This window comes from Acinetobacter boissieri, from assembly GCF_900096955.1.
Lineage (GTDB): Bacteria > Pseudomonadota > Gammaproteobacteria > Pseudomonadales > Moraxellaceae > Acinetobacter > Acinetobacter boissieri.
The window spans coordinates 57672-173014 of the sequence record NZ_FMYL01000003.1 but is presented as its reverse complement, the minus strand read 5'-3'; the positions used below and the strand labels follow the sequence as shown (position 1 = coordinate 173014).

111 protein-coding genes (2 of these 111 cut by a window edge) are annotated in these 115343 nt (G+C 37.4%); 52 read left to right on the top strand and 59 right to left on the bottom strand.

Translation table 11 applies throughout. From position 1 onward, the window contains the following. The 7 genes from hscA to BLS38_RS04360 form a co-directional block, all read right to left on the bottom strand. Positions 1 to 632, bottom strand: the start of a protein-coding gene (gene hscA / locus BLS38_RS04390) for a Fe-S protein assembly chaperone HscA (protein ID WP_092747125.1). It extends 1234 nt beyond the left edge of the window; 632 of the gene's 1866 nt are visible here — the first part of the coding sequence; the start codon lies at positions 630 to 632; its stop codon lies beyond the left edge, outside the window. A gap of 32 nt (positions 633 to 664) precedes the next feature. Next, positions 665 to 1177: a Fe-S protein assembly co-chaperone HscB gene (gene hscB / locus BLS38_RS04385; protein ID WP_092747124.1), complete on the bottom strand. Its 513-nt coding sequence runs from the start codon at positions 1175 to 1177 to the stop codon at positions 665 to 667. Positions 1178 to 1256: 79 nt separating this feature from the next. Then, positions 1257 to 1577 (bottom strand): iron-sulfur cluster assembly protein IscA, encoded by a 321-nt coding sequence (iscA, locus tag BLS38_RS04380; protein ID WP_092747123.1) that lies wholly within the window; start codon positions 1575 to 1577, stop codon positions 1257 to 1259. 26 nt (positions 1578 to 1603) lie between these two features. Next, positions 1604 to 1990: a Fe-S cluster assembly scaffold IscU gene (gene iscU / locus BLS38_RS04375; RefSeq protein WP_092747122.1), complete on the bottom strand. Its 387-nt coding sequence runs from the start codon at positions 1988 to 1990 to the stop codon at positions 1604 to 1606. A gap of 70 nt (positions 1991 to 2060) precedes the next feature. Beyond that, positions 2061 to 3278: an IscS subfamily cysteine desulfurase gene (locus BLS38_RS04370; protein ID WP_092747121.1), complete on the bottom strand. Its 1218-nt coding sequence runs from the start codon at positions 3276 to 3278 to the stop codon at positions 2061 to 2063. Between the two features lies 1 nt (position 3279). Next, positions 3280 to 3753 carry an Rrf2 family transcriptional regulator gene (locus BLS38_RS04365; protein ID WP_092747120.1) on the bottom strand — a complete coding sequence of 158 codons (474 nt, stop codon included), beginning with the start codon at positions 3751 to 3753 and terminating at the stop codon, positions 3280 to 3282. A gap of 109 nt (positions 3754 to 3862) precedes the next feature. Continuing rightward, the gene (locus tag BLS38_RS04360) at positions 3863 to 4510 is read right to left on the bottom strand and encodes a hypothetical protein (RefSeq protein WP_092747119.1); all 648 of its coding nucleotides are present in this window, start codon (positions 4508 to 4510) and stop codon (positions 3863 to 3865) included. A 477-nt stretch (positions 4511 to 4987) separates the two neighbouring features. On the opposite strand from BLS38_RS04360, the gene BLS38_RS04355 reads away from it, so the two are divergent. From BLS38_RS04355 to BLS38_RS04345, 3 genes are all read left to right on the top strand, one after another. Next, the gene (locus BLS38_RS04355; protein WP_092747118.1) at positions 4988 to 5260 is read left to right on the top strand and encodes an HU family DNA-binding protein; all 273 of its coding nucleotides are present in this window, start codon (positions 4988 to 4990) and stop codon (positions 5258 to 5260) included. A 131-nt stretch (positions 5261 to 5391) separates the two neighbouring features. Further along, positions 5392 to 7257 carry a SurA N-terminal domain-containing protein gene (locus BLS38_RS04350; RefSeq protein WP_092747117.1) on the top strand — a complete coding sequence of 622 codons (1866 nt, stop codon included), beginning with the start codon at positions 5392 to 5394 and terminating at the stop codon, positions 7255 to 7257. A 417-nt stretch (positions 7258 to 7674) separates the two neighbouring features. After that, positions 7675 to 8694, top strand: coding sequence for a 3-deoxy-7-phosphoheptulonate synthase (locus BLS38_RS04345; RefSeq protein WP_092747116.1), 1020 nt, complete (start codon positions 7675 to 7677; stop codon positions 8692 to 8694). Between the two features lie 44 nt (positions 8695 to 8738). Here the strand turns inward: BLS38_RS04345 and gcvH are convergent, their stop codons facing one another. From gcvH to BLS38_RS04270, 15 genes are all read right to left on the bottom strand, one after another. Then, positions 8739 to 9113: a glycine cleavage system protein GcvH gene (gcvH, locus tag BLS38_RS04340; protein WP_092747115.1), complete on the bottom strand. Its 375-nt coding sequence runs from the start codon at positions 9111 to 9113 to the stop codon at positions 8739 to 8741. Between the two features lie 93 nt (positions 9114 to 9206). Next, positions 9207 to 10130 carry a CysB family HTH-type transcriptional regulator gene (locus BLS38_RS04335; protein WP_092747114.1) on the bottom strand — a complete coding sequence of 308 codons (924 nt, stop codon included), beginning with the start codon at positions 10128 to 10130 and terminating at the stop codon, positions 9207 to 9209. Between the two features lie 18 nt (positions 10131 to 10148). Continuing rightward, positions 10149 to 11216, bottom strand: coding sequence for a sulfate/molybdate ABC transporter ATP-binding protein (locus tag BLS38_RS04330; protein ID WP_092747113.1), 1068 nt, complete (start codon positions 11214 to 11216; stop codon positions 10149 to 10151). A 12-nt stretch (positions 11217 to 11228) separates the two neighbouring features. Further along, complete coding sequence (gene cysW / locus BLS38_RS04325) at positions 11229 to 12101, bottom strand: sulfate ABC transporter permease subunit CysW (RefSeq protein ID WP_092747112.1); 873 nt, start codon at positions 12099 to 12101, stop codon at positions 11229 to 11231. Beyond that, positions 12101 to 12931 (bottom strand): sulfate ABC transporter permease subunit CysT, encoded by an 831-nt coding sequence (cysT, locus tag BLS38_RS04320; protein WP_092747111.1) that lies wholly within the window; start codon positions 12929 to 12931, stop codon positions 12101 to 12103. The genes cysW and cysT overlap by 1 nt, the downstream gene beginning before the upstream one ends. Positions 12932 to 12960: 29 nt before the next feature. After that, on the bottom strand, positions 12961 to 13590 hold the full coding sequence (locus BLS38_RS04315) for an RBBP9/YdeN family alpha/beta hydrolase (protein WP_092747110.1): 630 nt from the start codon (positions 13588 to 13590) through the stop codon (positions 12961 to 12963). A 33-nt stretch (positions 13591 to 13623) separates the two neighbouring features. Then, positions 13624 to 14637 carry a sulfate ABC transporter substrate-binding protein gene (locus BLS38_RS04310; RefSeq protein ID WP_092747109.1) on the bottom strand — a complete coding sequence of 338 codons (1014 nt, stop codon included), beginning with the start codon at positions 14635 to 14637 and terminating at the stop codon, positions 13624 to 13626. 115 nt (positions 14638 to 14752) lie between these two features. Then, a complete protein-coding gene (locus BLS38_RS04305) occupies positions 14753 to 15742 on the bottom strand; it encodes a bile acid:sodium symporter family protein (RefSeq protein ID WP_092747108.1) in 990 nt (329 codons plus the stop codon). 106 nt (positions 15743 to 15848) lie between these two features. Then, on the bottom strand, positions 15849 to 16679 hold the full coding sequence (locus BLS38_RS04300; RefSeq protein WP_092747107.1) for a phosphodiesterase: 831 nt from the start codon (positions 16677 to 16679) through the stop codon (positions 15849 to 15851). Positions 16680 to 16690: 11 nt separating this feature from the next. Continuing rightward, entirely contained in the window at positions 16691 to 17665 is a 975-nt protein-coding gene (locus BLS38_RS04295; protein WP_092747106.1) for an ABC transporter ATP-binding protein, read from the bottom strand. After that, complete coding sequence (locus BLS38_RS04290) at positions 17662 to 18462, bottom strand: ABC transporter permease (protein ID WP_092747105.1); 801 nt, start codon at positions 18460 to 18462, stop codon at positions 17662 to 17664. Before BLS38_RS04290 ends, BLS38_RS04295 begins: the two co-directional genes overlap by 4 nt. Beyond that, entirely contained in the window at positions 18459 to 19298 is an 840-nt protein-coding gene (locus BLS38_RS04285; RefSeq protein WP_092747104.1) for an ABC transporter permease, read from the bottom strand. Before BLS38_RS04285 ends, BLS38_RS04290 begins: the two co-directional genes overlap by 4 nt. Beyond that, a complete protein-coding gene (locus BLS38_RS04280) occupies positions 19298 to 20305 on the bottom strand; it encodes an ABC transporter substrate-binding protein (RefSeq protein WP_092747103.1) in 1008 nt (335 codons plus the stop codon). The genes BLS38_RS04285 and BLS38_RS04280 overlap by 1 nt, the downstream gene beginning before the upstream one ends. Next, a complete protein-coding gene (locus BLS38_RS04275; RefSeq protein ID WP_092747102.1) occupies positions 20302 to 21324 on the bottom strand; it encodes a LacI family DNA-binding transcriptional regulator in 1023 nt (340 codons plus the stop codon). The genes BLS38_RS04280 and BLS38_RS04275 overlap by 4 nt, the downstream gene beginning before the upstream one ends. Before the next feature lie 110 nt (positions 21325 to 21434). After that, complete coding sequence (locus BLS38_RS04270) at positions 21435 to 21977, bottom strand: transglycosylase SLT domain-containing protein (protein ID WP_244518169.1); 543 nt, start codon at positions 21975 to 21977, stop codon at positions 21435 to 21437. 146 nt (positions 21978 to 22123) lie between these two features. Here BLS38_RS04270 and BLS38_RS04265 point away from each other — a divergent pair, with 146 nt between their 5' ends. From BLS38_RS04265 to BLS38_RS04220, 10 genes are all read left to right on the top strand, one after another. Beyond that, positions 22124 to 24388 carry an ATP-binding cassette domain-containing protein gene (locus tag BLS38_RS04265; protein WP_092747100.1) on the top strand — a complete coding sequence of 755 codons (2265 nt, stop codon included), beginning with the start codon at positions 22124 to 22126 and terminating at the stop codon, positions 24386 to 24388. A gap of 394 nt (positions 24389 to 24782) precedes the next feature. Next, a complete protein-coding gene (locus BLS38_RS04260; RefSeq protein WP_092747099.1) occupies positions 24783 to 27194 on the top strand; it encodes a TonB-dependent receptor plug domain-containing protein in 2412 nt (803 codons plus the stop codon). A gap of 75 nt (positions 27195 to 27269) precedes the next feature. After that, positions 27270 to 28250, top strand: a complete 981-nt coding sequence (locus BLS38_RS04255) for an ABC transporter substrate-binding protein (RefSeq protein WP_092747098.1) — start codon at positions 27270 to 27272, stop codon at positions 28248 to 28250. 9 nt (positions 28251 to 28259) lie between these two features. Continuing rightward, positions 28260 to 29156: an amino acid ABC transporter permease gene (locus BLS38_RS04250; protein WP_092747097.1), complete on the top strand. Its 897-nt coding sequence runs from the start codon at positions 28260 to 28262 to the stop codon at positions 29154 to 29156. 1 nt (position 29157) lies between these two features. After that, positions 29158 to 29940, top strand: coding sequence for an amino acid ABC transporter ATP-binding protein (locus tag BLS38_RS04245; protein WP_092747096.1), 783 nt, complete (start codon positions 29158 to 29160; stop codon positions 29938 to 29940). A gap of 134 nt (positions 29941 to 30074) precedes the next feature. After that, positions 30075 to 30392: a hypothetical protein gene (locus BLS38_RS04240; protein WP_143230104.1), complete on the top strand. Its 318-nt coding sequence runs from the start codon at positions 30075 to 30077 to the stop codon at positions 30390 to 30392. Between the two features lie 58 nt (positions 30393 to 30450). Next, on the top strand, positions 30451 to 31806 hold the full coding sequence (locus BLS38_RS04235) for a TolC family protein (RefSeq protein WP_092747094.1): 1356 nt from the start codon (positions 30451 to 30453) through the stop codon (positions 31804 to 31806). Between the two features lie 4 nt (positions 31807 to 31810). Next, complete coding sequence (locus BLS38_RS04230; RefSeq protein ID WP_092747093.1) at positions 31811 to 33055, top strand: efflux RND transporter periplasmic adaptor subunit; 1245 nt, start codon at positions 31811 to 31813, stop codon at positions 33053 to 33055. Then, positions 33045 to 36188, top strand: a complete 3144-nt coding sequence (locus BLS38_RS04225) for an efflux RND transporter permease subunit (protein WP_092747092.1) — start codon at positions 33045 to 33047, stop codon at positions 36186 to 36188. Before BLS38_RS04230 ends, BLS38_RS04225 begins: the two co-directional genes overlap by 11 nt. Positions 36189 to 36355: 167 nt before the next feature. Then, positions 36356 to 37105 carry a YebC/PmpR family DNA-binding transcriptional regulator gene (locus BLS38_RS04220; RefSeq protein WP_092747091.1) on the top strand — a complete coding sequence of 250 codons (750 nt, stop codon included), beginning with the start codon at positions 36356 to 36358 and terminating at the stop codon, positions 37103 to 37105. Positions 37106 to 37157: 52 nt separating this feature from the next. On the opposite strand, the gene BLS38_RS04215 is transcribed toward BLS38_RS04220, so the two are convergent. From BLS38_RS04215 to BLS38_RS04195, 5 genes are all read right to left on the bottom strand, one after another. Then, positions 37158 to 38861 carry an ABC transporter ATP-binding protein gene (locus BLS38_RS04215; protein ID WP_092747090.1) on the bottom strand — a complete coding sequence of 568 codons (1704 nt, stop codon included), beginning with the start codon at positions 38859 to 38861 and terminating at the stop codon, positions 37158 to 37160. 13 nt (positions 38862 to 38874) lie between these two features. Next, entirely contained in the window at positions 38875 to 39918 is a 1044-nt protein-coding gene (locus BLS38_RS04210) for an ABC transporter permease (protein ID WP_092747246.1), read from the bottom strand. 51 nt (positions 39919 to 39969) lie between these two features. Beyond that, complete coding sequence (locus BLS38_RS04205; RefSeq protein ID WP_092747089.1) at positions 39970 to 40908, bottom strand: ABC transporter permease; 939 nt, start codon at positions 40906 to 40908, stop codon at positions 39970 to 39972. A 27-nt stretch (positions 40909 to 40935) separates the two neighbouring features. Beyond that, positions 40936 to 42897: a M3 family metallopeptidase gene (locus BLS38_RS04200; protein ID WP_244518182.1), complete on the bottom strand. Its 1962-nt coding sequence runs from the start codon at positions 42895 to 42897 to the stop codon at positions 40936 to 40938. Positions 42898 to 42959: 62 nt separating this feature from the next. After that, the gene (locus BLS38_RS04195) at positions 42960 to 44813 is read right to left on the bottom strand and encodes an ABC transporter substrate-binding protein (RefSeq protein WP_092747244.1); all 1854 of its coding nucleotides are present in this window, start codon (positions 44811 to 44813) and stop codon (positions 42960 to 42962) included. Positions 44814 to 45316: 503 nt separating this feature from the next. Between BLS38_RS04195 and BLS38_RS04190 the strand changes: the two genes are divergently transcribed. From BLS38_RS04190 to proB, 11 genes are all read left to right on the top strand, one after another. Continuing rightward, positions 45317 to 47956 (top strand): TonB-dependent receptor, encoded by a 2640-nt coding sequence (locus tag BLS38_RS04190; protein WP_092747087.1) that lies wholly within the window; start codon positions 45317 to 45319, stop codon positions 47954 to 47956. A 94-nt stretch (positions 47957 to 48050) separates the two neighbouring features. Then, entirely contained in the window at positions 48051 to 48767 is a 717-nt protein-coding gene (locus tag BLS38_RS04185; RefSeq protein ID WP_092747086.1) for an energy transducer TonB, read from the top strand. A 33-nt stretch (positions 48768 to 48800) separates the two neighbouring features. Next, a complete protein-coding gene (locus tag BLS38_RS04180; RefSeq protein WP_092747085.1) occupies positions 48801 to 49703 on the top strand; it encodes a MotA/TolQ/ExbB proton channel family protein in 903 nt (300 codons plus the stop codon). 4 nt (positions 49704 to 49707) lie between these two features. After that, positions 49708 to 50133: an ExbD/TolR family protein gene (locus BLS38_RS04175; RefSeq protein WP_092747084.1), complete on the top strand. Its 426-nt coding sequence runs from the start codon at positions 49708 to 49710 to the stop codon at positions 50131 to 50133. A gap of 22 nt (positions 50134 to 50155) precedes the next feature. Continuing rightward, positions 50156 to 50575, top strand: coding sequence for an ExbD/TolR family protein (locus tag BLS38_RS04170; protein WP_092747083.1), 420 nt, complete (start codon positions 50156 to 50158; stop codon positions 50573 to 50575). Between the two features lie 136 nt (positions 50576 to 50711). Next, positions 50712 to 52535: an ABC transporter ATP-binding protein gene (locus BLS38_RS04165; RefSeq protein ID WP_092747242.1), complete on the top strand. Its 1824-nt coding sequence runs from the start codon at positions 50712 to 50714 to the stop codon at positions 52533 to 52535. A gap of 203 nt (positions 52536 to 52738) precedes the next feature. Beyond that, positions 52739 to 54757 (top strand): excinuclease ABC subunit UvrB, encoded by a 2019-nt coding sequence (gene uvrB, locus BLS38_RS04160; RefSeq protein ID WP_092747082.1) that lies wholly within the window; start codon positions 52739 to 52741, stop codon positions 54755 to 54757. A 35-nt stretch (positions 54758 to 54792) separates the two neighbouring features. Then, positions 54793 to 55350 carry a lipocalin family protein gene (locus BLS38_RS04155; RefSeq protein ID WP_171258532.1) on the top strand — a complete coding sequence of 186 codons (558 nt, stop codon included), beginning with the start codon at positions 54793 to 54795 and terminating at the stop codon, positions 55348 to 55350. Positions 55351 to 55422: 72 nt separating this feature from the next. Further along, complete coding sequence (gene rarD, locus BLS38_RS04150) at positions 55423 to 56361, top strand: EamA family transporter RarD (RefSeq protein ID WP_092747080.1); 939 nt, start codon at positions 55423 to 55425, stop codon at positions 56359 to 56361. Between the two features lie 120 nt (positions 56362 to 56481). Next, positions 56482 to 57699: an Obg family GTPase CgtA gene (gene cgtA, locus BLS38_RS04145; RefSeq protein WP_092747079.1), complete on the top strand. Its 1218-nt coding sequence runs from the start codon at positions 56482 to 56484 to the stop codon at positions 57697 to 57699. A 17-nt stretch (positions 57700 to 57716) separates the two neighbouring features. Then, the gene (gene proB / locus BLS38_RS04140; RefSeq protein ID WP_092747078.1) at positions 57717 to 58856 is read left to right on the top strand and encodes a glutamate 5-kinase; all 1140 of its coding nucleotides are present in this window, start codon (positions 57717 to 57719) and stop codon (positions 58854 to 58856) included. 28 nt (positions 58857 to 58884) lie between these two features. Here proB and BLS38_RS04135 read toward each other — a convergent pair whose 3' ends face one another. Continuing rightward, the gene (locus BLS38_RS04135; protein WP_092747077.1) at positions 58885 to 59103 is read right to left on the bottom strand and encodes a hypothetical protein; all 219 of its coding nucleotides are present in this window, start codon (positions 59101 to 59103) and stop codon (positions 58885 to 58887) included. Positions 59104 to 59269: 166 nt separating this feature from the next. On the opposite strand from BLS38_RS04135, the gene BLS38_RS04130 reads away from it, so the two are divergent. The 6 genes from BLS38_RS04130 (at position 59270) to BLS38_RS04105 (ending at position 64077) form a co-directional block, all read left to right on the top strand. After that, a complete protein-coding gene (locus BLS38_RS04130; protein WP_092747076.1) occupies positions 59270 to 60469 on the top strand; it encodes a DUF1615 domain-containing protein in 1200 nt (399 codons plus the stop codon). Then, positions 60436 to 61077: an HAD-IB family hydrolase gene (locus BLS38_RS04125; protein ID WP_425283456.1), complete on the top strand. Its 642-nt coding sequence runs from the start codon at positions 60436 to 60438 to the stop codon at positions 61075 to 61077. Before BLS38_RS04130 ends, BLS38_RS04125 begins: the two co-directional genes overlap by 34 nt. Positions 61078 to 61126: 49 nt before the next feature. Beyond that, positions 61127 to 61447 (top strand): hypothetical protein, encoded by a 321-nt coding sequence (locus BLS38_RS04120; protein WP_092747074.1) that lies wholly within the window; start codon positions 61127 to 61129, stop codon positions 61445 to 61447. A gap of 110 nt (positions 61448 to 61557) precedes the next feature. After that, positions 61558 to 62571, top strand: a complete 1014-nt coding sequence (gene prmB, locus BLS38_RS04115; protein ID WP_092747073.1) for a 50S ribosomal protein L3 N(5)-glutamine methyltransferase — start codon at positions 61558 to 61560, stop codon at positions 62569 to 62571. Positions 62572 to 62586: 15 nt separating this feature from the next. After that, positions 62587 to 63672, top strand: a complete 1086-nt coding sequence (gene aroC / locus BLS38_RS04110) for a chorismate synthase (RefSeq protein ID WP_092747072.1) — start codon at positions 62587 to 62589, stop codon at positions 63670 to 63672. A 165-nt stretch (positions 63673 to 63837) separates the two neighbouring features. Next, complete coding sequence (locus tag BLS38_RS04105) at positions 63838 to 64077, top strand: hypothetical protein (protein ID WP_092747071.1); 240 nt, start codon at positions 63838 to 63840, stop codon at positions 64075 to 64077. A 49-nt stretch (positions 64078 to 64126) separates the two neighbouring features. Here BLS38_RS04105 and accC read toward each other — a convergent pair whose 3' ends face one another. The 4 genes from accC to BLS38_RS04085 form a co-directional block, all read right to left on the bottom strand. Beyond that, on the bottom strand, positions 64127 to 65494 hold the full coding sequence (accC, locus tag BLS38_RS04100) for an acetyl-CoA carboxylase biotin carboxylase subunit (protein WP_092747070.1): 1368 nt from the start codon (positions 65492 to 65494) through the stop codon (positions 64127 to 64129). Positions 65495 to 65509: 15 nt separating this feature from the next. Next, positions 65510 to 65935, bottom strand: a complete 426-nt coding sequence (gene accB / locus BLS38_RS04095) for an acetyl-CoA carboxylase biotin carboxyl carrier protein (protein ID WP_092747069.1) — start codon at positions 65933 to 65935, stop codon at positions 65510 to 65512. Between the two features lie 34 nt (positions 65936 to 65969). Continuing rightward, on the bottom strand, positions 65970 to 66407 hold the full coding sequence (aroQ, locus tag BLS38_RS04090) for a type II 3-dehydroquinate dehydratase (RefSeq protein ID WP_092747068.1): 438 nt from the start codon (positions 66405 to 66407) through the stop codon (positions 65970 to 65972). Between the two features lie 194 nt (positions 66408 to 66601). Beyond that, positions 66602 to 68014 carry a coniferyl aldehyde dehydrogenase gene (locus BLS38_RS04085; protein WP_092747067.1) on the bottom strand — a complete coding sequence of 471 codons (1413 nt, stop codon included), beginning with the start codon at positions 68012 to 68014 and terminating at the stop codon, positions 66602 to 66604. A gap of 146 nt (positions 68015 to 68160) precedes the next feature. Between BLS38_RS04085 and BLS38_RS04080 the strand changes: the two genes are divergently transcribed. Next, positions 68161 to 68625 carry a hypothetical protein gene (locus tag BLS38_RS04080; RefSeq protein WP_244518166.1) on the top strand — a complete coding sequence of 155 codons (465 nt, stop codon included), beginning with the start codon at positions 68161 to 68163 and terminating at the stop codon, positions 68623 to 68625. A 7-nt stretch (positions 68626 to 68632) separates the two neighbouring features. Here the strand turns inward: BLS38_RS04080 and BLS38_RS04075 are convergent, their stop codons facing one another. Genes BLS38_RS04075 through tusD form a run of 4 tightly spaced genes read right to left on the bottom strand, consistent with a single transcriptional unit; the run spans position 68633 to position 69980 of the window. Beyond that, positions 68633 to 68947, bottom strand: a complete 315-nt coding sequence (locus tag BLS38_RS04075) for a TusE/DsrC/DsvC family sulfur relay protein (RefSeq protein ID WP_092747238.1) — start codon at positions 68945 to 68947, stop codon at positions 68633 to 68635. A gap of 25 nt (positions 68948 to 68972) precedes the next feature. Beyond that, positions 68973 to 69242, bottom strand: a complete 270-nt coding sequence (locus tag BLS38_RS04070) for a hypothetical protein (protein WP_092747066.1) — start codon at positions 69240 to 69242, stop codon at positions 68973 to 68975. Between the two features lie 7 nt (positions 69243 to 69249). Continuing rightward, complete coding sequence (locus BLS38_RS04065; protein ID WP_092747065.1) at positions 69250 to 69600, bottom strand: hypothetical protein; 351 nt, start codon at positions 69598 to 69600, stop codon at positions 69250 to 69252. Between the two features lie 11 nt (positions 69601 to 69611). Next, entirely contained in the window at positions 69612 to 69980 is a 369-nt protein-coding gene (tusD, locus tag BLS38_RS04060) for a sulfurtransferase complex subunit TusD (protein ID WP_092747064.1), read from the bottom strand. Between the two features lie 194 nt (positions 69981 to 70174). On the opposite strand from tusD, the gene fumC reads away from it, so the two are divergent. Further along, positions 70175 to 71569 (top strand): class II fumarate hydratase, encoded by a 1395-nt coding sequence (gene fumC, locus BLS38_RS04055; protein WP_092747063.1) that lies wholly within the window; start codon positions 70175 to 70177, stop codon positions 71567 to 71569. A gap of 188 nt (positions 71570 to 71757) precedes the next feature. Next, on the top strand, positions 71758 to 72240 hold the full coding sequence (locus BLS38_RS04050) for a hypothetical protein (RefSeq protein WP_092747062.1): 483 nt from the start codon (positions 71758 to 71760) through the stop codon (positions 72238 to 72240). A 68-nt stretch (positions 72241 to 72308) separates the two neighbouring features. Here BLS38_RS04050 and BLS38_RS04045 read toward each other — a convergent pair whose 3' ends face one another. Continuing rightward, the gene (locus BLS38_RS04045) at positions 72309 to 73595 is read right to left on the bottom strand and encodes a dicarboxylate/amino acid:cation symporter (protein WP_092747061.1); all 1287 of its coding nucleotides are present in this window, start codon (positions 73593 to 73595) and stop codon (positions 72309 to 72311) included. A gap of 298 nt (positions 73596 to 73893) precedes the next feature. Then, on the bottom strand, positions 73894 to 75261 hold the full coding sequence (locus BLS38_RS04040) for an ABC1 kinase family protein (RefSeq protein WP_092747060.1): 1368 nt from the start codon (positions 75259 to 75261) through the stop codon (positions 73894 to 73896). Between the two features lie 1134 nt (positions 75262 to 76395). Between BLS38_RS04040 and BLS38_RS04035 the strand changes: the two genes are divergently transcribed. From BLS38_RS04035 to BLS38_RS04015, 5 genes are all read left to right on the top strand, one after another. Then, on the top strand, positions 76396 to 77010 hold the full coding sequence (locus BLS38_RS04035) for a superoxide dismutase (RefSeq protein WP_092747059.1): 615 nt from the start codon (positions 76396 to 76398) through the stop codon (positions 77008 to 77010). 132 nt (positions 77011 to 77142) lie between these two features. Beyond that, on the top strand, positions 77143 to 77844 hold the full coding sequence (locus tag BLS38_RS04030) for an MBL fold metallo-hydrolase (protein ID WP_092747058.1): 702 nt from the start codon (positions 77143 to 77145) through the stop codon (positions 77842 to 77844). 22 nt (positions 77845 to 77866) lie between these two features. After that, positions 77867 to 78637 carry a sulfite exporter TauE/SafE family protein gene (locus tag BLS38_RS04025; protein WP_092747057.1) on the top strand — a complete coding sequence of 257 codons (771 nt, stop codon included), beginning with the start codon at positions 77867 to 77869 and terminating at the stop codon, positions 78635 to 78637. Positions 78638 to 78854: 217 nt separating this feature from the next. Beyond that, positions 78855 to 79781 carry a 4-hydroxyproline epimerase gene (locus BLS38_RS04020; RefSeq protein WP_092747056.1) on the top strand — a complete coding sequence of 309 codons (927 nt, stop codon included), beginning with the start codon at positions 78855 to 78857 and terminating at the stop codon, positions 79779 to 79781. 85 nt (positions 79782 to 79866) lie between these two features. Then, on the top strand, positions 79867 to 81102 hold the full coding sequence (locus tag BLS38_RS04015) for an NAD(P)/FAD-dependent oxidoreductase (RefSeq protein ID WP_092747055.1): 1236 nt from the start codon (positions 79867 to 79869) through the stop codon (positions 81100 to 81102). A 56-nt stretch (positions 81103 to 81158) separates the two neighbouring features. Here BLS38_RS04015 and BLS38_RS04010 read toward each other — a convergent pair whose 3' ends face one another. Next, positions 81159 to 82640 (bottom strand): MFS transporter, encoded by a 1482-nt coding sequence (locus BLS38_RS04010; RefSeq protein ID WP_092747054.1) that lies wholly within the window; start codon positions 82638 to 82640, stop codon positions 81159 to 81161. Positions 82641 to 82760: 120 nt separating this feature from the next. Between BLS38_RS04010 and BLS38_RS04005 the strand changes: the two genes are divergently transcribed. Then, entirely contained in the window at positions 82761 to 83348 is a 588-nt protein-coding gene (locus BLS38_RS04005; protein WP_092747053.1) for a TetR family transcriptional regulator, read from the top strand. A 270-nt stretch (positions 83349 to 83618) separates the two neighbouring features. On the opposite strand, the gene BLS38_RS04000 is transcribed toward BLS38_RS04005, so the two are convergent. Beyond that, positions 83619 to 83879 carry a TIGR03643 family protein gene (locus tag BLS38_RS04000; protein ID WP_092747052.1) on the bottom strand — a complete coding sequence of 87 codons (261 nt, stop codon included), beginning with the start codon at positions 83877 to 83879 and terminating at the stop codon, positions 83619 to 83621. A 146-nt stretch (positions 83880 to 84025) separates the two neighbouring features. Further along, positions 84026 to 85477, bottom strand: a complete 1452-nt coding sequence (locus tag BLS38_RS03995) for an FAD/NAD(P)-binding protein (RefSeq protein WP_092747051.1) — start codon at positions 85475 to 85477, stop codon at positions 84026 to 84028. 289 nt (positions 85478 to 85766) lie between these two features. Between BLS38_RS03995 and BLS38_RS03990 the strand changes: the two genes are divergently transcribed. Together BLS38_RS03990 and BLS38_RS03985 are read left to right on the top strand one after the other, a co-directional pair. Beyond that, positions 85767 to 86933 (top strand): aminotransferase class V-fold PLP-dependent enzyme, encoded by a 1167-nt coding sequence (locus tag BLS38_RS03990; protein WP_092747050.1) that lies wholly within the window; start codon positions 85767 to 85769, stop codon positions 86931 to 86933. 202 nt (positions 86934 to 87135) lie between these two features. After that, on the top strand, positions 87136 to 88134 hold the full coding sequence (locus BLS38_RS03985) for a sulfate ABC transporter substrate-binding protein (protein WP_092747049.1): 999 nt from the start codon (positions 87136 to 87138) through the stop codon (positions 88132 to 88134). A 233-nt stretch (positions 88135 to 88367) separates the two neighbouring features. On the opposite strand, the gene BLS38_RS03980 is transcribed toward BLS38_RS03985, so the two are convergent. Next, positions 88368 to 89129: a glutathione S-transferase N-terminal domain-containing protein gene (locus BLS38_RS03980; RefSeq protein WP_092747048.1), complete on the bottom strand. Its 762-nt coding sequence runs from the start codon at positions 89127 to 89129 to the stop codon at positions 88368 to 88370. A 162-nt stretch (positions 89130 to 89291) separates the two neighbouring features. Here BLS38_RS03980 and ychF point away from each other — a divergent pair, with 162 nt between their 5' ends. Next, on the top strand, positions 89292 to 90383 hold the full coding sequence (gene ychF / locus BLS38_RS03975) for a redox-regulated ATPase YchF (protein ID WP_092747047.1): 1092 nt from the start codon (positions 89292 to 89294) through the stop codon (positions 90381 to 90383). A 66-nt stretch (positions 90384 to 90449) separates the two neighbouring features. On the opposite strand, the gene BLS38_RS03970 is transcribed toward ychF, so the two are convergent. Both BLS38_RS03970 and map read right to left on the bottom strand, forming a co-directional pair. Continuing rightward, complete coding sequence (locus tag BLS38_RS03970) at positions 90450 to 91001, bottom strand: DUF1440 domain-containing protein (RefSeq protein WP_092747046.1); 552 nt, start codon at positions 90999 to 91001, stop codon at positions 90450 to 90452. A gap of 121 nt (positions 91002 to 91122) precedes the next feature. Then, positions 91123 to 91917 carry a type I methionyl aminopeptidase gene (gene map, locus BLS38_RS03965; RefSeq protein WP_092747236.1) on the bottom strand — a complete coding sequence of 265 codons (795 nt, stop codon included), beginning with the start codon at positions 91915 to 91917 and terminating at the stop codon, positions 91123 to 91125. A gap of 212 nt (positions 91918 to 92129) precedes the next feature. Between map and brnQ the strand changes: the two genes are divergently transcribed. From brnQ to BLS38_RS03950, 3 genes are all read left to right on the top strand, one after another. After that, the gene (gene brnQ, locus BLS38_RS03960; RefSeq protein WP_092747045.1) at positions 92130 to 93425 is read left to right on the top strand and encodes a branched-chain amino acid transport system II carrier protein; all 1296 of its coding nucleotides are present in this window, start codon (positions 92130 to 92132) and stop codon (positions 93423 to 93425) included. A gap of 191 nt (positions 93426 to 93616) precedes the next feature. Further along, on the top strand, positions 93617 to 93841 hold the full coding sequence (locus BLS38_RS03955; protein ID WP_092747044.1) for a hypothetical protein: 225 nt from the start codon (positions 93617 to 93619) through the stop codon (positions 93839 to 93841). Between the two features lie 132 nt (positions 93842 to 93973). Continuing rightward, positions 93974 to 94222, top strand: coding sequence for a hypothetical protein (locus BLS38_RS03950; protein ID WP_092747043.1), 249 nt, complete (start codon positions 93974 to 93976; stop codon positions 94220 to 94222). A gap of 51 nt (positions 94223 to 94273) precedes the next feature. On the opposite strand, the gene BLS38_RS03945 is transcribed toward BLS38_RS03950, so the two are convergent. Beyond that, positions 94274 to 94732 (bottom strand): hypothetical protein, encoded by a 459-nt coding sequence (locus BLS38_RS03945; protein WP_244518164.1) that lies wholly within the window; start codon positions 94730 to 94732, stop codon positions 94274 to 94276. Between the two features lie 190 nt (positions 94733 to 94922). On the opposite strand from BLS38_RS03945, the gene purT reads away from it, so the two are divergent. From purT to dapC, 3 genes are read left to right on the top strand one after another with little or no spacing between them, the layout of a single operon-like run. Then, a complete protein-coding gene (gene purT / locus BLS38_RS03940) occupies positions 94923 to 96125 on the top strand; it encodes a formate-dependent phosphoribosylglycinamide formyltransferase (protein WP_092747041.1) in 1203 nt (400 codons plus the stop codon). Positions 96126 to 96142: 17 nt separating this feature from the next. Further along, a complete protein-coding gene (gene glnD, locus BLS38_RS03935) occupies positions 96143 to 98806 on the top strand; it encodes a [protein-PII] uridylyltransferase (RefSeq protein WP_092747040.1) in 2664 nt (887 codons plus the stop codon). 16 nt (positions 98807 to 98822) lie between these two features. Beyond that, positions 98823 to 99992: a succinyldiaminopimelate transaminase gene (gene dapC, locus BLS38_RS03930; RefSeq protein ID WP_092747234.1), complete on the top strand. Its 1170-nt coding sequence runs from the start codon at positions 98823 to 98825 to the stop codon at positions 99990 to 99992. A gap of 51 nt (positions 99993 to 100043) precedes the next feature. On the opposite strand, the gene BLS38_RS03925 is transcribed toward dapC, so the two are convergent. Beyond that, positions 100044 to 100514: an Lrp/AsnC family transcriptional regulator gene (locus BLS38_RS03925; RefSeq protein WP_092747039.1), complete on the bottom strand. Its 471-nt coding sequence runs from the start codon at positions 100512 to 100514 to the stop codon at positions 100044 to 100046. Between the two features lie 457 nt (positions 100515 to 100971). Beyond that, entirely contained in the window at positions 100972 to 102435 is a 1464-nt protein-coding gene (locus BLS38_RS03920) for an amino acid permease (protein ID WP_092747038.1), read from the bottom strand. Positions 102436 to 102868: 433 nt separating this feature from the next. Here BLS38_RS03920 and BLS38_RS03915 point away from each other — a divergent pair, with 433 nt between their 5' ends. Both BLS38_RS03915 and BLS38_RS03910 read left to right on the top strand, forming a co-directional pair. Further along, positions 102869 to 103171 (top strand): ArsR/SmtB family transcription factor, encoded by a 303-nt coding sequence (locus BLS38_RS03915; RefSeq protein ID WP_092747037.1) that lies wholly within the window; start codon positions 102869 to 102871, stop codon positions 103169 to 103171. Positions 103172 to 103394: 223 nt separating this feature from the next. Further along, the gene (locus BLS38_RS03910; RefSeq protein WP_092747036.1) at positions 103395 to 103928 is read left to right on the top strand and encodes a DUF2058 domain-containing protein; all 534 of its coding nucleotides are present in this window, start codon (positions 103395 to 103397) and stop codon (positions 103926 to 103928) included. 49 nt (positions 103929 to 103977) lie between these two features. On the opposite strand, the gene BLS38_RS03905 is transcribed toward BLS38_RS03910, so the two are convergent. The 10 genes from BLS38_RS03905 to BLS38_RS03870 form a co-directional block, all read right to left on the bottom strand. After that, on the bottom strand, positions 103978 to 104622 hold the full coding sequence (locus tag BLS38_RS03905; RefSeq protein ID WP_092747035.1) for a MiaE family protein: 645 nt from the start codon (positions 104620 to 104622) through the stop codon (positions 103978 to 103980). Next, on the bottom strand, positions 104610 to 105350 hold the full coding sequence (gene pdxJ, locus BLS38_RS03900) for a pyridoxine 5'-phosphate synthase (RefSeq protein WP_092747034.1): 741 nt from the start codon (positions 105348 to 105350) through the stop codon (positions 104610 to 104612). The genes BLS38_RS03905 and pdxJ overlap by 13 nt, the downstream gene beginning before the upstream one ends. Positions 105351 to 105362: 12 nt before the next feature. Then, the gene (recO, locus tag BLS38_RS03895) at positions 105363 to 106064 is read right to left on the bottom strand and encodes a DNA repair protein RecO (RefSeq protein ID WP_092747033.1); all 702 of its coding nucleotides are present in this window, start codon (positions 106062 to 106064) and stop codon (positions 105363 to 105365) included. Continuing rightward, positions 106065 to 106241, bottom strand: a complete 177-nt coding sequence (locus tag BLS38_RS12975; RefSeq protein WP_171258531.1) for an NF038104 family lipoprotein — start codon at positions 106239 to 106241, stop codon at positions 106065 to 106067. A 26-nt stretch (positions 106242 to 106267) separates the two neighbouring features. Next, the gene (era, locus tag BLS38_RS03890; RefSeq protein WP_244518181.1) at positions 106268 to 107290 is read right to left on the bottom strand and encodes a GTPase Era; all 1023 of its coding nucleotides are present in this window, start codon (positions 107288 to 107290) and stop codon (positions 106268 to 106270) included. Positions 107291 to 107292: 2 nt separating this feature from the next. Beyond that, the gene (gene rnc, locus BLS38_RS03885) at positions 107293 to 107997 is read right to left on the bottom strand and encodes a ribonuclease III (RefSeq protein WP_092747031.1); all 705 of its coding nucleotides are present in this window, start codon (positions 107995 to 107997) and stop codon (positions 107293 to 107295) included. Positions 107998 to 108205: 208 nt separating this feature from the next. Further along, positions 108206 to 109069, bottom strand: a complete 864-nt coding sequence (gene lepB, locus BLS38_RS03880) for a signal peptidase I (protein ID WP_092747030.1) — start codon at positions 109067 to 109069, stop codon at positions 108206 to 108208. 16 nt (positions 109070 to 109085) lie between these two features. Continuing rightward, the gene (lepA, locus tag BLS38_RS03875) at positions 109086 to 110906 is read right to left on the bottom strand and encodes a translation elongation factor 4 (protein ID WP_092747029.1); all 1821 of its coding nucleotides are present in this window, start codon (positions 110904 to 110906) and stop codon (positions 109086 to 109088) included. A gap of 189 nt (positions 110907 to 111095) precedes the next feature. Beyond that, the gene (locus BLS38_RS13275; RefSeq protein ID WP_280137748.1) at positions 111096 to 111218 is read right to left on the bottom strand and encodes a hypothetical protein; all 123 of its coding nucleotides are present in this window, start codon (positions 111216 to 111218) and stop codon (positions 111096 to 111098) included. A 142-nt stretch (positions 111219 to 111360) separates the two neighbouring features. Beyond that, complete coding sequence (locus BLS38_RS03870) at positions 111361 to 111606, bottom strand: hypothetical protein (RefSeq protein WP_143230103.1); 246 nt, start codon at positions 111604 to 111606, stop codon at positions 111361 to 111363. A 181-nt stretch (positions 111607 to 111787) separates the two neighbouring features. Here BLS38_RS03870 and BLS38_RS03865 point away from each other — a divergent pair, with 181 nt between their 5' ends. Then, complete coding sequence (locus BLS38_RS03865; protein WP_092747232.1) at positions 111788 to 113122, top strand: type II toxin-antitoxin system HipA family toxin; 1335 nt, start codon at positions 111788 to 111790, stop codon at positions 113120 to 113122. Beyond that, the gene (locus tag BLS38_RS03860) at positions 113119 to 113427 is read left to right on the top strand and encodes a helix-turn-helix domain-containing protein (protein WP_092747027.1); all 309 of its coding nucleotides are present in this window, start codon (positions 113119 to 113121) and stop codon (positions 113425 to 113427) included. Before BLS38_RS03865 ends, BLS38_RS03860 begins: the two co-directional genes overlap by 4 nt. A 53-nt stretch (positions 113428 to 113480) precedes the next feature. On the opposite strand, the gene cysN is transcribed toward BLS38_RS03860, so the two are convergent. Continuing rightward, positions 113481 to 115091, bottom strand: coding sequence for a sulfate adenylyltransferase subunit CysN (cysN, locus tag BLS38_RS03855; RefSeq protein WP_092747026.1), 1611 nt, complete (start codon positions 115089 to 115091; stop codon positions 113481 to 113483). 17 nt (positions 115092 to 115108) lie between these two features. After that, positions 115109 to 115343 carry the end of a sulfate adenylyltransferase subunit CysD gene (gene cysD, locus BLS38_RS03850; protein WP_092747025.1) on the bottom strand. Its footprint extends 674 nt past the window's final position, so 235 of the gene's 909 nt are visible here — the last part of the coding sequence; the start codon falls outside the window, past its right edge; it ends in the stop codon at positions 115109 to 115111.

The following is a 115343-nucleotide window of genomic DNA, read 5'->3' as shown; positions in this document are numbered from 1 at the left end:
CCACCCAAATCATAAATGACATAGTTTTGGTCAAGCTCTAGTTTAGATGTTTGATCTAAACCATAAGCAACAGCTGCCGCAGTGGGTTCGTTGAGTAAGCGCAGTACATTGAGTCCTGCTAGCTGTGCAGCATCACGCGTGGCTTGTCTTTGAGCTTCATCAAAATAGGCAGGTACAGTGATAACAGCACCTTGTATTTGTTGAGCTACGCTTTGTTCAGCACGGTATTTGAGCTGTTTGAGCAAATCAGCCGAAATTTCAACAGGCGTTTTTTGACCCGCAGCTGTTTGAAATGTTGGCATATCTTGTGCTGTACCCATGAGTTGATATGGGTGTTGAAATTTAATATCTGCTTGAGAACGACCCATAAAACGTTTTACAGACGTAATGGTATTACTTGGGTCATGGACTAAAAATTTTTGAGCTGCGTAACCATACGAGGTATTTTCAGCCGCATAATGCACTACTGATGGGAGTAATACATGGCCATCTTGGTCGGGCAGTACATGTGCTTTGCCAGATCGTATGGTTGCTACTAAAGAGTGAGTTGTTCCTAAATCAATACCAATGGCGATACGGTGTTGATGCGGCTCACTTGATTGTCCGGGCTCTGCAATGTGCAAAAGGGCCATGTGTTAAAAATCCTTGATAAGTGTAAAGTGAATTAGAAGTCATCATCTAAATTTATGTGTTGATCTAGAATGTCTTCTTCTGCTTTATCTATATCGTTTAAAACTTTTTGGAAAAATTGTAATTTTCTAACGCTATCTTGAGCATCTAACCAGTGTTGTTGGGTGAAATGCGCGTTGAAAGTATTCGTTAAGGCTTGAATATGTGATTGAATCTGTTTTTTTAGCTGATCAAGTTCTTCGGTAGATGTTGCTTCATCAAGTATTTCTCTAAACTCTAGAGCGGATTGTAAAAACTCTAAATCATGAATAGATTGGTCAAGATGTTGGTCTTGTTGATGTAACTTGAGTAAGTAGCCTGCACGCGAGTCGACCTGTAAGAGTATTTTATAGGCTTGATTGATTTCACTGGATTGAATCAGTGCAGCATTTTTATCTTTTGCTTGATCTGGATGGTATTGCTGTTGCAATTTCAGAAAATTAGCTTTAAGTGCATTTAGGTCAAGATCTAATTGTTCAGGAAGATCAAACTGTTCAAAATAGTTCATACGTCATTGCCATAAAAAGCTAAAAACGGTGAAACACCGTTTAAAGGATATGATAAAAGGATGAAAGTTTGTTTAAGACTTAAACAGTAAATGATTCACCACAGCCGCATTCCCCTTTTTTATTAGGGTTGTTAAACTCAAAACCTTCATTTAAACCATTTTTAACATAGTCCATTTCTAAACCATTGATATAAACAAGACTTTTAGGGTCTATAAATATTTTCACCCCAAAATTCTCAAATATTTGGTCATGTTGGTCTATATTGTCTACAAATTCTAGAACATATGCTAAGCCTGAACACCCTGAAGTTTTCACTCCTACACGAATGCCTTCGCCTTTACCACGATTTGTAATGTAGTTGCGAATATGTGTTGCAGCACTTTCGGTTAAGTGGATCATGAAAACTCCATCAGTGGTTAGGGTATTTAAACGCTAGATTTTTTAGTACGAAAATCTTCGATTGCAGCTTTGATTGCATCTTCTGCAAGTACTGAACAGTGTACTTTTACAGGAGGAAGGGCAAGTTCAGTTGCAATATCAATATTTTTAATGGCTTGTGCTTCGTCTAAAGTTTTGCCCTTAAGCCATTCAGTCACTAAAGAACTTGATGCAATGGCTGAACCACAGCCATATGTTTTAAAACGCGCTTGTTCAATAATTCCTTCGTCACTGACTTGGATTTGTAAGCGCATGACATCTCCACATGCAGGCGCACCGACCATGCCTGTACCAACATTTGCTGCATTTTTGTCTAATACACCAACATTTCTTGGGTTTTCGTAATGATCAATTACTTTTTCGCTATATGCCATGATATTTCTCCTAACCTGGGGGTTACCTAAGTTCTGTAATATATGTGATTCAATTGAAAGGTTGGTGAGATTAGTGCTCAGCCCATTCAACCGATGAAAGATCAATCCCGTCTTTGTACATATCCCAAAGTGGAGATAGGTCACGTAGCTTTTCAACAGCTGACTTTGTGATTGCAATCACGTGGTCAATTTCTGCTTCAGTCGTATATTTACCAAAGCTAAAACGAATTGAGCTATGAGCGAGTTCATCAGATAAACCAAGCGCTCGAAGTACATAAGATGGCTCTAATGTTGCAGATGTACATGCTGAACCACTTGATACTGAAATATCTTTGAGTGCCATCATGAGTGATTCGCCTTCAACAAAGTTGAAGCTGATATTCAAGAAGTTTGCAACATTATGAACAGGATGTCCGTTTAAAAAGACTTGTTCTAAATCTTGTAAACCATTCCAAAGACGATCACGTAAAATACGTAGTCTTGCTTGCTCAGCAACAAGATTTTTGCCCGCAAGTTCAAATGCTTCACCCATACCTACAATTTGGTGTGTTGCGAGTGTGCCTGAACGCATACCACGTTCGTGTCCACCACCATGCATTTGTGCTTTTAGACGTACACGTGGTTTACGGCGTACATAGAGTGCCCCCATTCCTTTCGGGCCATACGCTTTGTGCGCAGAAAAGCTCATTAAGTCGACTTGTAGTGTACTTAAATCAATATCTACTTTACCCGCTGCTTGCGCTCCATCAACATGGAAAAATGTTTTGTTGGCACGTGTAAGCTCACCAATTGCTGCAATATCTGTAACTGTACCCAGTTCGTTATTCACCATCATGAGTGATACTAAAACGGTATCTGGGCGTAGTACGTCAGCAACCATTTGTGGTGTAATCAAACCAGTTTTTGGTTCTGGTTCAATGTAAGTGATTTCAAAGCCTTCTGATTCAAGCTCACGGCAAGTATCTAAAATTGCTTTATGTTCAATTTTACTGGTAACAATGTGTTTACCTTTTTGTGAGTAAAATTGAGCAATACCTTTGAGTGCTAGGTTATCAGCTTCGGTTGCACCAGAAGTCCAAACAATTTCACGAGGGTCTGCTTTTACAAGGTTAGCAACTTGTTCTCTTGCATATTCTGCTTTTTCTTCAGCTTGCCAACCATGGGCATGTGAGCGTGAAGCAGGGTTACCAAAATCACCTTCAAATGTAAGACACGCCATCATGCGTTCTGCCACAATAGGGTCTACGGGTGTTGTTGCTGCGTAATCAAGATAGATTGGACGTTTCATGTTAAATACCTGTCGCCTGTAATGTGGCTGAATCAATATGTGCTGATTTTTGGCGGATAGCTATAGTCTGTACATTCTTGGTAGAAGTAAGGTCAGCAAGCGATATCTTTGCTAAATAATTTTCAATGTGGTTTGACAAATTATGCCATAGGTCGTGTGTAAGGCACATTGCACCATTTTGACAATTGCCTTGATGGTCACAACGTGTTGCATCGACTGTTTCGTTCACAGCTTCAATCACATCTAAAACTGTGATCTCATCTGCGCTTTTTGCAAGGTGGTAACCACCATTTGCACCACGTACGCTTGATACGAGGCCGTGACGTTTAAGTTTAGCAAAAAGTTGTTCTAAGTAAGCCACTGAAATAGTCTGACGGGTTGCTATTTCAGTAAGCGTAATTGTTTTGTCTGCTGGTTGTAACGCAAGATCTAAAAGGGCAGTCACTGCGTAGCGACCGCGAGTAGTTAGGCGCATGACTCGATACACATATTTAAGACTAGAGATTACAATTTTAAGAATCCTGACTAAAATAGTCAAGTTTTAACTCAATAAAAATAGTGGTTGTGTAAATACATCACTTTTTTTAATGAATATGACTATATATTAACGCAATAATTAAGCTTAATGTAATGATAAAAAAGATAATGTTTATTCGTTTTTGCGATGATTTGATATGCCGAACACGATTTTTAAGCTGTTTATTTTCAACATATAAGTGATTGATTTTAGCACGTTGTTCATCTATTTTTTCAAGTAAGGCAGATGTACGAAGTGGAGCACTTGTAGTATCTTTCCTATGATTAGGTGTGAAAAGCCATTTTTTCCAATCACTGCCTAAATGTGGCAGTGATAAAGAAAGTAAAAAGTCACGAAGTTGATCTTTTGTTGTTGCATCTTCACTATAGATTTTTATGCCATAAATACTTTTTTTGTTTCCTAAAGCCAATGCTTGAACATAGCCGAAAATAGTACTACTGACTTCAAGTATCGTTTTTTGTTCGGGTGTATTTAAATTAAATAACAACCCTTTCTTTGAAAAGCTGACATAAAAATTGAAGTAAGGAATATAACAATTGACTTTAAGCGCAATATTATTGTTTACGAAAGGCACAGCTTGTTGTTGTATAACATTGTCATGTTTAAAAACAAAGCTGTAAAATGTTTCTAAACCAATCATGAGTGCTTCAAGTAAGAAAGAAAGTAATTTTTTTTCTTCTGTTGGTGTGTTCATGATGAGGCATCCTCAATAAAATGTTGTTATACACATTCTGGGCGTATTTATGTTTGTCTTATGACTTAAGTTGCTTAACTCAGCTTTAGCTCACTTTACTTTAGCCAACCAATTCAATGCGATTTTATAGTGGCTATTTAAAATAGATGAAAAGTAAATGTGTAGCAAGGTTATCCCCTTTAATGACGTATTGTTGCATACTTCTTAGACATCTTGTTATATAGCAGGTATATATCTGTAAGTCGTTGCTTTAACGTGTAGATATTGTGGCTTGAGGTCAAGTAAAAGTGTTTAAAACAGTATGTTTTGATGAAATATACTCGTTTTGGTATTTTTTTTGTTTTTTTAAAATTAAAAAGTATGAAAAGCCATAACAGAGTCTTGCCTTTTGCCCCAAAGCATTGATATAAAGGCACTGAGGCAAGAGATAGAACATGACTAGATCTTAAATAGACTATATTAGAGGACATAAGCTTCATGAATAAATCAGAATTGATTGATAACATTGCACAAAATGGGGGATTGTCAAAGGTTGATGCTGGTAAAGCACTTGACGCAACGATTGCTTCAATTACACAAGCACTACAAAAGGGTGATGCAGTCACTTTAGTTGGATTTGGCACATTTGCTGTAAAAGAACGCGCAGCTCGTACAGGTCGCAACCCAAAAACTGGTGAAGAGTTACAAATTAAAGCAGGCAAAGTACCAAGCTTTAAAGCCGGTAAGAGCTTGAAAGATGCGGTTGGTTAATCACAACTTGCACAAAAGCGCGCCCGAAGGCGCGTTTTTTTATGCAGACGACTAAATAAATCTGGCGTAATGCATGCATTGATGGTGTGATTTCAGTTAGAATTGCAAACAAATAAGATATTGGAATACAGATGGAATCGTTTCGTAAACTGATTAAAGGTTGGTTAGGTATTGTATTACTTGTTTTATTCCTAATTCCTTTGGCGCTTGTGGGTATTGAAGGCTATTTTAGTGGATCAAACAAGGGAGATGTTGCTAAAAAAGTCAATGGTCAGGATATTTCAAATAAAGAGCTTGATGAGTTGGTAAAATCTTATCAACAACAGTATTTACAGTATGTTCAAGGAGATGAATCTCTTTTGAATACAGATGTGATTAGAGAGTCGGCGCTTAATACTTTAATTGCTCGAACATTACTGTTACAACAAGCAGGCAAATTGGGCATTCAAATGAGTGATACTCAATTTGTACAAATGTTGTCTCAGTTGCCTGATTTTCAAGTCAATGGCAAGTTTAGTAATGAAGTATTCGGGAACTATTTACGTAGTCGTGGTATTACGAAAGAAGCACTATTGGCGAATTTAAAGCAAGATCATGCTTTAAAAATGCTTACGGCAACAGCATCAAGTTATGCTCTAACCAGTAAGCAAGGTGTTGAAAACTTTGTAAACTTACAATCTGAGCAAAGAGAGATATATTTATCAAGTATAAAGCTAGATGAGTATAAAAAAGGAATCACAGTATCGAATCAAGATATTGCCAATTACTATGAAAAGCATAAAAATGAGTTTAGACGTAGTGCATCTCTAGATGTAGATTATGTGGTTGTTAAGCCAAGTATGTTTGCGCAAACGATGCCAATAACAGATGCAGAACTGCAACAAGCATATACACAGTATGTAGATGCGCAAAAGAATAATGCGACAAAAGAAGTTCGTCATATTTTGATTACTAAAGACACGCGTACTGATGCAGATGCACTGAAGTTAGTCAATGATGTTGAAGCCAAAATTAAAGCAGGGTTATCTTTTGCAGATGCTGCGAAACAGTATTCAGAAGATCCAACATCTAAAGCTAAAGGTGGTTTAATTGCAGGTTATCAAGTAGGAACATTAGGTTCGACAGAGTTTGATGATGCAGTTAAATTATTAAAAGACAATACAGTATCAGCACCTGTAAAAACAAACTTCGGTTACCATATTATTGATGTAAAAACAGATGCTGTAAAAATAGCGTCGTTTGAGCAAGAAAAACCACAGCTTCAAGCAAGTTTGGAGAAAAGTAAACTTGCAAATGCATATACAGATGCAGTAAATGGACTAAACGATGCTGCAGTGAGTGCAGATGCTTTAGATGTGATTACGCAACAAGTAAAAACTGCAACCATTCAGAGTGCTAAAAATGCGACTCTGTGGACCAGTAATCCGTATTTGAGTCAGCCTGCTGTAAAAGCAAAACTATTTAATAATGAAGTTAAAAATGGTGATCGTAATATTTCAGCCAGTATTACATTAGCGAATGGTGAAACATTGTGGTTGAAAGTACGTAACTATTACCCTGAAGGTCTGCAAACTTTAGCGCAAGCAACAGATGCAATTAAAACTACTGTGCTCAATAAAAAAGCTGCAGCAGTTGCAACAGCAAAAATTGCTACCACGCTTGAAGCATTTAAAACAGAGCCTGCGACACAAGTCCTTGCTAGAAGTAATATTAAATTCGAAAAACCTGCGCTATTTAGTCGTCAGAATTTGAGAAAAGATATTGCGAATGTTGCATTTACTCAGCCTGTACCTAAAGCGGGTATGTGGTCAGTAGGTACAGCAGATTTGTCTGATGAATTGGTGATCGTTGCTGTATCTAAAGTAGATAGAGATGCTTTTAGTAAGCTGACACCAGAGCAAGTCCAGCAAGCAACAAAGGCTTATCAACAACTTCGTGGTGAGCAAGAGTTGGCAGATTATATCGATTACTTAAAATCAGTTGCAAAAATTAAGTAATTCATTTGTATTGATGTCACTGTTATAGCACAACGTATACAGTGACATTATTTTATGATTAACCCTTGTCAGCATAAATAAAATAGCGTATTTTAAAATGAGATCATATTTATTTTGAAGACTATACATGACCTCGTTGACGCAATCTGTTTTTTCATACGTATACTTTTGGCACTTTAGATAGCTGCCCTTATGCGTATGGGCAAAAGATAGGTTGCTCATCACATTTATAAACCTGATTGGGCAAATACCAATCAGGTTTTTTTTATATTATATTTTGGAGATTTCACATGACTGACCAGCTTTTTAACCTTTACTTTTTTTATAGCAAATTTTACGTAGCCCAAGATAATCAGCATCAAAGACGATCTTCCCAGAAATAAATTAAGGGTTTCGACCCCCATAAAAGGACATATAATGAATACTGTTGTTTCACCCATTCAAGAAAAAACACTGCCTACACCACAGCAACTTAAAAAAGATTTGCCACTTTCTAGTGTACTTAAATCACAAATTGCCCAGTATAGACATACTGTAGATGCCATTTTGGCAGGTCAGGATCCTCGATTATTGTTGATTATTGGACCATGTTCTATTCATGATCCGATTGCCGTTGTAGAGTACGCAAAAAAATTACAAAAATTACAACTAGAAGTAAAAGATCATATTTTCATAGTTATGCGCGCGTATATTGAAAAACCAAGAACAACAGTGGGTTGGAAGGGCTTTTTGTATGATCCAATGTTAGATGAGAGTGCAGACTTAAAACAAGGGATTGAAAAATCTAGAGCGCTGTATCTTAAATTGGCTGAAACGGGCGTACCCATTGCGAGTGAAATTCTTAACCCTATGGCAATTGGTTACTTTGATGATTTGATCACTTGGGGTGCCATTGGCGCAAGAACTTCTGAATCACAAATTCATCGTGAAATTTCAAGTAGTCTACCTTTTGCAGTTGGTTTTAAAAATGGTACAGATGGTTCAGTTCAAATTGCTTTAGATGCAATACAATCTGCTGCTGCAAAACATGATTTTTTTGCATTAGGTCAGCATGGTGGGCCTGTACTTAAAAGTAGTTTAGGTAACCCATTCCCACATTTAATTTTACGTGGGGCAAATACGGGTAATAACTATGATGCAGAATCAGTGCAAACGATTAAAGATGTCGTGGGCGAACGTATGCCAGCGTTGGTGATTGACTGTAGCCATGGAAATAGCGGTAAAAACCCTTTAAAACAACCTGCAATATTAAAGCAAATTATTGCAGAAAAATCTGTAACACATGTCAAAGGTGTAATGGTTGAAAGTCATTTGGTCGATGGTGCTCAGAAAATTTCTAGCAATATGACGTATGGTCAGTCAGTGACTGATGGCTGTTTAGGTTGGGAAAAAACAGAGCAATTAGTACTGCAAGTTTATGCAGATTTATCGACTTAAACAGCGTATGTAAAAGAAAACACAGGCCTATTGGCCTGTGTTTTTTATAATCCTGCTTCGTATTCTGTGTTGGATAATAGTTTGTCTATATCGCTTATGTTGTCTGGTTTTATTTTATAAATCCAACCTTTACCATAAGGGTCATCATTAATAAAATCAGGATCATCATCTAGTGCTTCGTTTACTTCAACAATTGTACCAGAAATAGGCATGTGAATATCTGATGCTGTTTTGACTGACTCTACAACGCCTGTTTGAGTCGTTGCTTCAATGTGTGTTCCAATGTCAGGTAGTTCAACATAGACTAAGTCGCCTAACGCATCTTGAGCATGATCTGATATACCGGTAACAATTAAATCACCTTCGACTTTCGCCCATTCATGCGTTGAGGCATATTTTCGATCTGCTGGGTGCTTCATAAGGATGTCCTATTTTATTTGAAGTTTTATTGTATATTGAAGTGAAAAAACCTGCCAATCGTCATGAGCAGGTTTTTTATGAATGACTATAGATTACTCATCTGGATAAGCGACCTTTTTAAGTGATTTAATGTTGGCTTCAGGCGAGCATAGCGAAATAAAGTCGTAACCATAGCCACGCAGTAAGTGCCCTTTACGCACTGCAATCCATGTCGTATTGATATCAAAGAGTGATGTTTTTATTTGAGATAAATGAATATCTCGTTTTTCATCGTAAGCAATACTGTTAATAATACCAATACCCATCCCAAGTTCAACATATGTTTTAATGACATCTGTATCGAGTGCTGACATGACGATATCTGCATCTAAATGCGCATCAATAAATGCTTGGTTGATTTTTGCTCGACCTGTAAAACCTTCATGATAGGTCACAATTGGGTATTGTGCTAAATCTTCAAGCGTAATGTGAGCAAGTTTTGTTAGTGGGTGATCTTTAGGTGTAATAATGCTGTGTTGCCATGTGTAATAAGGAATACCTGCCAGATTGTCTTCTGTTGTGAGTGATTCTGTAGCAATACCAATATCTGCTTGACCTTGTAACAGCATTTCTACAATTTCAGACGGGCTGGCTTGTTGTAAAACCAAATGTACTTTAGGAAATTGTTTTTTAAATAAGTTCACAATTGGCGGTAAAATATAACGTGCTTGTGTATGTGTAGTTGCAAGGGTAAGCGTGCCTTCATCAATTTTATTAAATTCATCGGCAAGACGTTTGATGTTATCTGCATCTATAAGCATACGTTCAACCACTGAAAGTAATGCTTGCCCAGGCTCGGTTAAGCCCAATATTCTTTTTCCTTTACGAATAAATAGCTGAACGCCGAGTTCATCTTCTAAATCTTTAATGTGTTTACTTACACCCGATTGTGATGTGAATAGAGCAGCAGATGCCTCGGTTAAGTTAAAGTTTTGTCTAACCGTTTCACGAATAATACGTAATTGTTGAAAATTCATGTTGTTGTACTCTTATTGTTAGGCCACAGATGATGGCTTGGTTTCAAATAGATGTAAATGCTTTGCAGTAATCCACACTGTTTGACCTGTACTAAGTGTTTGTGCACTGGCTTCTTCAGATGACACAAAAATTTCAATGGGGTTGTGATTACGATCTTCTAGTTCAGCAATAATTTTGCCTGCGACCCAAACATAACGCAAGAAAGTTGCTTCAATCGCATGTGCCACAGCAGTGCTGTGAATAATAAGTTCATGTGGTCGAGCAAATGCAGTCACATGACCCGTTTTGTTGTGGCTATAAGTCAATTCTAAGCTGTCGTTGCCGATATGTAACACATTATTTTGAGTTGTGCCTTCAAAACGATTGGCTTGCCCTAAAAAGTCGAACACAAAAGGTGTTTCTGGTTGTTGATAGACTTCACGAGGTGAACCAATTTGTTCAATGTTTCCTTTATTCATAACGACAATTTTGTCTGCAACTTCTAGAGCTTCTTCTTGGTCATGTGTTACAAAAATAGAAGTAATGTGTAATTCATCATGTAAGTGACGTAGCCAACGTCTGAGTTCTTTACGTACTTTGGCATCGAGTGCACCAAAGGGTTCGTCAAGCAGCAAAACACGTGGCTCTACGGCTAAAGCACGGGCAAGAGCAATACGTTGGCGTTGGCCACCGGAGAGTTGTGATGGGTAACGGTCTGCTAAGAAGTCAAGTTGTACAAGTTCTAGGAGTTGACGTACACGCTGTTTGATTTCTGCATCTGAGGGGCGTGTAGACTTTGGACGTACACGTAAGCCAAAAGCAACATTTTCAAAAACTGTCATGTGCCTGAAAAGCGCATAGTGTTGGAATACAAAGCCAACTTGGCGTTCTCTGACATGTGTTTTAGTTGCATCTGAACCTTCAAGAATAATTTTTCCTGAATCTGCTTGTTCTAATCCTGCAATAATTCGAAGTAAGGTGGTTTTACCACAACCTGATGGGCCGAGTAGAGCTACTAATTGGCCTTCTGGAAAGTCTAAGCTAATATTGTTGAGAGCGTGAAAATTACCAAAATGCTTTTCGATATTTTTAACTTGGATACTCATTTTACATGCTCCCTATGTGGTACTTGAGTTGTTTTTTTCTTGGCGAATCTCTACCCATGTTTTAATAATAAGGGTGAGTATGGCTAAGAATGCGAGTAGTGATGCTACAGCGAAAGCAGCACTATAGCTGTAGTCGTTATATAAAATTTCTACGTGTAAAGGTAAGGTGTTGGTTTCACCACGAATATGACCAGAGACGACAGATACCGCACCAAATTCCCCCATTGCACGTGCATTACATAAAATCACGCCGTAGAGTAAGCCCCATTTAATATTGGGTAGTGTTATTTTCCAAAAGGTTGTCCAGCCCGATGCACCTAGTAAAATAGCAGCTTCTTCTTCTTCATTGCCTTGAGCTTGCATGAGTGGAATCAGTTCTCGTGCGACGAAGGGTACAGTAATAAAAATAGTGGCCAATACAATCGCAGGCACAGAATATAAAACTTGAATATTATACGTTTGAAGCCATGAGCCTAACCACCCCTGCGTACCAAACATAAGCACGAGCATGAGCCCTGCAATCACAGGAGACACTGAAAAAGGTGTATCTATGAGGGTAGTGAGTAGCGTTTTACCTTTAAAATTAAATTTTGCTACAGCCCAAGCTGCCGCGACACCAAAGACAATATTTAAAGGTACAGCAATCGCTGCAGTGAGCAAAGTAAGCTTAACTGCAGAAAGTGTGTCTGGTTCAATCAAGGCTTGGAAGTAAACTTGGATACCTTGTCTGAAGGCTTCTATAAATACGAGAACCAAAGGTAGAATGAGTAAGCCGAGAAAAACAATAATACTAATGCTGAGTAAAACTTTCCTTACCCATGCTGGCTCACGTGTGGCATCCTTACTTTGTAATTGTTTGGCAAGATGTTGATTAGAGCCACTCATTAGACATTTCTCCCTGTACGGCGTGTTGCCCAAGATTGGAAAATATTAATTAGCAACAAAATAGTGAATGACAAAATGAGCATAATGACTGCAATGGTTGTGGCGCCTGCATAGTCATATTCTTCAAGCCTTGACACAATCATGAGCGGTGCAATTTCAGTTTTATAAGGCTGGTTACCCGCAATAAAAATAACAGAGCCATATTCACCCACACCACGTGCAAAAGCGAGGGCAAACCCCGTAATAAGTGATGGCAAAATAATTGGAAAAATCACACGAATAAAGGTTTGCCAGCGTGTTGCTCCCAGTGCAGAGGCAGCTTCTTCAAGTTCAGTTTCTAAATCACTCAGCACGGGCTGTACTGTACGTACAACAAAAGGTATACCAATAAAAATAAGTGCTAATGTAATCCCAGTAGAGGTGTATGCTACTTTTATGCCTAAAGGTTCTAGGTACTGACCAACCCAACCTGTAGAGGCATAGAGTGACGTCAGTGCAATACCTGCAACAGCAGTTGGTAAAGCAAAAGGAAGGTCAATCAGCGCATCGACAATACGTTTGCCAGGAAAAGTATATCTGACCAAACACCATGCCAAGAGTAATCCTAAAAAAACATTCACTAAAGCGGCAATAAATGCAGTCGTAAAGCTCAGTTGTAGTGCTTTAAGTATACGAGTGTCTTGGATAATATCGAGTAGTCCATTCCAGCCAATACCGAAAGATTTAATAAATACTGCTGACAAAGGTAAAAAAACAATAATAGATAAATACAGAATTGTATAACCTAAAGATAAACCAAAACCTGGTAAAACAGCTTTGTTGTTACGCATGATGATCTCTCAAATAGCAGTCGATTTTTTCATATAGACTGCACTAAAACATGATTTTTATGGCTTCCTACCAATGCATAATGTGCATGGTCTCGTATGTTTTGTTTTTGCATTGCAACGAGATGAGGTAGCAATTGAGGAAAAGCACCAAAGCCTGAGTCGACATTAATATGTCCGACCTCTCCTAAATTAACATAAGGGACTTGCCATTGTTTAGCAAAATATTTTGCATCTTCAAAGTTGAGCCAAGGATCATTTTCACTAATTAGCATGACTGTAGGCACAGTAATTTTTAGTGATTTAAAATATTCGAGAAAATGATCATCGTCTTGTGTGGCAAAACCATATTTTGAAAAGCGCACAGGGTTGGCAGGCGCAACTAAAATGAGCTTTTCAATACGTGATTGTAAGTGCGGATGTTGAGCTAATGCTGCAATACTGGTTAAACAACCAAAGCTGTGGGCAATAATTTGTAATTTTTGCCCTTGCGTTGTGGCAATAGTATTAAGCCACTGTTGTACCCATTCTTCTAAAATGGGCTGATCCCACTGTTGTATGACACGTTTGCTATGAGGGAGGCGTTGTTCTAACCATGTTTGCCAATGTGATGCATTACTACCACCCACACCAGGAACAATAATATTGTATTGTTGAGTCATATTACTGCTCCTATAAGGTGTTGAAGTGAATCTTTATTTGCTTTGTGCATTGGCTTTAATGATTTGGTCAAAAATCCCATCATTTTCAAAATGAGTTTTTTGAACTTTTTTCCAACCACCAAATTCTTGGTCAATGGTCACTAAAGTGAGTGGCTTAAATGTACTACTGTATTGTTTAAGTACAGCAGGGTTACGAGGGCGATAGAAGTTTCTCGCAATAATGTCTTGTGCCCATGGTGAATATAAGAAATTCACATAACCTTGAGCAACGAGCGCATTTCCATCTTTTTTCACATTTTCATCAACAACTGCGACCGGTGGCTCTGCTAAAATAGACAAAGATGGAGTAATGATGTCAAACTTTCCTGGCTGTTCACGTGTTGCTAGGTATGCTTCATTTTCCCATGCGATCAGTACGTCACCAATACCTCGTTCTGCAAAGGTGGTTGTTGCACCACGAGCACCAGAGTCTAAGACTTTCGTATTTTTATAAATTTTACTGACAAATGTTTGCGCAGTTTGGTCATTACCCTGAGGTTGGTGCTTTGCCCATGCCCATGCGGCCAAGTAGTTCCAACGTGCACCACCAGAGGTTTTAGGGTTTGGTGTAATAATGGCAACGTCTGGACGTACTAAATCGTTCCAATCTTTAATGTGCTTAGGGTTACCTTTACGTACTAAAAAAACAATAGTAGATGTATATGGAGATGAGTTTTGTGGGAGGCGTGACTGCCAGTTTAATGGCAGTTTACCTGTTTTTTCTGCAATCGCATCAATATCTGCTGCCAGTGCTAGTGTCACGACATCTGCATTTAAGCCATCAATCACTGCACGTGCTTGTTTACCAGAACCGCCATGTGATTGTTTGAAGTTAATGCTTTCACCTGTACGTTGTTTCCAGTACTGGCCATAAGCTTGATTAATTTCTGTATAGAGCTCACGTGTTGGGTCGTAAGACACATTTAAGAAGTCTTTGGCAGCCATACTGTATGATGATGCACTCAATAAAGTTGCAACAACAGCTATTTTAATCTTCTTAAATGACATAGTCTTGTTTCCCTGTAGCTAAGTATGGCGAGGTGAATAGCAAGAATACCTATAATTATTCAGCATAAAAAATAATAAAAAATCATGTTTATATGAATTAAATGAATAATTGATTTTAGCTTTGCTGTTGATTTGTATTTTTCTCTGCTTGTTGAGCAAAACGGCTGGCTAAAATACCGCAAGTAATGAGCTGAATTTGGTGAAATAGCATCAGAGGTAAAATAATGAGACCAAAAGCATGGCCTGCAAATAAAATTTTTGCCATAGGTACGCCACTGGCTAAAGTTTTTTTAGAACCACAAAATAAAATAGTAATTTGGTCAGCACGATTGAAGCCAAGTTTTTTGCTTGAAAAATAGATTAGAAGCATGGCAACAAAGAGTAGCACTATACAAATAATAACCAATAAGATGAGCTGATCGGCAGATACTTGTGTCCAAACGCCTTCTATAACTGCTTCGCTAAAGGCTGCATAGACCACCATTAAGATAGAACCTTGATCAACCATTTTAATTCTAGCGGGCTGGCGTTGTAATATTGGACGTATTTTCTTACTACAGATTTGGCCTAAAACAAAGGGTACCAACAATAGCCCTATAATATTGAGTACGGCACTGAACGAAAAAGAAGATTGTGAAGAAGAACCTGTGACTAAAAATAACCCGACCAAACAGGGAGTAATAAACATACCTAGAATGTTCGATGCTGATGCACTGCATAAAGCGGCGGGTACATTGCCTTGTGCAATAGAAGTAAAAGCAATAGAAGATTGTACGGTCGAAGGCAATAAGCATAAGTATAATATGCCTAAATATAGTTGATGACCAAGCATGGGTTCGAGTATTGGTTTTAATGCTAGCCCAAGTATTGGGAATAAAATAAAAGTTGCTGCAAAAATTGTTAGGTGTAAACGCCAGTGGGTTATACCTGCATAAATAGCTTCACGAGAGAGCTTTGCGCCGTGTAAAAAAAACAACAATGCAATCGCACAATTGGTCAGAGTATTAAATATAGAGGCTGCTTGACCATGTATTGGCAATATGGTTGCAAGAATAAGCATGGCAACAATCATGCAACTAAATCGGTCTGGCAAATATTTCATCATCTTTAATCTTTCTCTTGACTAGAAGTGGTTTTTTATATGGCTTAGATTGTCTAGTCAAGGGATTAAAAGAATATTAAACAAGATATTGCACCCATTTTGATACGACTTAGTCAATTAAACCATTGGCATCATAAAACGGGTAAGTTGGACCGTAATTACCTATATTTAAGTAATGTGTTGTGAAACCATGTGCTATATGCCAACGGTGTAATAACATACCTGCTGGTTCTAAGCTAAAGTGTGCGGGACCATCTAGACGAAAATCAGCAGCGACTTGGTGTGATGTACCGGGTGCACTACAGACAGTCGTCCCTGCAAGCGTTGTCGTAATAAAACGATGTAAATGCCCACATAATACACGTTGTACCTGAGGGTGTTTCTTAAGCGTACTTTCTAAACGTGTAATTCCACGTAAATTTTGTGCATCCATGTGCCCAATACCACTGAGAAATGGGTGATGATGCAACATGAGTACAGTCGGCTTATTTGGATGCTGAGATAAAGTGTGTTCTAACCACTGTTGTTGCTTTTCACAAAATTCACCCCACGGCTTTTGCGGAACAGTGGAGTCTAAACCAATAATCTGTATGGGCAGGTGATCTATAGACCAATTAAAAAACACACTTTCTGGTGGGAGCCATGGTTGATCCTGACATGCAGATCGAAGGTTTGTTCTGTCGTCATGGTTGCCTGCAATCGCGACCCAAGGTAGTTTGAGTGAGGCAATCACTTCTTTAAAGGCATCGTATTCATCGCTACGGCCAAAATCAGTTAAGTCACCTGTAATAGCGACCAAATCTGGTCGAGGTGTAAGTTCATTCAAATAAGTAATACAGTGTTTAAAAGCTTGTAAAGTATCTACTTTTTTATAAGAAAGTTTACTGTGAGCTTTAATATGTAAATCACTAATTTGTGCGATAACAAACTGGTCTTTCAAAATACATGTTCCTAAATTGCGTGAAATAGTCGTTCAGGTGAAATATGTAAGCTTACCTGTTGCCCAATATGCCATTGCTCATGGGGTGAGCATGTAATTGTGAGTGTATGATTGTTTTGATCGGTGACAATGAGTTTTTGAGTTTGTCCTAAAAAGATAATTTGGTTAATTTGACCGTGTGTAAAAGCTGATGTTTGTTGGTTGAGTAGTAAGTCTTCAGGGCGACAAAATAAAATTTTGTCATTGATTTGAATATGATTGGTGCTTCCTACAAAGTGAGCGACAAAAGCAGTTTCAGGGTGTTGATAGATTTGTTTTGCCGTTCCAATTTGTTCAATGTGACCATGTTGCATAACCGCAATACGATCGCCTAAAGCCATGGCTTCTTGTTGGTCATGTGTGACATAAATGGCAGTAATTCCCAAATCCTTGAGTAATTTTTTTATGTCCTCGCGTAGTTTGTCTTTTAGTTTGACATCAAGTGCGGCTAGTGGCTCATCAAAAAGTAATATTTTCGGTCGGGCTGCAAGGGCTCGTGCTAAGGATACGCGTTGTTTTTGACCACCAGAGAGGGTATTAATGTTGCGGTCGTGATAGCCTGCCAAATCAACCATATTCAGCATTTCTTCTACACGTGCTTTTATTTCATGAGCAGGAAGTTTTTGTATTTTAAGTGCATAAGCGACGTTTTGACCAACAGTGAAATTTGGAAACAGTGCATAATGCTGAAAAACCATGCCTAGATGACGTTTTTCAATGGGAAGTTGGGTGACATCTTCATCATTAAAAAAGATTTTTCCACCTTGGTCAGGTTGTTCTAAACCACTGATTAAACGCAGTGTCGTGGTTTTACCACAACCTGATGGCCCAAGTAATACTAATGTTTCACCCTCAAAAATGTCTAAATCGAGTGGTCTCAGTATTTGGTTATTCGATTGAAATGTTTTGGCACACTGACGTAAACGAATATGGATAGTTTGAGTCATATTTTTTTCTCGCTTGAAGGGCTAACCAAATGGCGAATAAAGTGTAAAGTCAGTAGTAGTGGAATAATCATGACAAAAAACAAGGTAGTATATGCAGAGCCTACCTCTAATCGCATTGATGCATAGCTATCTGCAAGTCCTACAGGTAGCGTTTTAGTCATGGGTGTATGTAGCATCCATGTAATATTAAATTCACCAATCGAGAGTGTAATGACAGCAAATGCACCTGCAAGTATGCCAGTCACACAGTTTGGAATAATGACATTGAAAAAGCGTTGTCGTGGGCTTGCACCTAAACTTGCTGCTGCTTCATCAAGTGTGTGTAGGTGGGAGGATTTCATCACGACTAAAATAGAGCGCACCATAAAAGGTAAAGTAAACAGTACATGACCCACTAAAATAAAGGCCCAACTTTCACGGAACTCACGAAAACTACCATAAATGAGTAATAGACCAAGTGCGGTTGCCATACCGGGAATAGCCACAGGTAGCATAAGGCACTCTTCAATGTACGTTGCAATTTTTGATGGGCTTTTCAGCAATGCCCATGCTGTGGGTAAGCCCAAAGCAATGGTAATACATAAACAACTTAAAGCAATAATGAGCGAGAGCCAAAATGTGTTGGCATACATGGCCCACACTTCTTGAATCCAACGTAAAGTAAAGCCACTTTTAATACCTATAAAATAGTTTTCTGTAAAACTTGCTAAGATTGACATTGCAATCGGTACAAGTAAAAACAGGCAAACACAAATGGTTAGGCTTAATTGTAATGTGAAGATAACATAACGGTTCATGGCAGACTCCCAGCTGAGTTGCCTGTTAATTTTCGGGTAATAATGAGAGTGAACCAACAAATAAGTCCCATGAGCACAGAGAGTGCCGCTGAAACAGTGAAATTTGCGTAATTGGTAAATTCACCATAAATAGTCAGTGGTAAAACATTAAGGTCTGTGCCTAAAGTAAAAGCAGTTCCAAAAGCACCAATACTGGTTGCAAAGCAAATGGCCATGCTTGACACAATCGCAGGAGAGAGGCTTGGAATAATGACATCTTTTACAACACGCCAACGACTTGCACCCAGCGAACGTGCAGCTTCTTCGAGTTGAATATCTATCTTTTCACATGCAGCAACTAAAGTCATAATAACGCGAGGAATAGAAAAATAAAGATAACCCAAAAACAGCCCAACTAAACTGTATGCAAAAATAATTTTACCCATACCTAATGCTTGCCCCAGCTGTGCAAAGACACCCTGACGGCCACCGAGCATAATGATAAAAAAGCCGACCACTGCACCGGGAAAAGCGATTGGAAAGGTGAGTAGTGTCAGCAATAGCTTTTTACCCACAAAATGTTGTCTTGCTAAAAAGTAAGCAATTGTGGTTGAAATAAGTACAGCAATGATTGCAACTAACGCAGAAATTACAAATGTGGTAATAAAACTTGTTAAATAATGTGGTTGGCTAATTACAGACCAATATGCCATTTTTTGATTGGATTGGTCGGGAAGGGTACCTAAAACAACTAGGTACCCAAAAGGAATAAGCCAAAATGCACAAAACGCAATCATGGTGGGAATAAGTAACCATACTGTTTTTGGCAAAATATTTTGCTTAAACCCAAATTTCATTATTTGACCTCACGCAAGTACTGCTGTGAGAAGTCTTTTTGGATGTCTGCCATTTCTTTATAGTTGAGTGTATGCGCACGCTTGTATTCACTATCAGGTAAAAATTGTGCTTTGGCTGCAGGTGAAATGGCTTTTTCATCAACAGGTCTTAACCAGCTGTCTGCCCAAATTTTTTGTCCACGAGCTGATAATACATAGTCGAGGACTTTCTTACCGTTTTCACTATGTGGTGCATTTTTAACAAGCCCCATCACATACGGTACTTTAATTGTGCCTTCTTTTGGAATGACAAATACAACATTGGCTTTATCTTTGTATTTAGCGCGGTATGCATTAAAGTCATAATCAATAAGTATAGGAATTTCACCCGAAAGTACACGAGGATACGCCGTTTGTTTTGGTACAATTGGTTTGTTCGCACTGAGCTTTTTGAAGTAATTAATACCTGGAGCAAAGTTTTTTAATGTACCGCCTTTGGCCATATTCACTGCGGTCGCTGCTGCATAGCCTACAAATGCACTTGATGGGTCTAAATAACCAACCATGCCTTTATATTCAGGTTTTAATAAATCATCCCAGCTTTTTGGAATAGGTGCGCCGTTTAATGCATCAACATTGACCATAAAACCAATGGTTCCCGAATGTACAGCAACCCATTTCCCATTTGGATCTTTCAAATCTTTCGGAATTTTATCCCAACCTTTAGGTTTGTAAGATGCCAATACATCTGCTTGGTCAGCTTGCATGCCAAAAGTAATACCTAAATAGGTAAAGTCTGCGACAGGGCTTGCTTTTTCAGCCACCAATTGTGCTAAAGCTTGACCTGAGTTTTTATTATCTGCTGGTACAACGACGCCAGTATCTTTGGCAATCGCTTGAATTTGCACCCCCCAGTTTGCCCATTCAGGTGGGCAGTTATAGCAAATCGCTGTATTATTTTGTGCGAATGCAAGTGTTGGCAATACAGATGCAACACACAGCATGCTACTTAAAAGCTGTTTTTTCATAAAATATCCTTATGAGTAATAGATGTTGTTTGAGGTGCATTTGACATGCTTTCCTCTAGGTTAAATTGAGTACATAGGGTTTGTGATGTAACGGTCTGACCAGAAATCATCTGTAACAGTGTTTTTACTGAGAGCCACCCCAAAAGCTCTCGTGGTTGTGCCACAGATGACAAAGCGGGATAAAGCGTTTTACCAAGAGCAATACCATCAAAACCAACGACAGAAATATGCTCTGGAACTAAATAGCCTAAGCGTTGTAGGTTACCAATACTGCTGAGCGCTAAAAGATCATTTGAGCACAATAAAGCAGTTATATTTTGTTTTAAAAGAGGCAACAAAGTATCGATTTGTACTTGGGTATGACTTTGCATTTCAACGACTGGCAGAGCTGTTAAACCAGCTGCTGTCATTGCATCGGCATAGCCTTGGTAGCGTAAAGCGGAACGATCTGATTGAAAAAAAGGTCCAGTGATCATGGCAATATTATTGTGACCATATTGAATGAGGCGTTGTGTTGCATCATACATTGCAGCATAGTTGTCTATACTAATTGTAATAAAATCTGTGTTTTCGACAGGGTTATGGGTGAGAACAGTAGGTATTGATTCTTGTTTGATTTTATTTAAACAATCACTTTGTTGTGCGTTAGCAACGGTTAAAATGAGGCCATCAACACGTTGTCTAAGCATGTTTTCCAAGACTTCAAGCTCTGACTGAGGGTCGTATTCAGTGGTTGCCACCAATAAAGAGTAATCATGCTCTCTGGCCATTTTTTCCATGGCTTCTAGTTGCCCACTAAAAATTGGGTTGTCAAGCGTAGGGAGCATAACGCCTAACATTTTACTACTTTGAGTTCTCAGCTGACGTGCTGCATAATTTGGTCTAAAACCAAGTGTTTTTGCGACTTGGTATATTCTTTCTCGTGTTTCGAGTTTTACTTGCTCAGGGGATGAAAATGCCCTTGCAACAGTTGCTCTAGAAACACCAGCAATTTTAGATATTTGAACTAGATTACTCATAATAATTACTCAAATGAGAACGATCTCATTGCTGAGTATCATAACAAATAGAATATGACACTTCTGTGACTGTTTAATGATACTTTGGTTTCACAAGTAGCACAATAGTCTTATGGCAAGGCTTGTTTCAACTGCTTTTTGTAGTGTCTAACAGAACGAGCATACTTTTTTGCTTTATGACGTGTGAAAAAACTAGAGCTATAGCCTGTAGGGCCCACGTTATAATAGGCAGAAGCTTTAAACCAAGAACCAGAAAGAGTTTTGTATTGCGCTAGAATATAAGCATTACAGTAAATATTTACACGATCATCATATAAGTTACCCGGACATGTATTTGACCAATAGCTAGGTATAATTTGTGCAAGGCCAATCGCGCCACCAGTAGACCTAAGCTGACTGCGATAATTAGATTCTTGTCGAATCGTGGCTGCAATTAGTTCTGCAGGCACATGATATTGGTCAGCGGATTGAATAATTAATGGAGAAACGGCATTCGCTTTATCATAGGGTACATGGTAAGCACGTTGCAATGCAGTAGACAGTTTGGCAGATCTTTGTTGTACTGAACCACCATGTGGTCCAAGGGTTGAGCATGCGCTGAGTAGGCCAGTCATTATTAATATAAAAATTTTAAAAAAAGAATGTACTGACATAAGTGCTGACTCAAACAATAGATATGTCATGTTAGTTTTTTATGAAAGGCATCATGTTGATGTTATGTAAATAAAAGTATTTATGTGTTTTACTTTTTGTATATTAATCAGACAATTTATTTAATAGAAAAGTAGGTGAATACGCCATGATAAAAACAATCAATATTTATGGTGCACGACAAAACAATTTGAAAAATATTTCTTTGCAAATTCCTAAAAATCAAATTGTAGTCTTTACAGGAGTTTCTGGCTCTGGAAAGTCCTCTTTGGTGTTTGAAACGATTGGAGCTGAAGCACAGCGTCAAATCAATGAAACCTATGACACATTTACTCGAAATCGTTTGCAAAGTGCGCCACAAGCAGAAGTTGACCGTATTGAAAACTTAAATGTACCGGTGATTATTGACCAAAAACCACTGTCTGGAAGCATTCGTTCAACCGTTGCAACAGCGACTGATATTTATGCCAGTTTAAGGTTGTTATTTTCTCGTGTAGGTACGCCGTTTGTTGGATACTCACAAGTATTTTCGTTTAATCACCCCAGTGGTATGTGCTTACGCTGTGAGGGAACAGGTTTTGAACAAACACTGAACATTTATAAAATTTTAGATCAAAACAAATCATTAAATGAAGGGGCAATTTCATTTCCAACGTATCAGCCGAATGCGTGGCGTTGGCTACGTTATGCAGATTCTGGATACTTTGATTTAGATAAAAAGCTAAAAGACTATAGCACTAAAGAATGGGATATTTTACTCAATGCCAAACAACATAAACCGAAAAATCCAACAGCACAGTGGAAAAAAACAGCGCTATATGAAGGTTTAATTACTCGATTTGAACGCAATTTTATGAAAGGACAAGCCCAAGAAAGAAATCGTTACAAAGCGAGACTTGATGACATTATTGAAGTAAAAGCATGTTCTGAATGCCATGGGCAACGTTTAAATACTAAATCGCTCAGTTGCACCATTCAGGGTTTAAATATTGCACAGTGTACAGCACTTTCAGTCACCAAGTTACATGACTTTATTGGTACGATGAATGCACCAAAGTATCAAATTTTACTCGATGAAATTGTGCATAAATTAGATATGCTGGATTTGGTAGGGTTAAGCTATTTAAGTTTAGACCGTACTAGTAATACGTTATCTGGTGGTGAAGGGCAACGTATTAAAATGGTCAAACATTTAGGTAATAGCTTGGTTGACTTACTTTATATTTTTGATGAACCCAGCGTAGGTTTGCATCCAAGAGATGTAGAAAATATTGCGCATATGATTGAAAAAATTAGAGATAAAGGCAATACCGTATTGTTGGTTGAACATGACCCAGAATTGATTAAAATCGCAGATCAAGTAATTGATATTGGTCCAAAATCTGGTGTACATGGCGGTCAGTTGGTCTATCAGGGAAATTTTGCAGGATTGGCACTTTCACAAGGCGTAACAGGACAGTACTTCTCACAGCCTCGACATTTTAAAAAGCAAGCGAGAACATTCCAACAAGTGATGACTGTGAAAGATGCTAATATTTTTAATTTAAAAAATATCACAGTTGATATTCCTATACATTGTTTAACTGTAGTCACGGGCGTTGCGGGGTCTGGGAAAAGTACATTAATGACACAGGTATTACCACAGCAGTATCCGCATGCAAAAGTGATTGATCAGTCTGCGATTATGGCCAGTGTACGCTCTAATTTGTTAACTTTCTTAGATTTATCAGATGATGTTAGAAAATTATTTGCCGAACAAAATCAAGTGAGTATGAAGTTGTTTAGCTACAATAGTGAAGGTGCATGCCCACATTGTCATGGTTTAGGCATTGAAAAAATTGAACTGGCATTTTTAGATAATATTGAGTTGACGTGTGAAGTTTGTCAGGGCACAGGCTATAAAAAAGAAGTTTTGGAGTATATGTATCAAGGCAAAAATATTACCCAAGTTTTAGCCATGACAGTATCAGAAGCACAACACTTTTTCACACAAGATAAAATTCAACAAAAGTTACAACGCTTAATACGCTTAGGCTTAGATTATTTAGCATTAGGTCAGCGTTTAAATACATTTTCAGGTGGGGAGCGTCAGCGCTTAAAGCTCAGTAAAGAGCTTGGTCAACGTGACCATATTTTGGTGTTAGATGAACCTAGTACGGGCTTGCATCCATCAGATACAGAAAAGTTATTACAGCTTTTAAATTATATTGTAGATGAAGGCAATACTTTAATTTTGATTGAACATAATTTAGATTTGATTGCTCAAGCAGATTGGGTGATTGATATTGGGCCAGATGCAGGAGAACAAGGGGGACAGGTTATGTTTGTAGGTACAGTCCAAATGTTATTAGAGAAACCACAGATTTCACTAACAGCGACTTACTTGAGTCATTATTTAATGGGAAATAAGTAACAAAAGTTGCTTCTATGTATGTGTGTAGTGAATAAGTGATTTAACTTTGTATATAAAAAGAACATACAGTCATGTTAATGTAATGCATGCCTCATGTTTTTTTATAAACTATTTTTTGTATTAATGAATATAATTTATGAAGAAATAAAAGCAATAATACTTGATGCTAGTACATATTTTGTATAAATTACTATGTTAAGTTGAGTTAAAATAATAACTTAGATTACTTTTGTGTGACGCTATAAAATGAAAAGTATGTTAAGGGCGATCTGATAACGTACAATTTAAAACACTGATACTAAAACAATATCTATTTTTTAAATAAACATAGTTGTAAAACTTGATTTACATAAAATATAGTGTTTGTAACATAAACATACATTAAGTTAGGGATATGTCTAATATGAATAATAAGTTTCAAGTCAAACTTTTGACATTGCTTGTTGCCAGCAGTCTGTATCCTGTGGTGCATGCAGAAGAAAATAACACTGCACCAGCCAGTACAGAAAACAAAGTACAAGCTTTAAGTGCAATTATTGTAACTGGTACACGTAAAGTAAACCGATCAGCCACTCAGTCTTCGCAACCAATTGACGTTGTGACTGCAGACGAATTACAAAAACGTACAGGTAGCAGTGAGTTAGGTACAGCATTATCTAAGCTTATTCCTTCAATTAACTTTCCAAGACCTTCAGTTGCAGACGGTACCGAGTTTGTGCGACCAGCACAGCTAAAGGGCTTATCTCCTGATCAAGTGTTGGTTTTAGTCAATGGTAAACGCCGTCATACCAGCGCTTTTATTAATATGGGTGGAACAATTGGTCGTGGTTCATCACCAACAGATTTAAATGCGATTCCAATGTCTGCTGTTAGCCGTATTGAAGTACTTAAAGATGGTGCATCTGCACGTTATGGTTCAGATGCGATCGCAGGTGTAATTAATATTATTCTAAAAACAGACACTAAACATGGTGATGTTGGTGTACGTTACGGTAAGTATAGTGAAGGCGATGGTGAACAAAAACAAACTTATGTTTCTGGTGGTACAAGTTTACAAGGCAAAGGTTTTGTAACTTTTGCTGGTGAATTGGAAGGTGATGACAGTACCAACCGAGCAGGAACAGATAGTCGTGACCCTAAAGCAACCACGTATGGCCAACGTACGTTCCGTTACGGCGATCCTAAACAAGAAAGTGTGAAAATTGCTTTAAATAGTGAATACGATTTATCAGACAACGCAACCTTGTATGGTTTTGCAACATACAGCCGTAAAGATGCTGAATCTGCTGCATTTTATCGTTTAAGTACTTCAAGTAGTAATATTTTAGCATTGTATCCAAATGGTTATTTGCCACTTATTTTTGGTCAATCTGAAGATCTTGCAGCTGTTGTTGGTGTGAAAGGCGATCTTGCAGATTGGCGTTATGATGTGTCTGCAGATTTTGGTCGTAACAAATACCAAGTGCGTACAGATACCATTAACGTAAGTACGTATAAAGACTTTGGCTATACGCCAACACGTTTTTATAACGGCGCACTGATTAATGATCAAACTGTTATTAACTTAGATTTATCTCGTGATTTTGATATTAAAGGTTTAAGCGGCCCGCTGACATTTTCTACAGGTGCGCAATATTTAAACCAAAACTACCAAATTAAAGCAGGTGATCCGAATTCGTATTATAAAACAGGCTCTTCGGGCTTAGCTGGTTTTAGAGATGTCGATGCAGGCAAATGGTCACGAGATAATATTGCGGCTTATTTAGATTTAGATGCAAGTATTACAGAAAAACTATCTGGCTCTTTAGCGTATCGCCATGAGTATTATAATGACTTTGGTCATGCAGACAATGGTGCGTTATCACTACGTTATGCAGTCAATCCAACGATCGCATTTCGTGGTAATTTCTCTTCAGGCTTTCGTGTACCTAGCTTAGCACAGTCAAATTATACGCAGACATCATCACAACTTGTGAACCAAAGTATTGTTGAAGCGGGTACGTTCTCAACGACATCACAAGTGGCACGGTTACTCGGTGCAGAAGATTTAAAGCCTGAGACATCTCGTGATTATAGCTTAGGTTTTGTATTAACACCGGCGGATAATTTTTACCTCACGTTTGATGCGTACTTAATTGATATTAAAAACCGTATTAGTTTGTCGTCAAATATTAGTGCCAGCAGTGCTACCGTTAAATCTTATTTAGCAGCCAATGGTATTAGCAATATTAACTTTGATACGGTACGTTTCTTTAATAATGCGGCAGATACACGTACCAAAGGCTTAGATTTAGTCGCGAATTATGCATGGAATAACTTACCATATGGTCAGTTAAATACCTCGGTTGCATATAACTACAATGAAAACAAAGTAACAAAAATTCGTGCCAATCCTGCCATTTTGAATGCGTTAGGTGTGAACTTAAACCGTATCGATCGCCGTGAGCAGTATGGTATTTTGGCGGGCAGTACACCAAAACATAAATTGACCATTACCAATGACTATACTTTAGGAAACTGGGGTATTAGTACGAATGTGACACGTTACGGAAGTTTTGTGTCATATAGCAATACGAGTCCAAGTCTAGATCAAAAGTACTCTGCAAAATGGCTACTTGATTTGGCATTATCATACAAGACGGGCAATTGGAAATTTGAAGTGGGTGGTGACAACATTACCAATGTTTATCCAGATAAAGACCGTACCACTGCAAGTTCTACGGGTGGTAGTATTCAATACAGCTTGTTCTCACCATTTGGTGCCAACGGTGCGTTTTATTACACGCGTGTAAATTATCACTGGTAAGTTTTCTTTATTAAAACATGCATGTACCTATATATAGGTACATGCATGTTTTTACATTTGTAGGATATAAAAAAGATGTCCTTTAGTAATCGAGCTTTAACACTGCTGGGTTTGTGCGTAAGTATAATATTGGTGGGTTGTGAACCCCATCAAAATAGTGACTCTTCGGTTTCAAATGCAACCATACTCACCATGCCAAAGCCGATGCGAGAGTTGTTAGCACGTAATACAATTCCAATTCATGGTGCAATAGATCAAGCGGCTGTTGCTAAAATTCCTGTAAATTATCATCTTGTTAATTCAGGTTATTTTACAGTGGCTGTGATTGCAGGAAATTCACCACCCATTACAACTCTTGCCTTGGATAATAAAACACCAATAGGCATAGAGGTTGATGTTGCACGGTTAATTGCAGAAACATTGGGATTGCAATTAAAACTTGTGCCGACATCTTGGGAAGATTGGCCATTGGGTATTAACTCAGGTAAATATGATGCAGCTTTAATTAATATTTCGGTGAGTAAACCCAGAAAAGAACGCTTTGATTTTGTAACCTATAGAAAAGATAGTTTGGGTTTATTTGTGGCTAAAGATAGCCCTATTCAGCATATCTCTGAAGCAAAAGATGTTGCAGGTCAACGTGTGATTGTAGGGGCTGGTACAAATCAAGAAAAAATTTTACTGGGTTGGATAGATGAAAACAAAAAAAATGGTTTAGCACCTACCACGCCTGTGTACTTTGAAGATAAAGCCATGGCAATTTTAGCAATAGAATCTGGGCGGGCTGATGTGTATTTCGTACCTAATCCATCGGGCACTTGGCGTATGGAAAATGGTGCCAATATTAAACGAGTGGGTTACTTAAATGGTGGATGGCCTAAAACAGCAGATATTGCTGTAACCTTAAAAAAAGGTGCTGGACTCGATCAAGCCATACAAATTGCAGTCAATAGCAATATTAAAAATGGAAAAATGCATGCTGTTCTCGCACGTTGGGGGCTGGCCAATGAAATATTAGAACACTCTGAAATTAACCCATCAGGTTTTGGAGAGTAGGTTATTATTATGGATCAAAACTCGCAGTTACCTTATCGGGTCGTGAAAGCCCGTCATCCTATGCGCTATATTGGTAGTGCTGTCGCTATATTACTGATTTTAATTTTACTAGAATCTGTATTTTTTAATTCCAAATGGGAATGGTCTGTTTTTCGTTTGTGGTTTTTTGACCCTGCAGTAATTAGCGGATTGTATTTGACCTTAAAGCTGACGTTTGCCGCTATGTTGTTGAGCTTTTTTTTAGGTGGTATTTTAGCCATGATGCGTTTGTCATCATCTTGGCTTGTACAGAGCGTGGCATGGTTTTACATTTGGTTATTTCGTTCAGTGCCATTACTGGTGGTTTTGATTGTTTTATATAACTTTTCATATTTGTATGAAAAAATTGCGATTGCTATACCTTTTACAGAAGTTGTATTTGCAAGCTATAAAACCATTAATGCATTAGATCAATTTACAACAGCACTTATTGGGCTTGCAATTGTACAAAGTGCATATACGGCTGAAATTATTCGTGGTGGTATTTTAGCGGTAGACAAAGGCCAATTTGAGGCATCATCTGCATTGGGCTTGTCTTGGTGGCATCGAACATACCGTATTATTTTTCCACAAGCCATTCGTAGTATTTTACCTGCGCTGGTCAATGAGTGTATTAGTTTGTCTAAAGGTACAGCAATAGTTTATGTACTTGCTATGCCTGAACTATTTTATACAGTACAGATGGTATATAACCGTAATCAGCAAATTATTCCTTTACTTATGGTTGCGGCTGTTTGGTATACCATTATCACTAGTGTGTTCTCTGTTATTCAATATGCGATTGAGTCTAAACTCTCTAGAGCACAAAAACGCAATACTGGTTTTAAAGGGTTATTCCATATTTTAAGATCAAAGTGGGGGAGATGAAATGACACAAGAAATAAAACAGGCCATTGGGCATATTTCAATTCAGAAGATTTCTAAAAAATTTGGTGCCGATTACGCACTCAAAGATGTTAGCTTAGAAATTCCTGCAGGTTCAGTGACTGTAATTTTAGGTCCATCAGGTTCTGGAAAAACCACCTTACTTCGAACCATGAATCATTTAGAAAAAGCAGATGAAGGTGTCATCAAAATTGATGATGATTTTATGGGTTATCGTCTGAAAAATGATACGTTGTATGAGCTGAAAGAAAAAGATATTTTAAAACAACGTATACATGTGGGTTATGTATTTCAGAACTTTAATCTTTTCCCACATTTAACCGTACTACAAAATATTATTGAAGCACCACTTGCACATCAGAAAATAACCAAAGCAGAAGCGGTTGAACGTGCAAAACAATTGCTACGAAGTGTGGGGTTAGAGGAAAAAATAGATGCTTGGCCACAACAATTGTCTGGCGGCCAACAACAACGTGTAGCGATTGCTCGCACATTAGCACTTGATCCTAAAGTTATTTTATTTGATGAACCGACCTCTGCATTAGACCCCGAGTTAGTAGGTGAAGTACTGGCTGTGATTAAGCAGCTGGCAAAGTTGGGTAAAACGATGGTTGTGGTCACCCATGAAATTGGTTTTGCAAAAGAAGTGGCTGATTATGTGGTATTTATGGATAAAGGCGTTGTCATCGAGCACGGTAGTGCAGATGCTGTATTGAACAATCCACAACAACAACGTACACAGAGCTTTTTATCTAAAGTCATTTGATGAATTTATGATTGATCTTTAAGCTGTAATGTGCTTTGATTCTTAATGTCTTATTAATGGTTGTTGCTGTGAAGGCGAAATCGGTATTTTTTGTGTTTCTTAGTTGCTTCTTGCTACTCCAAAGTGTTTGGAATGTGGCTGCAGCTCTGTGCTTACATGAAAATAAAAATACTATCGCTGTAGTAGAGCGTCCACATTTTGGGCACCATGTAGTGACTGAGCGTCATAGTACATTGCATATACAGCTCGATGCATTAACAACCTCAGAACAACATGACCACAGTGACCATTTACCCTCGCTGAACCCCATTATGTTGTCACAACTAGACCAAGAGTTACAGCCAATCGCCCATAACTATATTTCTGTTATGCAAAAAACAGATTGGAATAACTTATACCAGTCACCAGATTTAGCGTTTAATTCACCCCCTCCGATACTTGCCCCGCTATAAGGTGGGGTAGCCAAAAAATTGCCCACCGTCATAAATCTTATTTTATACGGGGCATTTCATGTTCAATTTTATATTCAAACATCGTCGCCAAATGACGCCTGCTGTTTTGTCACAGTGCATACGGGTCAGTACAGGCTGTGCTTTACTTTCGATTGCAATATCATCACAAGCGAATTTAAGTTTAAATGAACTCAATGAGAAAGTGACCGCTTATCAGCAAACACAAAAGGTTTGGCAACAGCAAAAAGAGATATTGCAGTTAGAGCGTAAGCACCAATTGAGTTGGCAGAATCCAATATTAACTGTGCAACAAACAGGATTGAAAAATACACAAGAGCAAGAGTTAGAAGTCTCGATTTCACAACCCATAGATGTATTTTCAGTACGCCGTAAAGCTGCTGATGTAGTGATGCTACAGGCTGAACAATTGGTATTGTTAGAAAAAAGCACGCAGCAACAACAAGCATTGGCTTTAGAGTATTTTTGGGTGCAATTACATTTATTGAGCCAAGAAGTTGCATTGTTGAAACAACAGTTACAGATGAGTCAAGATAATTTAGATGCAACTAAACAACGTTTTAAAGCAGGCTCAATTGCTCAATTAGATGTAGAGCGGGTAAATGTACAGCATTTAGATTTACAAGCAACTTACGCACAGCAAGCCCAAGCATTGCAAGTAATGAAACGTCAACTCTCTCATCTGTGGGGTGAAAATACGACAGATTATGAATTGTCTAACTTAGCGCATTTAACTCAAAATTCATTACTTGAACAACAGAGTATGAATTCTAAAAGTAATGTGAATGTCAGTCTAATGCAATTACAAAATCGTCAATCTGAGGCACAACTTGCTTATTTAAAAGCACAGGCAAAACCGATGCCAACAGTCAGTTTGGGTATGGTGTCTAGCCAAGATGCTGAATCTAAAGTCAAAGATCAACAAGTTCGAGTTGGTTTGGAAATTCCCTTGGCTATTTTTCAACGTCAGCAATATCGCCAACAGATTGAAAAGATAAAAATGCAAGGTGTTGTTGAAGCGCAATCACGCTATCAACATCGTACTGCCTTAAGCAGTAGTACGATTGAAGCTGAATATGACATGTTATATGTGCAGTATCAGCAGATTATGCAACAACAAATCCCCCTAGTGAGCTCAATTAAAGAAAAAACATCACTGGGTTTCATGGCAGGTAAATATACCGTGACCGATGTACAACTGGCGACTACAGCGTTAAAGCAATATCAGTTACATGCATTGCAAATGAAAAAGCAGTTATGGAGCAAGTACTTACAACAAAAAGCAGTATTGTTGGGTATTTCTTTTGAGCAAATTTCTAATACAAATGCAGTAAGTGATTTAAATCAAACAGTTTGGCGTAACAGCACTAATTTACCTGTAGTTGGTGGAGAGTAAGACAATGAATATACAAAAAAAACGTAAAGAGTGGCTATGGGTTTTGGTTGTTGTGATTGTGACTGCATGTATTGCACTGGGTTTATTTTTTAAGTCAGATACACATGCACAAGACGAAGAAAAAGGCCACGAACATGCTGAAAAAGAAGCTAAAACAGCGGGTGAGGAGGAGCATGCACATACAGAGGAAGAAGGTGAGCATGAGGAAGCAAAAGAAAAAATTCATCTGACCTCTGCCCAAGCAACAGCACAAGGTATTCAATTCGCTGAAGTTGAACAGGGCAATGTGAGTGCTACACAGCGTTATCCTGCGAAAATTATGAGTAATCTTGACCAACAGGCGCATATTTCATCGGGTTATGCAGGACGTGTTGAACAGGTTAATGTGGTATTAGGTCAGAATGTTAAAAAAGGTCAAATTTTAGCGACAATTTATGCGCCAGATTTGATAGAACAACAGGCAAATTTAGATATTGCAGTGCAAAACCTTGCTTTGGCAAAACAAGATTATTTACGTGAAAAGACGTTATTTGATCAAGGAATTTCTGCCAAACAAGATTATTTGCGTGCACAAAATGCATTTAGACGTGCTGAAATTGAAGTGCAAGCATTACAAAGTAAGTTTAAAGCACTTGGCCTACGTGCACATGCGCAAGGACGTTACGCCATTGCATCACCTATAGATGGTGTGGTGTCCAAAAAAGATTTGGTGGTGGGTGAGTATGTACAAATGTCAGATCAGCTCGTCACCATTGATCAAACAGGGCGTTTATGGCTTGAGTTTATTTTGCCAAATCAAGTGGTTGTTCAAGCACAGCAAAAAATCAATGTTCAGTTATTACAATCAGATCAAGTTGCTCAAGCTGTGGTTAAGCGTATATTGCCTGAGGCAGATACCACAACAGGGCAATTGAAGATTCAAGCAGAAATTGTAGATCAGTCTAGCTTGTTAAAACCAAATGTGATGGTCAATGTATGGTTGGCAAGTAATGATGACAATGTTGTGGTTCCTCGTATTGCTAAATCTGCCTTACAACAGGTCGATGGTCAAATGGTTGTTTTTGTCGTGAAAGAACAACAAGGACAACTACAATTTACACCACAACCTGTGACTGTTGGTGCAACATCAAGTGATGAAAAGTGGGTCGAAGTGAAATCTGGTTTAACGCAAAAACAGCGTTATGTGACCCAAGGTAGCTTTGTACTGAAGTCTGAATTAGAAAAATCAGAGGCTGGCCATGCACACTAAACAAGATCAAGGCTTACCTCAGCCACAAGGGCTATTTGACCGAATTATACAAGCTTCGATTAAACATGCTCTATGGGTGGTGCTGTTTACTTTTCTTTGGATTGCAGTTGGAATTTTTAGTTACCAAAAACTATCGATAGATGCTGTACCTGATATCACCAACGTGCAGGTGCAAATTAATAGTTCAGCCAAAGGGTTTACAGCACTAGAAACAGAACAAAGAATTACTTATCCAATTGAAACAGCCATGTCTGGTTTACCTAACTTACAGCAGACACGCTCAGTCTCACGTTATGGTTTATCACAAGTGACTGTTGTATTTAAAGATGGCACAGACATTTATTGGGCAAGACAACTGATTAACGAGCGTTTACAGCAAGTCCGTGCAGAAATGCCTAAGTCTGTTGAACCTGAAATGTCACCTATTTCTACAGGATTAGGCGAGATTTATCAGTGGGTGGTTCGTGCTGAACCTAATGCTAAAAAAGCAGATGGGCAAGCCTACACTCCACTAGATCTTAGAGAAATTCAAGACTGGATTGTACGTCCACAATTACAACGTGTTGCAGGCGTTGCTGAAATTAATAGTATTGGTGGTTATAACAAAACATATATTGTTTCACCAAACTTACAGCGGTTACAGCAACTCAATATTTCTTTAGATACGTTATTGCAAGCACTTGAAGTGAGCAATGAAAACCGTGGTGCAGGATTTATTGAGCAAAATGGTCAACAGTTAACGGTACGTGTCCCTAATACCATCAATCGTCTTAATGATATTGAAAATATTATGGTTGAGCAAAAGCAAGGTATTGCTGTACGTGTTGCAGATGTGGCATCTGTTGCTATAGGGCATGATTTACGCACGGGTGGTGCAACCTATAACGGGCAAGAAACTGTCCTAGGCATTGCCATGATGATGATGGGAGAAAATAGCCGTAGCGTTGCTCAAAAGATACATCAAAAAGTACAGGAAATTCAGGGAACTTTACCTGAGGGTGTCGTGATTGATACCGTATATGACCGAACCAGTTTAGTGGACAAAGCCATTAAAACAGTGGCTAAAAACTTAATTGAAGGTGCAATTTTAGTAATTGCCATTTTATTTATTTTTTTAGGCAATTTACGTGCAGCTTTAATTACTGCCTGTGTGATTCCACTGTCGATGCTATTTACTTTAACGGGTATGGCAGAGCAAAAAATTAGTGCCAACTTAATGAGTTTAGGTGCACTCGATTTTGGCATTATTGTTGATGGTGCCGTGGTAATTGTAGAAAACTGTATACGGCGTTTGGCCACAGCACAGCATCAAAAAGGTCGATTGCTCACTCAGTCAGAGCGTTTTACCGAAGTCTTTTTAGCTGCTCAGCAAGCACGTAGACCATTGATTTTTGGTCAGCTCATTATTATGGTGGTCTATATTCCAATTTTTGCTTTGACTGGTGTAGAGGCAAAGTTATTTCACCCAATGGCAATGACAGTTGTGCTTGCATTAATCGGAGCGATTATTTTATCGGTGACTTTTGTACCTGCTATGGTGGCGTTATGCGTGACGGGCAAAGTGCAAGAAAAAGAAAGTCGTTGGATGCAATTTATCAAAACCAAATATGCGCGTAGTTTAGACCTTTGCTATGCGTATAAGCGTGTTTTATTGGTGGGTGTGATTTCAATATTGTGTATTACAGGCATGCTCTTTGTAAAAATGGGTAGTGAGTTTACCCCAAAACTTGGAGAAGGTGACTTTGCAATCCAATTTATGCGTGCACCGAGTACGGGGATTGAACAATCTCTACTGATGCAAGAAAAAGTAGAGCAGCACTTATTGAAAAAATTCCCTGAGATTAAAGCTGTTTTTGCAAGAACAGGTACAGCTGAAGTTGCAACAGATGTGATGCCACCCAATATCTCAGACAGTATTGTATTGTTAAAACCAAGTAAAGAATGGCCAAATCCCAAAGAGAGTATTGCTGAATTACGTGAGCGTATGATGGCAGATGTTAATCAAATTGCAGGGAATGCCAATGAGTTTTCACAACCAATTGAACTACGTTTTAACGAACTGATTTCAGGCATACGTAGCGATATAGGGGTGAAAATTTTTGGTGATGACTTAGATGTTTTGGTACAAGAAGCACAAAAAATTGAAAAACAGCTCAAAAGTATTTCAGGTGCCAGTGAAGTTAAAGTAGAGCAGACACAAGGTTTACCAATGCTGAATGTAGAGGTGAATCACCAACAAGCTGCTCAATATGGTTTGTCTGTGAAGCATATACAAGATTTAGTGGCTTTAAGTGTAGGTGGCCAGTCTGTAGGACAAATTTTACAAGGTGACCGCCGTTTTGATTTTGTTGTACGTTTAAATCCGAGTATGCAAAGCCCAGAGCAATTAAAAAATCTGCCTATACAGTTACCAAATGGTGGTTTGGTTGCCCTAAAAGATGTTGCAATAGTGAATGAAGTATTGGCCGCAAGCCAAATTAGCCGTGAAGATGGTAAACGCCGTATTGTTGTTTCAGCAAATGTGCGTGACCGTGATTTGGGCTCATTTGTTGAAGAAGTACAAAGCCGTTTATCTACAACTAAACTCCCTACAGGGTATTGGATGAGTTACGGTGGTCAATTTGAAAACTTACAATCTGCCACACAGCGTATGCAAATTGTCGTACCTATTGCTTTAATTCTTATATTTGCACTGTTAATGGCAGTCTTTGGCCGAATACAAGAAAGCTTACTTGTGTTTATGGGCGTACCTTTTGCATTGTCAGGTGGTGTGATTGCTTTATGGCTTCGTGATATTCCACTGTCTATGTCTGCAGGTGTTGGTTTCATTGCGTTATCGGGTGTTGCTGTGCTCAATGGTTTGGTAATGCTTAGTTTCATTAAAGAGCTACGTCAAACACATGATATTGTTTATGCCACATGGCAAGGGGCTATTTTACGCTTACGTCCTGTACTCATGACTGCATGTGTAGCGTCTTTTGGTTTTATTCCAATGGCCATTGCAACGGGTACAGGTGCCGAAGTACAGCAACCTTTAGCCACTGTTGTGATTGGGGGGATTGTGTCCTCTACATTACTCACGCTAATTGTGTTGCCTGTAGTTTACCGTTGGCTTAATCAATTAAAGAATTAACCTAAGCTGAAAACTAAGATTTTGTCGGTATTTAGACAATTTATTGATGTTAAAAGTGGTCTTTACGATATAAAAGTTGTAAAGGCCATTTTTTTAAAATTGTGCCTTATGTTAGAATTGCGCGTCTTTTGATATGGCATACGTCCAATCTTTTAGGAGCATTTTGCATGGCAGGTCATTCTAAGTGGGCCAATATTAAGCATCGTAAAGCAAAACAAGATGCAAGTCGTGGTAAAGTTTTTACCAAATATATTCGTGAGTTAGTTACAGCTGCAAAGCTTGGTGGACCAGAGCCACAAGCGAATCCACGTTTACGTGCTGTGGTTGAAAAAGCGTTGTCTGTAAATATGACACGTGACACCATTAACCGTGCTATTGCTCGTGGTGCAGGCGGTGAAGACAATGATGATTTAAAAGAAGTGACTTACGAAGGTTATGGCGTAGGTGGTGTAGCAGTCTTGGTTGAAACCATGACGGATAACTTAAACCGTACTGTACCTGATGTACGTCATTGCTTTAGTAAGACCAACGGTAACTTGGGCACATCGGGTTCAGTTGCGTATTTATTTACCAAACGTGGTGAAATTTCTTTTGAAGATGTCTCTTTAGAAGATCAAATTATGGAAGCAGCGCTAGAAGCAGGTGCTGAAGATATTGAAGTCGCAGAAGATGGTATTTTAGTGATTACAACACCAGAAAGTTTTGGTGATGTGCAAGATGCGCTAAGTGCTGCGGGTTTAAAATCTGACAATGCTGAAGTGGTAATGAGTCCATCAACGAAAGCTGAAATTACGGATATTGATCAAGCAAAAATGATTTTAAAAATGATTGATATGTTTGATGACTTGGACGATGTACAAAACGTTTATACGAATGTAGATATTCCAGATCATATTTTAGAACAGCTTGATGCTTAAACGTAATTTTTCTGATTAAAAAAGGTGGGCTAGCCCACCTTTTTTATATTTTTCAAATGCCTTTAGGAATGGCACTGAGTAATTTTTTAGTATATTCGTGTTTAGGGTGATGGTATAGATCATCTGAATTGGCAATTTCAACAATATCGCCGTGGTTCATGACCATGACTTGATCTGAGATATATTTTACAACAGCCAAGTCGTGCGAAATAAAGATATAACTGAGCTGAAACTCATCTTGCAGCTCTTGTAATAAATTCAGCACTTGTGCTTGTACAGATACATCTAACGCAGAAACAGATTCATCACAAATGATAATTTCAGGTTTTAGTGTTAAGCAACGTGCGATGGCAATACGTTGGCGTTGCCCACCAGAAAATTCATGTGGGTAGCGATTGTATGCACTTTCAGGTAGGCTGACTCGCTTAAGTAACTCAAGTGCAACTTGTTTCCGTTCAGCATCATCTTTGCCAATGCCATGTACTTGCATTGGTTCAATTAAGATTTGCCCAATGGTAAAACGAGGGTTAAGCGATGCATACGGGTTTTGAAAGATAATCTGTATTTTTCGTTGGTATGCTTCAAACTCTCGCTCAGACATGGCTAAAATGTCTTTACCATCAATTAAAACTTTACCACCACTAGCTTCATGCAAACGCATGAGCAATAAACCAATGGTTGTTTTACCAGAGCCTGATTCACCTACTAAACCTAAGGTTTTACCTTTAGCCAGTTTAAAAGAGGCATCTTTAACAGCAACGAACTCTTCTTTTTTAAAAAGTCCTTTACGTGAAGTAAAGACTTTTCTTAAAGATTTTGCTTCAAGTATAATTTCTTCATTACCTTGAATACCACGTTGTCTTTGTTTGACTGTTTGATATAAATGCTCAGGAGTAGATGCAATTTTTTCACCATCTTGAGTCATATAATCAGAAGTGACTGGCAAAAAGTAAGGGCGAGTATCTAGTTGTGGGCGACATTTAAGTAATGCTTGAGTATAAATATCTTTAGGGTGTTCTAAAACTTGTTGAGCATCGCCTTGTTCTCTAATCACACCATAACGCATGACCACTACTTTATCTGCAATTTCACCGACAAGTGATAGATCATGGGTGATAAAGAGCATAGACATTTGTCTACGCTGACGAATACTTTCGAGTAAGTCTATAATTTGCTTTTGTATGGTTACGTCTAACGCTGTAGTTGGCTCATCTGCAATAAGTAATTTTGGCTCGCAAGCGATTGCCATAGCAATCATGACACGTTGCTGTTGACCACCAGACAATTCACTAGGGTAAGCATTGTATTTACTTTCAGGTGCGGGTAAGCCTACTTCAGTAAATAAATCAATCACTTTATTTTTGATTTCACTTTTTGAAAGTGTCGTATGTATTTTTAATATTTCAGCAACCTGTGAGCCTACACTAAATACAGGGTTTAGAGATGACATAGGCTCTTGGAAAATCATCGCAATGTCTTTACCGCATAATTTTCTGAGAGATTTAGTTGAATATTCTAAAAGATTTTTACCTTCAAAAATAATTTTACTGTGTGAATCAATTTTACTTTGCTGTGGGGGCAGAAGTCCCATTGTTGCCAAAGAAGTTACAGATTTACCACTTCCAGATTCACCGACCAACGCAACAGTTTGATTGGGCTCAATCTCAAAAGAAATGCCTTTAATGGCTTCGGTATAACCGTTATCAGATTTAAAATAAACATGTAGGTTTTCAATCGATAGCAATGGTCTAGTCATTTTCGAAACGCCCTTATTTTAACTTTGGATCTAATGCATCACGAAGTGCATCGGTAAAGAGTGAAAATGCAGTGACTAAAATGGCCATTGCTGTTGTAGCAGCAACCAATTGCCACCATTTGCCAAGTAAAAACTCACTTTGTGCTTCACTCAGCATACTGCCCCAAGAGGCTGTTCCTACAGGGACACCAAAACCTAAAAAGCTTAAAATAACTTCAGCTTTAATGAATCCCACTACTAAAATAGACATTTGAACCAATGCAATATGACTTACGTTCGGAAAAATGTGTACAAACATACGGCGAAAATGGCTTACACCAATGGCTTTTGCAGCCAAAACGTATTCACGATGCGTATGTTTCATGTATTCAGCACGAATGAGGCGATAAGTACCTGTCCAACCTGTAAGTGCTAAAATAATGATAATTGACATTAAACCTTGCTTTTGTAAAACAGCTGCAATCGCTAAAATGAGAAGCATATATGGAATAGAGGTAAATACGTTGTAAAACCAGTTAATCACATCATCAATCCAGCCACCGAAATAGCCGGATACTGCACCTAGCGCTGTACCCAAGATGACAGAAAATACTGCAGCAATAATACCGACTAAAATTGAAGTTTCTGACCCTTTAATCGTTTTACTAATAATATCGACACCCCAACGGTCTGCACCAAAAGTGAGCGTAGAGGCAAGCTGCGCTTTATCATCAATAGGGTGTTGCTGAACAGTTTGACGAATGTCTTGCATATCTTTTGCTAAAGGGTCTTCTATACCATAGCTTGGTAAATTGGCTTTACTGAGGAGTGTATCTTGAACAGTGAGCGCATTACTTGTTTCTGCTGTTTTACCAAAGTAGCTCATAAGTGTTGGTGGTGCATAGCTTACAGCCACTTCTTTGTCCCAGTTTTTAGCAATAAGACCTGTCATAGACAAAATGAGCATAACTAAGTAAGCCAATACAATAGCAAAAGAAATCATTGCTGCTTTATCTTTTCTAAGCCGTTTCCAAGCCAGCGCCCATAAGCTATTCGATGGTGAAGATGCTTGAGCCATGCTTGTATCTTTTAGTGAAGGATTTGATGTAGACATAATTAATTCACCGACCTATTTTAGTTTCAAGCGAGGATCAATGGCTTTGTAAATAACATCTGCCAATAGGTTAAAAAGCATGGTAAGTGCGGCCACGTAAATAGTAATGGCTTTAATCACAGGGAAGTCACTGCGTTCAACCGCTAAAATGACTTCACGCCCAATACCCGGAATACCAAAGAAGCGTTCGATTAAAAATGCGCCAATGAGCAAAGCAGGTAGGCCAGCCATAACATCTGTTACAATAGGAATAGATGCATTACGCAATACATGTACAAATAAAATTCTAGGCTCACTCACGCCTTTTGCACGTGCTGTACGAATGTAGTCTTGTCCAACTTCATCAAGTATAAAACTACGGTATAACCTGAGCGTTGGTGCAATACTGACGGCGAGCATAATTAAAATAGGTAGTGGCGAGTAATGAAATAAATTACTCCAAAAATTATTGCCCCAACCTTGTACTGGAAATAGGTTAAGTTTATAGGCTAAGAAGTATTGAAATAAAATAATATAAACTAAAATACTCACAGACATGGCAACGGTACATGCAGCCATAAATGAACGGTCAATCCATGTACCACGTACCAAAGAAATGGCCAGTGCTAAAATGATAGATATAACTGTTTGAAAAATGAGTAACGGAACGAGCAGTGTTAAACTCGGCCCTATACGAGATGTGATCACTTGGCTTACAGTTTCGCCAGTACTCCAGCTCAGGCCATAATCAAAAGTGATGACTTGTTTGATAAATATCCATAATTGCACATAATAAGGCTGATTTACGCCCAGTTGTGTTCGAATATTTTCAATTTGTTCGGCATTGGCCATTTTACCTGCAAGAATATATGCAGGATCACCGCCGACCCAACTAAATAAGAAAAAAACAAGTACGATCACGCCTAACATGGTCGGAACCATTTGCCAAAGCCGTCGAATAATGTACGCCAACATATTTCAATCTCCTGTGTAGTACATAAGTTACTTTAAGCGTTGTCCGCCAATTTCTTGATAAAAAGCAGTGTTGTTGGTTGGGCGTTTTAAAAAGTCTTTAATCAATTCAGTAGCAGGTTTTTGACTGCCTTGAGAAAGGATCGTTTGGCGGTAGCGTTGCCCAACTTGGCTATCCATTAAATTACCTTTGTAAGCAGACAGCATGTCTAAAGCAATCACTTGTGACCACATATAGCCATAATATCCCGCACCATAACCGCTGACTAAATGCCCAAATTGTCCTGGGAACTCTGTACCATCCATATAACCCAATGATGTTTGCGTTTCCATGTTTTTCCATACGGTCATTGGGTCTTTTTGTAGAGCATCTGCTGCATGGATACTCATGTCATACTGCGCATATAGGGTTTGACGAGCATATTGTATGCTTGCGCCATAGTTTTTAGCGGCATTTAAACGAGTGACTAATGCTTGGTCTACAGTTGGGCAAGCTGGTGAACAGTAATGAGAGAGCTGGCTGAGTGGTTGTAAGTTTTTAGCCCATTCCTCATACATTTGTGATGGCGCTTCAACAAAGTCACGTTCAACACTGGTTCCTGCTTGGCCAACATAACGGGTTTTAGACAAGATGTTGTGCATCGCATGCCCAAACTCGTGTACAAAGGTTTCAAGCTCATCCGCATTGAGCCCTTTACGGTTAAAGTTGGTGACGAGTACCGCAATAGGCGTGCGCTTAGTGAGCGTACTTGAACCATAAATTGGCCATACAGCTGCGTGGCCATACTTTCCTTCACGTGGGAACGGGTCGATATACAGTCCGCCTAAAAACTGGTTGGTTTTTGCATCAAATACGTTAAAGTAACGCACTTCTTTTTGCCATACGGGTACTTGGGCTTGTTCGAAGCGCATACCATATAAGTGTGAAGTGATGGCCAGTAGCCAAGCCTGAGATGCTTCAGTTGGGAAATATTGGCGAAGTTGTTCTTGGTCTACTTGATAATTGGCTTTGCGGTATTTTTCACCCCAATAACTGGTACTCCACGGTTGAATTTTTGCATCACTCAGTGGAATGTTAAGCGTTTTTGCTTTAAATGCTTGGAGTTGATCAAGCGTTTGTTGTTGAAGTGGTGTGACAAAGTTTTTAACATTAGCTAAAAATTGATTAACTGTTTTTGAGTCTTTGGCCATACGATTTTTAGTTGCCCAATCTGCATAACTTGGATAACCAAAAATTTGCGCCATTTGGTAGCGTAAATCCATTATATTTTTTAATATGGCTAGATTTTTTTCTGTACCACGGCGGGTAAACTCATAATAGTATTTTTGTCTTGCTTGGTCATCATCTGCCAATTGCATAAACGGATTGTATTCAGGGTATTCAAAACCGAGTAGGTAGTGCCCCGCAGCATTTTTCTTTAAATTAGTAATATAGCTTTCAGGTAATCCCTTGAGTTGATCTGCGGTAAATTCGAGTTTAGTTTTATTTTCTCTGACATTACGATCATATTCTTGGCTCAGTTGAGTGAGTTGTTCGAGTATGTTTTTAAGTTGTACTTTTTTCTCTGTGCTTAAACCTACGCCAGTATCTTCAAAGCTTTCTAAATTGTCTTGTTTAAATTTGGTATCGATGGCATCACGTGGAGCACTCTGTTTAAACTTTTGATAAATGATTTCATTTTGATAAAGATCAGTTGTAAATTTTGTATATTCGACAATACAGTCTTCCGCATGTTGACGTAGCGTTGCATCTGGCGACACTTGACTCAGTATTTCAACAGGACCCATAAAGTCTTGTTGTTTAGCATTAAATTTGTCCCACATGGCAAACCATGATGTATTGTTTTTAGTTTGTTCAAGTTGCTTCACATCATTGTGATAATTTTGAATGTGTTGTTTACAGCCTACTGTTACATCTTGCACACCCAATAATGGAATGGTTGGATAGGTTGCATCAGTTTGTGCATATATGCCAGTTGCAGTGAAGGCCATACTCACTGCAAGTGCTAAGCGTTGTGGTAGACATTGCGTTTTTTTCATGTGTCATTACTCGATTATTTGTTTGTTGTTTTTGTAGTATCTATATATATCCAAGGGATAACACTTGACATAGGGTGGCTTTTGTAGCCTTGAATATAGGGTTGAATTACCGTATTTTCGTATGGCGTACTAATTGGCATAATCGCAGCATATACATCAAGTATGCGCATCATTTTTAAATACAGTGCTTGACGCTCTGGCCCTGCGGGCATGGCTTTAGACTGTGCATAGAGTTTGTCAAACTCTGGAATAGCAGTACAGCCAAAGTTAGATGCATAAGTATTTGGCCCATAAAATAATTGCAAGAAGTTGTCACCATCTGGATAATCTGCAACCCAACCTTGTATCCCCATTTGTAAAGTACACTGTTTTTGTGCTTTTAAGTAATCTGGGAATTGCATGGTTTTATTCACAAATTTTATATGAATGGCTTTTAAGCTACGTTGCCAAAAGTCACTGACTGCTGAGTTACCACTTGTAGCGGTGGTATACGTGATTGTGAGTGGTTTTCCATTCGGAAGTGTTCGATAGCCATCTGCGCCGACTTTATAGTTATATTTGTCGAGTAATAAGTTGGCACCTCGCACTGAATACGGTGTGGTAGATTGATAGTTCGGATCATAACCGACAATATTAGGTGGAATTGCCGAGTTTAAGGGAATACCTACACCGTTACTTAGTACATTAAGGTACTTTTCTTTGGAAAATGACATCATAATGGCTTTTCGTAAAGCAATTTTATCTTTAGTGAGTCCACCCACAACAGGGTCTTTCATATTCCAAAATGCATAAGCTGCGATGAGGTCTGTAATACTTGAGAGAGTCATGCCTGCTTGTTTATATTCAGGTTTGAGCTCACCATGTTCAATTACATCTCCAACCATATTGGCGGGTAAGCTAATCCAGTCGAGTTGTTTTTGTTTAAATGCAAGCCATTGCGACTGAGCTTCTCCAATAATTTGTATATCTACCACACCGATTTGCGGCATTTTTTTGCCAGTCATTTCAGCAATGATTTTTCGGTCATTAAAGTCTTTTGATTTAAAGTTCCAAGTATAGCCTCGGTAGTCTGGGTTGGCTGTTAACACAATACGTGATGCACGTACCCATTTACTGAGTAGGTAAGGGCCCGTACCTACAGGGTTAGCCATTGCATATCCCACACTATTTTTATATTTTTCAATCGCTTCTTTGGCTACAGCAGCAGTTGGTCCATGTGCAAGTATCATTGCTAAGTTATAGTCTTTTTCATTTAAACGTAAAATGAGTGTATAGCGATCTGGTGTTTCAATACCGGGGAATTTGGTATTGTAATCAAAAGTGCCAGTTTTTTTCGATTTATCTACAAACTCTTGGCTACCTACAAGCTTTCCTTCAATCAGCCAGCTGTTCGGTGAGTGTAATTGAGGGTCTAGTAAACGTTTTAAACTATAGGCATAATCGTATGAGGTGAGTTCCCGTTTTTTGCCTTTAAAGACAGGGTCGTTACTAAAGTAGATGCCCGGTTTTATTTTAATAGTATATGTTAGGCCATCTGCACTAATTTGAGGTAAATCTACAGCAGTAAGTGGAATCAGTTTAAGCGGTCTTGCTAAATAGTCATAAGCATAGAGTGTTTCAAAAATAGAATCATTAATTTGGCTAGAAGGTATATCATTTGTAGCCACAGGGTCAAAACCAGTTTCAGCACCTGAAAAGTAAGTGTGAATGACTTTATTGGGGTCTGCTGCATAGCTGTGTAATGGTATTGTATTTAGGCATGCAAAAAGTATACAAGCGAGGCCCTGTTTTTTTATACGAGTGAATGCTTTTTGCTTCTGCTGTTTTGGTTTTAGCCAGTTGAGAGTTAAATTCAATTCAGTTTTCATTAGAAGACGCTCGTAAAGTAAGGGTTTTGCCATTTTTTGTTGCTTTTAGCATGTTAGTTTAAATTAGTGCAATTTTTTATATTTGCACCAAAAAAAAACATACTTGAAAGTATACAAAATGTGGTTTAAATCTCAAAATATGCATTAAATGCGAATATAATGTGTAGATAATGTGAATTTGATTACAAAGTAATCTGAACACGAATAGACATTTATTCTGTTAAGTACACTATAAACCATCTAACAATAGTTGTATGCGAACATTGTGCCAAATTTTCATTAAAATGAAATATAATTAATTTTTATAAGTTTATTAATGGTTTAAGTTTGTTTTTTAGTTGGTATTAGGTTTTTGTATTAAATAATAAAAAAATATAATTTTATTAAATCAAAATATTTTTATTTTTTTAAAAGAAGTGGCATGCTCATTGCAGTTATATTACAAAGTATCGAAATTGTTAACGAATACTCCATATTTTATACCCAATTAAAAGAGGGCGACCATGAAACAGAATCGACTTACCCGTTCTATTCGAGCAGTTTTAACCGGCACGGTTGGAATTGGTTTTACGTTAACAAGTGTAATCAGTAATGCGGCTGATACACCAGCAACTGCTAAAGTTGAAAAAATTACCGTGACTGGGTCGTCCATTAAAGGTGTGGCTTCACAAAGTTCATCACCTATTTCTATTGTCAGAACAGAAGATTTAGCGAAACAAGGGGTAACTACAGCAGAAGAGGCTTTATCTACTGTATCAGCTAACCAATCATCTTTTGTTGCTGCAAGCAATGTAGGGCGTAGTGGTACAGCAGGCTCTGTGGCTGATTTACGTGGTTTAGGTCCAAATAAAACATTGGTATTGCTCAATGGTCGCCGTTTAGCCAATACACCATTCGATACATCTACAGTGGATTTAAGTACAATACCATTGGCACTGATTGACCGTATTGAAGTGCTTAAAGATGGTGCATCAGCAATTTACGGTACAGATGCAATTGGTGGGGTAATTAACTTTATTACGAAAAAACAATACCAAGGCGCAGGAGTAACTGTTGAAGGCGCAGCCCCACAAAAAAGTGGTGGCGATAAACAGAACTACAGTTTATTTGGTGGTTATGGTTCTTTAGAAGACCAAGGTTTTAACGTATACGGTGCAGCGACTTACGGCAAACAAGACAGCGTAATGGCGAATCAACGTGAAGCATCACGCCGTGGCGGTATTTTACCAGAGCTCGGTGTGAACCGTACCAGTGGTAGCTCTTTCCCTGCCAACATTCCAGGCATTGGTAACCCATACGCAAGTACTGGTTGTGGCGATACTACTAAGAACACAGTATCTGGAAAAAATTGTCGTTATAATAGTCAAGCAGACATAGGTATTATTCCTGAAGAAGAGACTTTCTCTGTTTTGGGTAAAGGTACGTTGAAGCTAACAGATAACTTAAATGCGATTGCTGAATATGTGCATTCTGAAAATAGAATGACTACCACTGTTGCACCAGATGTTTTAGCGGGTGGTGGTAGTGATTACTATATACCAAGTACAAGCTCGTACTACCCAGGTAAAGGCATTACTCCTGCAATTTCGGGTGCAAATGGCCAAGACTTGTCACTTAATATTCGTTCTCAAGCTGGAAACCGTATAAGTGAGACTACACAAAAAGCAGACCGTGTTTTATTAGGTCTAGATGGTAGTGTTGCAGATTGGGATATTAATACCGGTATTAGTTACGCAAAAAGTCAAGGCGAAGATTCACTATATAGTGGTTATATAGACAACCAAAAAGTACGCGATAACTTGGCGAATGGCACATTAAACCCATTTGGTGCGAGTGCAAATGCGAATATTTGGAACAGCATGAGCATTAGTGGTTTGTCACAAAGTGCGCAACTTGAAAGTACGAATTTTGACTTTACTGCAAGCCGTGCTATTTTTACTTTACCTGCAGGTGATGTTGGCTTTGCGGTTGGTGGTGGTTTACGCCGTGATGAATGGTCACAAACCCAAAATGCAGCAGTTAATAGCTTGGTTGCAAGTACAGGGGTTGACTCAACTAAGGGTGCTAGTACAGGTACACGTAACTTAAAAGCAGTATTTACTGAACTTCAAGTGCCTATTTTTAAAAGTCTAAGTGCGCAGCTTGCTGCACGTTATGATGATTACAGTGACTTTGGTGGTACATTTAACCCAAAAGTTGCTTTACGTTGGGAACCGGTAAAACAGTTTATGATGCGTGGTAGCTTCTCTACAGGCTTCCGTGCACCAAGTTTGTATGAAATGCATAGTGCCAACTATAAAACCTATACTGCGGCGAGCTGGAATGACCCTGTGCTGTGTAAAGGTGGTACACCTACTGCTGGTGGTAATGCAGTACGCGACTGTAATACACAGTTCTATGCCAAAACTGGTGGTAATTCAAGCCTAGAGGCAGAAAAATCAAAAACATTTACGGTTGGTTTTGTGTATGAGCCAATTAAAAATGTCGTATTATCTGTAGACTACTTTAATATTGAAGTCAAAAATCAGGTAAGTGCTCCTACAGAAAGCGCAATTTTCTCAGATCCTGTAAAATATGCGGCAAACTATGTACGTAAATCAGATGGTTCTTTAGATTATGTGAATGAAAGTCTACAGAATATGGGCGGCACGAAAACATCTGGTATAGATTTAGGTATTCAATGGCGTAGCCCAATGTCTCAGTATGGTCGTTTAACACTAGGCATTGATGGTACTTATGTAGATAGATATAAATTCCAAACTGAAAAAGGTGGTCAGTGGTATAGTGCTGTTGGTCAATATAATTCAAACTTTGGATCTGTCATTACTCGTTGGAAACATAATGCAAATGTAAACTGGAGCTACGACACATGGAGCCTAAATTTACAACAAACTTTCTTTAAAGGGTATGTAGATCAAAACGTAAGTGATCAAAACCACAAAGTATCAAATTATACACTGTATAATCTTTCAGGTTCGTATACTGGCTTTAAGAATACCAGTATTACTCTAGGTATTAAAAATGTGTTAAATGCACAGCCACCGAAGTCAAATGTTGTAGATAATTTCCAAATGGGCTATGACGCACGTTATAGTGATGCGATGGGACGTACCTACTTTGGTCGTGTAACATATAAATTTTAATTGGTAAAACTTTCAAGTTTATCCAACGATTAATTGTGAACTTGGCAGCCAATATATTTTATATTTGGCTGCTTGCAATATAGGTGCAACTATTATGAATTTTTCACAGGACGGCAAAGAACGTTCTACAAAGCGATTCATAGGAATAGGAATAGTTGTTTTACTTCACGGCTTGTTAATTTATGCCTTAGTAACAGGTCTTGATAAACCAATTATTAAACCAGTCGAGCCGCCGGTTGAAATGCAAATTATTCAACCTGTAAAGCCACCACCACCGCCTAAACCGATTATACAGCCGAAAGAAACACCGAAACCTGTTAAGGAAAAAGTTGTTCCAAAACCTGATCCGAAACCAACGCCTAAACCAGTAAAACCAGCACCATTTGTGCCAAAACCACAAATTGCACCGCCAGTACAGGCAGATGCACCGAAGGTGACGACACAAAGTGAAGTAAAAGCACCACCGAGTCCACCTGCAAAAGAGGTGACTGCAACACCTGCGCCACCAGCACCTGAAAAGCCAAAAGGTGAAACAAAAGGTGTATCAGGAAGTGCTTCGGCAAGCTGTCCAACACCGCAGTACCCTCAAGAAGCGCTTGCAAATGAAGAGCAAGGTACTGTGAAATTAGAGCTTGATGTTGGCGCTGATGGTCATGTTGCGAATGCAAAAGTTGCAAAATCATCTGGGTCTAGAAACTTAGATAAAGCAACTGTAAATGCATATAAAAAATGCGTATTTGCACCTGCAATGAAAGATGGTTCTGCTGTAGCTGGATCAATTAGTTTGGAATATACCTTTAAACTTGATTAAGTTTATACATTTAAATAGATTTGGAAGACGAACATGGAAAAAGCATCTTTATTGAAAAAAGTCGCAAAAGCCTCTGCAATGGTTGCACTATGTAGTGCAAGTTTTGTATCTACTTACAGCATGGCAGAAGAAAAACCTGCTGCATCACAAGTAGTAACAGAGCAAAAAGCACCTGCTATGGTATCTTCTTCAGTTCAACCTACACCGCCAGCTGCTGCAGCTACTTCAGAGAAAGTGGAAAATCCGTATGGTTTAGGTGCAGTATGGCGTGAAGGTGACTTCGTTGCTCGTGGTACTTTAATTATTATGTTACTGATGTCTGCAGGTACATGGTATATCATTGTGACCAAGTTCCTTGAACAACAACAAGTGAAAAAGCAAGGTCAGTTGGCACGCCAAAAGTTTTGGAGTGCAAGTACAATAGAGCAAGGTGCAAAAACACTAGATCAAAAAAGTGCGTATCGTTTCATTGCTGAAAAAGCACATTCATCTACACAAAACCACGGCAGTCACATGTTAGACAAGATTGATTTCAATACTTGGGTAACGATGACTATCCAACGTGCTGTAGAGAAAGTACAAAGTCGTTTAGCCGGTGGCCTTGCATTTTTAGCAACAGTGGGCTCAACATCTCCATTTATTGGTTTATTTGGTACAGTATGGGGTATTTACCATGCACTAACAGCGATTGGCGTATCTGGTCAAGCGTCTATTGATAAAGTTGCTGGCCCTGTAGGTGAAGCATTGATTATGACAGCAATTGGTCTTGCAGTTGCGGTACCTGCGGTACTGGGTTATAACTGGTTAATTCGTCGTAATAAAGCAATTTTAGAAGAAGTTCGTTCATTTGGTGCAGACGTGCATGCCGTTGCTCTCAGTGGAAACATGGTTTCTGGTGAAGCACCTGCTCAACCAAAATCAAAAACTGTGGAGTAAAACTATGGGAATGAACGTTGGTTCTGAGGGTGATGATGATGACGTAATTGGCGTCATTAACACCACACCATTGGTCGACGTCATGCTAGTACTGCTCATTATTTTCTTAATCACAGTACCAGTAGTGACGCATACAATTCCTGTGAAATTACCAGAAGAAGTTGACCAAAAGTATGCAGCAAAAGCGGATAATATTACGCTTGCGGTAAATAAAGATGGTCAAGTCTTTTGGAATGAACAGTACATACCAAATCAAGATACATTGTTGAGCAAACTGAAAGAAAATTCAGTGAAGCGACCACAACCAGAAGTACATATTCGTGGTGATCAACAGACACACTTTGAGTCAATTGGCAAAGTTATTGAAACTGTGCAACAAGCTGGCATCATAAAAATATCATTTGTTACTCAACCGCCTGCACGTGGTTAGGGTGAATTGAAAGGAGAATGTTATGGGAATGACGCCGAGCCCAAGTAGCTCAGATGATGATGGTGATGTAATGTTAGAAGTCAACATGACACCATTAATTGATGTCATGTTGGTTTTGATCATTATGTTCATTATCACAATTCCAATTCCAAATAATGCAATTAATATTAATATGCCTGCGCCATCACCACCAACGAATGAAAAACCACCAGAGGTCGTTACCATTAACATTAAACCAAACGGTGATATTTTGTGGAATGGTGAACGTGTTGCAGACAAAACAATATTAGAAGCAAGATTGACAGCTGTTTCTAAACAAGCTGAACAAGATCAAGTGCACATTAAACCAGAAGCGCAAGCTTCTTATAAAGATGTTGCATTGGTTATGGCAGCTGCACAGCGATTGGGTGTAAAAAATATGGGCATTATGAATGGTGAGTAAACCATGAAGTAAAATCTATATTTTAAAGCCCCTAGCATAGGGGCTTTTTTCATTATAATGACAATAATACTCAATTTGTGTGGTGCTTTTATAATATAAAATATTGATAATACTGGGAAAAATAATGAAAAGTAAGTTGCTGGATTGGTTGGAGCAAAGGGTAAATCCATACCCCGACCAATATAAGAACACGCCATTGCCTGACAAGTTTTTTGCTTTTTTATGGGAATGTACCGATGGTGTAAGAAAATATTTACTGATTGCTGTGGTATTAACAGCAATCACTTCTGCTTTAGAAGCCTATTTATTTAGTGCTATGGGCGATATTATTAACTGGATTAATGCAAGTACACCAACACATTTTTTGCAAGACTATAAAGTACAATTGATTCAATTGGTCATGTTACTGTTATTGAATGTAGTCGTGGTATCTGTGCTGTCTATGGTAAAGCATCAAATTTTAGTGCCACTGTTTCCAATGCGATTACGCTGGCGTTTTCACAATATTTTTTTACAACAGAGTTTAGATTTTTTTAGTAGTGAGTTTTCAGGGAAATTGACTGCAAAGGTATTGCAGACCGCATGGGCAGTCAGAGATTTCTTTCTCATTATTACTGAAGTAATCATTCATATTTTAGTGTATTTCTTGTCGATTAGCATTTTGCTAGGAGCAACATCGCCTCAACTACTAGTGCCGTTATTTATTTGGTTTGTTATTTTTATTATTGCTATTTTTTACTTTGTACCTAAGCTTGGAAAAGCTGCACAGGATACGGCAAATACACGTTCAATCATTACAGGTCACATTACAGACACTTATACCAATATTCAAACAGTAAAACTCTTTGCACATACACAGCAAGAGCTAGATTACAGTAAATCATCTATGAATGGTTTTCTAACTGCACTGCTGAAAATGTTTCGACTCACTACAGGGTTTGAAATATGTTTGAAATTCATGAGTGCAGTGCTTTTTATTGGTGTGCTTGGTACAGCCATTTATTTATGGCAACACGGTCAAATTGGTGTGGGGGTGATTGCAGCCGCAACAGCCATGATTTTAAAACTCAGTAGTTTGAGTGAGTTTATTATGTGGCAATTGGCAGGATTGTTTGAAAATGTAGGAACCATTCAAGATGGTAAAAAAACTTTAAGTAAGCCAGTACTGATTACAGATGTTGAAGATGCAAAACCACTTGATTTAAAACGAGGTGAGATTAAGTTTGATGATGTGGCATTTTCATACCATAAAAAACATGTTTTTAATGGCTTGAGTTTTACCATAAAAGCAGGTGAGAAAATTGGTGTGGTCGGTCGCTCAGGTGCAGGTAAATCTACACTTATTCAGCTACTATTACGCTTTTATGATGTAAAAAGTGGTGCGATTAAAATAGATGGTCAAGACATTTCTAAAGTTCAACAAGAAAGTTTAAGACATTGTATTGCGCTAGTTACCCAAGATACTTCACTGTTGCACCGTTCTATTCAAGAAAATATTAAATATGGTAAGTTAGATGCTTCAGATCAAGATGTTCAAAAGGTACTCAAACAGGCGCATATTGAAGATTTCTTACCATTTTTAATTGATAGTAAAGGCCGAGTTGGTTTAGAGGCTGAAGTAGGTGAGCGAGGTGTAAAATTATCTGGCGGTCAACGCCAACGTATTGCCATTGCAAGAGTTTTACTGAAAAATGCACCGATTCTTATTTTAGATGAGGCAACCAGTGCTTTAGACTCAGATGCTGAAAGCATTATTCAACAGAACTTAACTGAGCTTATGCAAGACAAAACGGTCATTGCTATAGCACACAGACTCTCTACCATTGCACAAATGGATCGGATTATTGTGTTAGACCAAGGCGATATTATTGAGCAAGGCTCGCATGCGGAACTCCTTGAACATAACGGCGTATATGCCAACTTGTGGAAAAAACAAACAGGTGGCTTCTTGGTCGAGTAATATTTTGGAGTGTTGTTAAAACCAATAAAACCCTACACATTTTGAAATGGTAGGGTTTTTTATCTCAGCCATCAAATACCTATAGATTCAAGTGTGATTACTTTTCTTCTCTTGTCATAATGACATAGGCATTTTATGCTTGATTCCTAAACATATACACCCAATATCAATAAACAACGGCGTGTACTATAACTTGAGAGAATATTTTGAGCGAACAGCCTTTTGATCTAGTCACAGACTATCAACCTGCAGGTGACCAACCAGAAGCGATTAAAAAAATTGTGTCTGGTATTGAGCGTGGTTTAAAAAATCAGTTGTTACTTGGCGTAACAGGCTCAGGTAAAACATATACTATGGCGAATGTAATTGCTCAAACGCAACGCCCAACCATTATTATGGCACACAATAAAACCCTTGCTGCACAACTATATGGCGAGTTTAAATCATTTTTTCCTTATAATGCGGTAGAATATTTTGTTAGTTACTATGACTACTATCAGCCAGAAGCATATGTACCATCATCAGATACATTTATTGAAAAAGACTCGGCCATTAACGACCATATTGACCAAATGCGTCTGTCTGCAACACGCTCACTATTAGAGCGAAAAGATGCCATTATTGTGGCTTCTGTATCTGCAATTTATGGTTTGGGTGACCCACAAGCGTATATGCAAATGCTATTGCATGTGGTGGAAGGCGACCGAGTAAACCGAGATGAGATTATTCGCCGTTTGGTTGAAATGCAATATATGCGTAACGAGCTTGAATTTTTACGAGGGACTTATCGTATACGAGGTGAAATTATTGATATTTTTCCTGCGGAATCTGACCAATATGCGGTACGTATAGAATTATTTGATGATGAAGTTGACTCAATACGCTGGTTTGACCCGATTAACGGTAAACTTGTGCGTAAAGTGTCACGTATTACCATTTACCCTAAAAGCCATTACGTTACCCCGAAAGACAATTTACACCGTGCGATTGACACTATAAAAGAAGAACTTCGAGGTCAGATCGCTCATTTTACTGCAGAAAATAAACTGCTTGAAGCACAGCGTATTGAACAGCGCACGCGCTATGATTTAGAAATGCTTCAGCAACTGGGTTATTCCAACGGGATTGAAAACTACTCTAGGCATTTGTCTGGCCGTCAAGCAGGAGAGGCACCACCCACACTATTTGACTATATTCCTGAAGATGCATTGCTAATTATTGATGAATCACACGTGAGTGTGCCACAGATTGGTGCAATGTATAAAGGTGACCGCTCGCGTAAAGAAAACTTAGTCAACTATGGTTTTCGTTTACCGAGCGCCTTAGATAACCGTCCCATGAAATTTGAGGAGTGGGAAAGAATTGTTCCTACAACTTTATTTGTGAGTGCAACACCTGCCAAATACGAGCTTGAAAAGGCAGAACAAATTGCCGAACAGGTCGTTCGTCCAACAGGTTTGATTGACCCTGAAATTGAAATTAGACCTGTACTCACCCAAGTCGACGATGTTCTATCTGAAATTAATATACGCAGTGCAAATGACGAGCGAGTACTGATTACGACGTTAACCAAACGTATGGCTGAAGACTTAACTTCTTATTTAAAAGAATACTCGGTAAAAGTGGCATATTTGCATTCAGACATAGATACAGTCGAACGAGTAAAAATTATTCATGATTTACGCAGTGGTATTTATGATGTTCTGATTGGTATTAACTTGTTGCGAGAAGGTTTAGATATGCCGGAAGTCTCGCTGGTTGCGATACTTGATGCAGATAAAGAGGGCTTTTTACGCTCTGAACGTTCACTCATACAAACCATTGGTCGTGCTGCTCGAAATGTAAAAGGTAAGGCTATTTTATATGCAGACCGTATTACAGACTCAATGCAAAAAGCGATTGATGAAACTGACCGCCGTAGACAAAAACAAATTGCATTTAACCTTGAACATGGAATCACACCACGAAGCACCATTAGAAAAGTGGTTAAAGAGCTTGATGCCGGTGAAGATATCACAGATGATGAGGGTGCAGTTGTTGTCGCGGCAACAGATACTTTGAGCGCAGATGAGCAGTATATACTTGCAAACCCTAAAGTATTTGCTAAACATTTAGCTAAACTTGAAAAAGACATGCTTAAAGCATCTAAAGAATTACAGTTTGAAGATGCAGCACGGTTACGAGATGAAATTTCACGCTTAAAATCTTATGCATTACAGTAAGCTGAATGAGACTTTATTCAATAAGAGCATCCAATATGAAAATAAAGCATATCTTTTTTGCAATTTTTTTGTCATTACAATGTCATGCCGTAATGGCAGATAATAGTGCGATAGCGCCTATACGAGCTGTCGATTCGGTCAATGTTAATCAATACTTGGGTACATGGTATGAAATTGCCCGCAAACCGATGTTTTTTCAGCGCAGTTGTGTTCAAGATGTACAAGCCCGTTATGCACTTACAGCACAAGGTACACTAAGTGTAGAAAATAGTTGTATTAAGGAAGACAAACAAAAAAGCGTTGCGAATGGCGAGGCATTTATTTTAAATGCACCTCACAATAGCCAGTTAGAAGTGAGCTTTTTGCCTAAAGCCATTCGTGGGTTACCTATAGGCCGTGGTGATTATTGGATTTTAAAACGAGATGACCAGTACCAAACGGCATTGGTTGGAGACCCAGCACGTAAATATTTATGGCTATTGGCGAGAACGCCACATATTTCCAATAGTGTATGGCAAAGTTATTTAGAATATGCCAAACAAATTGGGTATGATGTTTCAGATTTTAAAGCGACCTTACAGATAGAACATTAATTTAGGTCACTTAAAAGCAATAAAAATTCTTTCAATGTAAATAAACGTCTTATTTGAGTAATGAGGTAAAGTGTGGTTCAAGGGATTATTTTTTCTGTGCTTGCCTCAAGTATGTTTGGTGTATTGTACTTTTACAGTCAATTATTGCACGTGTTTGATGGTTCCCAAGCCTTTGGCTGGCGCATGATTTCTTTATTGCCATTTTTGACTGTGTTCATGTGTTTTACCAAAGATATACAGCGTATTACAGAGATTTTTCAGCGTATATGCCGTGATCCTAAGCTTATATTGGGTATGATTGCAACAGCAATTTTAGGTGGTTTGCAACTATGGCTATTTTTATGGGCACCGATGCATGGGCGTGGTATGCAAGTATCATTGGGTTACTTTTTACTGCCTTTAGTATTGGTTCTGGTAGGTTCAGTCGTTTATAAAGAAAAAGTATCAAGACTCCAAAAAACCGCAGTACTGTTTGCACTGGTTGGTGTTGTTATTCAAATTTGGCAAGTGGGTAGTATTGCATGGGAAACGATATTGGTTGCTGTGGGTTATTCTGCCTATTTCTTTTTAAGAAAAGCGATACAGACTGACCATTTAGGCGGTTTTTGGTTTGATAACGTACTCATGTTGCCTGTGGCTTTTTACTTTGTGTCTACATGGGCACAACCTTGGCATACTTTTATAGATCAACCTCAACTTATTGTGGTGATTGCAGGTTTAGGCATATTCAGTGCACTTGGCTTGGGCTCTTATATTTTGGCTAGCCGTTATTTGCCTATGGTGTTATTTGGGTTACTGAGTTACCTGGAGCCTGTATTACTTGCACTTGCTTCATTGGCCATTGGTGAACGACTGACTACAACTCAAATTTGGGGGTATGCACCCATTTGGTTTGCTGTTGTGATTTTAATTATCGAAGGTACGCTACATTTATATAAAAAGCGCCAGCATCGTCAATTATGGCTGACTAAAATTGCAAAATCAGCTGAAAAAAATAGTAAATCTTCTTAAAAAACATAGATTCGTGTAAATAGTATGCGTATCCAGAAAGAATAGTAGCTATACCTCTGTATGAAATCAGGTACAATATGCGACAATACACAGTTGTTTTTATATTTAGAGGATTGGCGCATGCGTTTTGTTGATGAAGCAGTCATTACAGTAGAGGCTGGCGACGGAGGCAATGGCGTAGCCAGTTTTCGCCGTGAAAAATTTGTACCGTTTGGTGGGCCAGATGGTGGCGATGGTGGTCGTGGTGGTAACGTATATATTGAAGCTGACGATAACACTAGCACATTAGTTGATTTTCGTTATACACGCCGTTTTCGTGCAGAACGTGGTAAAAATGGCTCGGGGGCGAACTGCGCAGGTCGTGGTGCACCAGATATTGTATTAAATGTTCCTGTAGGTACAACCATTGTAGATACAGATTCAGGCGATATTATTGGTGATTTGGTTGCAGCAGGTCAACGCTATTTAGTCGCAAAAGGTGGTGATGGTGGTCTAGGAAACACTCACTTCAAATCATCAACTAACCGTGCACCACGTAAATTTACCACAGGCGTGAAAGGTGAGTTTCGTGAAATTCGTCTTGAGCTCAAAGTACTGGCTGATGTGGGCTTACTTGGTATGCCAAATGCAGGAAAATCTACATTTATACGTGCAGTATCTGCAGCAAAACCGAAAGTGGCTGATTATCCATTTACCACGATGGTGCCAAATTTAGGCGTGGTTGATGCAGACAGACATCGTTCATTTGTAATGGCGGATATTCCTGGGCTTATAGAAGGCGCTGCTGAAGGTGCAGGTCTAGGAATTCGTTTCTTAAAACACTTGGCACGTACCCGTATTTTACTACATATTGTAGATGTTCAACCGATTGACGGTTCAGATCCAATACACAACGCACGAGCAATTTTAAAAGAACTCCAAAAATTCTCACCAACGCTATCACAGTTACCTGTGGTCCTAGTTTTAAATAAACTGGATCAATTGGAAGACAGTGCAAAAGATGAGTGGTCTGAACACATCATCAGTGAGCTTGAATGGACAGGTCCAGTATTTAAAACGTCTGGTTTAATGTCTGAAGGCACAAAAGACGTTGTGTACTATTTGATGGATCAAATTGAACAACAACAAGAGCGTGAGGCAGAAGATCCAGAATATGCAGCACAAATGAAAGCATTCCGTGATCAGCTGGAAGCTGAAACACGTGAACAAACATTGGCTGCGAAAGAAGCATATCGTCAAATGCGTAAAGAACAGCGTATGGCTGATCTAGGTGATGATTATGACGACGAAGATGATGATGAAGATGATGGCGAAATGGAAGTGTATTACGTACGCTAAGTACGAGTGAGGAGATCATGATTAAGGTCGTCGATGGACAACGTCAGTTAGAACGTTGTCAGCGTATAGTGGTCAAAATAGGCTCATCTTTGCTCACAGCAAATGGTCGAGGCTTAGACATACAAGCAATTTCTCATTGGGCACATCAAATTGCACAATTACACCATGCAGGGCACCAAATTATTTTGGTGTCTTCAGGTGCAGTAGCAGAAGGTGTTGTACGTATGAAACTTGCTGAGCGACCCATAGATCTTCCGAGCTTACAAGCATGTGCTGCACTAGGCCAAATGGGACTAGTACAAACATGGTCGAGTGTGCTTGATCAACACGACATTAAAACAGCTCAAGTATTGCTTACGCATGACGATTTGAGTGACCGTAGACGCTATTTAAATGCATGTGATGCTTTGCAACATTTGATTGATTGGCGTGTTATTCCTGTTATTAATGAAAATGATACTGTATCGACGTATGAAATTAAGTTTGGTGATAATGATACGCTGGCAGCCATGGTTGCCTGTCAAGTCAATGCAGACTTACTTGTCATACTGACAGACCAACAAGGTATGTTTAACGCAGACCCACGCCATAATCCAGATGCAAAATTGCTTTCAACTGTGCCAGCACTTGATGATGAGCTGTTTAGTATGGCAGGCGATGGTGGCGCGTTAGGTCGTGGCGGTATGGTGACTAAGGTACGAGCAGCACGATTGGCAGCACGTTCAGGCTGTGACACGATTGTAGCCAGTGGTGACAGTGAACAAGTTTTAGTACGTTTAATGCAAGGCGAAGAGCTAGGTACGTTGTTTGTGGTAGATGGTGACCCAATTGCTGCACGTAAGCAGTGGTTGGCGGCGCATTTACAAACAGCAGGACGTTTATTGCTAGATGATGGTGCAGTCACTGCAATTAAAGCACAACAGCGCAGTTTATTACCGGTGGGTGTTCAAGGCGTACAAGGTCATTTTGAACGTGGTGATGTGGTTGAGTGTGTCGACTTACAAGGGCAGCGTGTTGCTGTAGGTCGAGTTAACTTTAGTGCGAAACATGCTGAAATCATTAAAGGTTTAGCCACAGATAAAGTTAAACAAGTACTTGGTGCGAATGTGCTAGGTTCTTTAGAAATGATTCATAGAGACCAAATGGTAATTTATTAATCATTTTTAGGTTTTAAAAAGACGCTGTTTATACGGCGTCTTTGTTTTTTGGATGATAATTAACTTCTATGTCAAAAATAGGTTGACCATCTTGCCCGTTTATAGTCACAGCACCTTCATGGCACATTGAAATAAATGCACCTGTCAGTAGTAGGCTGTCGTACGTTACATCTTGCTCACTGACTGTGTCGCCATTTTTTTGTTGAATGAAAATTTTCTGTTTTTTGGGGCAAAAGTGGAGTTTCATAGTAATGAATATAAATTTATAACTTATCTACTATACAAATAAAAAATGTTTTTTCAAATAAAAAATCGTCATAATTTGCTGTTAAAAAATATACTTTCATTTGAAAAGACCTTACAATTCTGAGCCACTGCTCAGTGGTTCTTTTTAGTAAAGTTTAGGTTTTTCTATGCGACATTGTTCTAAATTTTTTCGTACTTGTACGGTTATGATACTGTGTTTTGGTGTGGTGTCTTGTGGTAAAGATAATGTCGCTACAGATGAAGATACGCCTATTTTAACTGAAAAAAATATTAAAAATCTTATTCCATCACGTGTACATGACCGAGTGTCTTGGGCTAAAGATATTTACAGTATTATGGATACTTTAAGTATTGAGAAAACAAAAACGAACGTCTGTAGTATTGTTGCGATTGTAGATCAAGAATCTAACTTTGTGGCCAATCCACAAGTGCCCAATTTAGGCGATAAAGCAGTGAAAGAAGTAAATAATCGCCTTGAGGAAAAATTCTCTGAAAAATTAGGTGATCGTTTTGGTGCCCCTGTTGCAAAGTATTTTTTGAACGTATTAAAAACACAGCCAAGTGCAGACAATAGTTATTTGTCACAAATGAGAAAAGTTAAAACAGAAAAAGATCTAGATATTTTATATCGTCAAATTTTTGATTATATGACGAAGCATTATCATGTGAGTGCGATTACAGGCGCTGCAAAACTGATTGGACAAGATATTGGCGAACGTATGAATCCGATTACTACATTGGGTTCAATGCAGGTATTGATTAATTATGCACAAGATCATCAACGTAATAGTGTGAATATTTACGAGCTGAGAGATGATTTGTACACTCAATATGGTGGTTTGTATTATGGTATACATCGTTTAATGTTATACCAAGCGGGTTATGCAAAGCCGATTTACCGTTTTGCTGACTATAATTCGGGGATGTACTCAAGCCGTAATGCATCGTTTCAACAAGCTTTGACTAAACTAACCAAAACCAAACTCTCATTAGATGGTGATCTGTTGCTTTATGATAAAAATGAAAACATACAGACGGACCGAAGCCAGTCAGAGCTTGCAATAAATCGATTGTTTGCTGATCATGCGGTAAATATTTCAGCCAAACAGGTACGAAGCGATTTAAAACAAGAAAAGCAAATTGATTTTGAAAAAACACAAACGTACAACGAAGTAAAAATCTTGTATCAACAAAAGTTTGGAAAAGCATTGACTTATGCAATCATGCCAGAAGTGATTATCTCAGGGCCAAAACTGAGTAAAAATTATAATACCAACTGGTATGCTTCAAAAGTAAATAGTCGTTATGTGGCTTGTATGCAACGTACACGGTCGGGTCGTTCATGAAATCTTTAGCACTTTTTGATTTTGATGGCACACTGTACTTAAAAGATAGCTTTACAGGCTTTATTTTTTATACCTTTAAAGCCCGTTACGTACTGAAAACAGGGCTATCTATTTTACCTTGGATTAACCATTATTATTTGGGTTTATATTCAGCAGATAAAATGCGAAAAAAGCTATTTTATAATATGTTTTCTGGTCAGTCGTTGGACCATGTACAACATGATGCCATGAGTTATACCGATGTATTACAGAAGTATTTAAATCCACAACTGTTGGCACAGCTCAAACAACATCAGGCATTGGGCCATGATGTGGTTATTGTGTCTGCTTCAGTCGATATTTATTTAAAACCTCTATGTGATCGCCTAAAGGTAGACCTGATTAGCTCTGAAGTTGACAGTAAAAATGGACAATTAACAGGTTTTTATAAAACACCAGATTGTAGTGGGTTAGAAAAAAAACGCCGTGTAGAACAGCGTTATGATCTCAATACATATTCACAAATTTACGCATACGGCAACACACTTGAAGATGTAGCGATGTTATCACTCGCAACGCAACCTTATATGTATGGGCAAGACCCACTACCAATACTGGGCAAGTTTTAATAACCTAAGCATTTAATGTTTAACCGATTTAAACAACAAAGGATGTATTGTGTCATATCATGTTATAGATTTAGAACAACAAACACAGCCGAATATTATTTGTCCCAGTTGTCAACATTGTGTATTGGATTGGGCTAAGACACAATATATACAACCGTGTGAACATACTGCATTTATTGCACTAGATTTAGGTTTTGAGTATGTTGCAGATGACTTTGAGCAGACCTTAGCCGTCAGTGTTGATGAAATACATCATCAAGAGTTAAATGTCTGGCAACATATACAAGGTTCATCTTTAGCAAGCTTAACCATTTATATGATGAGTTTAGGGGTAGCAGATTATAAGCGTTATGTTGGCTTTACACTCTAGCCATACCATTATTATTTGCTTTATTTGGACATGCATGGCTTTAAGCTTATCAATACCCATAAAACACGTTAGAATAACGCATATTTTTATCTATATTGATGGAGTAATGCGTGGATCAACGTTTGACCATTCGCTCAGAAAGCCTAGCAGAAGCCGCTGAAAACCTAACAACAATACGAGACTTTATTCGCTTTGGCGTAACGGTATTACGTCAGTACGACGCACATCTTGGTCAGGGTACAGAAGACTTCTTTGCAGAAAGTGCAGCATTGGTTCTACAAACACTGGCACTAGACTGGGAAGCTAATGCAGAAATTCTAGATGCAAAACTTCTTCCAAGTGAGAAAACAGAAGTTTTGACATTGTTTGAACGCCGTGTAAATGAACGTATTCCAACGTCATATTTATTAAATCTTGCGTATTTCTGTAAGAAACCATTTTATGTCGATGAACGTGTGCTTATTCCACGATCACCTATTGCAGAGCTAATAGATCAGCGTTTCGCACCGTATTTCTTAGACGAACACGGTGCGATGCGTGAGGCTTTGAATGCGCTACCAGAGCAAACAAAAGCAAAAACACCACGACGTATTTTAGACATGTGTACAGGTTCTGGCTGTATTGCAATTGCACTTGCCGATGCGTTTCCCGAATCTGAAGTAGATGCGACAGACCTATCTCGTGATGCTTTAGAAGTAGCAGCATTGAACGTAGAGCACCACAGTAAACAATATCAAGTTGCGCTACTTGAATCGGACTTATTTGCTAAAATTCCTGCTGAAAATCAATATGACTTAATTGTAAGCAATCCGCCATATGTAGATGCAGAAGATATGGCTGACTTGCCTGAAGAGTTTTTACATGAACCTGAGATGGCTTTGGCTGCAGGACAAGATGGGTTGGATCTCGTACGTAAAATGTTAGCCCAAGCAGCAGATTATTTAACTGAAGATGGTTTGATTGTGATTGAAGTGGGTAACTCAGAATGGGCTATGCGTCAAAACTTTAATCATGTTGATTTTCATTGGTTGAAATTTCAAAAAGGTGGATCAGGTATTTTTGCATTAACGGCAGCACAATGTCGCCAATATAAAGAAACCTTCCAATCATCTGTTGCCGTATAAACAAGGAGTATGATTATGGCAGGAAACTCAATCGGTCAGCTATTTCGTGTAACGACATGTGGTGAGTCACATGGCTTAGGTTTAATGGCGATTGTTGATGGTGTACCACCTGGGTTAAGTCTATCTGAAGAAGACTTACAAAAAGATCTTGATCGCCGTAAACCGGGTACTTCGAAGTTTGCAACACAGCGTAAAGAGCCTGACCAAGTAAAAATTATTTCTGGGGTCTTTGAAGGAAAAACGACTGGGACCTCAATTGGTCTTTTAATTGAAAATACAGACCAAAAGTCTAAAGACTATGGCAATATTGCTCAAACCTTTAGACCCGGTCATGCCGATTATACCTATACCCATAAGTATGGTTTTCGTGACTACCGTGGTGGTGGGCGCTCAAGTGCTAGAGAAACAGCCATGCGCGTGGCTGCAGGAGCGATTGCAAAGAAATATTTGGCTGAAAAGTTTAATATTTTAATTCGTGGTCATGTTACACAAATTGGCAATGAAGTAGCCAAGACATTAGATTGGTCACAAGTAGAACAAAACCCATTTTTCTGTGGTGATATTGACGCCGTGCCACGTTTTGAAAAATTAGTCATGTCATTGCGTGAACAAGGTACAAGCTGTGGTGCTAAATTAGAAATTTTGGCTGAAAATGTGCCTGTAGGGTGGGGTGAGCCTGTATTTGACCGTTTAGATGCAGACCTTGCACATGCTTTAATGAGTATTAATGCTGTGAAAGGCGTAGAAATTGGTGATGGTTTTGCTGTTGCAGGACAATTTGGACATGAAACTCGTGATGAGCTTTCAAGCCAAGGTTTTTTAGCGAATCACGCTGGCGGTGTGCTTGGTGGAATATCTTCTGGGCAAACCATTCGTGCAGCGATTGCGCTTAAACCAACAGCAAGTATTACCACCAATGGTAAAACCATTAACTTACAACGTGAAGACATTGACGTTTTAACCAAAGGTCGTCATGACCCATGCGTAGGCGTCCGTGCAACACCAATTGCAGAAGCCATGATGGCAATTGTGTTGATGGATCATTTTTTACGTCATCGTGCTCAAAATGCTGATGTTGTAGCGCCATTTGAACCAATTTAAGTGTATTTTGTTTTATAAAAAAGCGTCATTATAAAATGGCGCTTTTTTATGTTTTATGTATGACTAAATTTAGAACACTTTATTGAAAACTGATGGATAAACTTTGACATTATTATAAAAGCTGTTACAACTAAGAGAAAAGCATATTAGATAAAGGGAGAGCACATGAAAACTGTGGTCAAATATATTTTGTTAAAAAGTAAAGAATATCAGCTAGGTCATGCATTGTATGAAGATGAAATTGATGTAGCAAGTGACTATTTTGATAAAATTGCCACACATCTTGAATATCAAAATAGATCTTTTAAAGTATTATCTAAAGAGCTCACTCGAAAAAAAATATATGATGATACCGATGCAGTAGAGTCACAAACTATTGTGATTAAAGTTGTTTCAGTCGTTTAAACATGCATAAAAAAGGAAGTGTTCATTGAACACTTCCTTTTTTATGCATTTATTTTTTTGCATCAGTTGGGGTAACTAACTGCTGTAATAAGTGCTTTTCTAAATAGTGAATATCCATGGCATTTTCACAAAACGCTTCATCTTGTAAGATCAGGTCTTTGTGCAATGGAATATTGGTTTTTACACCGGTAAGAATCATTTCATCAAGTGCTTGGCGCATACGTGCTAAAGACGTTTTACGGTCTTTACCATGTGCGATCAGCTTTGCAATCATTGAATCATAATACGGTGGAATTTTATAGCCTGGGTAGATATGCGAGTCTAAGCGAATGCCTGCACCACCTGGCGCATAAAAACTTTCAATTTTACCTGGCGATGGCATAAAAGTGGTTGGATCTTCAGCATTGATTCGACATTCAATGGCATGACCTTGCACTTTAATATCATCTTGTTGAACGCTTAAGCCTAGGCCTGCTGCTACTCTTAATTGCTGCTCAATAATATCAATCCCTGTGACCATTTCTGTTACAGGGTGTTCTACTTGTACACGCGTGTTCATTTCAATGAAAAAGAACTCATCATTTTCAAATAGAAACTCAAATGTACCAGCACCACGGTATTGCATGAGTTCACATGCCGTTACACAGGCTTGTAAGATATCTGCACGTGCTTGTACAGGTAATCCTGGCGCAGGTGCTTCCTCTAATACTTTTTGATGACGGCGTTGCAATGAGCAGTCACGATCATATAAATGAACGGCGTGGCCATTACCATCAGCTAATATTTGTACTTCAACATGGCGAGGGGTTTGTAAAAAACGTTCCATATAGACCGTATCATCACCAAACCACATTTCTGCATCACGCTGAGCAGCTTGTACAGACTCAAGTAAGGTATCTATGCGTTCTACAATACGCATACCACGACCACCACCGCCAGATGCTGCCTTTACAATAAGAGGAAAACCAATTTTTGCAGCTTCTTCTTTGGCATTGCTTGGGGTAACTGCATGCTGTGAGCCAGGTACAGTAGGTACACCTGCTTTACGCATAGCAGTAATCGCAGATACTTTATTCCCCATGAGGCGAATATGTTCAGGTCTTGGACCAATGAAAATATAGCCTGAGCTTTCAACCATCTCTGCAAATTCTGCATTTTCAGATAAAAAGCCATAACCTGGGTGAATGGCATCTGCACCTGTTACTTCTGCTGCTGTAAGTAGCGCAGGAATATTTAGGTAACTTTCACTGGTTGCACCAGGTCCAATACAGACCGCTTCATCTACAAAGCGTAAGTGCATAAGGTCTTTGTCTGCGTCTGAGTAGACACCAACAGTTTTAATACCGAGTGTTTTACAAGCTCGAGTGATACGCAGTGCGATTTCACCTCGGTTTGCAATGAGTACTTTTTGCAACATGGTGATACTCCGTAATTATGCGCGGTAACGGAATAATGGTTGACCAAATTCAATCACTTCGCCATTTTTAACCAAAATTTCCTCTACAACACCGCTTTGAGTGGCTTCAATTGGGTTCATGATTTTCATGGCTTCAATAATACCCAATGTTTCACCCGCAGAAACTGTTTGGCCCACTTGTACAAATGGACTTTCACCTGGGTTAGATGCTGCATAAAATACGCCAACCATAGGCGCTGTTTCAACACTACCACGTGATACTTTTGCCACAGGTGCAGACGTTGCTGGTGCACTTGGTGCTGCAATTGCATTGGTGGTGTAAATTGGTTCTGGGCTACGGCGTGTTAAAGCAATAGACTGATCGCCTTCTTTAACTTCAATTGCTTGTAGGTCAGATTCGATCATTAGATCAATCAGTTTTTTGATTTTACGAATGTCCATGATATGAATATTCCTTGTTTAAATAAGTGGAAAACTAAAGTGTTGAAAGAGCATAATTTAATGCTGCTGTATAACCATATGCTCCAAGACCACAAATGACACCTTTGGCTTTATCGCTTAGATAAGAATGGTGTCTAAATGGCTCTCTTGCATGTACATTTGAAAGGTGGACTTCAATAAATGGAATATTTACCCCGAGTAAAGCATCTCTAATTGCAATAGAGGTATGGGTAAAAGCAGCAGGATTAATAATAATAAACTGAATGTTGTTTTGCACAGCTTGGTGGATCTGATTAATAATTTCAAACTCTGCATTGCTTTGAAAATGGCTGAGTTGACAAGACTGCTGTGCAGCATGTTGTGTTAAGTTCTGATTAATATCATCAAGTGTAAGGTGTCCATAGACTTCAGGCTCTCTTTGACCCAACAGATTAAGGTTTGGTCCATGTATCACAAGAATATGAGAATGCATGTTATTTGTCCTGATCCGTAGATCGCCATTTTTTGCAAGTTGTTTGCAATGTTTGTTGATTTAATCCAATATCTCGCATCTTTTATGCGTTTTTATCGTATTAGATATGGAGTGCAATATAAAATATTGCGCATATCTTGCTAATTTTTACGAAAATAGGCAATGTTAAAAAGTGCCAAATTTTCATTTGGGTTTTAAGGTTTTTTAAAGTAGAGCTTAAAGAGTTTCTTTTGTAACCATTGGCCATAAGGTGGATAGATCATTTTCATAAAACTCAGTTTTGGCCTTACAAAGACAGATTTTTCGTGACTAAAAGTTTTAAAGCCTTCTATGCCGTGGTAACTTCCCATGCCAGATGCACCAACACCTCCAAAAGGTAAGTCTTCTTGAGCCACATGCATGAGTGTTTCATTAAAGCATACACCACCGCTGTGTGTGTGTTGTAGGACGTATTGTTGTTGTGTGCGATTAAAGCCAAAATAGTACAGCGCCAAAGGTCGAGCCCCTTGGTTAATGTATTCAATTGCTTCATCAATGTGTGTATAGCTGATCACAGGTAAAATCGGGCCAAAAATTTCTTCTTGCATGACTTTCATCGCTGTAGTTGGTTGTTGAATCACACAGTGTGCTATTTTTCGCCCAGATGTTTGGCCTGTCATGGTATGTATGGTTGCGCCGTGTTGCTTGGCATCTTGAAGGTAATGCTGTAGTCGTTCGAGTTGTTTTTGGTTAATGATGGCAGTGTAGTCCGGGTTATTTTCAATGTGTGGGTAGAATTTTTGTAATGCTAAAAGATATTTTTCAATAAATTGTTGTTCTAGAGTGCTATGTACCAACACGTAGTCTGGTGCTACACAGGTTTGTCCTGAATTCATGGCTTTACCAAAAGCAATGCGCTGTATAGCTTCATCAAAGTCTGCGTCTTGTGCAATGATTGCAGGTGATTTACCGCCTAATTCTAGTGTTACAGGGGTAAGGTTTTCTGAAGCAGCGCGCATGATGTGTTTTCCAACTGCTGTAGAGCCTGTAAATAGCAAATGATTAAATGGCAATTGTGAAAAAGCCTGTGCAATGCTGGTATCACCTGTAACGACACATACAAGGTCACTTGGAAAGCTGTTTGAAATAATATCTTGAAAGCATTGGGAAAATTGTGGGGTAAATTCGCTCATTTTTAGCATGACACGATTACCTGCGGCGAGCGCTTGGCATAGTGGTCCTATGGCTAAATAAATAGGATAATTCCACGGTACAATAATACCAACAACACCCAAAGGTTGTGGCATAACATATGCTTTTGCAGGTTGAAACAAAAGTCCTACTCGTTTACTGCTCGGTTGCATCCATTGTTCGAGGTGTTTAATACAATATTTAATGGCAGATAAGCTGGGTATGATTTCAGCAATACGTGTTTCATCTATACTGCGGTGGGAGAAGTCTTGGCAGATGGCATGACATAACGTATTTTCATGTTGTTGTAATTGGACCAGTAGTTGTTTTAACCACTGTTTACGTTGGTTGCTATTTGGGTAAGGTTGTTTGGCATAGGCATGCTGTTGATCTTGGAATTGTTTGTGTAGTTGGTCTATCGTATCTTGTGTTTGCATGCCAGTCTCACTGAAAGCTTATCTTTTCATAGTACTATGAAATTAAATACGATGCTGATGAATCATGTATATAAAAATAAACAATATTTGACGGTGATTTATGCTAAATTTTGATAAAGAGATTCGTTTTAATATAAAAGGATAATATGAAGCAATTATTGATATTAAGTGTATTGCTTTTAGGTTCAATGTCAGTCCTTGCTGATGAACCCAGTGCAACAACAAAAAGTAAAGTCACTCAGCCTGATGGCGACATTACTATTGTTCAACGTCCTGTGATTTCTGGATTATGGGGTATGGCGATGCCAAATAGCCAGTGTGTTGAATACTATAACTTTAAAGATAATAACAAAGTTGTGGTGAATAGTAACCAAGAGTGGTCAACAGGCCTGTATGAATACCAACCCTCTGTTGACAATGGTCCTGTCTCAGGATTGGCTTTACAAATTACATCTAATAATTCACAGCCAGACTGTTCAGGTAAAACAACCCCAGTGAACAATGAAGTGCTGCAGTACTATGTACATTGGCAAGATGCCAATAATATTCAGTTTTGTGGTTCAGCTGACAGTCGTAGCTGTGTTGTTGGGTTAAGACGTATTTTGCCGTAGTTTTAGCTTATAGACAGTTGGCAGGTTTAGGCAATCCAGCGAGTCTGCACAGTTGTCGCGCAACTAGCCCTGTATTAAACCCTTGTTGCAAAATTGCATTATTAATACTTGGGTCTTGTTTTGTTAGAAATTTAATCAGTGGCCGTGTACTGGGTGCATGGTCATATTGTTGGTAAAATAAACGGACATGTTCAAGCACAGTTAAATGCCAAGCCTCTAATTGAATATCTAGGTTGTTAGCAAGGATTTGCGCAACTTCTGCATTCCATGTGTTGTGGTCAATTAAGTGACCGTCTTGGTCTAACTCGAATTGTAAAGTCATTTGATGTTCATCTCTAAACGGTTGTTTACGCAATACGTACGACTTTGGCATACTGCAAAATTAGGTCTGCAAATGAGGGGTAGTCAATCACGTGTGGAGTTTGTATTGTTAGAAGTTGTTTCTCACTGTCTAATACATAAACTTTATATGTTGTTTGTATACGGTGAGCATGTAATATGGCTTCACCCATTAAAACAATGGCATCGTCTGCTTGGAGTAATGCGCTGAGTCGTTGTAGTTGTTTTTCCGTATTTGCATAGTTGCTTTGTATTAAAAAGAGTGTTGGGTTTTGCATAGCTAGATTACCAATAAATGACTTGGTCAAAGGTGTGAATAAATGTGGCATCAAACACAATAGGATGAACATTTATTTGTGTATTTTGTGCAAAAGGGTGGTCTTTTTGCTGTTGTTCAATGTAAATATGCTCAATATCGTATAGCTCAAGACTTTCAACCAAGTTGCTTGCAAATTTAAAAGCATGTTGTTGTGTGTTGAATTTTGCTTTGGGACTCATTAGGCTAAGTGCGGCATCTTGCAATAGTACACTAACGTCATGGCCAAAAGTTGCAAAGACTAAAGTGGCGGATAAGCTTTCTAGGGTTTGTAATTGGGTAATATTGGCCTGATTGAGCACAACAAGTATTTTTTTCATTGAGCTACGCCTTAAAATTGAATTATACGTTCGGCTTGACCGAATGCTTCTATAAGATCACCTAAACCTACCAGTTTAAATTGAGCCGCGAGATTTGATGTATTTAGCTGATGGCGTTCTGCATTGTCTTGATCTGTAATCCCACGTTGTAATGCTGCACTTACACAAACGGGTAGAGTAATCTCTAGTGCTTGCCATTCATGGGTTAAGTTGCGTTGGTCATTTTGTACCCAATTTAATGCATTAGCCACATAAACGCCGTCTTGATAGAAAAATACTGTAAACGGTGAACTTTTTTGTTTGAGTGCTTGTGCCAAACCTAAGGCATGCCATGCAAAAATAGTACTTGGCGGTGCGGTAACTAAAATAAGTGTGCTCATTGAGTGGATGTGTCATGATTCAATGTGATTAGTATAAAACGCCGTATACAATACGTCATTGCTTGAATAATTTTTTCTGTGAATCATTGTTTAAAAAATCGCTAAAAACAACGAAATGATTCTTGTTTATATCTGTTTAATGTTTTATTACTAGTGCCATTGATTAAAAACGTGTTTATAAGGAGTAATTAACAATGGATATGCGTATAGAACATGACACCATGGGTGACGTTGAAGTGCCAAGTCATGCGATGTGGGGGGCACAAACACAGCGTAGTCTGCAGAACTTTAAAATTGGTTCAGAGCATTTACCACGTGTTTTAATTTCTGGTATGGGGCTTGTTAAAAAAGCAGCAGCGATAACTAATGCAGAGTTAGCACAAATCCCACAAAATATTGCCAAATCAGTCATTGATGCAGCAGATGAGGTTATTGCAGGGCAGTGGGATGCACAGTTTCCATTGGTCGTTTGGCAAACAGGTTCTGGTACGCAAAGTAACATGAACTGTAATGAAGTTATTGCTAATATTGCTAATCAAAAGCTAGGTCAGCCTTTAGGGGCGCAATACCCCGTTCATCCAAACGATCATGTAAATCGTGCACAATCGACCAATGACTCTTTTCCAACTGCTATACATGTGGCAACCGCTTTACATATACATGAGTTACTCATTCCTGCAGTGACACGCTTACGTGATACTTTACATGCTAAATCTGAGACGTTTGCACCCATTGTGAAGATTGGCCGTACACATTTACAAGATGCAACGCCGTTAACTTTAGGACAAGAGTTTAGTGGTTATGTATCACAACTCGATCATGCCTTATTGCGTCTAGAACATGCATTAAATGGTTTGTATGAATTACCCCTTGGTGGTACAGCTGTAGGTACTGGATTAAATGCGCACCCCGCGTATGCAGAGAAAGCGGCACAGCACTTAGCAACGCTTACGGGACTACCGTTTAGAACTGCAGAAAATAAGTTTGAAGCTTTGGCTGCACGAGATGCAGTTGTTTTTGCATCTGGCGCATTAAAAACGTTGGCTGTGAGTTTAAATAAAATTGCCAATGATATTCGTTGGCTCGCCAGTGGCCCACGTTGTGGTTTTGGTGAAATTCGTATTCCTGAAAATGAACCTGGTTCAAGTATTATGCCAGGTAAGGTAAATCCAACACAGAGTGAAGCCATGACAATGGTGGTGGCGCAAGTGTTAGGTAATGATACAACCATTAGTATTGCGGGTGCATCGGGGAATTTCGAGCTCAATGTCTTTATGCCTGTGATCGCATTTAATATATTACAATCTGTTCGCTTACTCGGCGATGCATGTAACAGCTTTAATGACCATTGTGCAGTGGGTATTGAGCCAAACAAAGATAAAATTGAGTACTTTTTGCATAACTCATTAATGTTGGTAACTGCACTTAATCCAATTATTGGTTATGAAAATGCAGCTAAAGTCGCAAAAACTGCTTATAAAGAAGGTAAAACACTCAAACAAGTGGCTGTTGAACTTAACCTTGTCACAGAGGAACAGTTTGACGCCGTGGTAAGACCTGAAAATATGGTTTCTGCCAATGTGAAGTAAATATCTTTTGCACCTCTTAACTGAAGAGGTGCTTTTTTCAAATATTTTAGTATATCTTTTATAAATTAAGCATAACTCAGGCTCTAAGAGCATTAACCACATTCGTTAAAATTAAAATCATATAAAAAAACTATAGCTCTAAGCACCTTATGTTTTACAATGGCACTTTTGTTTTATGATGATTTTCTATGTTTGATGTTTATCTTACAGATACCAAAAAACAGGTACAGTTTAAAGACTACCCAGGGACGCAAGCGGTCAAATTTATACTTAACTTTAAAAAAATATTCCCAAGTGTGATGGAGCTATTACTACCGGTATTGCCTACAGATAATAATTTAGAAGAAATGCAGTGGGAGTCAACTCGACATGATTTTGAGATTTTTAAATTACTTGTGTCTGGTTGGGGCGTTGTTGAAATACGTCTAACGGCCTTAGCTGGGTTTAAAAGTCGTGAATTTGCTGACCAAATTGTGAAAAAAGCAAGGCAACAGGTTGTCGTTTATAAAGACCGTGCAACCATAGAAAAAGACTACTTATTTTTACACCAATTACATGCTGCAATTGATGCAGAACTTGTTGATATTGGTGAGAAGTTTTATTTACCGACGTTAAGACAATTATGGCAAGGCTACGTTTCTGATGATGTGCTAAAAGCAATCCTTAAATAGCCTAAGTATACTTAAGAGAAATAAAAAAGCCCAGTAAAAACTGGGCTTTTTTAGAGATAAGTTAAACCTTATCTTTTATTTGAATTTAACGCTTTATCCAATTGTTCTTTGTCTAAAGAATTATCCCACCGTGCAACAACAATCGTTGCGCAAGCATTACCAATGAAGTTAGTTAATGCACGGCATTCTGACATAAAACGATCTATGCCTAAAATAAGTGCCATACCTGCAACGGGTACGTCAGGTACTACAGAAAGTGTTGCAGCCAAGGTAATAAAACCAGCACCTGTAACACCTGCTGCACCTTTAGAGCTAATCATAGCAACAAGTAAAAGGGTAAGTTGCTGGCCAATCGTTAAATCAATATTACATGCTTGAGCAATAAATAGAGCAGCCATCGTCATATAAATATTGGTACCATCTAAGTTAAAAGAATAGCCTGTAGGTACAACTAAACCCACAATAGACTTTTCACACCCAGCATTTTCCATTTTACGCATAAGGTTTGGTAAAGCTGCCTCTGACGAGCTTGTACCTAGTACTAACCATAATTCATCTTTTATATAGCGAATAAGCGCAATGATTGAAAAGCCGTTATAACGTGCAACTGCACCAAGAACGACAACAATAAATAAAATAGACGTAATATAAAAAGTAGCAATTAATAGCGCTAAATTCCCAATAGAACCAACACCATATTTACCGACTGTAAAAGCCATTGCACCAAATGCACCAATTGGTGCAAGCTTCATGAGCATGCCTACAAGTTTAAACACGGGTACAGTCAGGGTATTTAAAAAATCAATAATTGGTTGAGATTTATCATTTGTTGATGCAAGAGCAATACCAAACAATACCGCAACAACCAACACTTGCAAAATATCGCCACCCACCAATGGGCTAAGTAAAGTTTTTGGAATAATACCCATTAAAAAGCCGACAATAGTCGAGTCATGTGCTTTTTCAACATACTGACTCACTTTATCTGCTTGTAATGTTGCAGGGTTAATATTTAAACCATGGCCGGGTTGAATGACATTGGCAACAATCATACCTACAAATAATGCAAGGGTAGAAAAGGTCACGAAGTAAAGCATTGCTTTACCTGTAACACGACCAACGCTTCCCATATTTTTCATACCCGCAATACCAGTGACTACAGTTAAGAAAATCACAGGTGAGATAATCATTTTGACAATATTGATAAACGCATCACCAAGCGGTTTAAGACTTTCACCAACGCTTGGGTAGAAGTGTCCTAAAATAATACCTAAAGTAATAGCAAAAATGACTTGTATATAAAGCACTTGATAAAATTTTGGTTTTTTATCGGGAGAATGAGTTTGTGTATCCATTGGTTGAATCCCAAAGTATTTACATTTGAAGATGAAATTGAACCAATTTTACTTTAAAAAGATATTCAAAGTCGAAATAATAACTATCAAATATTAAAATGATTAGCATATTGACTTCTTTTATATTTGAAAATAATTTATTTTTTATTTTTAAATATATATATATTTCAGTAGTTTAATTTATTTTTCATCAAGGAGATACATTTTTGTTCTAAAGATCTATGGGCGAAAGATGACATCATACTTTAGTCTTACCTGATAAATAGCCTAAGTATCTATCAGGTAAAAACAACAAACACTAAAAATTTAAACTTTTTCTAATATTTGCTTGAGCTGCAATAACTGTCATAAAAGTGTAAGCACCTATAAATTTACGACTAATAAACATAAACTCTTTAGGAGGAACACTAAAGTAACGTGAAGCCATAGATTTACTTGCCCGTTGCATCACACGTTGGTGTAGTTGACTTTTTTTCCAGTCATATTGGTCTTGATTATTCATAATCCCTTCCGGAATATCCGAATTATTGCTTAAACTACTAAACGGTTCAGTTGCGAGTAAAAATACTTTAGCCATATCCGGCTTAATATTTTCAGGAATTTGGTCAAAGAAGGGGTAACCTTTCATCGCATCAACCATTTGATCTAAGCTATGTAAGTAGCCTGCATGAATTAAATTGTGAGCTAGCGTAAGCATTTCTTCATCAAATTGACGAATTGCGCCAAAATCTAACAAAACGATTTTATCTACTTCTTCGTCTGTTTCGGCAAGTCGAACTAAATAGTTACCAAAATTTGGATCCGTCTGCATTTCTCCCCAAACAAAGAGTTCTTTCACAGCAATTTCTAGTGATGCTTCACCAATTTTGTTACGTCTTTGCTGTGAAAGTGACAATACTTTAGGGCTATTTACAGGCAAACCAGATTCATAGCTCATGCAGAGCACTTGGTCTGTACAGTATTTTTCAATAATTTGTGGTACAACGTAACGCATGTCATCTTTTAAATAATTTGCGAAGCGTAATGTTGTTTGTGCTTCTAATGTATAATCCACTTCTCTGTGCATCATGTCACGCACTTCTTCAAACCATTGGTCAAACTCTCTTGTTTGTGGCAGTAGATTGGTCAATCTAAGCATTTGTTTAAATAGATTCATATCTGAATCTATTGCGCTCGCAACGCCAGGGTATTGTATTTTTAATACGAGCACTTCACCTGTAGATTTTAAGACTGCTTTATGTACTTGAGCGAGAGAAGCAGTACCAATTGGATTGGGGTCGACCTCTAAGTCATTTATTTTATTACCTAGTTGTTGTATAAGGTGAGGGGAGATGGCATTCCAATCCACTGCAATCGTTTGGTTGTTTAGTGTATTAAGCGCATCTGTTACTTCTCTAGGTAAAAAATGCTCTCCATATAACGCCATCATTTGGCCTATTTTTACAATAGAACCTTTTAACTTTCCAATTTCTGACACCAAATAATTAGCTTGTTCAGTCAGTACTTTTTTACGCTTCCGTTCTTTTTCTTCATCGCTTGCAAAAAAAGAAGTCGCATTTGATGTAGCCCAGCGTGTTCCAGCTAAAAAAGAAGCTTTAGCAATAGAAAAACGGCGATCAATAGAAGATGTCTTTAGATTTTTTAATATATCTTTTTGATCAGGCATAGAGAAAATCCTTTGTTCGGTTTGATGTTTATTAAATTGAATAACAAACGTAATCATACAATCATAACAAAAACTATTGTAATTAAAAAATATGCGCTTGTACCAATAAATAACCAAAAGATACTATAAAAATAGCCTAAGTATTTTTAAGCTTTTATTTTAGAAATGGAAATATTGGAAAAATATCTAAATAAAATAATAAAAGAAAAAAAGAAAAAAGAAAAAAAGAAAAAAAGAAAAAATTAGCTAAAATAGTTGATAAATTAGAAGCAATAAAGCATATCAATACAAATATTGATAACTATAAAAAATCACAAAATTTAATAAAGTAAAATCCACTACACCAAAACTTGGTATTTGGTTACAATTAAAAAATATATGTTGTCTAGGTAGGATATACATACAAAGTATTATATTTGGGGCAAAAAATCACAAAAACGATGACTACTTTAAGTATCTAATTGTTGTCGAAAATAAAAAAAGCTGTCATTTAGTATAGGTCTTATCTAGCGAAATATAGAAATTATCAGAAAAGAAAAAATTAGGTTATTAGATAGAGTGAGGCCTTGTTAAATGTCACTGTGTTTATAGATGCATCTTTAACTGGTACGGCGTCAAATATAGCTAATACAATTGTGTTTTAGTTAAATCAGTTGACTAGAATCTTAGTCTTGACATGTAAATCTGTTTAAAAATTTTAATTTTGTGCAATTTTACCATGTCGTAATGGCCATTTATTTTTGGACTAAATAACATACATTTTAGATTTAAAGTAAGTGGTTTTTTAATAGATTTTGATTTTATTTGATAAAATTTTCAGTTTTTTCATACTTATAATAGATCTAATTTGAAAGAGTAGTGCTAAATAAAGCAATATATGGCGTATAGATTCATCATAAAGTACGAAATTGTGTTACACAACTTTTAAATTTCAGTTACTTTTTTTAATTGTTCTGATATACGATCTCAATAAAATGCTTTATGTTAAATTACATACTGTCAATAAAATACTATAGTATCTTTAAGGCACATACGATAGAGTCTTTTACTAGAAGTAGTGCTTTATATTGAAATAAACTTCAGTTTATCGTATTGTTATTCATGAAATTATTTATAGTTAATAAGGACATAAAAATGGCTTACTCATTACCATCACTACCATATGCATATGATGCACTAGAGCCAAATCTAGATGCAACAACAATGGAAATCCACCATACCAAGCATCATCAAACTTATATCAATAATATTAATGCGGCTATTGAGGGTACAGAGTGGGAACAGCTCCCTGTTGAAGAACTTGTTGCGAAAATTAAAGATGTGCCTGCAAACTTAAAAGGTGTTGTACAAAACAATGGTGGTGGCCATGCTAACCATTCTTTATTTTGGACAGTGATGAGCCCACAAGGCGGTGGCGTACCTGAAGGTGAACTTGCAGCTGCTATTGAAAACGAATTAGATGGCCTAGATGCATTTAAAGACGCATTTACTAAAGCTGCTTTAACACGCTTTGGTAGCGGTTGGGCGTGGTTAAGCGTGACTGCAGACAAGAAACTTGTCGTTGAGAGCAGTGGAAACCAAGATTCTCCATTAATGCATGGTAATACACCTATTCTTGGTTTAGATGTGTGGGAACATGCTTACTACTTGAAATATCAAAACCGTCGTCCTGAATATATTGCCGCATTCTATAATGTTGTGAATTGGGCAGAAGTTTCACGTCGTTATCAAGAAGCTTTAGCAAAATAATCTCTAATTTTAATAAAAAAACGGCCTATATTTAGGCCGTTTTTTTATTAAAATTGTTTGGAATAGTTTGTTTATCTATATCTTAATATGTTATAAGTATATATAAATATCATATAAAAGAAGTATTTTAGCATGTATATTAAACAATTTTTTGAACCAAAAAGTGCGACATACAGTTATTTTCTGATGTGTCCATATAGTAAAGAAGCCATTATTATTGACCCTGTACAGTGTGATCTAGATAAATATCTTGCAGAAGTTAAAGAACATAATGCAAATCTACAATATATTTTTGAAACACATATACATGCAGATCACATCACGGCGTCTGATCGTCTAAGAATATCTACGCAAGCAAAATCAGTTGTACATAAAAATGCTGGAGTAGAGTGTGCAGATATTTTTATGACAGATGGCTGTGAATTTCGCTTTGGAGAACAATGTATTAAGGCACTTGCTACCCCTGGGCATACCAGTGCATGTACATCTTATTATGTAAAAGGCTATGTTTTCACAGGCGATACTCTGCTCATTGGTGGTTGTGGTAGAACAGATTTTCAAGGTGGCTCTGCAGAACATCTATACGAAAGCGTTTACAACAAGTTATTTACACTACCAGATGAGACGATAGTGTATCCAGCACATGACTATAAAGGTAATTTATCTTCTAGTATCGGACATGAAAAAAAATATAATTTACGACTGGCTTTAGGTATTAGTAAAGCACAGTTCATTAATATTATGGATCATTTAGACTTAGCTTATCCTGCACAAATAGATCAGGCCTTACCTGCAAATAAATTGTGTGGTAAATCGCCAAGAGACTACCATTAATATTACATTATAAGAGACGGTTATGTTCTTGTTGGCCTGCGAAGGTATATTTATTGGTGTTGTGCTAGGTCTTACTGGAGCTGGGGGTGGCGTACTTGCAATACCTTTACTCATGTGGTCACAGTCTTGGAGTGTGTCACAGGCTGCGCCTATTGCACTTATTGCTACAACAATTGCATCTGGAGCAGGGACCATACAAGGATTACTACAGCATACTGTACGCTATAAAGCGGCTATTTGGATTGCATTGTTATCTATTCCATCCGTATATATTGGCGTGACTTTAAGTAAAATTATTCCTATACACTATATTACTGTTTTATTTTGCATTGTTATGCTGATTTCAGCGTGTCGCTATTTCATTAAAAAACCCATTAAATCATTAAATTTGTGTCATACCCATGAATCTACTGGTCGATTTATTTGGAACACAAAAACAAGAGGTTATTTGGGAGGTTTAGGTATCTTTTTAGGTATTGTTACAGGTTTATTAGGTGTAGGCGGGGGGTTTATTTTAGTTCCAACACTTAAAAAAATTTCTAACCTTTCTATGTGCTGTATTTCTGCAACTTCTTTAATGATTATCTTCTTGGTTGGCTCAATTGCACTGGTTACTCAGATGTCATCTGGTTACCACTATCCTTTGTCTATAACCTTTGTTTTTGTAATCACGGCGTTTATTGGTATGTTCATTGGTCGATTCCTACAACATTATATTCATGAGCAAATTATTCATAAAGTATTTGCACTATTACTCGGTTGCATTGCAATTATTACGCTATATCGCATGTAGCGTTTTGGTTCACTCATCATTTAACTATAAAACAAAAAACCTCATTATTTTCTTATTTTAAAGCAAAAAATTAGACTTCATACATTGGTTTATTTTAGATATAGTATACTATATACATATAAAAGCATTTTAGATGATTAAACATGTATAAATCATGATGTAGTAGCAAATTGGTCTATGTACTTATGCACGATAAAAAATAAATAAGGACTCAAATATGCAAAAAATATCAATTATTGATTCACACACAGGCGGTGAGCCAACACGGTTAATTATTGATGGATTTCCTGACTTGGGTCTATGTACCATGCAAGATCGTCTTAAATGTTTATCTACACAACATGATCATTATAGAAAAGCGGTCATGTTAGAGCCTCGTGGTCATAATGTCCTTGTTGGTGCAGTACTCTGTGAGCCTGTTGATCCTACTGCTAGTGCAGGGGTTATTTTTTTTAATAATATGGGCTATTTAGGGATGTGTGGGCATGGCACCATTGGTTTAATACATTCTTTGGCATATATTGGGAAAATAAAAGTCGGAACACATAAAATAGAAACGCCTGTAGGCGATATCACTGCAACTTTGCATGATGATGGTTCTGTCAGTATAAAAAATGTTATCTCTTGGCGATACAAAAAAGACGTTATTGTTGATAGTAAAAAATACGGTGAAGTTAAAGGTGATATTGCTTGGGGTGGTAACTGGTTCTTTTTAGTAAATGACCATGGTTTAGTTATTGATAAAAAAAATATTCCTGAATTAAGTACATTTTCACTCGATTTACAAAAAGAATTACAGGCTCAAAATATTTTTGGGGAACACGGCGCAATCATCGATCATATCGAATTGTTTACTACAGATACTGATGCAAATAGTCGTAGTTTTGTGTTATGTCCCGGTGGAGAGTACGACAGATCACCTTGTGGCACAGGTACGAGTGCCAAATTAGCATGTCTTGCTGCAGATAAAAAATTAGAACCTTATGAGATATGGCGACAGGCCAGTATTATTGGTAGTCAATTTGAAGCCTATTATGAACCTTTAGATGTTGGTATACAGCCAATTATTCGTGGCTCTGCTGCAATCAGTGCGGAAACAACGCTGATTTTAGAAGATAACGATGTCTTTATTTGGGGTATTTGAATACACCTTGTAGTCAAATCTAAAATAAATTTAATAAGTGCATGCACAGGACATGATGCAAATGGACAAAAATTAAGGATAGGGTATGCAAAATATAATTGTACTAGGTGCAGGTATCATTGGTCTTTCAATCGCATATACGCTATATAAAGCAGGGGACTCTATTACAGTTATTGATCGTGACCCCGCAGGAGATAAAGTATCATTTGGTAATGCTGGCTCTATTGCCGTCATGGAAGTCAATCCTGCAAGTGTACCTGGTGTATTTTGGAAGGTGCCTGGTTGGATGCTCAATCCATTAGGTCCACTGTCTGTTCGCCCTAATTATAGTTTAAAGCTACTACCTTGGCTCTATCGCTTTTATCTTGCTAGCAAAGAACAACATGCTCTACGTTCACATCAAGCCTTAGTTGCACTGAATACACATGCTTATCGTGACATGATTCCAATGTTTAAAGACATTGGGGTGATTGATGCGCTAAAACAAAAGGGTGCATTAGTTGTTTATGAAAGTGATATTGGCTTTCAACAAGATCAAAACATGTGGGCCTTGCGTATAAAATCAGGAATTATCACAGAGTATTTGTCAGGTGATGATGCAAGAAAGTATGAACCTGCTTTAGGTGAAAGAGTAAAACATGGCATGTTTGTTCCTCAAGCAGGTTATGTTACAGATCCTAAGTATATTGTAGATCAATTAAGAACATGGTTAATCAAGCACGGGGTTAAGTTTATTCAAGATGAAGTAAATTCTATTCAAAAATCTCCAAATAATATGTCTTTAGAAGGCAGAAAAACGGTGTATACCGCTGACAAAGTTGTTTTAGCTACAGGTGCATGGTCATCCTGTTTAACGAAGCAACAGGGTGAAAAATGTTATCTGGAAAGTGAAAGAGGCTATAATACAACGATTAGAAACCCTGATATTAAAATATCACGTGAAATTGTATTTGCTGAACGAAAGTTTGTAATAACACCTTTAACATGTGGGTTACGTATAGGTGGAGCTGCTGAGTTTGGTGGCTTAAACAATCCACCCAATTATAAGCGTTCAGATGCTTTGGTGAAATTGGCTCAATTATATTTTCCGGACTTAAAACAGACGATAGGTACTGTATGGTCAGGTCATCGTCCAAGTACGCCAGATAGCTTGCCTGTGATTAGTCGTTCAATGTCTTGTGATCGTTTATTTTATGCATTTGGTCATGGCCATTTAGGCTTAACGCAATGTGCCATTACAGCACGGCTCATTAAAGAAATGATATTTAATGAAACATCTGATATTGATACCTCTATGTATAGTATAGAGCGATTTAATTAAATAGCGTGTATTGATGTTTAGTCAAAAGCTAAACATCGATACACATCAAATCAAACTTAAATTGGATTATACGGTGTGTTTTTTAAACGCATATACACAAAAATAGATAAACTCAAGAATACACCACTAGCAACATAAAGCACTTGTTGATGAGCGAATGAAAAAGAACGATGAGCAGCGTCAACTAACTGTTGAGATATTTGTTTATCTTCAATAGATGTCGCCACATTAAGTGTTTCTGTAACTCCATACTGTATTTCTAATGTCGTAATTTGTTCAGGAACAATAAATGATGCTGTATAAAAATAAGAGAGCAATAAGCCAAAAATAGTAATACCTAGTCCAGCACCAAGCTCATATGCCATACCTTCAATTGCACCTGCAGCTGTTGCTTTGTGTGATGGTGTTGAAGACATAATTGCAGATGTTGATGATAAAAAAGAAATCTCAATACTGAGTCCCATTACAACCATCCAAAACCAAGCACTCATTGCATCGTCTTGGAAGTCTATATTCGCTAATCCTAGAAAACTCAATGCACAAAAAAACATACCTACAGTTGCAATTTTATATAGGGGATATCTATTCATAACATATCCTGCAATAGGACCACCAAGGCTTATTGCGAGCATAAATGGTAGAATAAACATACCTGCTTCAAGTGGAGTGTAATTGTAAATCAACTGTAACTCTTGAGAGAGTAAAAGCTCAAAGCCGACCAATGCAATCATTGCAAAAGTAGACATTACAATACTGGTGGAAATGATTCTATTTTTAAATAGACTTACATCTATCATTGGGTTTATAGATTTTTTTTGATTTCGAATGAAATAAATCAAACACAATAAACCTAGCGAAAATAGTAAAAATACACTCATATTTATAGCATAGAATGCAGACTTCACAGCGTAAATGAGCATTAAAATAGCCGAGATTAAAATTAAAGCCTGTTTTAAGTGGAGGTTTTGACTCTTGTTGGTATTTTGCTTGGGAATATATCTAAGACTTAAAAAAATGACGACTAAAATAATTGGAATATTGATTAAAAATATCATTCCCCAGTCAAAATATTCTAAGATAAATCCGCCTAGTAATGGGCCAACTGCAGCGCCACCGCCACCCACAGTACTCCAGATGCCTAGAGCATAGTTTCTTTGCTTATCATTAGTAAATGTTTGTCTAACACCAGCAAGGGTTGCAGGCAAAATCATTGCAGCACCTAATCCTAGTAGTGCACGAGCACCAATAAGCATGTATGCGCTATTAGAAAATGCAGCCATAAAAGAGGCGAGCGCAAAAACTGTTGCACCAATAAGCATGAGTTTTTTATAACCGATACGGTCACCTAACGCACCCATCGGTAGAATAAGACCTGCCATAATTAAAGAGTAGATATCGAGTACCCATAGTAGCTGACTACTACTTAAATTTAATGCAGCACTGAGCGTTGGCATTGCAATATAAAGAATAGTGGCATCTATGGTGACAGGTAAATAAATCAGAATAATAGCAGTAAGAATAATATATTTTTGTTTCATTTAGCACCTAAAACTAAACTTGGACGCTTGTTCAAAATATAAGGTTATATTTAACTTGAACAAATGTCCAATTTTATTTTATGATAAAAATAACGCTATATATGTACGGGTTTGATTTTTATGAGTTACTTAAATAAACCGCAACGGCATAAAATGATTTTAGATGTGGCAATGAGGCTTGCATTAAAAGATGGTCTGAGTGCTATGACGGTAAGGCGTATAGCCACTGAGGCACAGATATCTACAGGGCAAGTGCATCATCATTTCAAATCCGCATCTCATTTAAAAGCTGAAGTATTTACTTGCTTAATGAATCAATTAACGATGATTGAAAAATCAGTCGAAACTGATAATTGGTACACAAAAATATCTATTTCACTGGGATGTGAAGATATTCAGCAAGTACAGCCTTATTTGAAGTTATGGAATGAAGCTGAAGTAATTTTGGCTCAAGATGAAGAAATTCAAAAAGCGTATAACTTAACAATGGAGCAATGGCATACCAGCATTAAAGACTTAATAGAATTGGGTGTAGTAAACAAAGAATATGTTATTCAAAAGAATACCAATTCAACTGATATTGCATGGCGGCTGATTACATTTGTGTGTGGGCTAGAAAACATTTGTAATCTAGGGTTACGTGGATTGGATCACGATATGTTTCAGCGCCATATTGAATATATTATTCGTAATGAATTGTTTAACTAAATTTTATTTTGTGCCTATATAGCCACTTTTTATAGATAATTAAGTAACAACGGAGAAGGCTAAATGATTAGGTTTAAAGTAGTAATCTAGAGTTGCATAATATCCTATTTAACATAATATACCTTATGCGAAATGGGATATATCCAAAAATAGTAATTAGATCTATGTATATCTGTTATAAATACTTGGATTAAATGAGTAGCTACACTAACTCCATGTTTCAATATTTTTTATTATTTGCTATAAGAAACAGCTACTCATTTACTTTGATTAAACTTTATATTGTCTTGAACAATATGCTCGACTTACTTCAGGTGATCTCAGTCTTAGATGTTTGGTTTTTCGATCTGTTACGCGCTCTCGCCATAAACGAAAGCTCCCAGGTTGCATATGGGTTCGCATCAAATTAATAATCTCTGATTCATTGAGTCCAAACTGATATTCAATTGCTTCAAAAGGTGTTCTATCCTCCCATGCCATTTCAATAACTCTTGATAGATCCTCAGCCGAAAAATCTTTTATTGATGTCATATTATTGATGTCATAGTATATACCTCTGCTGTTTTGTATTTCTGTAGTTTGATTTATTTTGCTTTAAGGTGAACAGATACGTCTTTACTTTGAAATAATAGTAAAACACTAAATATGAATATGTACAATAAGCACCCACATTAAATTCAACTTTGTCTTGTAACATAAGGTAAAGTCACTTCCCATTCGTTGCCTTCAAGCTCAAAATCTTCACTGTGTTTTACCTTATTTATATACTGATCAAATGAATCTAAATATATTTTATGAGAAATAGCCTTTGCTAAATGTGGTGCACCGTGTTCAACTCCAGAAATCATACCAACTAAAGGCCCTTGACTAAGCGATGCACTATAGTTAAAACAATATAGTCTAGAAAAATCAGAATCTAACTGCTTTGATTTTGCAATAAACTCAAAATTAGTTGTTAAATAAGGTGCTTGAGAAAGTGAATTATCAGGTAGTTCATTTGAAATATATTGATCTTTCCATTGCTTTGTATGATCTCTTATATAAGACAGCCATGAATATTTTGACCAGTTTAGAGAAAAACCTGTCGCTAAAATTAAATAATCAAATATAAAGTGATGTTTTTTTGTTTGTATATGAATCTTATTTTGGTATTCTTTCACTGATACGACATGTTCATCAAAGTTAAAGTATGCATTTTTATGATGAGATACTCTAAGTGTACTACCATGTGGTGCAGGTGTTCTTTCTTGTTTTAAGTAATAATTAAAATCCCATTTTTGTTGATCAGACCAATATGGATAAGAATTTAGATATCCTGAATTGAATGCAACTTTTCCTCTATTTACCCGTGGAAAATCCTTACAACGACATAATATTTCTACACTTTTTGCACCACATTCTAATGCTGTGGCAGAACTATCCATTGCACCCGCACTATAACCAATGACACCAATATCTAGATTCTTGAATTTATGATAATTACTACGATGATACGCATGCTCCCAGCGATGATTTGAGACATTATTCATAAATGTAGGTATGTTAGGCGAACTAAAACTATCAATCCCCATAGCCAATATTGTATGAGAAGACATATAAGTTTGAATTTCTCCATTGGCTAAATTTTTAAAATACAATGTACTTCCCTTTTCTCCTACATTTAAATCAATGAGATTATGCTCATAAAGAATATATGGCTGAGTTACTTTTTTAAACCACTGTAAGTAGTCATGCCATTGTAACCGAGGAATTTTATCAAGTAATTCCCAGTGTTCTTGTCCAAACTGAGCTTTGAACCAAGCCTGAAATGTAAGTGATGGAAAGCTTAAGGCAGGGCCAATGGCTTGTTTAGGAGATCTAAGCGTTTCCATACGCGCAGTATTTTTCCAAGGCCCCTCTTCGCCCTCTTTACACTGATCAAAAACAATAGCGTTAATCCCTTCCGTATATAAAGCTAAAGACAGTGCTAAACCAGACATGCCCGCACCAATAATTGCTACATCAATATGATTTTTTTCATTTTCTAAATGATTTCTTGGAATCATCCACGATTTTTTTGGGATGTTTAGATGAGTAAAGTCTTCTTTTATTTGCTGTTCTAGATCTGTTAGGTTTCTAATATTGACCACAATAAATGACCTTATAATTTTTTAATAAACGATGTTTGCTATGCTAAAACAAATATAAGCTTTATGACTATTAAAATAAGTGAAAATCTAATGCAATTTTATATATTTAAATATGATTTTTTATTTATTTTTGAGATGAATACATTTAGTCAAAATATGAAATAATAAGAACTAGATAACACTTGTGATATTTTAATTCAAATGGTTTTGACTAAGTATTATGTCTATGCTTCTTTATCACTTTTTGTTATATTTAAATCGAAAAAATTCATTTGGAGAGTTTAGGGATATGAAACAGCAAATTTATTTAGATTATGCTGCAACCACACCAGTTTATCCTGAAATTATAGATATAATGGCACAAAGCCTTTCTTTTACTGGTACATTTGGTAATCCAGCTTCAAATGGTCATCCTTTTGGGCAACAAGCAAGACAAAAAGTAGAACAAGCACGTAGTGATGTCGCTGTATTGATTGGTGCATCAGCAGATGAAATCATTTGGACCTCTGGTGCAACTGAGTCAAATAATCTTGCATTGAAAGGCGTTACTGAGCGTTATGCCTCTCGTGGTAAACATATCATTACTAGTCAAATTGAACACAAAGCAATTTTAGATAGCTGTGCTAAGTTGGAAACTTTAGGTTTTGAAGTAACCTACCTTAAACCAAAAACCAATACAGGGCTTATTACGCCAGAAGCTGTACAAGAAGCTATTCGTCCAGATACTGTGCTTATTTCACTCATGATGGTTAATAATGAAATTGGTACAATTACAGATATTCAAGCGATTGGTGAAATTGCTAAAAAGCATGACATTTTTTTTCATGTTGATGCAGCGCAAGCCGCAGGTAAGCTAGCTATAGATGTACATGCATTTAATATTGATTTGTTAAGTTTATCTGCGCATAAAGTATATGGGCCTAAAGGTATTGGTGCCTTGTACGTAAATCATCAAAAAACATTTGAAATTGAACCACAAATTCATGGTGGTGGCCATGAGCAAGGTTGTCGTTCGGGAACATTGGCAACACATCAAATTGTAGGTATGGGTGAAGCATTTAAAATCGCTAAATCGAACTTACATATAGAGCAAGAACGCCTTGGTATTTTGCAAAAAAAATTATTTGATGGTTTAACAGAGATGACGAGTATTGTCCTGAATGGTGATTCAGAACAGCGAGTTGCTAATTACTTAAATGTGTCATTTACAGCAGACAACCCTTTTGTACTCATTAACGCCGTGAAAGCATTCGCTGCTGTGTCTAGCGGTTCAGCATGTAATTCTGGTAAATCGGGTGCGTCACATGTTTTAGTTGCTATAGATCGAACTGAAGATCTTGCGAAAAATGCAATTCGTTTTAGTTTTGGAAAATATACGACTGAGAAAAATATTGATGATTTACTTCATCATTTAGAGTACGTTCAACAAACGACTCAGATTGTGACATTTAATTAATGCACTGCTTAATAATGAGTAATTAATACATATTACTTACTTATATAAGTTTATATCGTATTGTTGTTATACAACTACAGATAACTCTCTATAATTTTAATTTATTATAGTTTTACAATTTTATTGTGTCATTTACAGCAGAATGCCTTAGATCTTTCGATTTCAATGATTGGCATATTGTTAGATTAAATTAGGGATTTATATGAAAAAAATATTTTTAATGGGTGTTTTAGGCCTGATTTTGTCTTCAACATCAGCCATTGCAGCTGAAACTAAAAGCTTTTTAAATGTGTCTTATGACCCAACGCGTGAATTTTATAAAGACTACAATAAAGCGTTTGGAGAGTATTGGTACAGCAGAACAGGTCAACGAATTGATTTTAAACAATCGCATGGTGGCTCTGGTAAACAAGCCCGTGCTGTTGCTACGGGATTAAAAGCAGATGTCGTGACATTGGCTTTAGCAAATGATATAGACGAAATTTCAAATGCAGGATATATCCGCAAAGATTGGCAAAAACAATTTCCAAACAACTCTGCCCCTTATACCTCCACTATTGTTTACTTAGTTCGCAAGGGTAATCCTAAACAGATTAAAGATTGGAACGATTTAGCTAAACCAGGTGTAGAGGTAATTACCCCTAATCCTAAAACAGGTGGTGCACCAAGATGGATTTATTTAGCAGCTTGGGGATATGCACTTAAACAGCCTGGTGGTAATGATGCGAAAGCACGTCAGTTAGTGACTAATATTTATCAGAACGTTAAAGTATTAGATTCTGCAGCACGTGCATCTATGACAACATTTACTGAAAGAAATATTGGTGATGTTTTACTGACTTGGGAAAATGAGGCATTATTGGCGCAACAGAACTTACCAAAAGGTGAGTTTGAAATCGTTTATCCATCTATTTCAATTTTAGCAGAACCTTCTGTCGCAATTGTAGATAAAACAGTAGACGAAAATGGTAATCGTTTAATCGCAAAAGGTTACTTAAATTTCCTATACTCTCCTTTAGGCCAAGATCTAGCAGCACAATACAACTTTAGACCTCGAAACAAAGAAGTTGCTTTAAAGTATGCGAGTAAGTTTCCAAAGTTGCAGTTGTTTACTATTGATTCGGTATTTGGTAGTTGGGCAAATGCGCAAAAGATTCATTTCTCAAATGGCGGTATTTTTGATCAAATCTATAAAAAATAATTTTTTATTTTAATTTAAAAGCACCATATAAAAAGGTGCTTTTTTTTACGCCGTAAGTTTTAGATCTTTTATTTATGAAATACGATATTTAGCAACTAAATATGTCTGGTTTAGATGTTTATTGATTGCTTTTATGTATCGGTTTAAAGTGAATACGATTGGCTGCTAAACCTATATACTAAATTCAGAACAGATATTTTTCTTATGTCCTAAAAATTATTGTACTCTTAATTTTATATACCACGCCAATCTACTCTAGCATTACGCTGATTTTTGTATATGTGATTAACATATTCACCAAGAGGAAGTGTGAGTATTTTATTTTTTAATATGTTTGATTCTTCATTAGATTGTAACTGTTCTACTTCCCAAGGTGTACCTTCTACATTCAATATTGGTGCAACCATACTACATATTGCAATATCAGCAAGTGTTAAATAATCCTGAACCATATAACCTGTATTTGTTTTTAAAAGTTGCTGATTGAATATATTTATTATATTTAAAATATGTGCTTCAATCTCATTTAAATCGTGAGTGTTTAACTGAAAGTGTTTTCTCAATACCAAAGAAAGCATAGGTTTGCTATATTTTTTAAACTTTTTTAAATATCCTTTTTCACCAATTAGAATATCTATAGAATGGCTATTAGGTAAAATAATACCTCCTAAGACCCAACGCCGTACATAGTTACCCAATTCATTCGCTAAGTCATTCATTTCTAGTATGTGTCTATTTATTGTTGGATTATGATGAACTAAATTATTTTCTGGGTAGCATTGATCTAAGTGTATTGTAATTTTTGTAGAGTCAGCAATCCAATGTCCACAATCATTTAATAAAGGAAGTGTATTTACACTAGCTTTACGTTGCGTAAAAAAACGATGTATTCCAGGTGTTAAATTATGTGCAACATAATCAAGTTCTTTATGATCTAAAACCCAACGTGCTTTTTCACAAAAGTGAGATAACGGAAATTGATACAAAGTACGCATATGCTCTTTACTCTAATAATCCAGACTTATTTTTATATGTGATATTATAAGCAAATAATAAAAATTGCGCATAAAATTATCATAAAAACAGTTATTCCTGACTTTATTTTTACTTTAATGTAGAATTACGGACAATTCATATAACATTTTTGTGAGTACTTCATGGGTTTTAATTGCGGTATTGTTGGTCTACCGAATGTTGGCAAGTCAACACTTTTTAATGCCTTAACTAAGGCAGCAATTGCTGCTGAAAACTTTCCTTTTTGTACCATTGAGCCAAACACAGGTATAGTGCCTGTACCAGACTCAAGACTAGAAAAACTAACAGCAATTGTAAAGCCACAACGTGTGCTACCTACTACAATGGAGTTTGTAGATATTGCGGGTTTAGTGGCAGGTGCATCTAAGGGAGAAGGTCTTGGCAACCAATTTTTGGCAAATATTCGTGAAACAGATGCAATCGCTCACGTAGTACGTTGCTTTGAAGACGAAAATGTTATTCACGTTAACGGAAAAATAGACCCACTCGATGATATTGCAACGATAAATACAGAGCTTGCACTTTCTGACTTAGAAACTGTTACAAAATCTGTAACTCGTTTAGCAAAAAATGCAAAAAGTGGTGATAAAGATGCGATTGCTACAAAAGCAGTATTAGAAAAGATTCTACCACTTTTGAATGAAGGCCAACCTGCCCGTGCTGCAGATTTATCAGAAGATGATCATAAACTACTTCGTGGTTATGGTCTTTTGACACTAAAGCCGACCATGTATATTGCAAATGTCTCAGAGGATGGTTTTGAGAATAATCCTCACCTAGACGCCGTACGTGATCTTGCTGAGAAAGAAAATGCAATTGTTGTACCATTGTGTAATCAAATTGAGTCAGAAATCTCGTTATTAGAAGATGAAGACCGTGCTGAGTTTTTAGAAGCTATGGGTATGGAAGAACCAGGTTTAAATGTGGTGATTCGTGCAGGTTATGGTCTACTTGGCTTACAAACGTATTTTACAGCAGGTGTACAAGAAGTTCGTGCTTGGACTGTGAAGGTTGGTGCAACTGGCCCTGAAGCTGCAGGTGTTATTCACACAGATTTTGAAAAAGGCTTTATTCGAGCTGAAGTGATTGCATATGATGACTTTATTCAATTTAATGGAGAGTCTGGTGCTAAAGATGCTGGAAAATGGCGTTTAGAAGGGAAAACTTATATTGTAAAAGATGGCGATGTAATGCATTTCCGCTTTAACGTTTAAAACATAAAAAGAGGCTATCAAATAAAAATGATAGCCTCTTTTTTAATAGCTTTATTCATTCAAAATTTATTTACTTGTCCAATTGCCTTTAATTGGTTTATGTAATATTGCTAGAATAAAAACAAATGACACTTCAATTGAAAATGACCAATAAATATGACCAAGAATTTCACTAAAAAACTCATAACTATTTAAATTCCAAAGCCAACCTGTTGCACTTGAATCATATGCTAAATGTCTGAAACCAAGTGCTGGTATAAGAAATCCATGCATAACAATGGTAATGACTATGCCGTATACTACTCCATATAATGCTCTTATTTTTGGATAAAATGCAGATAAGAATATATAGACAAAAGCAAAAATAAAGCTAAATATCCAGTGATATAAAGTGACTGCCCCACCAACTAAATGTCCTTGGTACATATAATCTAAGCTATTTGAATGAACTCCTAATGGTCCAAGCCATGCATCAATATGTGCGGCGGGAGGAGAAATTTCTCCTGTCATACGAGGCGGCATATTGACTTCTGAGCCCCATTTTACAAGAGAACTAATAAAACCCGCTACAATTGTACCTAAAAATAGTATTTTTAAGTCGATTTGCTTTCCTAGCATATTTTTTCCCTTTGGTTTGTTGATTAAATTTAGTACTTTTATATTAATTTTTAATTAAAAATATACTTAGGCTATTTTAATTAAACAAAGTAAAAATCTTGGCTCCTTAACCCATTACTTTTTAGATATGTGGAAATTTTCCTGTACCATTTGGCCATGGAGTGAGTAACTCAAAACCATGGTCTGTCACAGCCACCATATGCTCCCACTGGGCGGAAAAGGATCGGTCTTGGGTTACTACGGTCCAACCATCATTTAGTTCATTTACCCCTGCTTTCCCCATATTTACCATAGGCTCTATTGTAAATACCATCCCTTTTTTTAATTTTAACCCCTGCCCTTTTTGCCCATAATGTAAAATATTAGGTTGTTCATGGTAGCCTTTACCAATACCATGACCACAGTATTCTCTAACTATACTATAGTCATTTTTGTGAGCGACTGTTTGTATTGCAAAACCTATATCACCAAGTGTTGCGCCAGGTTTAACCTGATGTATACCTGCAAGCATGGCTTCGTAAGTGGTTAGAATAAGTGATTTATGTTCTGGTTTAACCTGCCCTACGCAATACATTCGACTTGTATCACCGTAATAGCCATCTTTAATAATAGCGACATCAATATTAATAATATCCCCTTCTTTTAATATTTCTTGCTCTGATGGAATACCATGACAGACCACTTCATTCTTAGAAATACATGTTGTTTTACTATAGCCACAATAACCAATGTTCGCGGGTATTACTTTTAATTCTTTCACAATAAAATCGTGGCATATATTATCTAAATAAGCTGTAGATACACCTGCTTTGACATGTTCAGTAATCATTTCGAGAACTTCAGCTGCATATTTACCAGCTATTCTTAGTTTTTCAATGTCATGACTACTTTTGATATTTACTTTTGTATTGAACATGGGTTCCTGCTTTTTAAGCATATTATTGCTTAGGCTATTTAAGAGTATTATAACTACAAACAGTTTAACACTAAAATAAACCTAAATAACTCTAGAATACTTATCTAAAAAAACAAAAAATTGCACCAAAATTAACCAACGAGATGTAAAAATAATGTTTAATCTTATTTTTTGCACTAGAATTAGGCAATTTCAAAAATTCAGGCAACTTTATGATGCAGCTCAATCTAAGGGATATTTTAGCACTTGGGTTTATGACCTTCGCCTTATTTATTGGTGCGGGTAATATTATCTTTCCTCCAATTGTAGCCCAACAAGCTGGTGAACATGTTTGGCTAGCCTCTTTGGGCTTTTTAATTACAGCTGTAGGCTTGCCAGTACTGACAATTATTGCATTGGCTCGTGTAGGTGGATCAATAGAAGCATTAAGTTCACCACTTGGAAAAATTGCAAGCTTAATTCTAACCATTACTTGTTACTTAGCTGTAGGGCCTTTATTTGCAACGCCACGTACAGCAACTGTGTCATATGCTATTGGTATAGAGCCGCATTTTGGACATGGTGTTTTACCTACACTTATATACAGTGCAATCTATTTTACAATTGTTGCAATTGTTTCTTTATATCCTCATAAAATCTTAGATACGATTGGTTATATATTGGCACCCTTAAAACTGGTTGCTCTAAGCATTTTATGTATAAGCACTTTGTTTATTTCATTACATTTCTTCGCAGCACCTACAGGACACTATATTGATCGCCCTATTTCAGAAGGCCTTGTTAATGGTTATCTAACGATGGACACATTGGGTGCTTTAGTATTTGGTATTGTCATTGTTCAAGCTGTTCAGTCGCGTGGTGTGACTTCATCTAAATTGATTTTTAAGTATACTTTTATTGCCAGTATTATTGCTGGTATTGGATTAACTGCACTATATCTATGTTTATTTCGCCTTGGAGTTCAGAGTTATCCTTTAACGCCTAATGCGACTAATGGTGCTGTTATATTAAATGCTTATGTACAACATGCATTTGGTTCATCTGGTACAATATTTTTAACGGCATTAATTATTTTAGCCTGTGTCGTGACTGCAATTGGTTTAACATGTTCTTGTGCAAGCTACTTTCATCAACTCACAAAAATATCTTATAAAACATTGGTAATTATTCTTGTGGTTTTTGCATTTATGATTTCAAACTTAGGGCTAGATAAACTTATTGCTTTTTCAGTTCCAGTACTGAGTGCAATTTATCCACCTGCGATTGTTGTTATTATTTTAAGCTTTTTTACAGGGTTATTTTCAAACTCACAACGTATTTTTGTTCCAGTAACGGCTGTCGCTTTCATTTTTGGTATTATTGAAGGGATTAAAGCCTCTCGCTTTCAAAGCTTAGTTCCAGAGATATTACAAAAACTACCGCTCTCAGAACAAAATCTCGCATGGCTTATTCCTTGTGTCTTTGTTTTTGTGATTGCACTTGTACTCAATAAAGTAAAAGCATCTTAATCTAAAAGGGGGGATTCTCCCCTCTTTCTTTATACTGTTTAATTCCAAAATATTATAAATACGATTGTATCGACTACATTTTTACTCAAAAAAAAACTTTGTCATATTTCTTTAACAATTAAGTGGTAGATAATTTTCTTTTATTTAGACTATAATGGTTAAACAATAATTTCTAGCTAGAGGACGACCGTATGAATTCACTCAAAGCTCAAGTAAGTAATATAAAATCTTACCCTAATGTCATTGTTTATCTACTCACAACCTGCGCACTTATGTTAACGCTTGCTATTCAAGGTACAATACAAGGCAATTTACAAGTAACGCACTTTTTGTATGCTTTGTTGGCAAGTGCTGCTTTTGCTACTTGGGCCATATTTGACCTAAAAGCAAGACAGACGAAATTGAATAAATATTAATTCAACATTAATTTTAACTATAAAAAAACAGCAAGTACTATAACAATTACTTTTATAGACTTGCTTGCATAATCAAAACTTCTTTATTCTTATTTTAGGTAATATCACCTGTTATTAAAATATAGGCTCAAAATGAAAAAAATTACTTGTTCAATCATTGCATTAAGTCTATCTGCACTCAGCGCAACTGCATTTGCTTGCCCTAAAGGTACAACATTACAAGGTGGTGAAGGTCCACATCATAAAGGTGGTAAATGTGTGGTAGCAACTGGGGCAACTGCAAAAAAAACTGAAGATAAAAAAGCTAAAGTTGAGAAAAAAGTAGAATCAACTAAAGAAAAAGTGGCAACCAAAGACAAGGTTGAAAAGCCAAAAACTTAATTTATTCATTTAAATATAAAAAAGGAAGGTTTTAACCTTCCTTTTTTATATTTAAATGTCTTTACTGTTGCCAAGTTCAGGATTATCTAAAGCATTTTTGCATAATGCTTTATCTCTTAAATATAATATTTTCGCATCTTCAATTTTGTGACTATCTTCTTGGGTTTGTATTGCACGTGCAACACTATCTAAACTCACCATCGCTTTGCGACATAAAGCAAAGTTACCTTCAGCAACAGAATCCCCCATTTTTATATTAATCATCCAACGGTTTCCTAATTCACGCAATGGTTTACGTATATCATCATCAATTTGATTTTGATTTAAATGACTGTTTGACAGCATATTATCTATTTGGGTCATCAATGCCCAACTTTCTTTGGCGTATTGCGTTGCATCTTTCGTTAGTTTAGGCGCAGGTTTAATCACTACTTTGGGTTCGTCTTTTTGATTACACCCTGCGAGTGCTATAGCACATGCTACTACTGTCAATATTGTTATCTGTCGCATAGTCACCCACATATGTTTCATCTCTTATCATCACGGCGTATCTTGCTATGCTATAAGATTAATTAAATTGCCTCAACTATATACGAGTTGTTCGATTGTCAAGCAGACAACATTTATAATAGATTATTCAAATAACTTGAATTGGGTTAGTATATTTAACTTCAGGTTACAACAAACAAAGGAAAAATCCATGAGCGTTACACTTGGTACACCACTACAACCCACTGCATTTAAAGTCTTATTACTTGGTTCTGGTGAGTTAGGTAAAGAGGTAGTTATTTCACTACAGCGCCTAGGTGTAGAAGTTCATGCAGCTGACCGCTATGACCATGCACCTGCAATGCAAGTTGCACATTATAGCCACACACTTAATATGGCTGACCCAACGGCGCTCAGAAACCTTATAGATACTGTTAAACCGCAACTGATTGTGCCTGAAATTGAAGCAATTGCTACAGATGTACTAATTGAAATTGAAAATAATAATACTGCAACTATTATTCCATCTGCAAAAGCAGTCAGCTTAACCATGAACCGCGAAGGTATACGTTGTTTAGCTGCTGAAGAACTCTCAATTCCAACCTCAGAATATCGCTTTGCTGACTCACTAGAACAGTTTAGAAAGGCGTCTAATGAAATTGGCTATCCTAATTTTGTTAAACCTGTTATGTCATCTTCCGGTAAAGGGCAGTCCTATGTAAAAAATGCAGATCAAGTCGATGCTGCTTGGAAGTATGCTATGGAAACAGCCCGTATCAATCAAGGCAAAGTCATTATTGAATCTAAAATTGATTTTGACTTTGAAATTACCTTATTGACTGTACGTGCAAAAAATCCAAATACGCAATCCATTGAAACACATTTTTGCTCTCCGATTGGACACCAACAACAAGATGGCGACTATATTGAAAGTTGGCAACCCCAAGCAATGACTGAACAGGCCTTGAACAAAGCCAAAGAGATTGCTGAAAAAGTAACGACAGCACTTGGTGGTTGCGGTATTTTTGGTGTGGAGCTGTTTGTTAAAGGTGATGATGTTTGGTTTAGCGAAGTTTCTCCTCGCCCACACGACACAGGTCTAGTTACCCTCGCCTCACAATTCCAAAGTGAATTTGAATTACATGCTCGTGCTATTTTAGGTTTGCCTGTTAATACAACACAACATAGTATTGCGGCAAGCGCAGTTGTATATGCTGGTGTAGACAGCAAGAACTTGAACTATCAACATATTGAACAAGCATTAAGCCATCCTGATACAGACTTAAGACTATTTGGCAAACCAGAAGGTTTTAAAAAACGCCGAATGGGTGTGGTCACTGCACGTGCCACAAATACAGAAGAAGCACGTCATCTTGCAAGAGATGCAGCACAAAAAATTACTGTTAAAGCATAAAAATAAGGCCAATATTTATGAAGTTTACTTCCCTTTCTGACTATCTGGCGAGCCATGAAGGCCATGCATCTATTCAAAAATGGCATCAACACATTGAACAGCAGTTTGATACGTCTTTTGAAAATGGAAATAGTATTCGACATATTATATTGGCCAGATCAAATGCTACCGATGAAAGCTTACGTCTACTTTGGAAGAAAGCAGGACTTGAAGATTCAGAAATTTGCTTATTCGCTGTAGGTGGATATGGCCGTCAAGAAATGTTGCCATACTCTGATGTAGACATTATGCTATTTTCAGAATTTGAGCTAAATACTACACAAGAGCAAGCTGTATCGCAGTTCATTGCCTCTTTATGGGACACGGGGTTTAAACCCGGTGTTAGCGTACGTACAGTACAATCATGTATGGAACAAGCCAGCCAAGACATTACGATTGCAACATCACTGATTGAATCACGTTTAATTATTGGTGATGAACGTCTTTCCCGTTGGCCCCGCCAAATTGTAAATCAAGCATGGACAGACCGCGCTTTTTTTGACGCAAAAATGCAAGAACAAAAAAAACGCTATTCTCAACATAACTTTACCGAAAGTAATTTAGAACCAGATATAAAGAATGCCCCTGGTGGTATTCGAGACATGAACCAAATTGCATGGGTTGCTAAGCGACACTTTAGAGTGGGACGTATTTATGATCTTGTACACCTTGGGTTTATTTCAGAGTTTGAATTAAAAATATTAGAAGCTGCAGAAACATTTTATTGGGAAATAAGGCATCACTTACACCGCTTAACTAAACGTGATGAGAATAGACTACTTTTTGACTATCAACGAGATATTGCAAGTAAATTTGGCTACAATACGCCAAAGGGTCAATCTGCAAACTATGCGGTTGAACAGTTTATGCGTCGTTACTACCGTAAAGCACAACAAGTCGCCACACTAAATGAAGTTCTATTAGCCTTTTTTAATCAATCCGTCATAGAACCAAGATCTACAGACTATGCCAAACAGGTCACTGTACTCAATGAACGCTTTACCATTACTGACCATAAAATTGCAGTACAACATCATCGGGTGTTTTCTGAAAATCCAAGTGCAATTCTAGAAATATTTTATTTAATTGCCATACACCCAGAAATTAAAGGTATTCGAGCACGTACATTACGTTTACTCGTGTTGGCTGCAAAAAACATAGATGAAAACTTTAGACAACAACCTAAGCACCAACATTTATTTTTAAAGATTATACAATCATCAAAACGTCTTTATGAAACCTTATCACATATGCGTCGCTACGGTATTTTGGGTAAATACCTACCTGCATTTGGTCAAATTATGGGACTCATGCAATATGACTTATTTCATATTTATACTGTAGACCAGCATACGTTGTTTCTTATACGTAACTTAGAGCGTTTTAAGGAACCTGAATTTGCCAAAGATTTTCCTGTGGTGAGTTCTGTTTACCAACGCCTTAAAAAACGTGACATTATTATGATTGCTGCACTGTTCCATGACATTGCCAAAGGTCGTAACGGTGACCACTGTATTTTAGGTGCACAAGATGCCCGCGAATTTTGCCAATTACATGGCATTAGTCCTGAAGATACAGATTTGATTGCATGGCTGATTGAAAATCACTTACTCATTTCACTCACCGCACAGAAAAAAGATATTTCAGACCCTGATGTAATTCAAGAAGTTGCATCTAAACTAAAAGACATGGACCATTTAGATTATCTATACACACTCACGGTCGCAGACATTAATGCAACCAATCCAAAGCTTTGGAATACATGGCGTGCATCCCTCATGCGTCAACTCTACACCCAAACCCGTGAAGTTATTCGCAAAGGCATAGATCAGCCTGTAGACTACCAAATGCTAATTGAAGACACTAAGTTCTATGCCAGTGAAAGGTTGGTTCAAAATTTTTCACTGCAACGTGTTGAAGAAGTTTGGCAAGAACTTGGCGATGAATATTTCTTAAAAGAATCTGTTGACGATATTGCATGGTGTACACATGCGATCTTAGAACATGAAGCAAGTAATCAACCCCTTATTAAGCTCAGAGCACATCGTAAGACAGCACAAGATGCCGTGCAGATTTTTATTTATACACAAGATAAACCGAACTTATTTGCTACAACTGTTGCAGTACTTGATCGCATGAATCTTGATGTACAAGATGCACGTATTATTACCTCTAAAACCGACTTTAGCTTAGATTCTTATATTGTTTTAGACCGTTTTGGTACATTACTTAATGAACCACAGCGTCAAGAAATGGTCATCAAAGCACTTTTTGACGCTTTAAGCCATGTCGATGAATACCCTAATCTTATGCAAAGACGTATCCCTCGACAATTGAGACACTTTAATATTGAAAATACTGTCACAATACGGCTTGATGAGTCTCTCAAGCAACATAAAATAGAAATTTCCACATTAGATCAACCCGGCTTATTGGCAAAAATTGGCGGTTTATTTATGATGCAGGGTTTAGACATTCATTTTGCTAAAATTGCCACTCTTGGCGAAAAAGTAGAAGACCTTTTTTACGTAACCAAGAAAAATGGGGGCATGATGTCTAACGACGAGTCAGAACACTTTGCATTTCAGCTCAAATCTGCCCTTGATGAAGCATCAAACCAAATTACCAACTCAACACCGTAAAATTAGTAGTCGATTTATGAATAAATTATTAGAGCATCTTCACCCATACCCATTTGAAAAGCTAAGCATACTTTTTAAAGACATACCCCCTGCAGATTTGCCTGCCATTTCACTGTCTATTGGTGAACCGAAACATCCAGCACCACAATTTGTTATTGATAGCTTAGCTCAAAATTTTCAGCATTTATCTAGCTACCCTGCAAGTAAAGGCATACCCGAATTACGCCAAGTAATTGCAAATTGGCTTAAACAACGTTTCCACCTAAAACAAATCAATTCAGAACAAAACGTTCTTCCTGTATCTGGTACACGAGAAGCATTGTTTTCATTTGTTCAATCTGTCGTGAATAAAGAGGATAATGCTTATGTTGTCATGCCAAATCCATTTTATCAAATCTACGAAGGGGCTACCTTATTAGCAGGTGCCACGCCGTATTTGGTGAACTGCACTGAAGATAATCACTATTTAGGTGATTTCGAGGCTATACCAAGCACAGTATGGGAAAAAACTGCAGTTTTATTTGTATGTACACCAGGTAATCCAACTGGGGCAGTTATGCCTCGTGAGCAACTTAAAAAGCTTATTCAATTGTCTGACCAGTATGGGTTTATTATTGCTTCAGATGAGTGCTACTCTGAGTTATGGTTTGAGCAAGCCCCTGTTGGATTATTAGAAGTCTGTGCAGAGATGGGACGACACGATTATAAAAACTGTGTCGTATTTCATTCGCTTTCTAAACGCTCTAATTTACCCGGTATGCGTTCAGGCTTTGTTGCAGGCGATGCCAATATTTTAACGCCTTATTTAAAGTATAGAACTTATCATGGTGCGGCTATGCCTGTGCAACATCAAATTGCATCTTGTTTGGCATGGTCAGATGAACAGCATGTTGCAGATAACCGTGCTTTATACAGGGAAAAATTTGATTTATTTCAAAGTGAATTAGGCCAAGTACTGCCATTAATGAAACCAGATGCAGGATTTTATTACTGGTTAAAAGTCGATAATGATGAGAAATTTGCACAGCATTTAATGCAATATGCCAACATTAAAGTGCTTCCAGGACGTTATCTTTCAAGAGATACACCTCATGGGAACCCTGGTGAAAACCACGTGCGTATGGCACTAGTTGCAGACTTACAACAGTGTGAACAAGTTGTTCAGCGACTCAAACGTATTTTATAGTCAAATAAAAAAGCAGAGATCATATCTCTGCTTTTTTATTTTTTATATACACTATACTCGGCTAAGTATGTGCTGACAGTTAAACACATTATATTTTTTAATCACAAAACTTGAATGTAACGCCGTTACATTTTCTATTTTAGCCACTCGTCTAAGTAAAATTTCACTGTAATTATCCATATCTTTAGCGACTAGCTCAACAATAAAATCTGCACTTTGCCCTGTCACTAAAAAAGCATTAATCACTTCAGGAATTGCATCTAGCTCTGCCAAAAAATGATCAAATGTTTCACTATCGTGCTTACTTAAAGAGACTTGTAGTAATATATGTAGCTTAAAACCAAGTTTATTATAGTTAATCTCACGCTTTAAACCGGTCATCATTTCAGATTCGATCAATATTTTAATACGACGATGTACCGAACTAATCGATAGATTAATACGTTCAGATAATTCGTTAAGGTTTAAATCTTCGTGGCTGAGTATTTCAAGGATTTGTTTATCAAAGCGGTCTAATTGCATATTTTTCTCTTTAGGCAGTGAAAAATATTTCGATGGCTAGATTACGATTATTATTTTTGGAGTCAAGGGAAAACAGATTGTTTACTTTTAGCATATACTGCGTTGTACACTGTATATCATTCAACAAATGGGTAAATTTGTTTTCACTAAAAGCCGAGTTCAGACCTTTTGGGTCAAGTTTATGGTATCTCCCAATACCTTAAACCGTTTTCTCGATCCCTCTTACACCCTAAGTCATAATATAGCGTAATTGATTTCGAATTATTTTCCTTCATTTGAGTCATTTTTACCGATTTTTAAAAAATTTTCCACATATAAATATATAATTTATAATTTTTTCCATATTTAAAATATATAAGAATTTTTTTATGAATTTATAAAGTTTTTTAGGTATTTATTTTCATCTAGATATAAAAAATGACTCGTATAAAACAGGCCATTTTATTCACTAATAGAGCTATTTTTCTACACGCTTTCCATGCGTTAAAATCCAATTACGTTCTTGATCTTTTTTATTGCGGTATTTATATGCGACATAAAGCCCACCAAACCAAATTGGAGAAAAATACAGTGCGATACGTGTGTCATGATCTAAAATTAAAATTGCAGTTACAAAGAGTAGAAAAACCAGTGTTAACCACGACATAAATATTCCCATTGGCATTTTATACTGAGACGCTTCATGTAAATCAGGAGCTTTTTTACGGTATGCGAGATAAGATAATAAAATAATCGCATATGAAAAGATCATCAAAATTGTGCTAAGTGATGAGAAAATGGTGAATGCAGTCATAACATTTGGAATAATAAATAAAATACTTGTACCAACCACAATACAACACATAGAGAAAATTAAGCTATAAATTGGTACTTTACGTTTAGACAATTGTTTAAATTTTTGTGGTGCATCACGTTCAACAGCCAAACCATACATCATACGACTGGTTGCAAAAATACCACTATTAGCAGAAGACATTGCTGATGTTGTTACCACAAAATTAACTAAGAAGGCTGCTGCAGGCAAGCCAATTAAGGTAAACATATGCACAAAAGGACTTTGGCTTGGTGATACCTTTGCCCAAGAAGTTACAGAAATAATGCAAACCAAAGCACCTACGTAAAATAAAATAATACGTAATGGAATAGAGTTAATGGCTTTAGGTAGCGTTTTATGTGGGTCTTTGGTTTCAGCAGCCGTTGTACCTACAAGCTCAATACCAATGAAAGCAAATACTGCAATTTGAAACCCTGCTAAAAATCCACTAAGCCCATAAGGAAAAATTGATCCAGGTTCTATTAAATGAGATAACGATGCTTTCACACCATTGGGTGAAACAAAACCAGTTACGACCAAATAAATACCAACCAATAAAAAAACAATAATCGCTACAATCTTAATCAATGCAAACCAAAACTCTGTTTCTCCAAATAGCTTTACAGTGAGTAAGTTCAAAATCGTTAATGTGGTTACTGTAATAAAAGCAGGAATCCAGGCCGATAAATCAGGAAACCAAAACTGAAAATACCCTCCAATCACAATAATATCTGCAATCGCTGTAACAACCCAACTCATCCAATACGACCAACCTAAAAAGAAGCCTGCCCAAGGCCCAAGATATGCTGTTGCAAAGTCAGCAAAGGACTTATAATTGGTATTTGAAAGTAATAGCTCTCCCATTGCACGCATTACAAAGTAGAAGAAAAAACCAATAATTAAGTAAGTTAAAACAATTGAAGTACCTGAAAGGCTTAAAGTCTTTCCTGTACCCATAAATAAACCCGTACCAATTGCACCACCTATGGCAATCAGTTGAATATGTCTATTGGTCAGAGATCGTTGTAATTTGTCTTCATCTTGCGGGTCTTGGTTGTGTCCACCAAGTAGATCGCCTTGAATTGCATCACTTGTATTTTTGCTCATAGTATATCTCCTATTGAGCTTGTATTATTGGATGATTAAACAATAAAATTAATTTATAAAATAATGGAAACCTTCGTTTGTTAGAGCAACAAATATGCCAATAAAAGATGATCATCTTTCATAAGTAGGTGATGATTCATTTATATGATTGGTAAGACTGAGTTTTTTAAATCAATTCTGTTTTTCACAGCAAACTTTAATCCAGTACTTCAAACATTCAAAAGCAAAGCTATAATAGATAGCATATAAAATCAAAGTATTACTTAAATTAATTTTGCACTAAAATAGAACAAATAAAATATTATCTACCAACAGGCTTTAAATTGAGCTAAATAAGCATTAGCTTTACTTTTTTACATGACAAATCCATTTTTTATGCATAGATATTCTGTATATTTTCAATCAATAAAGTTATAGACCAAGGAAATATTTTATGGATACTGCAATGAATATGAATGTTGTCCGAACACAATCTAATGATATTGTGACTATGCTTAAATCTTTAGCCAACCAAGACAGATTAATTATTTTGAGTCATTTACTTCAAGAAGAATTAAATGTGTCTGAAATTGAGCAGAAAACCAAAATTGTACAACCGACACTGTCTCAGCAATTAATGATTTTACGTAAAAATGGTGTAGTCACTACTCGCCGTGCAGGAAAACAAATTTTTTATTCAATAAAAGACCAACGTTTTCAAACCATATTAAATAAAGTATCTCAGTTTTATCAATAAGCTATACTTTACTTATTATTTACATTCTCTCCTTTTAAATTATGTAAGAAAAAACTTAATAAAATCATTTATATGATGTAAGGCAGTACAAAAGATAAAGGTCTATTGTTTTTATAAACTGCATCATATAGATGAATAGACGATGATAAAAGTTCAGCGTAACTCACTATTTTTATGCGTATAATACAGTATCTTGTTTTTAGTACTGGAATTGGAATACATCATGGTTAAAAATGCACTGCAAGCTCAGTTGCTTAAGGCGGGTCTAGTTGACTCTAAAAAAGCAAAAAAAATCACAAAACAGGCACAACACGAGCAACGCACCGGACAAGACCACAAAGCATCTTTAATCGCTGATATTGAAAAAACGCAGCAATCTAAACAGCAAAAAGACCTTGAACTAAATGCAGAAAAACAAAAACAACTTGAACAAAGAACACTTAAAGCAAATATTCAACAAATGATTCAACAACATAAAATTGAAAAAACTGAAGGTGAAATTGCATATCAGTTTATAGATGAGCAAAAAATTAAAAAAATATATATTAATCAACAAGTTTATAATGCATTGGTTGCAGGAAGTCTTGTAGTTGCAAAAGCGACTCCATACGTATTACTCGCCACAGCATTGGCTGAACGTATTGAACAGAAAATGGAAGGCTTTATTTTATGGAACAAGTCTGAAGAAAACACCCAAACGACTGACGAGAATGACCCATATGCAGCTTATGCGATTCCTGATGATTTAATGTGGTAATACAATGGAGTCATGGCTTTGTTTCAATGAAATTCATGACTCCATCTTTTTAATGTGGCGTACCGCTATGAAAGCGAAATACGTCATCTGGCTCTAAAATAAGTTTTTTCTCTACTTCCCTAAAAAAATCAACACGCAAAGAAATCGTTTCATTAATATTTTTTAGTTTATGGGTTTCTGCAACCTCTTTTGCAAGTGCGATATAGTCTTCATAATGTCTAGATTCTGACTTGAGTAAATAGCGATAATAACGACCAAGCTCGTCATCAACAATTGGAGCTAAAGCATAAAAACGCTCACACGAACGTGCTTCTACAAAAGCACCAATAATTAAAATATCAATTAGCGCTTCTGGCTCATATGTTCTTACTTCTTTACGTAAGCCACCTGCATAACGCCCTGCACTTAACGATTGCCATGCTTGACCACGTCTTTGCATAAAGCCCAAAACTTGCTCATAGTGTAGCATTTCTTCACGTACAAGCTGTGCCAGTCTAACCTGTAAGTCTGAGAAAAAACTGTATCTAAACATTAAGTTCATAGCTGTACTGGCTGCTTTTTTTTCGCAATTTGCATGGTCTTGCATTAATAATTCTAAATTATTTTTAGCAGTATCTAACCATGCTTGCGGAGTTGTACAACCTAAAAATGCAATCACAGGTTGCATTAGCTCATCATAATTTACGCTTGACATATACCCTCTGCATTGGCAATCGCTTGTTTCATCTGTTTTACAGCAGTTTCTAAACCAACAAATACGCTATCGGCAATAATAGAGTGACCAATATTTAGCTCATGAATGCCTTCAATTTTGGCAATTGGAGCAATATTCTCTAGGTTTAAACCATGTCCTGCATTCACAACTAAGCCTTTATTCTTCGCATAAGCGACAGCTTTAGTAATACGCTGTAGTTCAGCATATTGTTCCTCTACAGTATTTGCATCTGCATATGCACCTGTATGCAATTCAATGGTAGGTGCACCACAAGTAATCGCTGCATCAATTTGAGCAAAGTCTGCATCAATAAACAATGAAACATCACAACCAACCGCAACCAAGGCTTGCGTTGCTGTGCGCACTTTGTCTAATTGACCAACAACATTTAATCCACCTTCAGTGGTTAGTTCTTGACGACGTTCTGGTACAAAACAAATATGTTGTGGCTTAATCTCTTTGGCAAATTCGACCATTTCTGTAGTCACTGCAATTTCTAGATTCATACGTGTTTGAAGTAAAGGACGCATACGTCTAACATCATCATCTTGTATATGGCGACGATCTTCACGTAAATGTAAAGTAATCCCTTCTGCACCAGCTTTCTCGCAACATAATGCAGCTTTTACAGGATCTGGATACGGTGTGCCACGTGCTTGTCTAAGTGTTGCCACATGGTCAATATTTACACCTAACAAAATAGACATAGTCATTCCTCATTAATGTTGATTTTGATAATACTGTAGCCACAGCTGACGACTTTTTAAAGGGCGATCACCCAGTAAATGGCTAATCATTTGACGATATAAACGGCCTAGTATTAAAAGTTGTACATTCGTTAAAGATACTGTGGGAAAAGACAGTAAGGATAAAAGGTCTTTACCTTGAAAAGACTGATTTAGGTTTGATTGTACAAATCCCTGATCTACAAAAAATTGATAATGTGCTTGCTCTATTAAGGGTTGCCCTAAATGATCTACACTAAAGTCAATGTCATATCCTAGTTCTTTTAATAATACATATTCAAATTGACGTAATGATTGTTTGAGATAATTTTTGTCTTGGCTATTTTTATGTAAATACTGCAATGCATCAATTGTACAGTGATATTGTTGATATAATTGTATTAAAGCATCTTCGAGTGGACATAGCTTGAGCAATAACTCATTTAAATAAAAGCCACAAAAGTAAGCCTCGCCCTGCAAAAAAATAGGCTGATGGTCAATCTCTAACTGATTAAATGTTTTTAGTTCACTTTTTCCAGAAGCATATAGCACAACAGGTTGAAATAATGGCGGTAGTGCTTGACGTACTACCCCATCAATCCGACCATACTCTTGGCTAAAAAAATGAATAATATGGCTACGCTCTTTGTACTTACGTGCATGAATCACATAACCATGTAAACATTGATTTCGCATTTAGTCTTTTGACTTTTTATCATCGCCATCTGGAATAACAGCACCAACCACTGCTGCTGTACCTTTGACAACACCTTTGGTTGTTTTATAGGCTACTTTCACAGGTAAAGTCACAACGCTCGTAATACACCCTTGCAATAATAGTACACATGCTAAGACAGAACATACTTTCACCATGACCTCACCTCTTTTTAGATAATGACTTAGATATCGCTATAACCTAAACTTTTAAGCGCACGCTCGTCATCAGACCAGCCACCTTTAACTTTCACCCACAAGGTCAGCATAACTTTATGCTCAAACATTTTTTCCATGTCTATACGAGCTTCCATGCCAATCTTTTTCAGTTTAGCCCCTTTATCACCAATCACAATGGCTTTTTGCCCAATGCGGTCAACAAAAATTGTAGCATCGATATACATACATGCAGGTTTTGTTTTGCCCGTTTTTGGGTTTACACTAGGTTCTTCAGTTTTAAATGATTCAATTTGTACCGTTAAATCATACGGGAGCTCTTCGCCAAGCTGACGCATAATTTTTTCACGAATAATTTCACTGGCTAAAAAGCGTTCTGAACGGTCTGTTACTTGGTCAAAAGCATAAAGTGGTTGGCCAAATGGTAAATACTTTGAGATTATCTCTCTTAAATGCTCTAAATTTGCACCTCTAAGTGCAGATACAGGCACAATTTCTACAAAATTCATGAGTTTTGTACGCTCTTGAATCAGTGGAAGTAGTGCTTTTTTATCTTCTAATGTATCAATTTTACTAATAACTAAAATGACAGGCATCTCTGCATTGGCTAGCTTTTCAAGCACTAACTCGTCATTTTGTGTCCACTTTTTACCATCAATAACAAACAAAACTAGGTTAACATCACGCAATGCTGAGTATGCAGCCTTGTTCATCATTTTATTCATCACGCGCACTTCTTTTTTGTGCATACCCGGTGTATCTACATACACGGCTTGTGATTTTTCACGACTATCAATACCAATAATTTTATGGCGAGTCGTCTGTGGCTTACGAGAAGTAATCGAAAGCTTTTGCCCTAGCAAGTGGTTCATTAAGGTTGATTTACCAACATTTGGGCGACCAACAATCGAAACAAAACCGCTTTTAAAGTCAGCTGGAATTTGAATATCTTGTGACTTGAAAAATTGATCCACGAGATCATTTTTTTCAGAAGCTTGGGTGTTGTCATCGTTGTTGTGGTCAGATGGCATCGTCATGCAGTTTTTTGCTCCAATAATTTCAAAATTTCTGCCGCAGCAGCTTGCTCTGCAAATCTTCGGCTACTCCCCTCACCATACACTACTGAAAAGTCACTCACTTGACATAGGACTTGAAAGTGTTGGTTTGGTGCGTCACCCTGTATATGGGTTACTTCATAAATTGGCAATGGTTTTTTGCGGGCTTGCAAGTATTCTTGTAAGCGAGATTTCGGATCTTTAAGTTGGTCCGTTGGTGCTATATGACTTAAATAAGGGCTATACCAACGCAGTATAATTTCTTTGAGTGCATCTAAGTCACTACAATCTGTATAAATTGCGCCAATAATTGCTTCAACAGTATCTGCTAAGATAGATTCTCGATGGTGCCCACCCGATTTAAGTTCACCTGTGCTCATAATTAAATGTTCACTGAGTTTTAAATCATTTGCAATTTTACCAAGTGCTTCTTGTCTGACTAAAGTTGCACGCATGCGGGTTAGTCGCCCCTCATTTTCATGTGGGTAACTGTGGTAAAGATAATCTGCAATGATCATACCTAGCAAAGAATCACCTAGAAACTCTAATCGTTCATAATTATATTTATGACTGACCGAACGGTGTGTTAAAGCAAGCTGTAATAAATCACTGCTTTGAAATTCATAGCCAATATTTAAAGTCAAACGCTGATAATTTAGCTTTTTAAATGTTCCTTTGGTCAACTGCTCTCTCGAAAGTTAAAGGAGGATTTTGTGCTTTTGTGCAATGAATCCTTAAATATGATGATAGTGTGTTGTAACAAATTTGAAGTCATTGTAACAATTAACTGATGGCCTCATAATATTTATGCACCTTTTAGTGAAAAAGGTGCATAAGCTTCGTTACAAAGAGTATGGAACATTTTAACATAACTTGATGTTAAATATTTACTTAGTTAATTGTACCGTTACGATTAAACGTTGGTAAATTCAAACCTGGTTCTTTATGCATCCATATATATACCGCACGACCTGTCAAATTCTCTTCAGGAATAAAGCCCCAAAAACGACCATCTGAACTTTCATCACGATTGTCACCCATAGCAAAGTAATTACCTTTTGGTACAGTGACTGACCAATCTGCCCCATTACTTTGAATAAAGGTTGAATTATCTTTTGCAACAAAAGGAATCAAAGATGCATCATTTTGACTTTGCGCATAATTAAACTGTTCAATCAACGGGTTTCTATCTGCTAAATAACGTACAAGATGTTGATGTTCACCCAGTGTTTCTAAACGATAGCTGGTCGAAAAAGAAGAAAGTTTATCTTTTTCACGACTAAAGCTTGTACTCACAGATACTATTTTTTGACCATTAATAAATAAAGTACCTGATCTAAAATCAATTCGGTCTCCAGGCAAGCCGACAACACGTTTAATGTAGCTCACACTTGGTTTGACTGGATAGCGAAATACAATCACTTCGCCTCGCTTTGGTTCACCAATATCAATAACTTTCTTATTAATCACTGGTAAACGCACACCATAATCAAACTTATTCACCAAAATAAAATCACCTGTTTCTAATGTTGGCACCATAGAATCTGATGGAATATTAAATGGCTCAAATAAGAACGAGCGTAAAATCAGTACTATCGCTAAAACAGGCCAAAAATCATAAGCCCATGTGACGATAAAATTTTCATTACCACGTCCGTTATTTGCACGTTGCTTAAAAAGCAATTTATCAAGTAACCATACTATAAATAAGATTAAAGTAACGGGAACGAGGATCAAATTAAAATCAAAATCCATGGACTTATCCTAATGATTATTTTTTATCAATTTGTAATGCAGCAAGAAATGCTTCTTGTGGGATTTCAACACTACCAACCTGCTTCATTCGTTTTTTACCTTCTTTTTGTTTTGAAAGCAATTTTTTCTTACGAGAAACATCACCACCATAACATTTTGCTAACACGTTTTTACGCATTGCTTTGACTGTAGAGCGAGCAATAATTTGTGCACCAATAGCGGCTTGTATCGCAACATCAAACATCTGACGAGGAATCAGGTCTTTCATTTTTTCAACCAATGAGTTACCACGTTGACGCGCTTCATTGCGATGGCAAATCATTGCAAGAGCATCCACTTTATCACCATTAATGAGCACATCTACTTTCACTAAGTTTGAGCTTTGGAAGTGAGTAAAGTTATAATCTAATGATGCAAAACCTCTTGAGCATGACTTCAATTTATCAAAAAAGTCCATCACAACTTCAGCCATTGGCACATCAAATGTAATAGATACTTGATTACCCAAATACTTCATGTCTTTTTGTACGCCACGGCGTTCAATTGCCAGTGTAATAACGTTACCTAAGTATTCTTTAGGCACAAGAATATGACATTCTGCAATAGGCTCTCGTAAGTCTTCAACCAATGTACCATCTAGCATTTTTGATGGACTGTCGATATAAACAACTTCACCACCTTTAGTCAAGGCTTCGTAGACTACTGTAGGTGCAGAGGTGATAAGATCTAAATTATACTCACGCTCTAAACGCTCTTGCACAATTTCCATGTGCAACATACCCAAGAAGCCACAGCGAAAACCAAAACCAAGTGCATCTGAACTTTCAGGTTCAAAGAATAGTGCAGAGTCGTTAATTTGTAGTTTCTGTAATGCTTCACGGAAAGGTTCAAAGTCACTGGCATCGATTGGAAATAAACCTGCATATACTTGTGGTTTTACCTTTTTAAAACCAGGTAATGATGTAACGTTAGGTGTACCAACCAAAGTAAGAGTATCACCAACAGGTGCACCAAAAATATTTTTAATACCTGCGATCACAAAGCCGACTTCACCAGCTTCCAACATACCTGTTTCTGTGTGTTTTGGACTAAATACACCCACAGATGTGACAACGTGTGACTGGCCAGTAGACTTCACCAGCATTTTATCGCCTTTGCGGATACGTCCTTGCTTAATACGCACAAGTGAGACAACACCTAGATAGTTGTCAAACCACGAGTCCACAATCAATGCCTGTAGTGAGTCTTCTCTATCACCTTCGGGTGCAGGAATAACATCAACTAAACGCTCTAGAACATCTTTTACGCCAAGCCCTGTTTTTGCAGAACATGTCGGTGCATCTGTTGCATCTATACCGATAATCTCTTCAATTTCATGAATAACACGCTCAGGCTCGGCTTGCGGTAAATCAATTTTGTTCAGTACAGCCAAGACTTCAAGACCTTGGTCTATAGCGGTATAACAGTTTGCAACAGATTGTGCCTCTACACCTTGCGCAGCATCTACAACCAATAATGCACCTTCACAAGCGGCCAATGAACGAGAAACTTCATAAGAAAAGTCAACGTGGCCTGGGGTATCAATAAAGTTCAGTTGATACTCTTGCCCATTTGAATGGGTGTAGTACAACGTGACCGAAGCCGCTTTAATGGTAATACCACGCTCACGCTCAATATCCATTGAATCAAGGAACTGTGCTTGCATTTCACGATCTTCTAAAGCACCGCACATTTGAATAAAACGGTCTGCCAAGGTAGATTTACCGTGGTCAATGTGAGCAATAATAGAGAAATTGCGTATGTTTTTAATATCAACAGACTTTTTAGATACAGCCATAAAGCACTCAAGTGGTATGTACACAATCATGTACTTAATTACTAAAGTAGCATTTTGATGTGTGTAAAATGAAATATATTAACTGTGGCACAGTATAAGCAAGTGAGTTATAAAAATATAGAGAAAATCAAAAAACTATACGACAACTTCATCTTTCTATTATAAATTTACAGCAAACTGCTTTAAGTCTTATGGATAATACTCTTCATCTAAACCTACAAGCCAATCATTCAAGTCTGGTTGAATTTCATCTAACGATGGAATCATTTTTTGGTCTATTGCATATATCGTGTCGTCAAAACAACGTACCAATGCTCTAACCTGCTGTAGGCGCTTCCTGTTGTTGCTGGGTGTTCAATATCCATACCTAGGATATCATCTACATCAAGCATGATATATTTATAATCAAAGGCAAAAATAAACTGCAAATTTTTTTTGATAATTCAAAAGCTTCTTACCCATACCATTTAAAAAACAAAGGCATTCTCGCTTTAAAGTTAGCCATGACATCTGCTTTAGTGATTTCAAAATAGTAATAAGGCTCTCCATCTACACCTTTGGTCACAATATGTTCTACTTTAAAAAAAGTAGTCCAAAATAGTGGAATAATGTATTTGGGGGAAATATAGTGTCTTTCAAAATCTAAACGGCTATTTTCCTCTTTATCGTGTGCTAAGGTAATATTGGCATAATGACCCATATTAAAAACACCTCTGTTTATTGCAATAAAACTTAACAGTACAGAATAAATATGACAGCTCATAAGCTTATGCGCATAATTTTGCGCATTTATGTGAATAAACAAACTTTATGCGCAAAAATTTACTCAATTTGGCGTTTTTGTGTTAATTTTGAGAAAATATATGCGCATGACCAAAACAATGAAAATACTCACTGTTCAAGCCTTAATTCATCAAACAACATGGCAAGATATTGCAAGTCTGTATCTGAGTGAACCAGAAAAAGGTTCAAGTAGTGTGGCACGCTTAGAGTATGCTTTAGATTATGCCATTGAATACTTAGAACAACGCAACTACTATGCCTGTAGTTTATCTTTACCTGTACAAATGATGGTACAGCATGAAAACAAACATTGGTTTGGCTTTTTAGATGATCTTGTACCCTCTGGTGCTGCACGACGTTATTGGATTAATCACCTACAATTACAACACTATACCTCACAGCAACAAGACAGCATCTTATTAGAAAAAGGTGTGATTGCACCTGTTGGTCATTTACGTATTAAAGAGTCTATTCCTATAAAAGACCCAAACTCAACGTTGCATTTAAGAACATTTGAACTTAGCGATGTCGCAAACCGCCATAGTGACTTTTTAGAGTATGCACAGCAAATGGGGGCAATTAGTGGTGGTGCTACAGGTGCAGGTGGTGAAGCACCCAAATTACTTATTCGATTTTCATCAGATGAAAAAGTGTGGATTGATACCTTTCAAGAACGTTTTGATCAGCCTGACCTGCATTATTTAGTCAAATTCCCTAGAAATCAGCGTACAGAAATAGATTGTAATATTTTAAGAGCGGAATACCACTATTATCATGCCCTAGCAGATTTGGGGTTTAATACCATTGATGTCAAACAGATGAAATTGATTGAAGGAGAACACTATCCCTCCCTATGGCTACCTCGTTTTGATACGGTTTGGATAGATCAACAGTGGCAACGCCGTGGGCTTGAATCGGTATATTCTGTTTTAAATTGCCCTGCGGGAAGTTATCTCAATCATTTTGAAGTAATTGAATCCTTATGTCAGATATTAAAAACCATTGACTCAACATTTAAGAGTTCAGACTTTATCTGTGAGTGGCTACAACGCGATTTACTTAATATTATTTTTGGTAATTCAGACAATCACGGCCGTAATACCTCTTTTTTAAAGTCTGCCGATGCTGTTCAACTTGCCCCGATTTATGATTTTGCGCCAATGAAAGCAGACCCTGAAGGAATTATTCGCTCTACGTCTTGGGGAAGCCCATATGAAGAAGGTGGTGAATATCGATGGGCTGAAATCTGCCAACATTTAGGAAAACACTGCCCGCCTGAAAAATCTATGCAAGCCCTTAAAGATTTGGCACAGCGTTTGGTCGGAATCAAACAAAACTTAATTGATCGTGGTGTACCTCATCAGATCATTGACATGCCTGTATTAGGTCTTAGTTATACTGAAAATAAATTAAAACGGTGGCAACTTTTATGAGCACACGTATTCCAACCGAAGACCGTCAGCAATTACTTATTCAAACCTACATTCAATATTTAACAGGTCAGCTCTCACAAGGTGAGCTTCTACAGTATTTACGCAAATCTATATTGGGATTAACACAGCAACAATATGCAACCTTAGTTAATGTAAGCAGACGAACATTAACCAATATTGAGCAAAACCAAGGCCACCAAACACAACAAGTGTTAGATAAAGTATTTAAACCACTCGGATTGAAAACAGGTTTAATACCTACACATGCGCATATTATTGATAAAGTACTTCATGGTAATAAATAAAATGCCCTCAATCGTAAAACGATAAGGGCATATTTTAAAATCTAAACACTATATTAAAGTAAAACAGCATTTTTAATATGCTTCAGTGCATCTTCAAGACGTTGTGTTTGAATCACGCCGTCTGCTTGTGCGCTATGTGCTTCATCAACTAAAAGCACAAGGCCTGTTTGTTTGAGCACGACTAAAGTATCTAATTGATCTACCACCAAAGCCACTATGCCTTCATTAAGCAAAGCACGCTCAAGTGTCTTATCTTGAATTAACACCGTATTTAAGGCCAATACCACTGGCTTTTGCCCTAAACGTGCTGCACGCTCTGTAGCCGTTACTGTCCCTTGTTGTGATAACTGGGCAGTATGCTCAATCATCGCAGCACCAACAGTAACATTGGTTAAGCGATCAATAAAAATAAAGCTACCTGTATGACGACTATTGATATATTCATCAAACACGACTGCACGGTCAAATTCTACTGTAATATCAGCAATACCATTTAGCTCTACAGCACCATGAGCATCACCCTGTGCTAGAGTGTTTACGTCAATGCGATGATGAATTTGGCTGACTTTGGCAGGTACATTTTGTGTACCTACTTTGACATTATACAGTTTACCTTCAACCAATGGCTGATCTGCCATCCACACCACAGTTGCACGTACTGCACGTGAAATATGTGGTCTAGCCTCTACATGGGTAATCACATCACCACGGCTCACATCAATTTCATCATGCAGTGTTAAAGTAACTGCTTGCCCTATACCTGCTTGAGGCAATGAACCATCATACGTGACGATTTCTTTAACCTTACTACGCTGACCAGAAGGCAATACCACAATGTCATCATTTACTTTTACTGAACCCAGTGCAATTGTTCCTGCAAAACCACGAAAGTCTAGGTTCGGTCGGTTCACATACTGTACAGGGAAACGAAAATCTTGCTGTGTGGTATCTTGTGCAATCTGTACTGTTTCTAAAATACTCATCAAGGTTTGACCCTGATACCACGGCGTATGCTCAGAAACATTGACAACATTGTCACCGTCAAGTGCTGAGATGGGTACAAAATGAATATTTTTAGGGGCACGTTGTCCAAGGTGTTGAATAAATGCATGGTAGTCTGCTTGAATTTGCTTAAACTTCGCTTCATCAAAGCCAACTAAATCCATTTTATTAATCGCAACAACAATGTGACGAATACCTAACAGCGCCGCAATAAACGTATGACGACGCGTCTGCGTTTGTACACCATAACGTGCATCAATTAAAATTACTGCCAAGTCGCAAGTCGATGCACCTGTAGCCATGTTGCGAGTATATTGCTCATGCCCAGGCGTATCTGCAATGATAAATTTACGTTTATCAGTTGAAAAGTAACGATACGCAACATCAATGGTAATGCCTTGTTCTCGTTCTGCTTGCAAACCATCAACCAACAGTGCAAGGTCAATTTTTTCACCTTGTGTACCTGATTTTTTACTGTCACGTTTAACGGCTTCAAGTTGGTCTTCGTAAATCATTTTTGAATCATGTAACAAACGACCAATGAGGGTACTTTTTCCGTCATCGACATTGCCACACGTTAAAAAGCGAAGTAAGTCTTTTTGTTCATGCTGTTTTAGATATGCCAAAATATCCTGGCTGATCAGCTCGGACTGATGCGACATGTGTTTACTCCACTAAATTAAAAATAACCTTCTTGCTTTTTCTTTTCCATTGACCCTGCTTCATCATGATCAATCATACGGCCTTGGCGTTCTGAACTGGTGGTTAAAAGCATTTCTTGAATGATATCTGGTAAGGTGTCTGCACTTGATTCAACTGCACCTGTGAGTGGATAACAACCGAGTGTACGAAAACGTACTGGCTTTAACGTTGGAGTTTCACCTTCACGTAATGGAAAACGCTCATCATCAATC

Bases quoted from the DNA above. Each gene is read 5' to 3' on its own strand.
- hscB (WP_092747124.1), bottom strand. From the start codon at position 1,177: ATGAACTATTTTGAACAGTTTGATCTTCCTGAACAATTAGATCTTGAC.
- iscA (WP_092747123.1), bottom strand. From the start codon at position 1,577: ATGATCCACTTAACCGAAAGTGCTGCAACACATATTCGCAACTACATT.
- iscU (WP_092747122.1), bottom strand. From the start codon at position 1,990: ATGGCATATAGCGAAAAAGTAATTGATCATTACGAAAACCCAAGAAAT.
- BLS38_RS04370 (WP_092747121.1), bottom strand. From the start codon at position 3,278: ATGAAACGTCCAATCTATCTTGATTACGCAGCAACAACACCCGTAGAC.
- BLS38_RS04365 (WP_092747120.1), bottom strand. From the start codon at position 3,753: ATGCGCCTAACTACTCGCGGTCGCTACGCAGTGACTGCCCTTTTAGAT.
- BLS38_RS04360 (WP_092747119.1), bottom strand. From the start codon at position 4,510: ATGAACACACCAACAGAAGAAAAAAAATTACTTTCTTTCTTACTTGAA.
- BLS38_RS04355 (WP_092747118.1), top strand. From the start codon at position 4,988: ATGAATAAATCAGAATTGATTGATAACATTGCACAAAATGGGGGATTG.
- BLS38_RS04350 (WP_092747117.1), top strand. From the start codon at position 5,392: ATGGAATCGTTTCGTAAACTGATTAAAGGTTGGTTAGGTATTGTATTA.
- BLS38_RS04345 (WP_092747116.1), top strand. From the start codon at position 7,675: ATGAATACTGTTGTTTCACCCATTCAAGAAAAAACACTGCCTACACCA.
- gcvH (WP_092747115.1), bottom strand. From the start codon at position 9,113: ATGAAGCACCCAGCAGATCGAAAATATGCCTCAACGCATGAATGGGCG.
- BLS38_RS04335 (WP_092747114.1), bottom strand. From the start codon at position 10,130: ATGAATTTTCAACAATTACGTATTATTCGTGAAACGGTTAGACAAAAC.
- BLS38_RS04330 (WP_092747113.1), bottom strand. From the start codon at position 11,216: ATGAGTATCCAAGTTAAAAATATCGAAAAGCATTTTGGTAATTTTCAC.
- cysW (WP_092747112.1), bottom strand. From the start codon at position 12,101: ATGAGTGGCTCTAATCAACATCTTGCCAAACAATTACAAAGTAAGGAT.
- cysT (WP_092747111.1), bottom strand. From the start codon at position 12,931: ATGCGTAACAACAAAGCTGTTTTACCAGGTTTTGGTTTATCTTTAGGT.
- BLS38_RS04315 (WP_092747110.1), bottom strand. From the start codon at position 13,590: ATGACTCAACAATACAATATTATTGTTCCTGGTGTGGGTGGTAGTAAT.
- BLS38_RS04310 (WP_092747109.1), bottom strand. From the start codon at position 14,637: ATGTCATTTAAGAAGATTAAAATAGCTGTTGTTGCAACTTTATTGAGT.
- BLS38_RS04305 (WP_092747108.1), bottom strand. From the start codon at position 15,742: ATGATGAAATATTTGCCAGACCGATTTAGTTGCATGATTGTTGCCATG.
- BLS38_RS04295 (WP_092747106.1), bottom strand. From the start codon at position 17,665: ATGACTCAAACTATCCATATTCGTTTACGTCAGTGTGCCAAAACATTT.
- BLS38_RS04290 (WP_092747105.1), bottom strand. From the start codon at position 18,462: ATGAACCGTTATGTTATCTTCACATTACAATTAAGCCTAACCATTTGT.
- BLS38_RS04285 (WP_092747104.1), bottom strand. From the start codon at position 19,298: ATGAAATTTGGGTTTAAGCAAAATATTTTGCCAAAAACAGTATGGTTA.
- BLS38_RS04280 (WP_092747103.1), bottom strand. From the start codon at position 20,305: ATGAAAAAACAGCTTTTAAGTAGCATGCTGTGTGTTGCATCTGTATTG.
- BLS38_RS04275 (WP_092747102.1), bottom strand. From the start codon at position 21,324: ATGAGTAATCTAGTTCAAATATCTAAAATTGCTGGTGTTTCTAGAGCA.
- BLS38_RS04270 (WP_244518169.1), bottom strand. From the start codon at position 21,977: ATGTCAGTACATTCTTTTTTTAAAATTTTTATATTAATAATGACTGGC.
- BLS38_RS04265 (WP_092747100.1), top strand. From the start codon at position 22,124: ATGATAAAAACAATCAATATTTATGGTGCACGACAAAACAATTTGAAA.
- BLS38_RS04260 (WP_092747099.1), top strand. From the start codon at position 24,783: ATGTCTAATATGAATAATAAGTTTCAAGTCAAACTTTTGACATTGCTT.
- BLS38_RS04255 (WP_092747098.1), top strand. From the start codon at position 27,270: ATGTCCTTTAGTAATCGAGCTTTAACACTGCTGGGTTTGTGCGTAAGT.
- BLS38_RS04250 (WP_092747097.1), top strand. From the start codon at position 28,260: ATGGATCAAAACTCGCAGTTACCTTATCGGGTCGTGAAAGCCCGTCAT.
- BLS38_RS04245 (WP_092747096.1), top strand. From the start codon at position 29,158: ATGACACAAGAAATAAAACAGGCCATTGGGCATATTTCAATTCAGAAG.
- BLS38_RS04235 (WP_092747094.1), top strand. From the start codon at position 30,451: ATGTTCAATTTTATATTCAAACATCGTCGCCAAATGACGCCTGCTGTT.
- BLS38_RS04230 (WP_092747093.1), top strand. From the start codon at position 31,811: ATGAATATACAAAAAAAACGTAAAGAGTGGCTATGGGTTTTGGTTGTT.
- BLS38_RS04225 (WP_092747092.1), top strand. From the start codon at position 33,045: ATGCACACTAAACAAGATCAAGGCTTACCTCAGCCACAAGGGCTATTT.
- BLS38_RS04220 (WP_092747091.1), top strand. From the start codon at position 36,356: ATGGCAGGTCATTCTAAGTGGGCCAATATTAAGCATCGTAAAGCAAAA.
- BLS38_RS04215 (WP_092747090.1), bottom strand. From the start codon at position 38,861: ATGACTAGACCATTGCTATCGATTGAAAACCTACATGTTTATTTTAAA.
- BLS38_RS04210 (WP_092747246.1), bottom strand. From the start codon at position 39,918: ATGGCTCAAGCATCTTCACCATCGAATAGCTTATGGGCGCTGGCTTGG.
- BLS38_RS04205 (WP_092747089.1), bottom strand. From the start codon at position 40,908: ATGTTGGCGTACATTATTCGACGGCTTTGGCAAATGGTTCCGACCATG.
- BLS38_RS04200 (WP_244518182.1), bottom strand. From the start codon at position 42,897: ATGGCCTTCACTGCAACTGGCATATATGCACAAACTGATGCAACCTAT.
- BLS38_RS04195 (WP_092747244.1), bottom strand. From the start codon at position 44,813: ATGAAAACTGAATTGAATTTAACTCTCAACTGGCTAAAACCAAAACAG.
- BLS38_RS04190 (WP_092747087.1), top strand. From the start codon at position 45,317: ATGAAACAGAATCGACTTACCCGTTCTATTCGAGCAGTTTTAACCGGC.
- BLS38_RS04185 (WP_092747086.1), top strand. From the start codon at position 48,051: ATGAATTTTTCACAGGACGGCAAAGAACGTTCTACAAAGCGATTCATA.
- BLS38_RS04180 (WP_092747085.1), top strand. From the start codon at position 48,801: ATGGAAAAAGCATCTTTATTGAAAAAAGTCGCAAAAGCCTCTGCAATG.
- BLS38_RS04175 (WP_092747084.1), top strand. From the start codon at position 49,708: ATGGGAATGAACGTTGGTTCTGAGGGTGATGATGATGACGTAATTGGC.
- BLS38_RS04170 (WP_092747083.1), top strand. From the start codon at position 50,156: ATGGGAATGACGCCGAGCCCAAGTAGCTCAGATGATGATGGTGATGTA.
- BLS38_RS04155 (WP_171258532.1), top strand. From the start codon at position 54,793: ATGAAAATAAAGCATATCTTTTTTGCAATTTTTTTGTCATTACAATGT.
- cgtA (WP_092747079.1), top strand. From the start codon at position 56,482: ATGCGTTTTGTTGATGAAGCAGTCATTACAGTAGAGGCTGGCGACGGA.
- proB (WP_092747078.1), top strand. From the start codon at position 57,717: ATGATTAAGGTCGTCGATGGACAACGTCAGTTAGAACGTTGTCAGCGT.
- BLS38_RS04135 (WP_092747077.1), bottom strand. From the start codon at position 59,103: ATGAAACTCCACTTTTGCCCCAAAAAACAGAAAATTTTCATTCAACAA.
- BLS38_RS04130 (WP_092747076.1), top strand. From the start codon at position 59,270: ATGCGACATTGTTCTAAATTTTTTCGTACTTGTACGGTTATGATACTG.
- aroC (WP_092747072.1), top strand. From the start codon at position 62,587: ATGGCAGGAAACTCAATCGGTCAGCTATTTCGTGTAACGACATGTGGT.
- BLS38_RS04105 (WP_092747071.1), top strand. From the start codon at position 63,838: ATGAAAACTGTGGTCAAATATATTTTGTTAAAAAGTAAAGAATATCAG.
- accC (WP_092747070.1), bottom strand. From the start codon at position 65,494: ATGTTGCAAAAAGTACTCATTGCAAACCGAGGTGAAATCGCACTGCGT.
- accB (WP_092747069.1), bottom strand. From the start codon at position 65,935: ATGGACATTCGTAAAATCAAAAAACTGATTGATCTAATGATCGAATCT.
- aroQ (WP_092747068.1), bottom strand. From the start codon at position 66,407: ATGCATTCTCATATTCTTGTGATACATGGACCAAACCTTAATCTGTTG.
- BLS38_RS04085 (WP_092747067.1), bottom strand. From the start codon at position 68,014: ATGCAAACACAAGATACGATAGACCAACTACACAAACAATTCCAAGAT.
- BLS38_RS04080 (WP_244518166.1), top strand. From the start codon at position 68,161: ATGAAGCAATTATTGATATTAAGTGTATTGCTTTTAGGTTCAATGTCA.
- BLS38_RS04075 (WP_092747238.1), bottom strand. From the start codon at position 68,947: ATGACTTTACAATTCGAGTTAGACCAAGACGGTCACTTAATTGACCAC.
- BLS38_RS04070 (WP_092747066.1), bottom strand. From the start codon at position 69,242: ATGCAAAACCCAACACTCTTTTTAATACAAAGCAACTATGCAAATACG.
- BLS38_RS04065 (WP_092747065.1), bottom strand. From the start codon at position 69,600: ATGAAAAAAATACTTGTTGTGCTCAATCAGGCCAATATTACCCAATTA.
- tusD (WP_092747064.1), bottom strand. From the start codon at position 69,980: ATGAGCACACTTATTTTAGTTACCGCACCGCCAAGTACTATTTTTGCA.
- fumC (WP_092747063.1), top strand. From the start codon at position 70,175: ATGGATATGCGTATAGAACATGACACCATGGGTGACGTTGAAGTGCCA.
- BLS38_RS04050 (WP_092747062.1), top strand. From the start codon at position 71,758: ATGTTTGATGTTTATCTTACAGATACCAAAAAACAGGTACAGTTTAAA.
- BLS38_RS04045 (WP_092747061.1), bottom strand. From the start codon at position 73,595: ATGGATACACAAACTCATTCTCCCGATAAAAAACCAAAATTTTATCAA.
- BLS38_RS04040 (WP_092747060.1), bottom strand. From the start codon at position 75,261: ATGCCTGATCAAAAAGATATATTAAAAAATCTAAAGACATCTTCTATT.
- BLS38_RS04035 (WP_092747059.1), top strand. From the start codon at position 76,396: ATGGCTTACTCATTACCATCACTACCATATGCATATGATGCACTAGAG.
- BLS38_RS04030 (WP_092747058.1), top strand. From the start codon at position 77,143: ATGTATATTAAACAATTTTTTGAACCAAAAAGTGCGACATACAGTTAT.
- BLS38_RS04025 (WP_092747057.1), top strand. From the start codon at position 77,867: ATGTTCTTGTTGGCCTGCGAAGGTATATTTATTGGTGTTGTGCTAGGT.
- BLS38_RS04020 (WP_092747056.1), top strand. From the start codon at position 78,855: ATGCAAAAAATATCAATTATTGATTCACACACAGGCGGTGAGCCAACA.
- BLS38_RS04015 (WP_092747055.1), top strand. From the start codon at position 79,867: ATGCAAAATATAATTGTACTAGGTGCAGGTATCATTGGTCTTTCAATC.
- BLS38_RS04010 (WP_092747054.1), bottom strand. From the start codon at position 82,640: ATGAAACAAAAATATATTATTCTTACTGCTATTATTCTGATTTATTTA.
- BLS38_RS04005 (WP_092747053.1), top strand. From the start codon at position 82,761: ATGAGTTACTTAAATAAACCGCAACGGCATAAAATGATTTTAGATGTG.
- BLS38_RS04000 (WP_092747052.1), bottom strand. From the start codon at position 83,879: ATGACATCAATAAAAGATTTTTCGGCTGAGGATCTATCAAGAGTTATT.
- BLS38_RS03990 (WP_092747050.1), top strand. From the start codon at position 85,767: ATGAAACAGCAAATTTATTTAGATTATGCTGCAACCACACCAGTTTAT.
- BLS38_RS03985 (WP_092747049.1), top strand. From the start codon at position 87,136: ATGAAAAAAATATTTTTAATGGGTGTTTTAGGCCTGATTTTGTCTTCA.
- BLS38_RS03980 (WP_092747048.1), bottom strand. From the start codon at position 89,129: ATGCGTACTTTGTATCAATTTCCGTTATCTCACTTTTGTGAAAAAGCA.
- ychF (WP_092747047.1), top strand. From the start codon at position 89,292: ATGGGTTTTAATTGCGGTATTGTTGGTCTACCGAATGTTGGCAAGTCA.
- BLS38_RS03970 (WP_092747046.1), bottom strand. From the start codon at position 91,001: ATGCTAGGAAAGCAAATCGACTTAAAAATACTATTTTTAGGTACAATT.
- map (WP_092747236.1), bottom strand. From the start codon at position 91,917: ATGTTCAATACAAAAGTAAATATCAAAAGTAGTCATGACATTGAAAAA.
- brnQ (WP_092747045.1), top strand. From the start codon at position 92,130: ATGATGCAGCTCAATCTAAGGGATATTTTAGCACTTGGGTTTATGACC.
- BLS38_RS03955 (WP_092747044.1), top strand. From the start codon at position 93,617: ATGAATTCACTCAAAGCTCAAGTAAGTAATATAAAATCTTACCCTAAT.
- BLS38_RS03950 (WP_092747043.1), top strand. From the start codon at position 93,974: ATGAAAAAAATTACTTGTTCAATCATTGCATTAAGTCTATCTGCACTC.
- BLS38_RS03945 (WP_244518164.1), bottom strand. From the start codon at position 94,732: ATGCGACAGATAACAATATTGACAGTAGTAGCATGTGCTATAGCACTC.
- purT (WP_092747041.1), top strand. From the start codon at position 94,923: ATGAGCGTTACACTTGGTACACCACTACAACCCACTGCATTTAAAGTC.
- glnD (WP_092747040.1), top strand. From the start codon at position 96,143: ATGAAGTTTACTTCCCTTTCTGACTATCTGGCGAGCCATGAAGGCCAT.
- dapC (WP_092747234.1), top strand. From the start codon at position 98,823: ATGAATAAATTATTAGAGCATCTTCACCCATACCCATTTGAAAAGCTA.
- BLS38_RS03925 (WP_092747039.1), bottom strand. From the start codon at position 100,514: ATGCAATTAGACCGCTTTGATAAACAAATCCTTGAAATACTCAGCCAC.
- BLS38_RS03920 (WP_092747038.1), bottom strand. From the start codon at position 102,435: ATGAGCAAAAATACAAGTGATGCAATTCAAGGCGATCTACTTGGTGGA.
- BLS38_RS03915 (WP_092747037.1), top strand. From the start codon at position 102,869: ATGGATACTGCAATGAATATGAATGTTGTCCGAACACAATCTAATGAT.
- BLS38_RS03910 (WP_092747036.1), top strand. From the start codon at position 103,395: ATGGTTAAAAATGCACTGCAAGCTCAGTTGCTTAAGGCGGGTCTAGTT.
- BLS38_RS03905 (WP_092747035.1), bottom strand. From the start codon at position 104,622: ATGTCAAGCGTAAATTATGATGAGCTAATGCAACCTGTGATTGCATTT.
- pdxJ (WP_092747034.1), bottom strand. From the start codon at position 105,350: ATGTCTATTTTGTTAGGTGTAAATATTGACCATGTGGCAACACTTAGA.
- recO (WP_092747033.1), bottom strand. From the start codon at position 106,064: ATGCGAAATCAATGTTTACATGGTTATGTGATTCATGCACGTAAGTAC.
- BLS38_RS12975 (WP_171258531.1), bottom strand. From the start codon at position 106,241: ATGGTGAAAGTATGTTCTGTCTTAGCATGTGTACTATTATTGCAAGGG.
- era (WP_244518181.1), bottom strand. From the start codon at position 107,290: ATGCCATCTGACCACAACAACGATGACAACACCCAAGCTTCTGAAAAA.
- lepB (WP_092747030.1), bottom strand. From the start codon at position 109,069: ATGGATTTTGATTTTAATTTGATCCTCGTTCCCGTTACTTTAATCTTA.
- lepA (WP_092747029.1), bottom strand. From the start codon at position 110,906: ATGGCTGTATCTAAAAAGTCTGTTGATATTAAAAACATACGCAATTTC.
- BLS38_RS03870 (WP_143230103.1), bottom strand. From the start codon at position 111,606: ATGGGTCATTATGCCAATATTACCTTAGCACACGATAAAGAGGAAAAT.
- BLS38_RS03865 (WP_092747232.1), top strand. From the start codon at position 111,788: ATGAAAATACTCACTGTTCAAGCCTTAATTCATCAAACAACATGGCAA.
- BLS38_RS03860 (WP_092747027.1), top strand. From the start codon at position 113,119: ATGAGCACACGTATTCCAACCGAAGACCGTCAGCAATTACTTATTCAA.
- cysN (WP_092747026.1), bottom strand. From the start codon at position 115,091: ATGTCGCATCAGTCCGAGCTGATCAGCCAGGATATTTTGGCATATCTA.